The 112,823-nt window shown below is 64.9% G+C and carries 104 protein-coding genes, 1 tRNA gene and 1 pseudogene; 63 read left to right on the plus strand and 43 right to left on the minus strand.

Annotated features, from left to right (window positions below):
• Positions 1 to 10 precede the first annotated feature (10 nt).
• The 5 genes from XH96_RS05130 to XH96_RS05150 all read right to left on the minus strand — a co-directional run bounded on the left by XH96_RS05130 (position 11) and on the right by XH96_RS05150 (position 4,928).
• Complete coding sequence (locus XH96_RS05130) at positions 11 to 1,324, minus strand: NAD(P)H-dependent oxidoreductase (RefSeq protein WP_194391336.1); 1,314 nt, start codon at positions 1,322 to 1,324, stop codon at positions 11 to 13.
• Between the two features lie 168 nt (positions 1,325 to 1,492).
• Positions 1,493 to 2,293, minus strand: a complete 801-nt coding sequence (locus XH96_RS05135) for a phytanoyl-CoA dioxygenase family protein (protein WP_194391337.1) — start codon at positions 2,291 to 2,293, stop codon at positions 1,493 to 1,495.
• Positions 2,294 to 2,428: 135 nt separating this feature from the next.
• Entirely contained in the window at positions 2,429 to 3,106 is a 678-nt protein-coding gene (locus XH96_RS05140; RefSeq protein ID WP_194391338.1) for a GntR family transcriptional regulator, read from the minus strand.
• Between the two features lie 187 nt (positions 3,107 to 3,293).
• Positions 3,294 to 4,106: an alpha/beta fold hydrolase gene (locus XH96_RS05145; RefSeq protein WP_194391339.1), complete on the minus strand. Its 813-nt coding sequence runs from the start codon at positions 4,104 to 4,106 to the stop codon at positions 3,294 to 3,296.
• Positions 4,107 to 4,109: 3 nt separating this feature from the next.
• Entirely contained in the window at positions 4,110 to 4,928 is an 819-nt protein-coding gene (locus XH96_RS05150; protein WP_194391340.1) for an alpha/beta fold hydrolase, read from the minus strand.
• A 135-nt stretch (positions 4,929 to 5,063) separates the two neighbouring features.
• Between XH96_RS05150 and XH96_RS05155 the strand changes: the two genes are divergently transcribed.
• Complete coding sequence (locus tag XH96_RS05155; RefSeq protein WP_194391341.1) at positions 5,064 to 5,606, plus strand: methylated-DNA--[protein]-cysteine S-methyltransferase; 543 nt, start codon at positions 5,064 to 5,066, stop codon at positions 5,604 to 5,606.
• A gap of 119 nt (positions 5,607 to 5,725) precedes the next feature.
• Here the strand turns inward: XH96_RS05155 and XH96_RS05160 are convergent, their stop codons facing one another.
• Together XH96_RS05160 and XH96_RS05165 are read right to left on the minus strand one after the other, a co-directional pair.
• Positions 5,726 to 7,270, minus strand: coding sequence for an acyl-CoA synthetase (locus XH96_RS05160; protein WP_194391342.1), 1,545 nt, complete (start codon positions 7,268 to 7,270; stop codon positions 5,726 to 5,728).
• Positions 7,271 to 7,387: 117 nt separating this feature from the next.
• Positions 7,388 to 8,560, minus strand: a complete 1,173-nt coding sequence (locus XH96_RS05165; protein WP_194391343.1) for an acetyl-CoA C-acetyltransferase — start codon at positions 8,558 to 8,560, stop codon at positions 7,388 to 7,390.
• A gap of 233 nt (positions 8,561 to 8,793) precedes the next feature.
• Between XH96_RS05165 and XH96_RS05170 the strand changes: the two genes are divergently transcribed.
• From XH96_RS05170 to XH96_RS05205, 8 genes are all read left to right on the plus strand, one after another.
• Positions 8,794 to 9,372, plus strand: a complete 579-nt coding sequence (locus XH96_RS05170; RefSeq protein ID WP_245333635.1) for a TetR family transcriptional regulator — start codon at positions 8,794 to 8,796, stop codon at positions 9,370 to 9,372.
• Positions 9,373 to 9,427: 55 nt separating this feature from the next.
• The gene (locus XH96_RS05175; protein WP_024337318.1) at positions 9,428 to 10,186 is read left to right on the plus strand and encodes an SDR family NAD(P)-dependent oxidoreductase; all 759 of its coding nucleotides are present in this window, start codon (positions 9,428 to 9,430) and stop codon (positions 10,184 to 10,186) included.
• A gap of 193 nt (positions 10,187 to 10,379) precedes the next feature.
• Positions 10,380 to 11,186 (plus strand): enoyl-CoA hydratase/isomerase family protein, encoded by an 807-nt coding sequence (locus XH96_RS05180; RefSeq protein ID WP_194391344.1) that lies wholly within the window; start codon positions 10,380 to 10,382, stop codon positions 11,184 to 11,186.
• Between the two features lie 43 nt (positions 11,187 to 11,229).
• Positions 11,230 to 13,101: an AMP-binding protein gene (locus XH96_RS05185; protein ID WP_194391345.1), complete on the plus strand. Its 1,872-nt coding sequence runs from the start codon at positions 11,230 to 11,232 to the stop codon at positions 13,099 to 13,101.
• Between the two features lie 97 nt (positions 13,102 to 13,198).
• Complete coding sequence (locus XH96_RS05190; protein WP_194391346.1) at positions 13,199 to 14,326, plus strand: acyl-CoA dehydrogenase family protein; 1,128 nt, start codon at positions 13,199 to 13,201, stop codon at positions 14,324 to 14,326.
• 123 nt (positions 14,327 to 14,449) lie between these two features.
• Positions 14,450 to 15,694, plus strand: coding sequence for an acyl-CoA dehydrogenase (locus XH96_RS05195; protein ID WP_194391347.1), 1,245 nt, complete (start codon positions 14,450 to 14,452; stop codon positions 15,692 to 15,694).
• A 119-nt stretch (positions 15,695 to 15,813) separates the two neighbouring features.
• A complete protein-coding gene (locus XH96_RS05200) occupies positions 15,814 to 17,058 on the plus strand; it encodes an acyl-CoA dehydrogenase (protein ID WP_194391348.1) in 1,245 nt (414 codons plus the stop codon).
• Between the two features lie 138 nt (positions 17,059 to 17,196).
• Positions 17,197 to 17,898, plus strand: coding sequence for a nitroreductase (locus XH96_RS05205; protein WP_194391349.1), 702 nt, complete (start codon positions 17,197 to 17,199; stop codon positions 17,896 to 17,898).
• A gap of 94 nt (positions 17,899 to 17,992) precedes the next feature.
• On the opposite strand, the gene XH96_RS05210 is transcribed toward XH96_RS05205, so the two are convergent.
• Together XH96_RS05210 and XH96_RS05215 are read right to left on the minus strand one after the other, a co-directional pair.
• Positions 17,993 to 18,541, minus strand: coding sequence for a sigma-70 family RNA polymerase sigma factor (locus XH96_RS05210; RefSeq protein WP_018316216.1), 549 nt, complete (start codon positions 18,539 to 18,541; stop codon positions 17,993 to 17,995).
• On the minus strand, positions 18,541 to 18,774 hold the full coding sequence (locus tag XH96_RS05215) for a NepR family anti-sigma factor (RefSeq protein ID WP_024337325.1): 234 nt from the start codon (positions 18,772 to 18,774) through the stop codon (positions 18,541 to 18,543). Before XH96_RS05215 ends, XH96_RS05210 begins: the two co-directional genes overlap by 1 nt.
• Positions 18,775 to 18,992: 218 nt before the next feature.
• On the opposite strand from XH96_RS05215, the gene XH96_RS05220 reads away from it, so the two are divergent.
• Entirely contained in the window at positions 18,993 to 19,799 is an 807-nt protein-coding gene (locus tag XH96_RS05220) for a response regulator (protein ID WP_028179299.1), read from the plus strand.
• Positions 19,800 to 19,867: 68 nt separating this feature from the next.
• Here the strand turns inward: XH96_RS05220 and XH96_RS05225 are convergent, their stop codons facing one another.
• A complete protein-coding gene (locus tag XH96_RS05225) occupies positions 19,868 to 20,533 on the minus strand; it encodes a TonB family protein (protein WP_246789963.1) in 666 nt (221 codons plus the stop codon).
• Positions 20,534 to 20,823: 290 nt separating this feature from the next.
• Here XH96_RS05225 and XH96_RS05230 point away from each other — a divergent pair, with 290 nt between their 5' ends.
• The 11 genes from XH96_RS05230 (at position 20,824) to XH96_RS05280 (ending at position 29,805) form a co-directional block, all read left to right on the plus strand.
• On the plus strand, positions 20,824 to 21,423 hold the full coding sequence (locus tag XH96_RS05230; protein ID WP_194391350.1) for a nuclear transport factor 2 family protein: 600 nt from the start codon (positions 20,824 to 20,826) through the stop codon (positions 21,421 to 21,423).
• A 249-nt stretch (positions 21,424 to 21,672) separates the two neighbouring features.
• A complete protein-coding gene (locus XH96_RS05235; RefSeq protein WP_194391351.1) occupies positions 21,673 to 22,095 on the plus strand; it encodes a hypothetical protein in 423 nt (140 codons plus the stop codon).
• 111 nt (positions 22,096 to 22,206) lie between these two features.
• Entirely contained in the window at positions 22,207 to 24,084 is a 1,878-nt protein-coding gene (gene htpG / locus XH96_RS05240; RefSeq protein ID WP_194391352.1) for a molecular chaperone HtpG, read from the plus strand.
• A 124-nt stretch (positions 24,085 to 24,208) separates the two neighbouring features.
• Positions 24,209 to 24,490 carry a DUF3551 domain-containing protein gene (locus tag XH96_RS05245; RefSeq protein ID WP_194391353.1) on the plus strand — a complete coding sequence of 94 codons (282 nt, stop codon included), beginning with the start codon at positions 24,209 to 24,211 and terminating at the stop codon, positions 24,488 to 24,490.
• A gap of 9 nt (positions 24,491 to 24,499) precedes the next feature.
• Positions 24,500 to 24,802, plus strand: coding sequence for a DUF3551 domain-containing protein (locus XH96_RS05250; RefSeq protein WP_371739969.1), 303 nt, complete (start codon positions 24,500 to 24,502; stop codon positions 24,800 to 24,802).
• A 121-nt stretch (positions 24,803 to 24,923) separates the two neighbouring features.
• Positions 24,924 to 25,076, plus strand: a complete 153-nt coding sequence (locus XH96_RS05255) for a hypothetical protein (protein WP_194391354.1) — start codon at positions 24,924 to 24,926, stop codon at positions 25,074 to 25,076.
• Positions 25,077 to 25,184: 108 nt separating this feature from the next.
• A complete protein-coding gene (locus XH96_RS05260) occupies positions 25,185 to 26,999 on the plus strand; it encodes a long-chain-acyl-CoA synthetase (RefSeq protein WP_194391355.1) in 1,815 nt (604 codons plus the stop codon).
• Between the two features lie 140 nt (positions 27,000 to 27,139).
• Positions 27,140 to 27,385, plus strand: coding sequence for an acyl carrier protein (locus XH96_RS05265; RefSeq protein WP_008135396.1), 246 nt, complete (start codon positions 27,140 to 27,142; stop codon positions 27,383 to 27,385).
• A complete protein-coding gene (locus tag XH96_RS05270) occupies positions 27,372 to 28,754 on the plus strand; it encodes a class I adenylate-forming enzyme family protein (protein WP_194391356.1) in 1,383 nt (460 codons plus the stop codon). The genes XH96_RS05265 and XH96_RS05270 overlap by 14 nt, the downstream gene beginning before the upstream one ends.
• Complete coding sequence (locus XH96_RS05275; RefSeq protein WP_194391357.1) at positions 28,747 to 29,469, plus strand: SDR family NAD(P)-dependent oxidoreductase; 723 nt, start codon at positions 28,747 to 28,749, stop codon at positions 29,467 to 29,469. The genes XH96_RS05270 and XH96_RS05275 overlap by 8 nt, the downstream gene beginning before the upstream one ends.
• Positions 29,470 to 29,595: 126 nt before the next feature.
• Positions 29,596 to 29,805: a hypothetical protein gene (locus tag XH96_RS05280; protein ID WP_194391358.1), complete on the plus strand. Its 210-nt coding sequence runs from the start codon at positions 29,596 to 29,598 to the stop codon at positions 29,803 to 29,805.
• A 5-nt stretch (positions 29,806 to 29,810) separates the two neighbouring features.
• On the opposite strand, the gene XH96_RS05285 is transcribed toward XH96_RS05280, so the two are convergent.
• Complete coding sequence (locus XH96_RS05285; RefSeq protein WP_194394041.1) at positions 29,811 to 30,209, minus strand: hypothetical protein; 399 nt, start codon at positions 30,207 to 30,209, stop codon at positions 29,811 to 29,813.
• Positions 30,210 to 30,421: 212 nt separating this feature from the next.
• Between XH96_RS05285 and XH96_RS05290 the strand changes: the two genes are divergently transcribed.
• Complete coding sequence (locus tag XH96_RS05290; protein ID WP_194391359.1) at positions 30,422 to 31,567, plus strand: DUF3095 domain-containing protein; 1,146 nt, start codon at positions 30,422 to 30,424, stop codon at positions 31,565 to 31,567.
• A 52-nt stretch (positions 31,568 to 31,619) separates the two neighbouring features.
• Here the strand turns inward: XH96_RS05290 and XH96_RS05295 are convergent, their stop codons facing one another.
• The 3 genes from XH96_RS05295 to XH96_RS05305 form a co-directional block, all read right to left on the minus strand.
• Positions 31,620 to 32,054 carry a DUF2147 domain-containing protein gene (locus XH96_RS05295; protein WP_194391360.1) on the minus strand — a complete coding sequence of 145 codons (435 nt, stop codon included), beginning with the start codon at positions 32,052 to 32,054 and terminating at the stop codon, positions 31,620 to 31,622.
• A gap of 105 nt (positions 32,055 to 32,159) precedes the next feature.
• Complete coding sequence (locus XH96_RS05300; protein ID WP_194391361.1) at positions 32,160 to 33,545, minus strand: MATE family efflux transporter; 1,386 nt, start codon at positions 33,543 to 33,545, stop codon at positions 32,160 to 32,162.
• A gap of 81 nt (positions 33,546 to 33,626) precedes the next feature.
• On the minus strand, positions 33,627 to 34,154 hold the full coding sequence (locus XH96_RS05305) for a GNAT family N-acetyltransferase (protein ID WP_194391362.1): 528 nt from the start codon (positions 34,152 to 34,154) through the stop codon (positions 33,627 to 33,629).
• 247 nt (positions 34,155 to 34,401) lie between these two features.
• Here XH96_RS05305 and XH96_RS05310 point away from each other — a divergent pair, with 247 nt between their 5' ends.
• The 11 genes from XH96_RS05310 to XH96_RS05360 all read left to right on the plus strand — a co-directional run bounded on the left by XH96_RS05310 (position 34,402) and on the right by XH96_RS05360 (position 42,548).
• Positions 34,402 to 34,998 carry a superoxide dismutase gene (locus tag XH96_RS05310; RefSeq protein ID WP_027573470.1) on the plus strand — a complete coding sequence of 199 codons (597 nt, stop codon included), beginning with the start codon at positions 34,402 to 34,404 and terminating at the stop codon, positions 34,996 to 34,998.
• 234 nt (positions 34,999 to 35,232) lie between these two features.
• Positions 35,233 to 35,844 carry a permease gene (locus tag XH96_RS05315; protein WP_194391363.1) on the plus strand — a complete coding sequence of 204 codons (612 nt, stop codon included), beginning with the start codon at positions 35,233 to 35,235 and terminating at the stop codon, positions 35,842 to 35,844.
• On the plus strand, positions 35,841 to 36,341 hold the full coding sequence (locus XH96_RS05320; RefSeq protein ID WP_194391364.1) for a hypothetical protein: 501 nt from the start codon (positions 35,841 to 35,843) through the stop codon (positions 36,339 to 36,341). The genes XH96_RS05315 and XH96_RS05320 overlap by 4 nt, the downstream gene beginning before the upstream one ends.
• A gap of 44 nt (positions 36,342 to 36,385) precedes the next feature.
• Positions 36,386 to 36,622, plus strand: coding sequence for a hypothetical protein (locus XH96_RS05325; protein ID WP_194391365.1), 237 nt, complete (start codon positions 36,386 to 36,388; stop codon positions 36,620 to 36,622).
• 2 nt (positions 36,623 to 36,624) lie between these two features.
• On the plus strand, positions 36,625 to 37,380 hold the full coding sequence (locus XH96_RS05330) for a metal ABC transporter ATP-binding protein (RefSeq protein ID WP_194391366.1): 756 nt from the start codon (positions 36,625 to 36,627) through the stop codon (positions 37,378 to 37,380).
• Between the two features lie 6 nt (positions 37,381 to 37,386).
• Positions 37,387 to 38,256, plus strand: coding sequence for a metal ABC transporter permease (locus tag XH96_RS05335; protein WP_194391367.1), 870 nt, complete (start codon positions 37,387 to 37,389; stop codon positions 38,254 to 38,256).
• A 2-nt stretch (positions 38,257 to 38,258) separates the two neighbouring features.
• Positions 38,259 to 39,122 (plus strand): metal ABC transporter solute-binding protein, Zn/Mn family, encoded by an 864-nt coding sequence (locus XH96_RS05340; protein WP_194391368.1) that lies wholly within the window; start codon positions 38,259 to 38,261, stop codon positions 39,120 to 39,122.
• Between the two features lie 54 nt (positions 39,123 to 39,176).
• A complete protein-coding gene (locus XH96_RS05345; protein ID WP_194391369.1) occupies positions 39,177 to 40,223 on the plus strand; it encodes a GTP-binding protein in 1,047 nt (348 codons plus the stop codon).
• On the plus strand, positions 40,223 to 41,242 hold the full coding sequence (locus tag XH96_RS05350) for a WD40 repeat domain-containing protein (protein ID WP_194391370.1): 1,020 nt from the start codon (positions 40,223 to 40,225) through the stop codon (positions 41,240 to 41,242). The genes XH96_RS05345 and XH96_RS05350 overlap by 1 nt, the downstream gene beginning before the upstream one ends.
• Before the next feature lie 149 nt (positions 41,243 to 41,391).
• Positions 41,392 to 42,108: an MgtC/SapB family protein gene (locus XH96_RS05355; protein ID WP_061879219.1), complete on the plus strand. Its 717-nt coding sequence runs from the start codon at positions 41,392 to 41,394 to the stop codon at positions 42,106 to 42,108.
• Between the two features lie 101 nt (positions 42,109 to 42,209).
• Positions 42,210 to 42,548 (plus strand): hypothetical protein, encoded by a 339-nt coding sequence (locus XH96_RS05360; protein ID WP_194391371.1) that lies wholly within the window; start codon positions 42,210 to 42,212, stop codon positions 42,546 to 42,548.
• 159 nt (positions 42,549 to 42,707) lie between these two features.
• Here the strand turns inward: XH96_RS05360 and XH96_RS05365 are convergent, their stop codons facing one another.
• The 5 genes from XH96_RS05365 to XH96_RS05385 form a co-directional block, all read right to left on the minus strand.
• The gene (locus tag XH96_RS05365; protein WP_194391372.1) at positions 42,708 to 44,150 is read right to left on the minus strand and encodes a homospermidine synthase; all 1,443 of its coding nucleotides are present in this window, start codon (positions 44,148 to 44,150) and stop codon (positions 42,708 to 42,710) included.
• A gap of 85 nt (positions 44,151 to 44,235) precedes the next feature.
• On the minus strand, positions 44,236 to 44,625 hold the full coding sequence (locus XH96_RS05370) for a RidA family protein (RefSeq protein WP_194394042.1): 390 nt from the start codon (positions 44,623 to 44,625) through the stop codon (positions 44,236 to 44,238).
• A 141-nt stretch (positions 44,626 to 44,766) separates the two neighbouring features.
• Positions 44,767 to 45,354, minus strand: a complete 588-nt coding sequence (locus tag XH96_RS05375; RefSeq protein ID WP_194391373.1) for a GNAT family N-acetyltransferase — start codon at positions 45,352 to 45,354, stop codon at positions 44,767 to 44,769.
• A gap of 132 nt (positions 45,355 to 45,486) precedes the next feature.
• The gene (locus tag XH96_RS05380; protein ID WP_194391374.1) at positions 45,487 to 46,629 is read right to left on the minus strand and encodes a type III PLP-dependent enzyme; all 1,143 of its coding nucleotides are present in this window, start codon (positions 46,627 to 46,629) and stop codon (positions 45,487 to 45,489) included.
• A gap of 686 nt (positions 46,630 to 47,315) precedes the next feature.
• Positions 47,316 to 47,570, minus strand: a complete 255-nt coding sequence (locus XH96_RS05385; RefSeq protein ID WP_028179193.1) for a hypothetical protein — start codon at positions 47,568 to 47,570, stop codon at positions 47,316 to 47,318.
• 136 nt (positions 47,571 to 47,706) lie between these two features.
• On the opposite strand from XH96_RS05385, the gene XH96_RS05390 reads away from it, so the two are divergent.
• The 4 genes from XH96_RS05390 (at position 47,707) to XH96_RS05405 (ending at position 52,219) form a co-directional block, all read left to right on the plus strand.
• The gene (locus XH96_RS05390) at positions 47,707 to 49,788 is read left to right on the plus strand and encodes a M3 family metallopeptidase (protein WP_194391375.1); all 2,082 of its coding nucleotides are present in this window, start codon (positions 47,707 to 47,709) and stop codon (positions 49,786 to 49,788) included.
• Entirely contained in the window at positions 49,788 to 50,426 is a 639-nt protein-coding gene (locus XH96_RS05395; RefSeq protein WP_194391376.1) for a DUF1007 family protein, read from the plus strand. Before XH96_RS05390 ends, XH96_RS05395 begins: the two co-directional genes overlap by 1 nt.
• Positions 50,423 to 51,547, plus strand: a complete 1,125-nt coding sequence (locus XH96_RS05400) for a nickel/cobalt transporter (protein ID WP_194391377.1) — start codon at positions 50,423 to 50,425, stop codon at positions 51,545 to 51,547. The genes XH96_RS05395 and XH96_RS05400 overlap by 4 nt, the downstream gene beginning before the upstream one ends.
• A gap of 234 nt (positions 51,548 to 51,781) precedes the next feature.
• Entirely contained in the window at positions 51,782 to 52,219 is a 438-nt protein-coding gene (locus XH96_RS05405; protein WP_124163259.1) for a thioesterase family protein, read from the plus strand.
• A gap of 7 nt (positions 52,220 to 52,226) precedes the next feature.
• Here the strand turns inward: XH96_RS05405 and XH96_RS05410 are convergent, their stop codons facing one another.
• The gene (locus XH96_RS05410; protein ID WP_194391378.1) at positions 52,227 to 52,625 is read right to left on the minus strand and encodes an MAPEG family protein; all 399 of its coding nucleotides are present in this window, start codon (positions 52,623 to 52,625) and stop codon (positions 52,227 to 52,229) included.
• An 83-nt stretch (positions 52,626 to 52,708) separates the two neighbouring features.
• Between XH96_RS05410 and hemH the strand changes: the two genes are divergently transcribed.
• The 4 genes from hemH to XH96_RS05430 all read left to right on the plus strand — a co-directional run bounded on the left by hemH (position 52,709) and on the right by XH96_RS05430 (position 56,456).
• Entirely contained in the window at positions 52,709 to 53,746 is a 1,038-nt protein-coding gene (gene hemH / locus XH96_RS05415) for a ferrochelatase (RefSeq protein ID WP_124163257.1), read from the plus strand.
• 10 nt (positions 53,747 to 53,756) lie between these two features.
• Positions 53,757 to 54,734, plus strand: a complete 978-nt coding sequence (locus XH96_RS05420) for an ABC transporter substrate-binding protein (RefSeq protein WP_194391379.1) — start codon at positions 53,757 to 53,759, stop codon at positions 54,732 to 54,734.
• 228 nt (positions 54,735 to 54,962) lie between these two features.
• On the plus strand, positions 54,963 to 55,958 hold the full coding sequence (locus XH96_RS05425) for an SPFH domain-containing protein (protein ID WP_194391380.1): 996 nt from the start codon (positions 54,963 to 54,965) through the stop codon (positions 55,956 to 55,958).
• Positions 55,959 to 56,012: 54 nt separating this feature from the next.
• Positions 56,013 to 56,456: an NfeD family protein gene (locus tag XH96_RS05430; RefSeq protein ID WP_194391381.1), complete on the plus strand. Its 444-nt coding sequence runs from the start codon at positions 56,013 to 56,015 to the stop codon at positions 56,454 to 56,456.
• Positions 56,457 to 56,636: 180 nt separating this feature from the next.
• Here XH96_RS05430 and XH96_RS05435 read toward each other — a convergent pair whose 3' ends face one another.
• Positions 56,637 to 56,963: a helix-turn-helix domain-containing protein gene (locus XH96_RS05435; RefSeq protein ID WP_194391382.1), complete on the minus strand. Its 327-nt coding sequence runs from the start codon at positions 56,961 to 56,963 to the stop codon at positions 56,637 to 56,639.
• Positions 56,964 to 57,035: 72 nt separating this feature from the next.
• Here XH96_RS05435 and XH96_RS05440 point away from each other — a divergent pair, with 72 nt between their 5' ends.
• Entirely contained in the window at positions 57,036 to 57,593 is a 558-nt protein-coding gene (locus XH96_RS05440; RefSeq protein WP_194391383.1) for a carboxymuconolactone decarboxylase family protein, read from the plus strand.
• Positions 57,594 to 57,719: 126 nt separating this feature from the next.
• Here XH96_RS05440 and XH96_RS05445 read toward each other — a convergent pair whose 3' ends face one another.
• A complete protein-coding gene (locus XH96_RS05445) occupies positions 57,720 to 58,727 on the minus strand; it encodes an SIS domain-containing protein (RefSeq protein WP_165935902.1) in 1,008 nt (335 codons plus the stop codon).
• A 190-nt stretch (positions 58,728 to 58,917) separates the two neighbouring features.
• Between XH96_RS05445 and XH96_RS05450 the strand changes: the two genes are divergently transcribed.
• A complete protein-coding gene (locus XH96_RS05450) occupies positions 58,918 to 60,660 on the plus strand; it encodes an outer membrane beta-barrel protein (RefSeq protein WP_194391384.1) in 1,743 nt (580 codons plus the stop codon).
• A gap of 208 nt (positions 60,661 to 60,868) precedes the next feature.
• On the opposite strand, the gene XH96_RS05455 is transcribed toward XH96_RS05450, so the two are convergent.
• Together XH96_RS05455 and gltB are read right to left on the minus strand one after the other, a co-directional pair.
• Positions 60,869 to 62,320, minus strand: coding sequence for a glutamate synthase subunit beta (locus XH96_RS05455; protein ID WP_194391385.1), 1,452 nt, complete (start codon positions 62,318 to 62,320; stop codon positions 60,869 to 60,871).
• Positions 62,321 to 62,477: 157 nt separating this feature from the next.
• Positions 62,478 to 67,211, minus strand: coding sequence for a glutamate synthase large subunit (gene gltB / locus XH96_RS05460; protein ID WP_194391386.1), 4,734 nt, complete (start codon positions 67,209 to 67,211; stop codon positions 62,478 to 62,480).
• 490 nt (positions 67,212 to 67,701) lie between these two features.
• Between gltB and XH96_RS05465 the strand changes: the two genes are divergently transcribed.
• Positions 67,702 to 68,466, plus strand: coding sequence for a hypothetical protein (locus XH96_RS05465; RefSeq protein WP_194391387.1), 765 nt, complete (start codon positions 67,702 to 67,704; stop codon positions 68,464 to 68,466).
• Positions 68,467 to 68,708: 242 nt separating this feature from the next.
• On the opposite strand, the gene XH96_RS05470 is transcribed toward XH96_RS05465, so the two are convergent.
• A complete protein-coding gene (locus XH96_RS05470; protein WP_194391388.1) occupies positions 68,709 to 69,479 on the minus strand; it encodes an alpha/beta fold hydrolase in 771 nt (256 codons plus the stop codon).
• 150 nt (positions 69,480 to 69,629) lie between these two features.
• Positions 69,630 to 70,094, minus strand: coding sequence for an Hsp20 family protein (locus XH96_RS05475; RefSeq protein ID WP_194391389.1), 465 nt, complete (start codon positions 70,092 to 70,094; stop codon positions 69,630 to 69,632).
• 204 nt (positions 70,095 to 70,298) lie between these two features.
• Between XH96_RS05475 and XH96_RS05480 the strand changes: the two genes are divergently transcribed.
• A complete protein-coding gene (locus XH96_RS05480; RefSeq protein WP_194391390.1) occupies positions 70,299 to 71,246 on the plus strand; it encodes an alpha/beta fold hydrolase in 948 nt (315 codons plus the stop codon).
• 163 nt (positions 71,247 to 71,409) lie between these two features.
• On the opposite strand, the gene XH96_RS05485 is transcribed toward XH96_RS05480, so the two are convergent.
• Together XH96_RS05485 and XH96_RS05490 are read right to left on the minus strand one after the other, a co-directional pair.
• Positions 71,410 to 74,217, minus strand: coding sequence for a di-heme-cytochrome C peroxidase (locus XH96_RS05485; protein WP_194391391.1), 2,808 nt, complete (start codon positions 74,215 to 74,217; stop codon positions 71,410 to 71,412).
• A gap of 180 nt (positions 74,218 to 74,397) precedes the next feature.
• A complete protein-coding gene (locus XH96_RS05490; protein WP_194391392.1) occupies positions 74,398 to 76,194 on the minus strand; it encodes an adenylate/guanylate cyclase domain-containing protein in 1,797 nt (598 codons plus the stop codon).
• 221 nt (positions 76,195 to 76,415) lie between these two features.
• Here XH96_RS05490 and XH96_RS05495 point away from each other — a divergent pair, with 221 nt between their 5' ends.
• A complete protein-coding gene (locus tag XH96_RS05495) occupies positions 76,416 to 77,048 on the plus strand; it encodes a LysE family translocator (RefSeq protein ID WP_194391393.1) in 633 nt (210 codons plus the stop codon).
• 172 nt (positions 77,049 to 77,220) lie between these two features.
• On the opposite strand, the gene XH96_RS05500 is transcribed toward XH96_RS05495, so the two are convergent.
• Positions 77,221 to 77,973: a sulfite exporter TauE/SafE family protein gene (locus XH96_RS05500; RefSeq protein ID WP_194391394.1), complete on the minus strand. Its 753-nt coding sequence runs from the start codon at positions 77,971 to 77,973 to the stop codon at positions 77,221 to 77,223.
• An 87-nt stretch (positions 77,974 to 78,060) separates the two neighbouring features.
• Here XH96_RS05500 and XH96_RS05505 point away from each other — a divergent pair, with 87 nt between their 5' ends.
• Positions 78,061 to 78,951, plus strand: a complete 891-nt coding sequence (locus XH96_RS05505) for a LysR substrate-binding domain-containing protein (protein WP_194391395.1) — start codon at positions 78,061 to 78,063, stop codon at positions 78,949 to 78,951.
• Between the two features lie 141 nt (positions 78,952 to 79,092).
• Here the strand turns inward: XH96_RS05505 and XH96_RS05510 are convergent, their stop codons facing one another.
• From XH96_RS05510 to hisN, 3 genes and pseudogenes are all read right to left on the minus strand, one after another.
• Positions 79,093 to 79,698, minus strand: a complete 606-nt coding sequence (locus XH96_RS05510) for a hypothetical protein (RefSeq protein WP_194391396.1) — start codon at positions 79,696 to 79,698, stop codon at positions 79,093 to 79,095.
• Positions 79,699 to 79,733: 35 nt separating this feature from the next.
• Positions 79,734 to 79,894, minus strand: a pseudogene (locus XH96_RS05515) (tripartite tricarboxylate transporter substrate binding protein); the annotation flags it as partial.
• Between the two features lie 21 nt (positions 79,895 to 79,915).
• Positions 79,916 to 80,698 carry a histidinol-phosphatase gene (gene hisN, locus XH96_RS05520; protein ID WP_131869066.1) on the minus strand — a complete coding sequence of 261 codons (783 nt, stop codon included), beginning with the start codon at positions 80,696 to 80,698 and terminating at the stop codon, positions 79,916 to 79,918.
• A 24-nt stretch (positions 80,699 to 80,722) separates the two neighbouring features.
• Here hisN and XH96_RS05525 point away from each other — a divergent pair, with 24 nt between their 5' ends.
• Entirely contained in the window at positions 80,723 to 80,935 is a 213-nt protein-coding gene (locus XH96_RS05525; RefSeq protein WP_194391397.1) for a hypothetical protein, read from the plus strand.
• Positions 80,936 to 81,214: 279 nt separating this feature from the next.
• Here XH96_RS05525 and XH96_RS05530 read toward each other — a convergent pair whose 3' ends face one another.
• A complete protein-coding gene (locus XH96_RS05530) occupies positions 81,215 to 82,105 on the minus strand; it encodes an N-formylglutamate amidohydrolase (RefSeq protein ID WP_194391398.1) in 891 nt (296 codons plus the stop codon).
• Between the two features lie 349 nt (positions 82,106 to 82,454).
• Between XH96_RS05530 and cpdR the strand changes: the two genes are divergently transcribed.
• The 5 genes from cpdR (at position 82,455) to XH96_RS05555 (ending at position 88,169) form a co-directional block, all read left to right on the plus strand.
• A complete protein-coding gene (gene cpdR / locus XH96_RS05535; protein WP_028179810.1) occupies positions 82,455 to 82,814 on the plus strand; it encodes a cell cycle two-component system response regulator CpdR in 360 nt (119 codons plus the stop codon).
• A gap of 72 nt (positions 82,815 to 82,886) precedes the next feature.
• A tRNA-Val gene (locus XH96_RS05540) sits at positions 82,887 to 82,961 on the plus strand.
• 512 nt (positions 82,962 to 83,473) lie between these two features.
• Complete coding sequence (locus XH96_RS05545) at positions 83,474 to 84,940, plus strand: glucan biosynthesis protein G (protein ID WP_371740155.1); 1,467 nt, start codon at positions 83,474 to 83,476, stop codon at positions 84,938 to 84,940.
• Positions 84,928 to 87,051, plus strand: a complete 2,124-nt coding sequence (gene mdoH / locus XH96_RS05550; protein ID WP_194391400.1) for a glucans biosynthesis glucosyltransferase MdoH — start codon at positions 84,928 to 84,930, stop codon at positions 87,049 to 87,051. The genes XH96_RS05545 and mdoH overlap by 13 nt, the downstream gene beginning before the upstream one ends.
• Positions 87,052 to 87,236: 185 nt before the next feature.
• Positions 87,237 to 88,169 (plus strand): hypothetical protein, encoded by a 933-nt coding sequence (locus XH96_RS05555; protein WP_246789965.1) that lies wholly within the window; start codon positions 87,237 to 87,239, stop codon positions 88,167 to 88,169.
• A 92-nt stretch (positions 88,170 to 88,261) separates the two neighbouring features.
• Here the strand turns inward: XH96_RS05555 and XH96_RS05560 are convergent, their stop codons facing one another.
• Positions 88,262 to 89,353, minus strand: coding sequence for an enolase C-terminal domain-like protein (locus XH96_RS05560; protein WP_194391401.1), 1,092 nt, complete (start codon positions 89,351 to 89,353; stop codon positions 88,262 to 88,264).
• A 190-nt stretch (positions 89,354 to 89,543) separates the two neighbouring features.
• Here XH96_RS05560 and XH96_RS05565 point away from each other — a divergent pair, with 190 nt between their 5' ends.
• Positions 89,544 to 91,106 carry an adenylate/guanylate cyclase domain-containing protein gene (locus tag XH96_RS05565; RefSeq protein ID WP_194391402.1) on the plus strand — a complete coding sequence of 521 codons (1,563 nt, stop codon included), beginning with the start codon at positions 89,544 to 89,546 and terminating at the stop codon, positions 91,104 to 91,106.
• A 237-nt stretch (positions 91,107 to 91,343) separates the two neighbouring features.
• Here the strand turns inward: XH96_RS05565 and XH96_RS05570 are convergent, their stop codons facing one another.
• The 3 genes from XH96_RS05570 to XH96_RS05580 form a co-directional block, all read right to left on the minus strand.
• Positions 91,344 to 92,567, minus strand: coding sequence for an ABC transporter substrate-binding protein (locus XH96_RS05570; RefSeq protein ID WP_194391403.1), 1,224 nt, complete (start codon positions 92,565 to 92,567; stop codon positions 91,344 to 91,346).
• 172 nt (positions 92,568 to 92,739) lie between these two features.
• Positions 92,740 to 93,669 (minus strand): alpha/beta hydrolase, encoded by a 930-nt coding sequence (locus XH96_RS05575; RefSeq protein WP_194391404.1) that lies wholly within the window; start codon positions 93,667 to 93,669, stop codon positions 92,740 to 92,742.
• 309 nt (positions 93,670 to 93,978) lie between these two features.
• Positions 93,979 to 94,548, minus strand: coding sequence for an alpha-ketoglutarate-dependent dioxygenase AlkB (locus XH96_RS05580; protein WP_194391405.1), 570 nt, complete (start codon positions 94,546 to 94,548; stop codon positions 93,979 to 93,981).
• Between the two features lie 79 nt (positions 94,549 to 94,627).
• On the opposite strand from XH96_RS05580, the gene XH96_RS05585 reads away from it, so the two are divergent.
• Positions 94,628 to 94,768: a hypothetical protein gene (locus XH96_RS05585; protein ID WP_194391406.1), complete on the plus strand. Its 141-nt coding sequence runs from the start codon at positions 94,628 to 94,630 to the stop codon at positions 94,766 to 94,768.
• On the opposite strand, the gene XH96_RS05590 is transcribed toward XH96_RS05585, so the two are convergent.
• Genes XH96_RS05590 through XH96_RS05600 form a run of 3 tightly spaced genes read right to left on the minus strand, consistent with a single transcriptional unit; the run spans position 94,765 to position 98,580 of the window.
• Positions 94,765 to 96,351, minus strand: a complete 1,587-nt coding sequence (locus XH96_RS05590; protein ID WP_194391407.1) for an ATP-binding protein — start codon at positions 96,349 to 96,351, stop codon at positions 94,765 to 94,767. The two genes, XH96_RS05585 and XH96_RS05590, sit on opposite strands and share 4 nt — an antisense overlap.
• A complete protein-coding gene (locus tag XH96_RS05595) occupies positions 96,348 to 97,052 on the minus strand; it encodes a response regulator transcription factor (protein WP_194391408.1) in 705 nt (234 codons plus the stop codon). The genes XH96_RS05590 and XH96_RS05595 overlap by 4 nt, the downstream gene beginning before the upstream one ends.
• Positions 97,053 to 97,071: 19 nt before the next feature.
• Positions 97,072 to 98,580, minus strand: a complete 1,509-nt coding sequence (locus XH96_RS05600; RefSeq protein ID WP_194391409.1) for a DUF4173 domain-containing protein — start codon at positions 98,578 to 98,580, stop codon at positions 97,072 to 97,074.
• A 187-nt stretch (positions 98,581 to 98,767) separates the two neighbouring features.
• Here XH96_RS05600 and XH96_RS05605 point away from each other — a divergent pair, with 187 nt between their 5' ends.
• Positions 98,768 to 100,147: a glycoside hydrolase family 3 protein gene (locus XH96_RS05605; RefSeq protein WP_194391410.1), complete on the plus strand. Its 1,380-nt coding sequence runs from the start codon at positions 98,768 to 98,770 to the stop codon at positions 100,145 to 100,147.
• 31 nt (positions 100,148 to 100,178) lie between these two features.
• Here XH96_RS05605 and XH96_RS05610 read toward each other — a convergent pair whose 3' ends face one another.
• On the minus strand, positions 100,179 to 101,450 hold the full coding sequence (locus tag XH96_RS05610) for a DUF892 family protein (protein WP_194391411.1): 1,272 nt from the start codon (positions 101,448 to 101,450) through the stop codon (positions 100,179 to 100,181).
• Between the two features lie 279 nt (positions 101,451 to 101,729).
• Between XH96_RS05610 and XH96_RS05615 the strand changes: the two genes are divergently transcribed.
• Complete coding sequence (locus tag XH96_RS05615; protein WP_061879056.1) at positions 101,730 to 101,936, plus strand: hypothetical protein; 207 nt, start codon at positions 101,730 to 101,732, stop codon at positions 101,934 to 101,936.
• 185 nt (positions 101,937 to 102,121) lie between these two features.
• Here the strand turns inward: XH96_RS05615 and XH96_RS05620 are convergent, their stop codons facing one another.
• Positions 102,122 to 102,967, minus strand: coding sequence for an SDR family oxidoreductase (locus tag XH96_RS05620; RefSeq protein WP_194391412.1), 846 nt, complete (start codon positions 102,965 to 102,967; stop codon positions 102,122 to 102,124).
• Between the two features lie 183 nt (positions 102,968 to 103,150).
• On the opposite strand from XH96_RS05620, the gene XH96_RS05625 reads away from it, so the two are divergent.
• From XH96_RS05625 to XH96_RS05640, 4 genes are all read left to right on the plus strand, one after another.
• Positions 103,151 to 104,647: an aldehyde dehydrogenase family protein gene (locus XH96_RS05625; protein WP_194391413.1), complete on the plus strand. Its 1,497-nt coding sequence runs from the start codon at positions 103,151 to 103,153 to the stop codon at positions 104,645 to 104,647.
• 118 nt (positions 104,648 to 104,765) lie between these two features.
• The gene (locus XH96_RS05630) at positions 104,766 to 105,893 is read left to right on the plus strand and encodes an alkene reductase (protein ID WP_194391414.1); all 1,128 of its coding nucleotides are present in this window, start codon (positions 104,766 to 104,768) and stop codon (positions 105,891 to 105,893) included.
• A 260-nt stretch (positions 105,894 to 106,153) separates the two neighbouring features.
• Positions 106,154 to 106,657, plus strand: coding sequence for a GFA family protein (locus tag XH96_RS05635; protein ID WP_194391415.1), 504 nt, complete (start codon positions 106,154 to 106,156; stop codon positions 106,655 to 106,657).
• A gap of 290 nt (positions 106,658 to 106,947) precedes the next feature.
• On the plus strand, positions 106,948 to 108,609 hold the full coding sequence (locus XH96_RS05640; protein ID WP_194391416.1) for a thiamine pyrophosphate-binding protein: 1,662 nt from the start codon (positions 106,948 to 106,950) through the stop codon (positions 108,607 to 108,609).
• 115 nt (positions 108,610 to 108,724) lie between these two features.
• Here XH96_RS05640 and XH96_RS05645 read toward each other — a convergent pair whose 3' ends face one another.
• Entirely contained in the window at positions 108,725 to 110,104 is a 1,380-nt protein-coding gene (locus XH96_RS05645) for an LLM class flavin-dependent oxidoreductase (protein WP_194391417.1), read from the minus strand.
• Between the two features lie 303 nt (positions 110,105 to 110,407).
• On the opposite strand from XH96_RS05645, the gene XH96_RS05650 reads away from it, so the two are divergent.
• Both XH96_RS05650 and XH96_RS05655 read left to right on the plus strand, forming a co-directional pair.
• Positions 110,408 to 111,805 (plus strand): M20 family metallopeptidase, encoded by a 1,398-nt coding sequence (locus tag XH96_RS05650; RefSeq protein WP_194391418.1) that lies wholly within the window; start codon positions 110,408 to 110,410, stop codon positions 111,803 to 111,805.
• Positions 111,806 to 111,892: 87 nt separating this feature from the next.
• The gene (locus tag XH96_RS05655) at positions 111,893 to 112,804 is read left to right on the plus strand and encodes an amino acid ABC transporter substrate-binding protein (protein ID WP_194391419.1); all 912 of its coding nucleotides are present in this window, start codon (positions 111,893 to 111,895) and stop codon (positions 112,802 to 112,804) included.
• The last annotated feature ends 19 nt before the right edge of the window (positions 112,805 to 112,823 follow it).

A 112,823-nucleotide genomic window follows, 5' to 3' on the forward strand; every position in this document is an offset into this window, starting at 1 on the left:
GGCAGGCCGGTCAATGGTGCGCTGCGAACGCGGCTTCCATGGCCTTGCGCGTCTTCACCGTTTCGTTGCCCGCATCGAATTCGATATCGCTCCAGCGCACCACCGCGCCATGGGCGACGTCATGTTTCAGCTTCACGCGATGTGCCAGTCCGATGGGCAGGGCGCCGGTCCTCAGGCTCGCAGCCGCCGGTAACAGCTTGCCCCACACCGTATAGCCCCCCTCGCCGTCGAGCATCTCGCCGGCGCGCAGATTGCGCTTGGCCACCGCTGCGACGTCGCCGCGGAAGCCGATGGCCTGCCCGGTCGGTTCGCCCCGCAGCGCGGCCGACAGCACCGAGATGTTCAGCTCGAGCCCGATCAGATGATAGGGCTTGTACATCGCGGCGAAGCGTCCGCTGGCGTCGGTCTTCAGGCCATATTGCCTGAAGCAGTCGGCGGCATAGTCGTTCGGCGCCTCCAGCACTACATAGACGCCCCAGCGCAGATCGCGAAACACCGGCCGGCCGTCGCGCTCGAGCGAGGAGACGACCTCGACGACGCCGGACCGTTCCAGCACGCCGCCGCGCGAGCGCGGCCGCATGATGTGCGGCAGGTCATCGACGCCGCAGGGCGGAAACAGCAGGCCGTCCGTGGGCACGTCGAGGCCGCAGGCGTTCGCAATCGCGGCCATCTCGATCGCCGATTTGGTGCCGTCGAGAAAGGAATTGAACATCTGTGGATTCATGCCGGCCGATTGCGCCTCGCCCGCAGTCAGGCCGTAATGCTGCCAGACGCCGTCGGGCGTCACGTCGTGATAGGCCGGCAGATATTTCGTGCCTTTGCCGGCAGCGACGACGCGGAAGCCGGTGGCCCGCGCCCAATCCACCATCTCCGCGGTCAGCGCCGGCTGGTCGCCATAGGCGAGCGAATAGACCACGCCGGCCTTGCGCGCTTCCTCGGCGAGCAGGGGGCCTGCCAGCACATCGGCCTCGACATTCACCATCACGATATGCTTGCCGGCCGCGATCGCGGCGCGCGCATGCTTGATGCCGACCGCAGGATTGCCGGTCGCCTCCACCACCACGTCCATCGCGCCGCCGGCAATGGCGCGTGCGCCGTCATCGGTGAACATGGTTGCGGCGATCCGCTCGGCGCTCCAGCCGACGGTGCGGCAGGCCTCACGCGCGCGATCGCGGTCGATGTCGACGATGATGGGCACCTCCAGCCCAGGCGTGTGCGGTACCTGCGCCAAGAACATCGAGCCGAATTTGCCGGCGCCGATCAATGCGACACGGACCGGCTTGCCGGCGGAGGAACGGGCCTGGAGGAGGCGGAAGAGGTTCATGGGAGATTTTTCCAGTGATGCAGCAGTCGTGAGACGCATGTCTCTATCAGATCGTCATGGCCGGGCTTGACCCGGCCATCCACGTCTTCCTGACGGCGATCGCGTCAAGTCGTGGATGCCCGGGTCAAGCCCGGGCATGACGACTGAGGATGTGGCACGAGGCCTGTTCTACTCCGCCGCCTGCCGCGGCGCACGAGCGAGCCGCAGCAGTGCGTCGTCGTCCACGGTCTTGATCGGCGTGAAGTCGCGATGCGCGATGTAGTCCGGCCGGGTCGGTGTGCGGATGTAGTTCGAGACCGCGTTCAGCGTCAGGTACACGATCTTGCGCGGGTAGGGCGTGATGTTGCCGGCAGATCCATGCACGAGGTTGCCGTGGAACATCAGCATGCCGCCGGGCTTGCCCGTGGGCGCCACGATGCCGCCCTGCTTGACGAGGCGCGTCACGGTGTCCTCGTCCAGCGTCCACAGCGGATAGGAGGTGGTGGCGAGGTCATGCGAGGCCTCCAGGTCGCCGGCATTCTGGCTGCGCGGCACCAGCATCAGGGGGCCGTTGATCGGCATCACCTCGTCGAGGAAGATCGCGATGTTCATCGCGCGCGGCTCCGGCATGCCGTCGTCCCGCTTCCAGGTGCCATAGTCCTGGTGCCACTGCCAGACGTCGCCCGTGAAGGCCGATTTCGCATTGATCTTGAACTGGTGCATGTAGACGGGCTCGCCGAACAGCTGCTCGACCGGCTCGATCATGCGCGGATGGGCGCCGAGGAGTCCGAAGGCCTCGTTGTAGAGGTGTGCGGCAAAGGCCGTGCGCGGCGCGCCGCTCTTCTCGCGCCAGACCTCCGGCCGGTTGGCGTCGTAGATGCCGACCGCCTCGCGCGCGAGCAGATCGACCTCCTCCTGGGCGAACAACTCGGGCAAAAACAGCCAGCCCTCGCGGTGGAAGAACTCCAATTGCTCCTGAGACAGTTTCATGGGTCGTCCTCCTTATGTTTGCTTGTTCGTTTTCTCTCTCGTCATGCCCGGGCTTGTCCCGGGCATCCACGTTCTTTGGACCGGGCGGAAAGGCGTGGATGGCCGGGACAAGCCCGGTCATGACGGCGTTTGCGATTACGCCGCCGCCTCGTCCGTCGCCCTCAATCTCTCCTCGGTCATCCGTCCTGCCGTCTGCGCATGCACCAGCGCCGCACGCTCAGCTCCGTTCGCGTCGCCAGCAAGAATGCGTGCGGCGATGTCGGCATGTTCGGCCCAGGCGCTGTCGCGATAATCGAGCTCGGACAGCACCGTCGCCATCGAGCGCCGCATATGCGGCCATTGCGGTGCGATCGTTTGCTCGATCACGGGATTGCCGGCGAGCTGATAGATCGCGCGGTGGAAGTCGACATCGAGCGCGATGAGCTCGGCCAGCGTCGTGTTGCGGTCGCTGCGGCGTCCGACGGCAAGCGCCGCGTCGAGCCGTGCACGTCCGGCCGCGTCAGTGCCTGCGCGCGCCGCGGCAAGTCGGGCCGCCAGCGCGTCGATGGCGCCGCGTACCTCGTAGAGCTGGCGGATGCGCGCGGGGTCGAGCTGGGTGACTTCAAATCCCCGGCGGCCGCTTTCGGCGACCAGGCCCTGGCGGTGCAACAGATGCAGTGCATGCGAGACCGGCTGGCGCGATACGCCGAGCCTGTCGGCCAGCTCGTTCTGACGGATGCGCTGGCCGGGACGCAGCGTGCGGTCAGAGATCGCTTCCAGGATCCGCGCATAGACCTGGTCGATCAGGTTCGGGAGCGGGTCGAGAGGGATCACGCCGGCGGCTCCTCATACGGAATACGGAATTCCGTATCGGAAGGTATGCCGGGACGGTTGGGGCGTCAAGGCGAACCTTAGAGGTCCCGCTCAAGCGGCCTTTCTGCCCCCGTTAAGCCGTTGATATCACTAGGTCCGTCTACTGTGCATGGGGTTGTTTTCGAAGTTTGGAGGCGGGCAGCCACCCCTACTCCGCTAGGAACCTGTTCACGACATCACCGAACTCGAGCGGCGCCTGCTCGAACATCCAGTGGCCGGCGTTGGCGATCACCGCCGTCTCGGCGCCCGCGATGTGCTCGGCCAGCACACGCCACATCACCGACAGGCTGCCGGTGGTGGCGCCGCCGCCGATCAGCAGCGTCGGCGTCCTGATCGCCTGCGCATCGCTGAGCGTGTACGGCCGGCGCTGCTCGTTGATCTGGCCGAGGAAGGTCAGCGCGTTGTCGCGCAGCTGCTGCTTGGCCGCGGCGGGCACGCGCCGCCAGGAGCCGTCGCCCTCGATGCCTTCGTAGAAATTCTGCAGCGCGCCCTCGATATCGCCGGCGCGGATCATCTCGACCGATCGCACGGTGCGGGCCGCCAGCGGCGGATGCGCGGGCGTGCCTTCCGGCACCGGAAGGGATGCGTCGAGATCGCCGCCGGGCTCGGCCAGCACCAGCTTGCGCAACAGATCAGGCCTCGCCTGCGCGACGCGAAAGGCGATATGCCCGCCGCGCGAATGGCCCATGAGATCGACCGGCGCAGGCTCAACCTGCTCGATGAAGGCGATCACGTCGGCAACATGCTGCGCCATCTTGTAGTCGTCGCCGACCGCATCCCAATGCTCGGGGAAGAAATGCCGCAGGCTCACCGAGATCACGCGATGATTCTTCGACAGCGGGCCGAGCACCGGATACCAGGTGCGGAAATCCCCGAGCGTGCCGTGCACGCAGACCAGCGGACGGCCGCTTCCGACTTCCAGATAGGCCATGTCGTAGCCGTTGACGCGAATTGTCTGCATTGGTCAGCTCGCCAGGAAATCCAGCACCACTTCGGAATATTTCTGCGGCGCCTGCTCGAACATCGGATGCGTCGCGTTCGGGATGATCGCCGTCTTCGAATAAGGCACATGCGCGGCCAGCGCGTGCAGCACCTTCGGCAGCAGGCCCTTGGTCCGCGCCCCCAGGATGAACAGGGTCGGCATCTTGATGGACTCCGCATCCGCCTTCGAGAACGGCGGGCGGTTGTCGCGAACCTGGCCGATCAGCGTCATGGCGTTGTCGCGCAGATTCTGCTTCACCATCGCCGGCAGTCGCGGCCAGGTGCCGGGCCCCTCCAGCGTGTCGACGAAGACGGCGAGGCCGCCATCGACATCGCCGGCTGCGATCTTCTCGGCCGAGGCGGTGAAGCGCGCCAGCAGCGGCGAGGGGCCGCCGACGTAATCCGGATCAAGGCTCGCATCGAGCTCGCCGCCGGGCTCGGCCAGGATCAGCCGCCGGAGCAGGTCCGGCCGCCGCTGCGCCACGCGGAAGCAGATGTGCCCGCCGCGGGAATGGCCCATCAGATCGACCGGTCCGAGATCGAGCTCGTCGATGAAAGCGATGACGTCGTCGACATGCTGGGCGATCGAATAGGTGTCACCAAGGCCGTCCCAGCGCTCGGGGAAGAAGTGCCGCAGGCTGACGGCGATCACCCGATGTCGCTGCGTCAACGGCCCGAGCACGCAGCCCCAGACGCGGAAGTCGTTGAGCGAGCCGTGCACGCAGACCAGCGGCGGACGGCCTCTGTCTTCGCCCACGTCGAGATAGGGCATGTCGTATCCGTTGACGTGGAGGCTTTGCATTCAGGGCTCGCGAGGGGTTGGAACTCCTGTGCAAGATTCCCGGAAACCGGGTGGATCGCAACTATTTCCAAGCCTAGATTCGGGCCGAGATCACATTGGGGGCATGCGGCAAGGAACGCAGCCAGGAACCAAGCCATGACCGACCAGCATTTCGCCCTGTTCGACACCCGGATCGGCCTCTGCGCCATCGCCTGGGGCCCGCGCGGCATCAACGGCACGCAATTGCCGATGGGCGGCGAGCAGAAGATCCGCACCCGCATCAGCCAGCGTCATCCTGAAGCGACCGAGGCCGAGCCGACCGCCGAGGTGCAGCAGGCGATCGACCGCATCACGAAACTGCTCGCGGGCGAGCCGGATGACCTCACCGACATCCCGCTCGATCTCGACGGCGTTCCCGACTTCAACCGCGGCGTCTACGACATCGCCCGCACCATTCCGCCCGGCAAGACGATCACCTATGGCGACATCGCCAAGCAGCTCGGCGGCGTCCAACTGTCGCGCGACGTCGGCCAGGCGCTTGGCCGCAATCCGTGCCCCATTGTCGTACCCTGCCATCGCGTGCTGGCGGCCGGCAACAGGCCCGGCGGCTTCTCGGCCAATGGCGGCGTGGTGACGAAGCTGAAGATGCTCGAGATCGAAGGCGCGCTGGTGAACCACACGCCGAGTTTGTTCGATTGAGGTGGTCTGCGCGAGCGTTGTAGGGTGGGCAAAGCGAAGCGTGCCCACCAACAGATCGTAGTCTGAACAGGTGGTGGGCACGGCGCTTCGCGCCTTTGCCCACCCTACGAGATTGCGCCCTAAATCTTCGTCGCCGTCTTCGGCCAATATTTGTCGCGCAGATGCCGCTTCACCAGCTTGCCCGTGGGCGTGCGCGGCAGCTCGGCTTCGAAGTCGATCGAGCGGGGGCACTTGATGGCGGAGAGGCGGGTCTTGCAGTAGGCGATCAGATCGGCCTCCAGCGCCTTGCCGGCGCGGCTCATGTCGTGCGGCTGGACCACCGCCTTGACCTCTTCGCCCATCTCTTCGTTCGGCACGCCGAACACAGCGACGTCGGCGACCTCAGGATGCGTGATCAGCACGTCCTCGGTCTCCTGCGGGTAGATGTTCACCCCGCCCGAGATGATCATGTAGGACTTGCGGTCGGTGAGATAGAGGAAGCCGTCCTTGTCGAGATAGCCGACATCGCCGAGCGTCGACCAGCCCTTGGCGTTGTAGGCCTTCTTCGTCTTCTCGGGGTCGTTGTGATAGGTGAAGGCGGGCGCGTCGGCGAAATAGACCGTGCCGATCTCGCCTGTCGGCTGCTCCTCGTCGTTCTCGTCCAGAATCTTGACCTTGCCGACCACGGCGCGGCCAACGCTACCGCGGTGCTCCAGCCATTGTTGCGAGTTGCAGACCGTGACGCCGTTGCCTTCCGAGCCCGCGTAGTACTCGATCAGGATCGGTCCCCACCATTCGATCATCCTGGCCTTGACGTCGACCGGGCAGGGCGCCGCTGCGTGAATCGCGCCTTTCAGCGTTGAAACATCGTACTTCGTCCGCACCTCGTCCGGCAGCTTCAGCATGCGCACGAACATGGTCGGCACCAGCTGCGACTGCGTCACCTTGTATTTCTCGACCAGCTTCAGGAATTCTTCGGCGTCAAAGTGCTCCATGATGATGGAGGTGCCGCCGAGCACGATGGCCATCATGTTGAAGCGCAGGGGCGCGGCGTGATAGAGCGGCGCCGGCGAGAGATAGGTGCTATCCGCGTTCATTCTGCACATATCGGCGCAGAGCACGCGCAAGAGGGCGTTCGGCACGTCGATCCTGTTACCTTCGAAGGCCTTCTTGATGCCCTTGGGTCGCCCGGTGGTTCCCGACGAATACAGCATGTCGTAGCCGGCGACCTCGTCCGCAATCGGCGTGGTCGGCTGCGCGCCTGCTTCCTTGTCGTAGGAACGGAAGCCGGGCAGCGGCTCGTCCATCATGTAGAAGACGGGCTCGCCTGCCGTGCCCTTGATCAGGCCCCTGATCTGGTCGGCGCATTTCGGCGTGGTGATGACGATCTTGGCGCCGCAATCCTTGATGATGTAGTCGATCTCGTCCTGCTTCAGATAGCGGCTGATGGCTGTGTAGTAGAGCCCGCTGCGCTGTGCCGCCCAGCAGATCTCCATGAAGGCGAGCCGGTTCTCCATCAGAAGTGCGATGTGGTCGCCGGCCTTCAACCCGAGCGATCGGAAGAGATGTGCGCCCTGGTTCGAGAGCTCGTCGAGCTCGCGATAGGTGATCGCCTTGCCGGTACCGGCCATCTGGTAGGCGACCTTGTTCGGCGTGGTGCGGGCGTGGATGGAGGGGTGGGTCATGGCGTTTCCTCAAAACGCGAATGGCGAGTAGCGAGTGGCGAATAGGGAAGAAGGGCAAACCGCCCTTCGCCTACTCACCATTCGCTACTCGCCATTCACTACTCGCTTTTGTTCTTCTTACAGCCGTTCCACGATTGTCACGTTCGCCATGCCGCCGCCTTCGCACATGGTCTGCAGGCCATAGCGCTTGCCGCGCTGGTGCAGGGCGTGAACCAGCGTCGTCATCAGCTTGGTGCCGGAGCCGCCGAGGGGGTGGCCGAGCGCGATGGCGCCGCCGTTGACGTTGAGCCGCTCCGGGTCGGCGCCAGTGGTCTTCAGCCAGGCGGTCGGCACCGAGGCGAAGGCTTCGTTGACCTCGAACAGGTCGATGTCGCCGATCTTCATGCCGGCCTTCTCCAGCGCTTTCTTGGTGGCGTGCAGCGGCGCGTCCAGCATGATGACGGGATCGCCGCCCGTCATGGTCATGTGGTGGACGCGCGCGAGCGGCTTGACGCCGAGTTGCTTCAGGCCCTTTTCGTTCACCACCATCACGCCGGAAGCGCCGTCGCAGATCTGGCTGGCGCTGGCGGCGGAGAGCCTGCCGTTCTCGGCGATCAGCTTGACCCCCTTGATGCCGTCGAGGCTGACGTCGAAGCGGATGCCTTCGTCGATGTGGTGGGTGTCCTTGCTGCCGTCGGCACGGGTGATCTCGAGCGGCACGATCTCCTTATTGAAGTGACCTCCTTGCGTCGCCGCGATCGCGCGCTGGTGGCTGTTGTAGGAGTACTCGTCGAGCTCATCCTTGGAGAGGCCGTACTTCTCCGCCATCATCTCCGCGCCGGTGAACTGGCTGAACACGATGTTCGGATACTTCTTCTCGATGCCCGGGCTCTTGTAGTTGCCAAATCCGTTCTTGGCCGGAAGCTGCGAGGACAGGCCCATCGGCACCCGGGTCATCGATTCCACACCGGCCGCGATCACGACGTCCATCGCGCCCGACATCACAGCTTGCGCGGCGAAGTGCAGCGCCTGCTGCGAGGAGCCGCACTGGCGGTCGATCGAGGTGCCCGGCACGCTCTCCGGCAGCTTCGAGGCCATGATCGCGTTGCGCGCGACGTTGTTGGACTGCTCGCCGACCTGCATCACGCAGCCCATGATCACGTCCTCGACCAGCGCGGGATCGGCCTTGGTGCGGTCGACCAGCTCGTCCAGCACCTTGGCGGCGAGATCGGCCGGATGCCAGCCGGCGAGGCGGCCCCCCTTGCGCCCGCCCGCGGTGCGCGCAGCGGCGACGATATAAGCCTCGGCCATTTCGGTCTCTCCCATGATTGTTCTGAATTGGGTTGTCGGGGCGGATTTAAGGGGTGGACTATCGTTTAGTCAATCGATCAATTAACTCTTGTGATGAGGCGCTGCTTGGGCTTATCTGCCCCCCGCTCCGAGCGGCGAAAACAGGGATCTCCGTGGCTATCAGCGTACCGAACAGGCTCCCCGGCGGGAAAAATTCCACGGCAGAGAAATTGCTGGTGGCCGCGAGCGAGCTGATGATCGAACGCTCCTCGATCGAGATCTCGCTCTCCGATATCGCGCAGAAGTCCGGCGCCAACGCCGCGCTGGTCAAATATCACTTCGGCAACAAGGACGGCCTACTGCTGGCGCTGCTTGCGCGGGATGCGGCAACCGAGATGTCGAATCTCGAATATCTGCTGGCGCAACCCATCACGTCGACGGCGAAGCTGAAGCTGCATATCGCCGGCATCATCCGCGCCTATCACCGGTTCCCCTACATGAACCGGCTGATCCACTATCTGCTGCACGAGACCAGCGCGGGCTCCGCCGATGAGGTCTCGAAATTCTTCGTCGCCCCGCTGCTGGATTTCCACCGCCGCCTGCTCGCCGAAGGCGTCAGCCGCGGCGAATTCCGGCAGACCGATCCGGTGCTGTTCTACACAAGCCTGATCGGTGCCTGCGATCATCTGTTCTTCGGCCGGCATGCGATGTCTCGCGCGACCGGCGTCGGCCCGGTCACCGACGACGTCTGCCGGCAATATATCAAGCACATGGAAACGCTGATCTGCGGCGGCATCCTCACGCAAGCCGAGGAAGCTGCTGCGGCCGGATAGTCCGGCCACCACGTCACAAGTCTAGAGAAGAAACGCTCAAGGAAAGGTACAAGCGATGCAGTTGAAAGACGTAGCCGTTCTCATCACCGGCGGTGGCTCGGGCCTTGGTGCCGCGACCGCCCGCGCCATGGCTGCCAAGGGCGCCAAGATCGGTGTGATCGACCAGAGCAAGGAAAACGCCGAGAAGGTCGCTGCCGAAGTGAAGGGCGTCGCGCTGCATGCCGACGTCACCAGCGAGGAGCAGATCAAGGCCGCAATCGCCAAGGCGGAAGCTGCGCACGGCGTCGCGCGCGTGCTGATGAACTGCGCCGGCATCGGCGGCTCGCAGCGCATCGTCGGCCGCGACGGCGTCTACCCGCTGGAAAAGTTCGCGCGCATCATCAACGTCAATCTGATCGGCACCTTCAACTGCCTGCGCCTGTTCGCGGAACGCCTCGTCACTGCGGAGCCCATCGGCGAGGAGCGCGGCGTCATCATCAACACCGCCTCGGTCGCCGCTTACGAAGGCCAGATCGGCCAGATCGCCTATTCGGCCTCGAAGGGCGGCGTCGTCGGCCTCACCCTGCCAGCCGCGCGCGATCTCGCCAGCCAGAAGATCCGCGTCAACACCATCGCGCCCGGCCTGTTCTTCACGCCGCTGCTGATGGGCTTGAACGAGGAGGCGCGCAAGAGCCTGGGCGCCCAGGTGCCGCACCCCTCGCGTCTCGGCGACGCCAATGAATACGGCATGCTCGCGGTGCACATCGTCGAGAACCCGATGCTCAATGGCGAGACCATCCGCCTCGACGGCGCCATCCGCATGGCTCCGCGGTAGGTACTTTCTTCCTTCTCCCCTTGTGGGAGAAGGTGGCGCGAAGCGCCGGATGAGGGGTTTCTCTCCGCGATCTCATCTGCGGAGCCAGACCCCTCACCCAAGCCAGTTCGTGGCTAACGATGTGCATGCCCTCTCCCACAAGGGGAGAGGGCGCAGCAACCCGCACCGTGACCAGCGCCATGCACGAGACCCCATGTCCCAACCGCTGCTGATCGAGCACGACGACGGCGTCGACCGGGTGACGCTCAATCGTCCTGACAGTCTCAACGCGCTCGATCCGGCGCTGATCGACGCGCTCAACGACTATTTCCAGGGCCTCCAACGCAACCGCGATACCCGCGTTGTCGTATTGAAACGCGCCGGCAAGAATTTCTGCGCGGGCCTCGATCTCAAAGCCGCGATGGCGCGCCGGGCCGGGCAGCAGGAGCCGCCTGGGGTCACGGAGTCGCTGGACTCGCAGCGGCGCATTGCAGACATCGTGATGCTGATGCGGCGCTGTCCGCAGCCGATCCTGGCGCTTGTGCAGGGCGCGGCTGCGGGTGGCGGCTTCGCGCTGGCGCTGGCGTCCGACATCCGCATTGCGACGAGATCGGCACGGATGAACTGCGCCTTCATCAAGCTCGGGCTCGGCGGCTGCGATATCGGCACCAGCTATTTCCTGCCTCGTCTCGTCGGCGTGTCGGTCGCATCCGAGCTGATCCTCACTGGGCGCTTCATCGGAGCGGAGCGCGCGCTCGCGGCCGGCCTCGTCTCGGAGGTCGTGGACGAGGACAAGCTCGACGACGCGGCCGAGCCTTATGTCGAGGCGATGATGACCGCCTCGCCGGTGGGGCTTCGTCTATCAAAGGAATGCCTCAACATGAGCGTCGATGCGGGGTCGCTGGAAGCGGCGATTGCGATGGAGGATCGCAACCAGGTCCTGTGCAGCCGCTCGGAAGAGTTTTCGGAAGGCATCAGGGCCTTCCTCGAGAAGCGAAAGCCTGTCTATATCAGGCGCTGAACGACGAAGATCCGCAAAGGACAATAATTCCGGGAGACGCAAAATGAGTGGAAGCGCGGCGGCGGTGATGACGAAGCCCGCCTTTCGCAAGGTCCGGTGGCTCGAGCGCAACATCGACGTGGAGCGCCGCGGCGACGGCACGGTGGTGCTGAAGTCGCGCATTCCGCTGCAGCCTTACGAGAAGCATATCCCGGCCTCGCTGGCGAAATGGGCGAAGGAAGCACCCGAGCGCATCTGGCTGGCGCAGCGGAGCGGTCCGAACCGCGAATGGCGCAGGGTGTCTTATGGCGAAGCCAAGCGCATCGTGGATGCGCTGACGCAAGGCTTGCTCAGTCTCAAGCTCGACGGACGGCCGGTCACGATCCTCTCCGGCAATTCGATCGAGCACGCGCTGATGACGCAGGCCGCGATGCAGGCGCGCTCGCCCGCTGCGCCGGTTTCGCCAGCGTACTCGCTGATGAGCCACGATCACGTCAAGCTGAAATACCTCTTCGACCTGATCAAGCCGGCCCTCGTCATGGTACAGGACGGCCCGACCTTCGAGAAAGCGCTGAAGGCACTCGACCTCACCGGCGTCACCGTGGTTCACGTCGCGCGGCCCTGCGAGGGCATCAGGAGCATCAGCTTTGCCGAGCTCGCGGCAACGCCAGTGACGGCGGATGTCGAAGCGTCGATTGCAGAGATCACCCCCCAGACCGTCGGCAAGCTGCTGTTCACGTCAGGCTCGACCGGCATGCCGAAGGCCGTCATCAACACGCAGCAGATGATGTGCGCCAATGCGGCGATGATGATGCAGGTGCGGCCGCGCGACCCGAGCGGGCCGATCTCGACCATGCTGGACTGGATGCCCTGGAACCACACCATGGGCGGCAATGCGGCGTTTCACCCGATCCTGGTCGATGGCGGCACGCTCTATATCGATGACGGAAGGCCGATGCCGGGCCAGTTCGATGAGACGCTGCGGAATTTGCGCGAGATCTCGCCGACCTATTACGCCAATGTGCCGGCAGGCTACGCCGCGCTGGCCGCCGCCATGGAGAAGGACGATGCGCTGTGCCGCTCCTTCTTCAAGAATCTCTCGATCATGGCCTATGGCGGCGCGCGGTTGCCGGACGATCTCTACGATCGCATGCAGGCGCTGGCGGTGAAGACAACCGGCGAGCGCATCGTGTTCTACACCGGCTGGGGCTCGACCGAGACCGCGCCGACCTCGACTGGAACTTACTGGGACACCGAGCGCGTCGGCCTGATCGGCCTGCCGTTCCCCGGTGTCGAGCTGAAGATGGTGCCGTGTGGCTCGAAATACGAATTGCGCCTGCGCGGCGTCAACGTCACGCCGGGCTATTTCGGCCAGTCCGATCTCACGAAGAAGATGTTCGACGAGGAAGGATTCTACTGCATCGGCGATGCCGGCATCTTCGTCGACGACACCGATCCGGTACAAGGCATCATCTTCGCTGGCCGCGTGGTGGAGGACTTCAAGCTCACCACCGGCACTTTCGTGCATGTCGGCTCGCTCCGCACTGACGCGATCGCCGCGGCGACCCCCGTGGTGCACGACGCGCTGGTCGCGGGGCAGGATCGCGCCTTCATCGGCTTGCTGGCCTGGCCCAATTTGCATGCCTGCCGCCAGCTCGTCGGCAATCCCGATCTGAGCTTTGCCGAGGCGGTGAAGCATCCGGAGGTGATCGCCTGCTTCAGGCGCGGCCTGGAAGCTCACAACCGGGACTGCGAGGGCGCCAGCAGCCGGGCCATCGCTCGCGCGATGCTGATGGTCGAGCCGCCCTCGATCGACGGCAACGAGCTCACCGACAAGGGCTACATCAACCAGCGCGCCGGCCTCGAGCGGCGCGCCGCGCTGGTGGAGCGGCTCTATGCCGATCGACCGGATCAGGATGTGATCGTGCTGCGATGAAGTCCGTCTCTCTCCATTCGTCATTCCGGGCTCGCGCTACGCGCGCCCCGGAATGACGGTCTCAATGAATACGACGAATGAACAAAGGTAGCCGCCCATGAACTTCGATTTCTCCGACGACCAGAAGCAGCTCCGCGACCAGGCGCGCAAGTTCCTCAGCGAGAAGTGCCCGCCCAAGGCGGTGCGCGTCGTGCTCGACGGCAAGGCGCCCTACGACAAGGAGCTCTGGAAGGGCCTTGCCGAGATGGGCTTCCTCGGCGTCGCGATTCCCGAGGAGTTCGGCGGTGCGGGCGCCGGCCATCTCGAGCTCTGCGTGATCGCGGAGGAAATGGGCCGGGCCAACGCGCCGGTGCCGTTCTCCTCGACGGTCTACCTCGCTGCCGAAGCGCTGCTGATCGCCGGCAGCGACGCGCAGAAGAAGAAATGGCTGCCGGCAATCGCCGCGGGCGAGGCGATCGGCACGCTTGCGCTGTTCGAGGGCAAGGGCAATCCGTCGCCGAAGAACGTCAAGCTCACCGCCGCGAACGGTGTCCTCAATGGCGTCAAGAAGCCGGTGGCCGACGGGGCAATCGCCGATTTCGCGGTGGTTGCCGCGCGCACGGGATCGAGCGGACGCGAGAGTGACATCTCGTTGTTCCTGGTCGACCTCAAGGCCGGCGGCGTCGAGGTGAAGAGCCTCACCAATCTCGATCCGACCCGCGGGCAGGCCGAGCTAACGTTTAAGGATGCCAAAGCCGAGCCGCTCGGCGCTGCGGGCGAAGGCTGGAGCATTCTGACCCAGGTGCTCGACCGCGCCGCGGTGCTGTGCGCCTTCGAGCAGGTCGGCGGGGCCGACCGCGCGCTGGAGATGGGCCGCGACTACGCGCTGGACCGCATCGCTTTCGGCCGCCAGATCGGCTCCTTCCAGGCGGTCAAGCACATGCTTGCGGACATGTACGTATCGGCGACGCTGGCGCGCTCCAACAGCTATTACGGCGCCTGGGCGCTCTCGACCAACGCAGCCGAACTGCCGGAGGCCGCGGCCGCCGCGCGCATCAGCGCGACGCAGGCGTTCCAGCATTGTGCCAAGAACAACATCCAGGTTCACGGCGGCATGGGTTTCACTTGGGAGTTCGATTGCCACATGTACTACCGCCGCGCCAACGCGATGGCGCTGGGGTTAGGCAGCTTGTCCTATTGGGAAGACCAGTTGATCGACCGCATGCGGAAGAAGAACGCGGCGTAAATTCCTGTCGTCATTCCGGGGCGCGCGGAGCGCGAACCCGGAATCTCGAGATGAGACGGTAACCTCTGGATTCCGGGTTCGATGCTTCGCATCGCCCCGGAATGACGGAAGAGAGATGAAGCCATGAACTTCGACGACACCCCGCAGGAAGCCGAATTCCGCACCACCGCGCGCGCCTGGATCAATGCGAATGCGCCGAAGCAGTACGAGGAGGAGCTGCGCAAATCCTCGCTCGGCCGCACTGTGCTCAAGAACGCCGACATCCTGCAGGTCGCAAAAGCCTGGCAGAAGAAGAAGGCCGACGCCGGCTGGGCCTGCCTGCATTGGCCGAAGGAATATGGCGGCCGCGGCGCCTCGCCGATCGAGCGCGTGATCTGGTCGCAGGAAGAGGGGCCGTTCGGCCAGCTCTCGCGCATGTTCATCATCGGCCATGGCATGTGCGGGCCGACCATGATGGCATTCGCGCGCGAGGAACATAAGCGCACATATCTGCCGCCGCTCGCCTCCGGCGAGAAGGTCTGGTGCCAGCTGTTCTCCGAGCCCGCCGGCGGCTCTGATGTCGCCGGCCTGCGCACGCGCGCCGAGAAGGATGGCGACGAGTGGGTGGTCAACGGCCAGAAGATCTGGACGTCGGGCGCGCATTATTCCGACTACGGCATTTTGCTCACCCGCACCGATCCGACCGTGCCCAAGCACAAGGGGCTCACCATGTTCTTCCTGGACATGAAGAGCCCTGGCGTCGAGGTACGGCCGATCAAGCAGGCGAGCGGCGCCTCCGACTTCAACGAGGTCTATTTCACCAATGTCCGCATCCCCGACCACCAGCGCCTCGGCGAGGTCGGCGACGGCTGGAATGTCTCGCTGACCACGCTCATGAACGAGCGCAGCGCCATCGGCGCGGCCGTCTCGACCGGATTCCCGGAGCTGTTCGAATATTGCTCCAGCCTGATGCTTGATGACGGTCCGGCGATCGACGATCGCGCGGTGCGCTCGAAGCTCGCGAACTGGGCGGTGAAGGCGAGCGGGCTGAAATACACCAGCATGCGCGCGATCTCGGCGCTGTCAAAGGGCGAGCGGCCGGGGCCGGAAAACTCCATCGGCAAGCTGGTTGCGGGCTCGATGATCCAGGATGTCGCCACCTACGCACTGGACTTGCAGGGTGCAAGCGGCGTCGTCAGCGGCGAGGATGGTGAGCTCGCCGGCCGTTTCCAAGCCATGCTGCTGCGCGCGCCCGGAACGCGCGTCGAAGGCGGCACCGACGAGATCATGCGCAACATCATTGCCGAGCGGGTGCTGGGCCTGCCCGGCGACATCCGTGTCGACAAGGACGTGCCGTTCAACAAGATCCCGACGAAGGGAAGAGGCTGAAATCGTAGGGTGGGCAAAGGCGCGGTACGCGCCGTGCCCACGTATTCTATCGAGAGAAGGTGGTGGGCACGCTTCGCTTTGCCCACCCTACGCACTGCGCAAAGATTGAGAGGTCCGCCATGAATTTCGACGACACGCCACAGGAAGCCGCATTCCGCGAGACCGCGCGCAAATGGATCGAGGCCAATGCGCCGAAGGAGCTGCATGCCGAGCTGTCAAAATCCTCGCTCGGGCGCATCCGCCTTGCCAATCGCGACATCGTGGATGTCGGCAAGGCCTGGCAGAAGAAGAAGTTCGAAGGCAATTGGGCCTGCCTGCACTGGCCTAGGGAATATGGCGGCCGCGGTGCGACGCCGATCGAGCGGGTGATCTGGCAGCAGGAGGAGGGCGTCTACGGCAAGCTGACGCAGCCGTTCCAGATCGGCGAAGGCATGTGCGGTCCGACCGTGATGGCTTTCGGCAGCGAAGACGCCAAGCGCCGCTACTTGCCCAAGCTTGCCTCGGGCGAGGAGATCTGGTGCCAGCTGTTCTCCGAGCCATCGGCCGGCTCGGACGTTGCGGGCTTGCGCACGCGCGCCGAGAAGAAGGGCGATAGCTGGGTCGTCAACGGCCAGAAGATCTGGACCTCGGGCGCGCATTATTCCGACTACGGACTCCTGATCGCGCGCACCGATCCGAACGTGCCCAAGCACAAAGGCCTCACCATGTTCTTCCTGGACATGAAGAGCCCGGGCGTCGAGGTGCGGCCGATCAAGCAGGCGAACGGCATGCAGGAGTTCAACGAAGTCTATTTCACCGACGTCGTGATCCCCGACAGCCAGCGGCTGGGGGCCGTCGGCGAGGGCTGGAGCGTGTCGCTGACCACGCTGATGAACGAGCGCATGTCGATCGGCGCGCGGCTTGCGACCGGCGTGCCTGAGATGTTCGAGTTCTGCTCCAGCCTGATGCTGGAGGACGGACTCGCCATCGACGATCCCGCCGTGCGCTCGAAGCTCGCGACCTGGGCGGCGAAGTCGAACGGGCTGAAATACACCAGCTACCGCACGATCTCGGCGCTGTCGAAGGGGGAGCGGCCGGGCCCGGAGAATTCGATCGGCAAGCTCGTGTCGGGCATGATGCTCCAAGACATCGCGACCTGCGCCATGGACCTCCAGGGCGCGGCCGGTGTTCTCACCGGCAACGACGAGGAGACGGTGCAGGGCCAGTTCCAGCAGATGCTGCTGTCCTCGCCCTCGATGCGCATCGCCGGCGGCACCGACGAGATCCTGCGCAACATCATCGCCGAGCGCGTGCTGGGCCTGCCCGGCGACATTCGCGTCGACAAGGACGTGCCGTATAACAAGATCCCGACCAAGGGGCGATAATCTCACGTCTCGCGGTATCTCGTGGGGTGGGCAAAGCGAAGCGTGCCCACCATATGAAGATGCTTCGGGGCAAGTCTGTCGGTGGGCACGACGCTTGCGCGTCTTTGCCCACCCTACGAGAAGAGCGCGAGCCAACTCATGGATGCAAAAGTGAGCCAGACCCAAGACCGCATCGGCGTGCTCGAAGAGCTCCTCAACGAGCGCTACTCCGTCCGCGCGTTTCTTCCCAAGGACGTCGATCGCGCGACCATCGAGCATGTGCTGACTACCGCGCAGCGCACGGCGTCCTGGTGCAACAGCCAGCCCTGGCAGGTCATCATCGCCAGCGGCGAGGCCAAGGAGCGCTTTCGCAAGGCGATCTACGCGGAGGCCTCAAAGGGCCTTGGCGATGATTACGATTTCACGCCGCCGCGCGAATATGTCGGGGTCTATCTGGAGCGCCGCCGCGAGAGCGGCTTCCAGCTCTACAACACGCTCGGCATCGCCCGCGGCGACAAGATGGCCTATGCGAGGCAGGCGCTCGAGAACTACAATTTCTTCGGCGCGCCACATGTCGCGATCATTCACACCAACGAGCCGCTCGGCATTTACGGTGCGATCGATTGCGGCGCCTATGTCAGCAATTTCATGCTGGCCGCGCAGGCGCTGGGGCTCGGCACGATACCGCAGGCGGCGCTCGCGCGGCATTCCGGGCTGATCCGCCGGCATTTCAATCTGCCCGACGACCGCCGCGTCGTCTGCGGCATCTCGTTCGGCTATGCGGACCATGCGCACAAGGTCAACAGCTACCGCACCTCGCGTGCGAGCATGGCCGATACCGTGACTTTTGTTGACGAGTGACCAAGCGCCGTGAACCCGGCGCCAGCCGCATCGGACGTGCGCGAAGACGGCCGTGGGAATGGCCGTCTTCGTCTCGTCTGATTGGCGTCGGCTATCAGCCGCCGCTGCCGCCGATCACGGCCCGCACCGTCTCGTCGGGCCCGAAATCCTCGGCGCCGTCGACATAGAGCAGCGCGGCGAGCTTCGAGCGGGCGCGGTTCACGCGGCTCTTGATCGTGCCGACCGCGCAGCCGCAGATCGAGGCCGCGTCCTCGTACGAGAAGCCGGACGCGCCGACCAGGATCAACGCTTCACGCTGATCCTGCGGAAGCTTGTCGAGCGCCGTGCGGAACTCCTCGAACTCGAGATGCGCGTTCTGCGAAGGCTGCGTCTTCAGCGTCTTGGCGTAGTTGCCCTCGGCATCCTCGACCTCGCGCCGCCGCTTGCGATAGTCGGAGCGGAACAGGTTGCGGAGAATCGTGAACAGCCAAGCGGGGAGGTTGGAGCCCGGCTGGAACGAGTCGATGTTGGCGAGCGCACGCAGCAGCGTCTCCTGGACCAAGTCGTCGGCCCGGTCCGCATTGCCGCTGAGCGAGATGGCGAAGGCGCGCAAACTGGGCACGGCCGCCAGGATGTCGTTACGAAGGGAGTCCGTGAGAGGCATTAATCCCTCCCATTGTTGTTGTCGTTGGATCCACCCTCATTTTCCACGTGGGGAGTCGCTCCCGGCGCATCAAGCTTCTTGATCAGTTCTGCGAACCGATCCGGAACTCCCTGCCGCACGACATCGTCGTACATGGCTCGCAATTGATGCCCGATCCGGGATTGGATCTCCGGAGTGAGGCCTCCCTTGCCGGGGGTCGTGCTTCTGCTGGCTTGAGACTTGAGATCTTTCATGACCTGTTCCACGTTTCCCCGAGTTAAGTGACTGCAAATTCGAGAGGTTTTCTCAACCGGGAGCCGTTCCCTGGATAGGCTCAATTCCAGGTCCGCGAAAAAGTTCCCAGCTCCACGGAACTTTTCTTGAGCTGATGCGTAGTCAGCCCAGCAGGGGAACCCGGGCCCCCCGCGTGTCTCCTGACCTCAAGGCTGGCCCGAAGACGAATGGAGTGGGGATGTCCCGTTCACAGCTTGTTGCTGAACACTTGCCGTTGTTGCGCCGGTACGCGCGCGCCCTGACCGGCAGCCAGGCCTCCGGTGACGCCTATGTCGCAGCCATGTTGGAAGCCATGCTGGGAGATCCGTCGGTGCTCGATGAGAGCCATGGGCCTCGGGCCGGCCTGTTCCGGCTGTTCACGCAGATCTGGAATTCGGTCTCCGTCAACGAGGATGCCGAGGTGACGACCCTGCCGATGCCGCCGGAGCGGCGGCTGTCGAACATCACGCCGCTGCCGCGTCAGGCCTTCCTGCTGCTTTCGCTCGAGGGCTTCTCGGAAGAGGAAGTCGCCTTCGTTCTCGGCACCGACGTCGCGGAGACGCGGCGCCTTGCAGACGCTGCCGGACGCGAGATGGCGGCCGAGATTGCGACCGACGTGCTGATCATCGAGGACGAGACCTTCATCGCCATGGACCTCGAGAGCCTGGTGAAGAATCTCGGCCACAATGTCGTCGGCGTCGCGCGCACCCATGCCGATGCAGTGGCGCTGGCCAAGAACAAGCGGCCCGGCCTGATCCTCGCCGACATCCAGCTCGCCGACGGCTCGTCGGGCCTGGATGCGGTCAACGAACTGCTGCGCACGTTCGAGGTGCCCGTGGTGTTCATCACAGCCTACCCTGAGCGCTTCCTCACCGGCGAGCGCCCCGAGCCAGCGTTCCTGATCTCGAAGCCGTTCCAGCCGGCGATGGTATCGGCGGTGGCGAGCCAGGCCCTGTTCTTCCAGCGCAATTCGCGCAACCGCGCGCCGAAGGCGCCGGCGGCGTAGTGACGCCCTGTATCGAACAAGAGGACGGCGCGTCGCAAGGCGCGCCGTTTTAGTTGCCGGTACTCTATTCAGCAGCCTCGGCAGAGGCCGTTGAGCTTGGCCTTTACCTTGGCTTCGTCTACCCACGGCCCGCCCATCCCATCGAAAGTCATGAAGACGGATATTCTCTGCAGGTCGTCCTTCGCTTTAGCCGGCGGTTTTGGGAACGGCACGGATCGCTCGACCATGGCGAGCGTGGCGGCATCCAGCGGCGCGAAGCCTGTGCTTTCCACCAAAGCGTTTGAAATCAATTTGCCTGAGCGATCGACTACGAATGTGACTCCGGCATCGCCTTTCCGTCCTATGGCCTCCGGAGGGAACACCCTATTGCGCCAGACATGCTCCGTGACTGCTTTGCGCCAGGCGTCCAAGGCGTCGGACAATGCGAAGGCGGGCGTCGGCTCGCTCGCTGCCAACCCGTAAGGCGGGACTTGGAAGTAACGGTGGCTGAAGACGATCGGCACCGTGAAAGAAAACTTATCTCCCTTCAGCTCGGCCGGTGGTTCGGGAAACGGTTGGGCGCGATCGAAGATCGCCAGCACGGCGGCATCGAGCTGCCGAGAGCCGGTGTCCTCAACCAACGTCCGCGATATCAACTGGCCGGAGCGGCCGATCACGAATTTGATCTTGGCATGGCCGGGCTGCCTCGGCGCTTCAATCGGAAACAACCTGTTACCGACAATGTGTTCGGTCAATCTTGTCTTCCAGGCCGTCGCGCGTTCTGTTGGTGTATCAGTCTGCGCATGCGCGGGGAAAGCAGCTAGCAATCCGAGAAGTCCGGCCAAGAATAAGAGGAATTTCATCTGCATCGTCGCGGATATTAATCGCCGCCAGGTTGATTTCAAGGCTCGTTGCTCGCATAGCGCTCCCCCGTTGTGGCCAGCCGGAACGACCGCGAGGCCGATCCGCTTGACGGCGCCCAAATTGCCCCGTTGATACGTCGGCCGATGACGCCCATCGCAGCCTCAAGCCCGGAGATGTCCCCATGGACCAGCCGCTGCTCGATCGCCTCGCCATCCGCGACCTCGTCGAGAACTGGGCGGTGTGGCGCGACGCCGGCGACTGGGAGCGCTTTGCCACGGTCTGGCATGACGAGGGCTGGATGTCCGCCACCTGGTTTCAGGGACCGGCGCGGGATTTCATCCGCGTCAGCCAGGAGGGATTCGCGAAGGGCGTGCGTATCCTGCATTTCCTCGGCGGCACCAGCATCGATCTTGCCGGCGAGCGGGCCATCGCCCAGACCAAGATGACGATCTCGCAGCGCGCCCTCGTGCACGACGTGCTCTGCGACGTCGTCTGCACGGGACGCTTCTACGATTTCCTGGAGAAGCGGCAGGGTAAATGGGGCATCGTCCGCCGCCAGCCGATCTACGAGAAGGACCGGATCGATCCGGTCGATCCCGCCGCGACGCTGCGCCTCGACCGGGAGGCGCTCGCCGCGCTGCCCGAAGGCTATCGCCACCTCGCCTACATGCAGGAGCTGATCGGCTACAAGGTCAAGCGCGACATGCCCGGCCTCACGGGCCCGGAAGTCGAGAAGCTCTATGGCGAAGGGCGGGAATGGCTCGCGGCGAAGGCGAAGTAGACGCCAGACAAAAGTAAGGCGCGACCGGCATCACCACAGTCGCGCCCTACGTCGCCGGCTTATGGGGCAGGGGGGAATAGCCGGCTGCTGAGACGACTCCTGACCGTCGGAGTCGTTCCACGGCTTGCGAAATATTTCGCCGACCTGCGGCATTTTCCGCACACGGTTAAGTGATCGTAATGGCCGAGAACCGCCGATCCTGTGGCGGCGTTGTTCCCGTGATCGCCATGGGGCGAGGGATCGACAGCCATGTCACAGATTCAAAAGGTATTTTTAGGCGCCATTGCGACCGTCGCGACGCTCGGTGCTGTGCAATTGGCCTCCGGCCATGACTTGGCTGGTCGCTGGCAGGCTCTCGCCGACACCTCCAGCCGCAGCGCGAACTTCGCCCCGAGCCACAACGTCAATCGCACCGCAAAGGCGGACCGGCTCGCCGAGATCAAGCCGGCGCCGGCTGCGACCCGCACGGTGTCGATGCGGCTGAACGACCTCGCCGATACGTCGGTGCTGCTGCGGGTCCCCGCGGTGATCGAGACCGGCAACGCCAAGCCGCCGGTGCTGCTCCTGAACCAGCAGAAGGTTCGCACCAGGCCGACGGTCGCCTGTGAGCCGATGGTCAGCTCCCTGACCGAGGTCGCGAAACTGCTCCAGCCCGGCCGTTGCGTGACCTGATCCGCGCCTCCCCTGACAGGAGCCTGCCGGGCGGATGCTTCACATCCTCTTGATCCGCCGTTGCCTCGCGCTATATCCGGGTTCCTCCCTTTGTTTTGACCGGGTAAGCGCATGACGACGTCAGATACGGCTGTGCATACGCAGCCTTTCCAGGCCGAAGTTTCCGAACTGCTGCACCTGATGGTGCATTCCGTTTATTCGGAAACCGATATCTTCCTCCGCGAACTCATTTCCAATGCCTCCGATGCCTGCGACAAGCTGCGCTACGAGGCCATCGCCAGTCCCACCCTCCTGGGCGAGGGCGACGCGCTCAAGATCCGCATTATCCCGAACAAGACGGCCAAGACGCTTACGATCGCCGACAACGGCATCGGCATGGAGCGGCAGGAGCTGATCGATCATCTCGGCACCATCGCCCGCTCCGGTACCAAGGCGTTCGTGTCCAAGCTGAAGGAGGCCAAGGACGGCCTCGGCCTGATCGGCCAGTTCGGCGTCGGCTTCTATTCAGCCTTCATGGTCGCCGAGAAGATCGTCGTGATCAGCCGCCGCGCCGGCGAGAGCGACGTCTGGACCTGGACGTCGTCCGGTGGCTCCGGCTTCGAGATTGCCCGTGCCAGCGACGAGGACGCGGCGCGCGTGGCGCGCGGCACCGAGATCGTCCTGCACCTGAAGGACGACGCCAAGAAGTATCTCGAGACCTACGAGATCGAGCGCATCGTCACGGCCTATTCCGACAACATCCTGTTCCCCATCGAGCTCGTGCCCGAAGAGGGCGAGCCGCGCCAGATCAATTCGGCCAGCGCCCTGTGGCAGCGCGCGAAATCCGAGCTGACGGCGGACGATTACAAGAAGGCCTATCAGCAGATCGCCTCCGCCTTCGACGACCCCGCGATGACGCTGCACTACCGCGCCGAGGGCCGCTATTCCTACGCCGTTCTGCTGTTCGCGCCCTCGACCAAGCCGTTCGACCTGTTCGAGCCCAACCGCAAGGGGCGCGTGAAGCTCTATGTCCGGCGCGTCTTCATCACCGACGATGCCGATCTGTTGCCGGGCTATCTGCGCTTCATCCGCGGCGTCGTCGACAGCGAGGATCTTCCGCTCAACATTTCGCGCGAGATGCTTCAGAACAATCCGCAGCTCGCGCAAATCCGCAAAGCCGTGGCGACCCGGGTTGTGTCCGAGCTCGAAAGTCTTGCCGACAAGGACCCGGAGAATTTTGCCAAGATCTGGGACGCCTTCGGCGCGGTGCTGAAGGAAGGCATCTATGAAGATTTCGAGCGGCGCGAAAAGCTGCTTTCGCTGTCGCGCTTCACCACCACGTCGGGCGAGAAGCGCTCGCTGAAGCAGGTCATCGCCGATTTCAAGCCGAACCAGACGGAGATCTATTATCTCGTCGGCGACAGCATCGAGCGGCTGAAATCCAATCCCCGGCTGGAAGCTGCGACCGCGCGCGGCATCGAGGTGTTGCTGCTGTCCGATCCGGTCGATGCGTTCTGGACCTCGATGCCGTCGGAGTTCGACGGCAAGCCGCTGAAGTCGCTGAGCCAGGGCGATCTCAATCTCGACCTGATTCCCCGCATAGACGAGGCGGACGAGGCGAAGAAGGACGAGCCGGCCGCGGACGAAGCGGCCACCATCGCCGTGATCAAGGCCGCGCTCGGCGAGCGCGTCAGCGATGTCAAGGCCTCGACGCGCCTCACCAGCTCGGCCTCGTGCCTCGTCGCCGACAGCCAGGGGCCAAGCCGCGAACTGGAGCGCATCCTGTCGCAGCAGAATCGCGGCATGAAGACCAGGCCGATCCTCGAGATCAATTTGCGCCATCCGCTGGTCACCGCGGTCACCAAGGCGCAAGCCGGCTCGAAGGTCGTCGACGATCTCAGCCTGCTGCTGCTCGAACAGGCGCAGATCCTGGACGGCGAATTGCCGGAAGACCCGGCGGCGTTCGCGGCAAGGCTGAATCGGCTCGTGCTGCAGGGGCTCGGCGCCTAGCGCCGCAGCCCCACCCTGCTCACCTTGCTGTCATCTATCTGCAGGAACAGTCGCGTCCGCCGTGATGTTATGCCATATGAAGCCGCCGGCCCCGATCAGCCGGCGGCTACTCGAGGATGTGTCCATGCGCTTGCCGATCTTGACCCTCACCGCGATTGCCACGCTGTTCGTCGCGGCAGATGCCAGCGCCCAGACCTATGATCCGCGCTATCCGGTGTGCATGCACGTCTATACGCCCGGCGGCTTCGGCGGTGGCGGCGGGGACTATTTCGACTGCTCTTTCACCTCGCTGCCGCAGTGCCGCGCGACCGCCTCGGGCCGTTCGGCGAGCTGCGACCTCAACCCCTATTACGCCTTCGACGAACCGCCCCCGCCGCCGCGCCGGCGCCACAAGAAACAGCATTAGCGGTCTGCAATGCGGTCTCCTCGGATATTCGCCTCGCGTGGTTGGCTCGGCCTGGCCATGGCCGTCGGTGCCTTGCTCGCCGCCGCGCCGTCGCATGGGCAAACCTTCGATCCCCGCTATCCCGTCTGCATGCACGTCTATTCCGGTGCGAATGGCGGTGGCGGGGACTGGTACGACTGCTCCTTCACCTCGATGCCGCAGTGCCGCGCGACCGCCTCGGGACGCGCCGCGACCTGTGACCTCAACCCGTACTACCCGGTCACCGCGCCGCACCCGCGTCACAGGCGAAGCGGTCAGCACCAGGGATGGTAGAGCACGGAATTTCCTGCTTGGCGAAGGCCGCCTAGCGCCTCCCACTACTCCTTCCTCACGCCCGACAGCTCGACCACTTTGCGCCGGCGATGGTTTCTGCCATCAGCATGCTGCCGAACTCATGGGCATTGCCGTGCAGTGGGATCGCGCCGAGGTCGGCGATGCGGGCCTTGATCCCGGCGTCGAGGGAGAGGGAAGCTTTCCGCTCGGCTTTCGCTACTTTGCTGTCGCAAGAATCGCACCGGGCTGCACGCCGATCCCGCCGGCCTGGTAAGGGATCGCTAGAGTTAATCGCGCACTAACGGAGTTTTACCTTGTCTCTTAACACCTGGGCAGCGCGCGCGGGCTAAGCTGCCGGACACCAGCAGACGGCCCCGAAAGAGTGAACAATATGACCACCGGCGTCATCGAGCAGCCGAAAGCCGCACGCGCGCCGTCGGCTTCGAAGATCTGGCTGAAGGCAATCGAGCTCACTGCGCAGATCGAGGCATTGCCCGGGCGTCTGTTCGCGGACGTCATCGACGATTGGGCGCAACGCCAGCCCGGCCGCGTCGCGCTGGTCACGGCTGACACAAGTCTCGACTATCAAGGCCTGTCGAAGCGCATCAATCGCTACGCGCGCTGGGCGCGCTCGGTCGGGGTAGCCAAGGGCGATACCGTGGCCCTCATCATGCCGAACGGCATCGACTATCTCGCGGCCTGGCTCGGCATCAGCCGCGTCGGAGGCGTGGTGGCGCTGCTCAATACGAAGCTGGTGGGACAGTCGCTTGCGCATTGCATCGACGTCGCAAGGCCGGCGCACATTATCCTGGCGCACGAGCTGACGGAGATGCTGGACGGCGCAACGCCGCATCTGAAGGCGCAGCCCAAGGTCTGGACCCACGGCGATGCCCGCAGCCAGCGCGCGATCGATGTCGCGCTCGCCGTCCTCGACGACGGCCCGCTCTCGTCGGACGAACATGGCGACGTCACGATCGGTGACCGCGCGCTGCTGATCTACACCTCGGGCACCACGGGCCTGCCGAAAGCGGCCAGCATCAGCCACCGCCGTATCCTCAACTGGGGCTTCTGGTTCGCCGGCCTCACCGGCGCGACTCCGCAGGACCGGCTCTACGATTGTCTCCCGTTGTTCCACTCGGTCGGCGGCATCGTCGCGCCGTGCAGCATGCTGGCTGCCGGCGGTTCGGTCGCCATTGCGGAAAAATTCTCGGCTTCGCACTTCTGGTCCGACATCGTCCGGCATGACTGCACGATGTTTCAGTATATCGGCGAGCTCTGCCGTTACCTGCTGAAGGCGGCGCCGTCGGAATACGAGAACCGGCACCGCTTGCGGCTCGTCTGCGGCAACGGCCTGCGCGGCGACATCTGGGAAGATTTCCAGGCGCGCTTTTCCATTCCGCGCATCCTCGAATTCTACGCGGCGACCGAAGGCAATTTTTCGCTGTTCAATGTCGAGGGGCAACCGGGTGCGATCGGGCGGATTCCGCCGCTGCTCGCACATCGCTTTCCCGCCAGTCTGGTCAAGCTCGAGCCCGGCAGCGGCGTGCCGCTGCGCAATGACGAGGGCTTTTGCATCGCCTGCGCCCGCGGCGAGGCCGGCGAAGCCATCGGCCGCATCGGCACCGCGGACGAGGGCGGAGGCCGCTTCGAAGGCTACACCGATGCGGGCGAGACCGAGAAGAAGATCCTGCGCGACGTCTTTGCCAGGGGCGATGCCTGGTTCCGCACCGGCGATCTGATGCGGATCGACGACAAGGGCTTCTTCCATTTCGTCGACCGCATCGGCGACACCTTCCGCTGGAAGGGCGAGAACGTCGCGACCTCGGAGGTGAACGACGCCGTGCGTGATTTCGCCGGCGTGGTTGACGCCACCACCTACGGCGTCGCCATCCCCGGCGCGGACGGCCGCGCCGGCATGAGCGCGATCGTCGTGAACGAGGGCTTTGACATCGCCGCGCTGCCTGCGCATCTCGCGCGGCGCCTGCCGGCTTACGCCCGGCCAGTCTTCGTCCGCATCTCGCGCGAGCTCGATGCGACCGAGACGTTCAAGCAGAAGAAGAGCGATCTCGCGCGCGCGGGATTTGATCCGGCTGCGATCTCCGATCCGTTGTTCATGCTCGACCCGAAATCCGGCGGCTATGTCGCGCTCGATTCCAGCACATTCGCCAGGATCGCAGACGGCACGATCTGGCTGTAACGGCAACAAATCCGCAAGATGGGTCCAATTTTATCTGAATTGTCCAAGAGGCCATTTACCTCTGTCGGGTAACAGAGGGGCATTGGGAGGCGGTCATCAAGAGCCGCCGCAACACGAATGATACGAAAAGTGAGCCAGCCATGTCGGTAAGGTCAAAGGTCATCGAAGCGATCCAGCAGATCGCCAGAGAGCAGCACGTCACGCTTCCCGCACTCTCGGACGATCTATCCCTGCACGAGACGGGTTTCGACTCGCTCGCCTTCGCCATTCTTGTGGCGCGCCTCGAGGACGAGACCGGCGTCGACCCATTCACCATTTCCGAGGACGCTGCGTTCCCCGCCACAGTAGGCGATTTCGTGCGGGCCTACGAAAATGTCCCCGCGTGAGATCTTTGCGCTTCGCGATCATCTTGGCGCGGAGCTGAAAGGCCGCACGATCTCCGATGCGCACGATGTCGTGTCGCTGACCGACATCCTGTCGCACACGGTTCTGGGCGGCCGCCTGCGCGAGCTGTCCGGCCGCGCCGTGCTGCTGAAACTGTCAGACCAGCTCCGGTCAGGCCTTGCCATGATCGAGCTCGACGGCATCGCCCGCCGCATGCTGCTGTGTCCGCCGGATCTCAACCCGGCGCATCTTGGCTCGTTGATCGCTGATGCCGGCATCGATGCCGTCGTCACCGACGAGCCCGATCGCTGGGGCGGCACTGGCGTTCCGCTGGTCGTCACCGCGCATTTGCCGCTTCAAGCCACCGTGCCGGTCACGAGCGAACGTGCGACCGAATGGTTGATGTTGACTTCGGGTACCTCGGGCGTGCCAAAGATCGCCGGCCATACGCTGGAGGCGCTGACCGGGGCGATCGTTGCCGAAGGTCCGGCGCGCGGTCCGGCGCCGGTATGGGCGACGTTCTACGACATTCGCCGCTACGGCGGCCTGCAGATCTTCCTCCGCGCAATCCTGTCCGGCGGCTCGATGGTGCTGTCCGATCCGCATGAGGCGCTCGGCGATCACATCGCGCGGTTGAATGCGCGCGGCGTCTCGCACATCTCGGGCACGCCCTCGCACTGGCGCAAGCTCCTGATGAGCGGCGCGGCCGCGCAATTCGCCCCGGCTTACGTCCGTCTCTCCGGCGAGATCGCCGACCAGGCCGTGCTCGACGGCTTGAAGGCGGCGTTCCCCAATGCTTCGGTCGGCCACGCCTATGCCTCGACCGAGGCCGGCGTCGGCTTCGCCGTGAATGACGGGCTGGAGGGCTTTCCGGCCGACTATCTCGGCAACCGCAACGGCGTCGAGATGAAGGTCGTCGACGGCTCGCTGCGGATTCGCTCGGCACGCACGGCGCATGCCTATGTCGGCCGCGACGCGACGGCGCTTACCGATGCCGACGGCTTCGTCGACAGCGGCGACATCGTCGAGCTGCGCGGCGACCGTTACTACTTCGTCGGACGCCGCGGCGGCATCATCAATATCGGCGGGCTGAAGGTCCATCCCGAGGAGATCGAGGCGGTGATCAATCGCCATCCCGACGTGCGGATGTCGCGCGCCAAGTCGCGCCGCAGCCCGATCACCGGCGGCATCGTCGTCGCCGACGTGATCCTCGCCGACGGCACCGATGCGGCGCGCGCGAAAGAAATTCGCGACCAGATCCTGGATCAGTGCCGCGCCCAGCTCGCGTCCCACAAGGTGCCGGCGGTGATCCGTTTCGTCGAGGCGCTCGACGTCACCCCGGCCGGCAAACTGGCGCGCACCGATGCATAACGTTCTTGTCACCGGCGGCAGCCGCGGTATCGGTCTTGCCATTGCAACGCGCCTCGTCGGAGGTGGCTTCAACGTGATCGCGGCAGCGCGGCGCGAGAGCGACGAGCTCAAGGCGGCGATTGTCCGGTCCGAGGGGCGGCTGCATTTCCGCGCCTGCGATCTTGCGGTGATCGATGCGATCCCGGCCTTCGCAAAACTCGTTCGCAACGAATTCGGCCCGATCTACGGTCTCGTCAACAATGCCGGCCTCGGCACCGAAGGCCTGCTCGCTACCATGCACAATTCCGAGATCGCGGCCCTGGTGCAGCTCAACGTGCTGTCGCCGATCGTCCTCACCAAATATGTCGCGCGGCAGATGATGGCCGATGGCGCCGGCCGCATCATCAACATTTCCTCGATCATCGCGACCACCGGTTACAATGGCCTGTCCGTCTACGGCGCGACCAAGGCCGCCGCCACCGGCTTCACCCGCTCGCTCGCGCGCGAGGTCGGCAAGCTCGGGATCACCGTGAACGCGGTCGCACCGGGCTTCATCGACACCGAGCTCACGCACAACCTCTCGGACGAGGGCCGCAAGCGCATCGCCGGCCGCAGTGCGCTGCGTCGCCTGCCGCAGACGGACGACGTCGCGCGCATGGTGGAGTATCTGCTGGGGGAGGGCGGCCGCAATGTCACCGGGACGGTGTTCACTGTCGACGCGGGGAATACGGCATAGGCGGAACTCTGCCGTCATGATTGCATTGATCCGGCACAATGACATTCAGCCGGATTTGGTCGTAAGATGTCCCGCAATCGGTTGGGTTACGTCAATCGATCTGCCCTAATCGACAGGGAGCAGTCCATGACGACGTCAAACATGACCGCTTCAAATCAGGGCCGCACGGAGCAATCCCCTGCGAAACCGGACGATATCCACTGCCCGCCGATGACACATCAGAATTCCGGCAGTCACGGGCATGAAATGTACCCGCAGCAATTCGTCCGCCTGGTCGGCTGCCATGATGCGTCTCTCGATGCCTTGCGCAAGCGTCAGGATGAGCGGGTGCACTAAGCGGCTCACGTCCGCAGCTTCGGCGCGTCCTTCGGAAGGTCAATTCGCTCGTGTGAGAATTCCGGCGGGCCTTCGGTGAGGCGGCGGATGCGGCGCTCGCGTTCGTCCGCCGGCAATGCGGGATCGAGCAGCGTCTCGATCTCGTGGACTGCGATCCCTTCAATCCTGGTGGCGTCCGATTCGAGCGGGTGCACCGGCGTGAGGACCGGGGATGCGGTCTTCAGGCCCAGCTCGATCAGCTTGCAGATCGCATCCGAGCGGGTCAGCTGATGAGATTCGGCCCAGGCGTCGACGGCCGCCGTCAGTCCTTCGGGCATCTTCACGGCGCTGATCGGGTCGATGCCCGTGCGCCGCCTGACCGGAGAGGTGGAGTCCTTGTTGCCGAAGTCGGGCACCTCGATTATCCCATGCAACCCTTGGAGCCGACCGACGATAGCCGTTCTCCCCGGGCCGTCGTTTGATGCCGATCAATGACTCCACCGCGGCATTGCAGCGGGGCCATATCTTGTTGTCCGGGTCGGTTTCGGCCAATGATTGAATTTGGGGGCGCCGTTCGGCGAACCCGGATCAATCCTGCCACGTATTTGCTTCGCACTCCAACCATCCGGCAACTCCGATGACCTCAGGCGAATCCTTCTATGGCGGCATTCCCGTCTTCCGAGGCTTCACCAGCCTGATGGACCCGATGCTGTATTCGCCGCTGCCGGACGACTGGAGCATCGGTGTTGCCGACATCGTCGATTCGACCAAGGCGATCGCGGCGCAGCGCTACAAGGCGGTCAACATGGCTGGCGCCGCCGTGATCGCGGCGGTGACGAACGCGTTGGGAGGGCGCGAATTCCCCTTCGTGTTCGGCGGCGACGGCGCAAGCTTCGCGGTTGCGCCGGACGATCTCGAACTTGCCCGCGAGGCGCTGGCGGCGACCGCGACCTGGGTGCGGGAAGATCTCGACCTGATCATGCGCATCGCGCTGGTGCCGGTCAGCATTATTCGCGCTCAAGGCCTTGACGTGCGAGTCGCCCGCTTCGGGCCGTCGGCAAACCTGTCCTATGCGATGTTCTCGGGCGGAGGACTCGCTTGGGCCGACGCCGCGATGAAGCGTGGCGAGTTTGCGGTCACGGCGGCGCCCGCCGGCGCACAACCGGACCTCTCGGGCCTGTCGTGCCGCTTCGAAGTGATGCCGGCTGCGCGCGGCTTGATCCTGTCGGTGCTGGTGATGCCGGTGCGCGGCGTCGATCCGCACGCCTTCCGCAGGGTGATCGAGGACATCATCCATCTCGTCGAGCGCAGCCCGGAAGGGGGGCGTCCGGTGCCGCCGCAGGGGCCGCCGCTGAAATGGCCGCCGCAGGGGGTGGATTATGAAGCCCGCACCAGGCGCGGAGGTCCGCTGCTCGTGCGTCGCGCGGGGGTGCTGGCCTATACGCTGTTCGCCTATCTGATCATGCGCTTTGATCTCAAGGTCGGCGGCTTCGTGCCGAATGTCTACAGGCGCCAGGTGGTCGAAAACTCCGATTTCAGGAAATATGACGACGGCCTGCGCATGATCCTCGATTGCACGCCGGAGCTCGAGCGCGCCCTCAGCGATCGTCTCGCCGCCGCCGCGCGCGACGGCATCGTGCGGTACGGCCTCCATCCGCAGGATGCCGCGATGATGACCTGCTTCACGCCGTCGGCACTGCGCAGCGACCACGTCCACTTCATCGACGGCGCGCGGGGCGGCTATGCCTCGGCGGCGACGGCGTTGAAGGAGATGATGGCGTGAGCGACCCTTGCGTCCCGGACGCGCTGCGTCCGGGGCAACGAGAGTTGAGAAGCTAGCGCCCCGTGCGCGTCCAGGTCTCGCCGCCGCAGAGCGCGCCGACGCAGCCTTCGACCCGCAGCGAATCCGCTGATATCAAGCTGATGTTGCTGGCATAGGTGCTGCCGTCGTCAGCATTGTAGATCTGGCCCGACCATTTGTTCGGACCTGCGGATTGCATGTCGCTGAACAATGGCAGGCCGATCATCGGTCGTCTTGCGAGCGCGGGATTGGGATTCTTGCTGTCGGTGGCGGGCTGACCGGTCGAGGTGTCGTAGGGCTGGCGCAGCCAGACGATGTGGCCGCAGATGCCGCCGCCGCATTTGCTGATCTTGACGCGCGCATCACCGGCCTGCGTGAGCCATGTCCCGTCGGCGTTCTGCGCACGAGCGACAGATGCGCCAAGCAGCAGGGCGAGGAGGACGATGAGAGCTGCGAATCTGGAAATCATGGAGAGGGCCCCGAAAATGGAGCGCCTCAATAGCAGCCCGGCAGGATTGTGCAACGCCGGCTGGAATCACATTCCTGCGTTCATTTCGCGCTCACCTGCCTGCGATCATTTGCCCCATCGCACGAAGGCGACCGAGGCCGCGGTCGACAGCCCGAACACCACCATGGCGCCGCCGACCAGCGCGAACAGGGTCCAGGCCGGAGCTTGCGCAGTCATGAGTCCGACGCCACCGATCGCGACGATCAGGAGCCGCGCCGTCGAGGCGAGCACGGGGCCGCCGACACGCGCCGCGCCCTGCGACGAGAAGTATAGCGATACGCCCATGCCGAAGAACACGAAGGCCGGACCTGCCCAGTGAAAATAGCTGTGCGCGGCGGCGGTGACGCCTGGATCCCGCGTGAAGAGCCCGACCCACAGCGACGGAGCGAGCGCAACAGCGAGGCCGATCAGGCCGACCGTGAGTCCGGAGGCCGCAGCCGCCGTCCAGGCCACATGCCGCGCGCGCTTCACATGTCCGGCGCCGATCGCCATGCCGACCATCGGTACCGAGGCGATGCCGAAGGCGAAGGTGATCGGGATCAGCAGAAATTCCAGCCGCGAGCCGATGCCGTAGCCGGCCAGCATCTCGGTGCCGAAGGTCGCGAGGATTCTTGTGAAGATCAGAATGGTGAGCACGGTCTGCAGCGGCGACAGGCAGGCCACCGCGCCGACCTTGAGGATGTCCAGGAACATCGCGCGCTCGAAATGAAACGCCCGGAGGTCGAGCGGCAGCCGGCTGCGCCCGGACAACAGATACCAGAGGAAGAAGACCGCCGCGCAGCTGAACGCGATCAGCTGGCCGCTCGCGACACCCGGCATGCCGAATTGCGGCACGCCGAACAGGCCGAGCCCGAGCGTGCCGCCGAGCACGATCTGGAGCACGCTCGCCCCGATCAGAATCATCGAGGGCAGGCGCATGTCGCCGGTGCCGCGGATCACCGAGGCCAGCGTATTGACGAGCCAGATCGCGACCGCGCCGGAGAACAGCACCTGCGAATAGCCGCTGGCTTCCTCGAGCACCTGCTCGCGCCCGCCGAGCAGCGTGAAGAAGGAGCGGCCGAAGACGAGCATCGTCACCGTGAAGAACAGCCCGCCGCAGAGGCCTATGATGGCGGCATGCAGCGCCAGCGTCGCGGCGCGGTCGCGATCCCCCGCACCGAGCGCGCGGCTGATCGCGGAGGAGACGCCGCCGCCCATCGCGCCCGCGCTCATCATCTGCGTCAGCATCGCGAACGGAAACACCAGTGCGATCGCGGCGAGCGGAATGGTGCCGAGCCGGCCGATATAGGAGGTCTCGGCCACCGCAACCAGCGTGCTGCCGACCATCGCGATCATGTTGGGAATCGCGAGCCGCAGCAGCGTCGGCAGGATCGGCGCGGTCAGGAGGCTGGCGATGGGGGAGGCGACCGGCGCAACCGGCGGGACGGCGTCTGCAGGGGCGTCGATCGTCATGTTCACCGGGCGGAATATTAAATGATGACCGACATATTATAGGGCGTGCGGCAGCCGGCGCAGCCCTCGCTCACGCAGGGCTCACCACGGCAGGCCGCATAGGTCGATCGTGCCCAGCGTCGGCGCGCGGACGATGTTGAAGACGTAGGGCGCCATGTAGGTGAACCGGATCCGCCCTTCCGGCTGCTCGCAATAGACCTCGCCGTTGAAGGGAAGCCAGCTCCGGGCCGCGTAGAAGTCAGCGTTGTGCGGTTCGCAGACCAGCAGCGCGAAACGGACCGCCTCGTTGGCGCGGATCGTATGCACCGCTGCCTCGATAGCCGTGGTTGCATAGCCACGGCCGCGCTGGTCTTCCCGCGTGCAGACGCCACCGATGCCGCCGATGTGAACCTTCTGTCCGTTCCAGGTGATGGTGCGGAAGTAGATGCCGACATGGCAGACGAGACCATCCTCGGGCGTCTCGATCAGCACGCGGAGATCGGCATTGGCCCATTTGACATGAGCCCAGGGCTTGCTCGCAATCAATTGCGGACCCCAGACCGCCTGATGCAGCGGCTCGGCAATCGGCCACGAGGCGTCGCCGTTCAATATGTCGATCTCGATGCTCATGGCGTGGGTCCTTCACAACTCCGCTTCGTGGCGCGTTTGTTCTGTCTTAAACGCCTCAAAGGCAATGATATTTTACAGCGAAACCGAGGGTCTGATCGACGGCGGCCGGTTGCGACGAATTTGTGCATTCAGGCAGGACGCGCCCGGTCACGCCTTTTCGCAAATTCTGAGGTATTTAATGGCGGCGGAACCTTCTATAAGGGGTGACCGTTAGAACTCGTTCCCCACCAGTTGCGGACAAGAACCCATGACCTTTACGCTGCCCCCACTCCCTTACGCCTATGACGCCCTCGGCCAGTATATGTCGAAGGAGACGCTGGAATATCATCACGACAAGCATCATCAGGCCTACGTCACCAACGGCAACAACGCGCTCAAGGGAACCGAATGGGAAGGCAAGTCCCTTGAAGAGATCGTCAAGGGCTCGTTCGGCAAGAACCCCGCGGTGTTCAACAATGCCGGCCAGCACTACAACCACATCCACTTCTGGAGCTGGATGAAGCCCAATGGCGGCGGCACCAAGCTGCCGGGCAAGCTCGAGAAGAAGATCAACGAGGACCTCGGCGGCTTCGAGAAGTTCAAGACCGACTTCCAGGCGGCCGGCGTCGGCCAGTTCGGCTCCGGCTGGTGCTGGCTCCAGGTCAAGAACGGCAAGCTCGAAATCTCCAAGACCCCGAATGGCGAGAATCCGCTGGTGCACGGCGCCACCCCGATCCTCGGCTGCGACGTCTGGGAGCACTCCTACTACATCGACTATCGCAACCGCCGCCCCGACTATCTCAAGGCGTTCGTCGAGAACCTCGTGAACTGGGAATACGTGGAGTCCCTGTTCGAGAAGGCGTAAGTTTCACTCCGTCATCCCGGGGCGATGCGCAGCATCGAACCCGGGATCTCGAGATTCCGGGTTCGCACTTCGTGCGCCCCGGAATGACAAAGAGGCGGTCGCATCAGCGGCCGCCTTTTTGCTGTGCGGAATTGCCCTGCACGGTGCGCGTATCGACCTGTGATCGTTCCGTTTGCATCGCCCGGCCGGCGCTTCTAATCAGAACGGGCATCCCCTCGATCCGACCCGAGCCCGTTGTCAGAACCTTCCCCGAAAGACCCGGCGCCTGCCGAGGACGCAGACTCCGAGCCGCGGCCGGGGCGTGTGCGCAAGCCGATCGGCTGGTCGACCATCATCATTGCGGTCCTGGTGACGGTGAGCGCGGGACTGGTCTGGCGGCGTGACGGTGCCGACGGCGTCCTCGACATTCTCACCCATGACCTGTCGCTGTTCGGCGGCATCCTGCCGCGCGTGCTGGCCGGTTGCCTGCTCGGCGCCTTCATCTCCGAGATCCTGCCTCACGAGAAAGTCTCGCGCTCGCTGGGGCCGAAATCCGGCCTGATGGGCCTTCTGATCGGCACCGCCTTCGGCGCGATCCTGCCGGGCGGCCCCTTCACCGCCTATCCCGTGGCGAGCGCGCTGCTCGCGGTCGGCGCCGATTTCGGCGCCACCATCGCCATGGTCGTGAGCTGGACCCTGATCGGCTACGGCCGGGCGGTCGCCTGGGAGATCCCGATCATGGGCACCGATTTCACGCTGTGGCGGATCATCATCTCGCTGCCGCTGCCGGTGCTGGCGGGTGCCCTCGGCCGCTTCGTCTATGTCAGGCTCTATCCGAAGCCACTCGCGAAGGACGACGAGAATTGAGCGCGGCGCTTCTGATCGACATCCTGTTGTGGGGCTCTGTGCTGGGCGTCGGCCTGATCGCTTTCCGCCGCGGCCCTCCCGTGTTCATGGCCTCGCTCCGCGAAGGCTCGATGGACTTCATCAACATCGTGCCGCGGATCGCGCTGGGTGTGATCGGCTCCGGCTACATCGCCGCCATCATCCCGCAGGAGGTGATCACCGGATGGCTGGGCCCGGACAGCGGCTGGCTCGGGGTCGCAACTGCCGTGGTGGCCGGTGCGGCCACGCCCGGTGGTCCCGTGGTTGGCTTCTCCATCGGCACCGTGGCGCTGAAGTCCGGCGGCGGGATGCCCCAGGTGGTCGCCTATGTCGTCGCCTGGGCACTGTTCGCCTTTCAGCGCGTGATCTTGTGGGAAATCCCGTTCATGCCGGCCCGTTTCGTCTGGTTCCGCTGCGCCGTGTCCGTGCCATTCCCGTTCGTGGCCGCCGCCATCGCGATGGTGATCGGCAAGCCCTGAGCCCGGCGTGGACAGCGGGAATGTTATAATATAACGTTCTCGGCATGGTTCCCGTCGCGTCCCGCGCCCAGCATCATGACCATGTCCAGGGCCACGCCCTTGGCCACGGGCATTCGCATGGGCGCGACCACAGCCATGCCCATGTCCATGATGCGACGTCTCCGCATCCGGCCCAGGCGGCGCGCTGGTCGATCCTGCGCATGACCGTGGCAGGCCGCCTCGCGGCCGCGGCCGCCGTTTGTGCCGTGCTCTGGGGCATCGTTTTTCTGGCGATGAGGTGAGGATGGCGGCGCTGCATTTCCACAACGTCACGCTGGGCTATGACCGTCATCCGGCGGTGCACCATCTCAGCGGCGAGGTCGCCCCGGGTGCGCTTGTCGCGGTGATCGGCCCGAACGGCGCCGGCAAGTCGACCCTGCTGCGCGGCATCGTCGGCATCCTCAAGCCGCTCGCGGGCAGCATCCATCTCGGTGGTCTCGATGCCCGCGACATCGCCTATCTGCCGCAGAGCGTGGAGATCGACCGCAGCTTCCCGATCTCGGTGTTCGATTTCGTCGGCACCGGGTTGTGGCGCGCGACCGGTCTGTTCGGCGGAATCGGCAGGGCTGCCCGCGAGAAGATCCTCGGCGCGATCGCGTCCGTCGGCCTCAATGGATTCGAGAACCGCCCGATCGGCACGCTCTCGGGCGGCCAGATGCAGCGTGTGCTGTTCGCGCGCGTGCTGCTCCAGGACGCGAGCCTGATCGTGCTCGACGAGCCCTTCAACGCCATCGACACCAAGACAACGGCCGATCTGCTTGCGCTGGTGAAACGATGGCATGGCGAAGGCCGCACCGTGCTCGCCGCGCTGCATGACATGGAGATGGTGCGCAACCATTTCAGCGACACGCTGGTGCTGGCGCGCGGCCCCGTGGCATGGGGCCCGACCGCGGAGGTGCTGACGCCGGAAAACCTGATCGTCGCGATGCGGATGTGCGAGGCCTTCGACGACAGCGCCGCGGCCTGCGCGGCCGATGATGTCAGCTCGCGGGCGGCTTGATGTCCGATGATCTATGACGCGCTGATCGGTCCGTTCACCGAATTCGAGTTCATGCGGCGGGCGCTCGCCGCCGTGATCGCGCTGGCGCTGGCGGGCGCGCCGATCGGCGTATTCCTGATGCTGCGACGGATGAGCCTCGTCGGCGATGCCATGGCGCACGCGATTCTGCCCGGCGCGGCCGTCGGATTCCTGCTCTCGGGCCTCAGTCTGTTCGCGATGACGGCCGGCGGCCTGATCGCCGGTTTCGCCGTTGCGATCCTCGCCGGCGTGGTCGCCCGTTCGACCGGGCTGAAGGAGGACGCGTCGCTTGCGACTTTCTATCTGGCATCGCTTGCACTCGGCGTCACCATCGTCTCGATCAAGGGCACGAATATCGACCTGCTGCACGTGCTGTTCGGCAACATCCTCGCAATGGACGATCAGACGCTGCTGGTGGTCGCCTTCAATGCCACGGTGACGCTGCTGGTGCTCGCGGTGATCTACCGCCCGCTGGTGATCGAGAGCGTTGATCCCTTGTTTTTGCGAACCGTGAGCCGCGCCGGCGGCCCCGCGCATCTCGCCTTCCTCGCGCTCGTCGTCATCAACCTCGTCAACGGCTTTCAGGCGCTCGGCACGCTGCTTGCGGTCGGACTCATGATCCTGCCCGCGGGCACTGCCCGGTTCTGGTCGCGCGATCTGACCACGATGATCTGCATCGCAGTCGTCGCTGCCGCGGTCTCGGGCTATGCGGGGCTCGTGCTGTCGTTCCAGACCCGTGTGCCGTCAGGCCCCGCCATCATCCTCGTGGCGACGATGCTCTACATCGTCTCCGTCCTGTTCGGCCGCGTCGGCGGCATCGTCCGGCAACTGTTTCCCGGCCGGCACCTGGAAGCATGACGATGCGGCTCATCCTGTTTTGTGCGCTGTTGCTGATCGCCGCGCCGCTGCATGCCGCGGAGCGGCTCAACGTCGTCGCGAGCTTCTCGATCCTCGGCGATTTCGTCCGCAACATCGGTGGTGACCGCATCAATCTGACGACGCTGGTCGGCGCGGACGGCGACGTCCACGTCTACACGCCGGCCCCCGCCGACGCGAAGCGGGTCGCGGATGCAAGGCTCGTCATCGTCAATGGACTCGGCCTCGAGGGCTGGCTGCCGCGTCTCGTCCAATCCTCCGGCAGCAAGGCAACGGTCGTCGTTGCCAGTGGCGGCATCGCGCCTCTGAAGCTCGGCTCAGCCGCGGATCCCCACGCCTGGCAGTCTGTCCCGAACGCCAGGATCTATGTGACCGACATCGCCAATGCATTGGCCGCCGCCGACCCGGCTGAGGCGGACTTCTTCCGCAGCCAGGCCAAGGCCTATCTGGAAAAGCTCGAAACGCTGGACCGAGATGTCCGCGACGCCGTGGCGAAGATCCCGCCGGACCGGCGCAAGGTGATCTCCACCCACGACGCTTTCGGCTATTTTTCCGCCGAGTACGGTATCCGGTTCATCGCCCCCCTGGGCGTCTCCACCGAAACCGAACCCAGCGCGCGCGACATCGCGGCCATCATCAGCCAGATCAAGGCCCAGAAAATTCCGGCCGTGTTCCTGGAAAATATCAGCGACGACCGCCTGATCCGCCGGATCGCGGCCGAGAGCGGCGCCAGGGTCGGCGGGACCCTGATTTCGGACAGTTTGACCGGCGAAAAGGGGCCTGCACCCACTTACATTGACATGGTCAGGCACAATATAAAGGCCCTGACCAGCGCGCTTGACCATTAGGGCAGGGGCCACCCCGCCTCGCGTCGCGCGACAAGCCCGAAGTCCGGAGTTGTTATGTCTGAAGCGACCTCCCAAAAGATTCCCGTGACTGTCCTGACCGGCTATCTCGGAGCCGGCAAGACCACGCTCCTCAACCGCATCCTGTCCGAAAACCACGGCAAGAAATACGCCGTCATCGTCAACGAATTCGGCGAAATCGGCATCGACAACGACCTCATCATCGGCGCCGATGAGGAAGTGTTCGAGATGAACAATGGCTGCATCTGCTGCACCGTGCGCGGCGACCTGGTCCGCATCATGGACGGACTGATGAAGCGCAAGGGCAAGTTCGACGCCATCATTGTCGAGACCACGGGTCTCGCCGATCCGGCGCCGGTCGCCCAGACATTCTTCGTCGACGAGGACGTGCAGAAGAACGCACGGCTCGACGCGGTGGTCACGGTCGCCGACGCAAAGTGGCTGTCCGACCGGCTCAAGGATGCACCCGAGGCCAAGAACCAGATCGCCTTTGCCGACGTGATCGTCCTGAACAAGACCGACCTCGTCTCCAAGGGCGAGCTCGCCGAGGTCGAGGCCCGCATTCGCGGCATCAACCCCTATGCGAAGCTTCACCGCACCGAGCGCTGCTCGGTCGCCCTGGCCGACGTGCTCGACCGCGGCGCGTTCGACCTCGACCGCATCCTCGACATCGAGCCGGACTTCCTGGAGGCCGACGATCATGACCACGACCATGATCATCACCATCACGGCCACGACCATCACCACCATGATCACGGCCACGGCCTGAAGCACTATCACGACGAGGAGATGCAGTCGCTCTCGCTCAAGACCGACAAGCCGCTCGATCCGAATGTGTTCATGCCCTGGCTCCAGAACCTGGTGCAGGTCGAGGGCGGCAAGATCCTGCGCTCCAAGGGCATCCTCGCCTTCCACGACGACGACGACCGCTACGTCTTCCAGGGCGTCCACATGATGCTGGAGGGCGACCACCAGCGGAAGTGGAAGGAGGGTGAGCCGCGCGAGAGCCGCCTCGTCTTCATCGGCCGCGAATTGCCGGAAGAGGCCATCCGCAAGGGTTTCGAGAGCTGCATCGTCTCGTGATGAAAGAGTTCACGCCGCCTCCCGATTCCGGCTCGATCGTCTCCGTCACCGACCGCGTCAAGCCTGTTACGCTCGGCATGGCGGTGACCTCGGTGCATTTCCTTGGCCCCCGCGCTGCTTTCGTCGGTGGCGAGGAGAATGTTGCGTTCGTCGATGGCAAAGGCGAGATCGCCACGGTTGCCGTGCACAGCGGCGGCATTCTCTCGACCGCTTCCGACGGCAAGCGCCTCGTGATGGGCGGCGACGACGGCAAGGTCGTCTCGCTCGACGCCAAGGGCGAGGTGACGCTGCTCGCCACCGACCCGAAGCGGCGCTGGATCGATGCGGTGGCGCTGCACGCCGACGGTGCCTTCGCCTGGTCGGCCGGCAAGACGGCCACCGTCAAGAGCGGCAAGGCCGAGGAGAAGTCGCTCGAGGTGCCCTCGACCGTCGGCGGCCTTGCCTTCGCGCCGAAGGGCCTGCGGCTCGCGATCGCGCATTACAACGGCGTGACGCTGTGGTTTCCGAACATGGCGGGATCAGCCGAATTCCTGCCCTGGGCCGGTTCGCATCATGGCGTCAGCTTCAGCCCGGACAACAAATTCCTGGTCACCGCGATGCACGAGCCGGCGCTGCATGGCTGGCGGCTGGCCGACAACAGGCACATGCGCATGACCGGCTACCCCGGCCGGGTCCGCTCGATGTCCTGGAGCGCGGGCGGCAAGGGGCTCGCGACCTCGGGGGCCGACACCGTCATCGTATGGCCGTTCGGCAGCAAGGACGGCCCGATGGGCAAGGAGCCCGCAATACTCGCCCCGCTGCAGGCGCGCGTGTCGGTCGTCGCCTGCCATCCGAAGAATGATATCCTCGCCGCCGGCTACAGCGACGGCACGGTGCTGATGGTGCGCCTGGAGGATGGCGCCGAGATCCTGGTCCGCCGCAACGGCACGCCCCCTGTCGCCGCGATCGGCTGGAATGCGAAGGGCACGCTGCTGGCTTTCGCCGATGAAAATGGGGATGGCGGGCTTCTCGAGCTTTAATTCGTCATGGTTCCCGCCGTAGGGTGGGCAAAAGGCGCCCTTGCGCCGTACCCACCATCTCTCTCAGCGAAGCAAAAGCGGTGGGCACGTCGCGCGAAGAACGCGCCTTTGCCCACCCTACCGCATCTCTCAAACGGCGGCGCGGACACATGCGGTTTCTGACGACCTTCCAGCTTGCCGACTTCGGCGACACGCTGATCAGCCTGACCACGGCCTTCGTGCTGGGAACGCTGATCGGCGCCGAGCGGCAGTATCGCCAGCGCACCGCGGGCCTGCGCACCAACGTGCTGGTCGCGGTCGGCGCGGCCGCCTTCGTCGATCTCGCCATGCAGCTGGACGGCGCCGATGGCGCGGTGCGGGTGATCGCCTATGTCGTCTCCGGCATCGGCTTCCTGGGCGCCGGCGTCATCATGAAGCAGGGCATGGACGTGCGCGGCCTCAACACCGCGGCGACGCTGTGGGCCTCGGCTGCGGTCGGCTCCTGCGCCGGCGCCGACATGATCGCGCAGGCGGCCGCCCTGACCGTGTTCGTCATCGCCGGCAACACCATGCTGCGCCCGCTGGTCAATGCCATCAATCGCATTCCCCTGAACGAGAAGGCGCTGGAGGCGAGCTACTATTTCAAGCTCGCTGTTGCGGCCGACGCTCTTCCGGATATGCGCGACCGGCTCGTCGAGAAGCTCGAGGCCGCGAAATATTCGGTGGCCGATATCGACGTGGCCGAAATCGGCGAGGACGTTCTCGAGATCGCCGCACGGCTGGTTGCGACCGCGGTCGATCCGAACGAGCTGAACGCGGTGGCGACAGATCTCCAGCATTTGCCGGGCGTGCGCCACGCCACCTGGGAGGTCAGCACGACCGATTGAGCGCGGCGTTTTGGCGCGCAAGGGGCGGGTTCCCGCTTCTTCGGCCCTGGAACCGGCGGGCCTCGGTTTCGTTGATTCCGCGGACAAAGGCGGTGATCGATATGCCCGGCCGAGATGAGAAGCGCAGACTGAAGCTCGATCTGACAGTTGCCGGCGCGCTGTTCGCAGCAGGCGTCGTGGTGTCGGTGATGTCCCTCGCGCAAATCCGCGCCGAAAGCCGGATGGAGCTGGCACAGGCAACGCCCCCGCTCCAGGGCACCCCGTCCGACGAACAGAGCAAGGTTCCCGCGGAGTCCAAGCCCGGCGGTGATCGCCCGACCACGCCGGCCCCCGAGCCTGCACGGCCGGATTCGCAGACGCAAGGCGCGGCGGGCGCGGCCAAACCAGCGCTGCCGCCGGCGCCGGCCGAGAAGATCGCGCCGCCGATCGAGAAGAAGTAGCGTCGGCTTCCCACACTCGGTGTCATTGCCCGCGAAGGCGGGCAATCCAGTATTCCAGAGGCCGTGGTGCTGGAGCCGGGAAGCCGCGGCGTACTGGATGCCCCGGTCAAGCCGGGGCATGACAGTGGAGTGCGTGGCGACGGGCGGAGAGAGTCCGCCTTACCGCACCAGGATGTTCCGGAACTGCCAGGGATCGCTGGTGTCGATATCCTCCGGAAACAGTCCAGGACGATCCGTCAGCGGCGTCCAGTCGGTGTAGAAACCCTTGACCGGGCCGAGATAGGGCATCTGGATTTGGAGCAGGCGATCGAAATCCATCTCGTCGGCTTCGACGATGCCTTCGTTCGGGTTCTCCAGCGCCCACACCATGCCGCCGAGCACGGCGGAGGTCACCTGCAGGCCGGTGGCGTTCTGATAGGGCGCGAGCTTGCGGGTCTCTTCGATGGAGAGCTGCGAGCCGAACCAGTAGGCGTTCTTGTCATGGCCGAACAGCAGCACGCCGAGCTCGTCGATGCCGTCGACGATCTCGTTCTCGTCGAGGATGTGGTGCTTTTCCTGCATCTTCCCGGCGCGGCCGAACATTTCATGCAGTGACAGCACGGCATCGTCAGCCGGATGGTAGGCGTAGTGGCAGGTCGGCCGATAGACCGCCGTGCCGGACGCATCGCGCACGGTGAAGTAATCCGCGATCGAGATCGACTCGTTGTGGGTGACGAGGAAGCCATATTGCGCGCCGCGGGTCGGGCACCAGGTGCGCACGCGCGTGTTGGCGCCGGGCTGCATCAGGTAGATGGCGGCGCCGCAGCCGGCTTCGTGGCCATGTGCATTCTCGGGCATCCATTTCTCGTGGGTGCCCCAGCCGAGTTCGGACGGCTGCATGCCTTCCGACAGGAAGCCTTCCACCGACCAGGTGTTGACGAAGACATCGGGCTCCTTCGGCGTCTTGGAGCGCTGGGTGTCGCGCTCGGCGATGTGGATGCCCTTGATGCCGGCCTGCCGCATCAGATCCGCCCACTCCGCCTTGGTCTTCGGCCTGGGAGCATTGAGCTTCAGATCAGCGGCGACATTGAGCAGCGCCTGCTTGACGAAGAAGGAGACCATGCCGGGGTTGGCGCCGCAGCAGGAGACGGCCGTCGTCGAGCCCGCCGGGCGCGCCTTCTTGGCGGCCAGGGTGGTTTCGCGCAGGGCGTAGTTGGAGCGCGCTTCGGGTCCCTTCGAAGGATCGAAATAGAAGCCGAGCCAGGGCTCGTTGACGGTGTCGATGTAGAGAGCGCCGAGCTCGTTGCAGAGCTCCATGATGTCGGTCGAGCCGGTATCGACCGACAGATTGACGCAAAAACCCTGGCCGCCGCCCTCGGTGAGCAGCGGGGTCAGCACCTCGCGATAATTGTCCTTGGTCAGGCCCTTCTGGATGAACCTGACATTGTGCTTCTCGCAAAGCGCCTTGCGACCCTCGTCCTTGGGATCGAGCACGGTGATGCGCGACTTGTCGTAGTCGAGATGCCGCTCGATCAACGGCAATGTGCCTTTGCCGATGGAGCCGAAGCCGACCATGACGATGGGACCGGTGATCTTCGCGTAGATCTGCGAGGCGGGGCTCATGGGATGGTTTCTCCGGAAAGTGCTGGCAGACAAAAGGGTGGGGTGGATCAGGCGCTGCGGCGCTTGTCAGATGCTGCGGCGCTTTTTAGGTGCCGCGGCGCTTGGCGGTGACTTCGATCTCGACCTTCATCTCGGGCTTGGCGAGGGCGGAGACGACAAGCAACGTCGCAGCCGGCCTGATGTCGCCGAGAACCTCGCCGCAGACGGCGAAGTGGGCGTCGATGGTGCTGGCGTCGGTGACGTAGTAGGTCGCACGAACGATATCGGCCATCTCGAATCCACCCTCCTTCAGGGCGGCTTCGATGGTCTTGAAGCAGTTGCGTGACTGGCTCGTGACATCGGCCGGCATCGTCATCGTCGTGTAGTCATAGCCGGTCGTTCCCGCGACGAAGGCGAACTCGCCGTCGATCACAGCGCGGCTGTAGCCGGCGGTCTTCTCGAACGGGGAGCCGGTGGAGATCAGGCGACGGGACATGGTCATGGGCCTCGACGGATGCGGTGTTTCGCGGGGTTAAAGGGCGTTTCTCGCGCCTGCGCAACCCCAAAGGAAGCCGGCGCAGGCGCGTTTGGGCGCTGCCGCTCGGTACGGTGCGCTCTTCGCTATGAAGGCGATCTCTCAGGCCGCGTGCGCCTCAGGTGCGCGAACCGCCCTCCGTTTGGGCAGGGCAGCGCCGGTCGGGACGATCATCCCTTCGGCGCCATCGAGCGCGCCATTGGTGAATTCGACCGCCAGCAGGCGGTCGCGTTCGAACGGGCCGGGCAGCGAGAGCTCGCCGGTCTTCTCCGCCGAGAAGCCGAAGCGGGTGTAATAGGGCGCGTCGCCGAGCAGGATCACGGCGGCATGCCCGCGCGCCCGGGCGGCGGCCAGCGCTTGATGCATCAGCGCGGCGCCAATCCCGAGCTCGCGGCAGGCAGGGTCCACCGCCAGCGGTCCGAGGACCAGAGCGGGCCTGCCTCCGGCGCTGACATGCCAAAGCCGCACGGTTCCCACGAGCTTGCCCTCGCGCACGGCGGCCAGCGCGAGGCCGGCGGCAGGTGCGCGCCCGTCGCGCAGGCGCTGGCAGGTGCGGCCGTGGCGGGTCTCGCCAAAGCAGGCATCGAGCAGCGCCTCACGCGTCTCGACGTCGGCAGCACGCTCGTTGCGGATCGCGAACGGAGCGGCTTTCGAAGAGAGGGCGATCTGTGGCTTCCGAGGAGCAGTCATGGCACGTCAGTCCTCGCTCGAATCCGTGCGCCAGGGGCACGCGGATTCGCGCGTCGTCAGAATGGCAATGTCAGGAAGGGAGCCGGCGGACCGGCTCCCGGGTTCGTCAGGCCTCTAGAACAGAGAGGCGGATCAGATGTGGTACGTCTTCAGCGGCGGGATACCGTTGAACGCCACCGACGAGTAGGTCGACGTATAGGCCCCGGTGCCTTCGATCAGCACCTTGTCGCCGATCTCGAGCGTGACGGGAAGCGGATACGGGTTCTTCTCGTACAGCACGTCGGCGCTGTCGCAGGTCGGACCTGCGAGCACGCACGGCGTCATGTCCGCGCCGTCGTGACGGGTGCGGATGGCGTAGCGGATCGACTCGTCCATGGTCTCGGCGAGACCGCCGAACTTGCCGATGTCCAGGTAGACCCAGCGGACCTCGTCCTCGTCGCTTTTCTTCGAGATGAGCACGACCTCGGATTCGATGATGCCGGCGTTGCCCACCATGCCGCGTCCCGGCTCGATGATGGTCTCCGGGATCTGGTTGCCGAAGTGCTTGCGCAGCGCGCGGAAGATCGAGCGGCCGTAGGTCACCACCGGCGGCACGTCCTTCAGGTACCTGGTCGGGAAGCCGCCGCCCATGTTGACCATGGACAGGTTGATGCCGCGCTCGGCGCAGTCGCGGAACACCTGCGAGGCCATCGCCAGCGCGCGGTCCCACGCCTTCACCTTGCGCTGCTGCGAGCCGACATGGAACGAGATGCCGCACGGCTCCAGCCCCTGGCGCTTGGCGAGGTCGAGCACCTCGACAGCCATCTCCGGGTCGCAACCGAACTTGCGCGACAGCGGCCACTCGGCGCCGGCGCAGTCATAGAGGATGCGGCAGAACACCTTCGCGCCGGGGGCGGCACGGGCGACCTTCTCGACCTCGGCGGCGCAGTCCACGGCGAACAGCCGGATGCCGAGCGCGAAGGCGCGCGCGATGTCGCGCTCCTTCTTGATCGTGTTGCCGAAGGAGATGCGGTCGGGCGTCGCACCCGCGGCCAGCGCCATCTCGATCTCGGCGACGGTGGCGGTGTCGAAGCAGGAGCCCATGGAGGCGAGCAGGGCCAGCACTTCCGGCGCCGGGTTCGCCTTGACGGCGTAGAACACGCGGCTGTCCGGCAGCGCCTTGGCGAAGCTCTGATAATTGTCGCGCACGACCTCGAGGTCGACGACGAGGCACGGCTCGGTGTCGAGGCCATCCTTGCGGCGGTTGCGCAGGAATTCCTGGATACGTTCGGTCATGGCACTCTCCAAACGGCCCAGCGACGGGCCCGTTCAAAACATGACGTCGGATAGGAGTGCTCTGGCCGGATCGCGCGATGGAGGCGCGACGAAGCCACAAGACTCAAACCAGACTGTGCTGCCGTGGATTGGTTGGGAGTGTTCCCGCCCGCACACCTGGCAATGAAGGACAAGCCTTTTCAGTAGCCCGCGCCGGCGTTGGACTGCCGGTAGAGACCAAAAAAGCCCGATCCGTCGTTGCTTTAAGTCGCGTCCCCCGTTGAGAGCGGGGTGCGCCGGTTCGCCTCCGGCTGCCAGTCACGGTTGCAAAGAGTAAAGTCACCTTCGACATGGCACCTCTTTGAGAGAGATGCTGGGCGCTCCGGGTTTGCTCCGTCGTCTGACCTCCTCGTCCTGCGACGTTGGGTCTTCCGACTTCTGCACTTCCGAAGAGCCCCTCGGCTTCTTCACCCCTTGGCGGCTGTCCGGCCTCTTGTCCGGATACCTACCGACTGACACACGACCACAGGCACGTGCGAAATTGGGCAAATCCGCACATAAGCGTTTTGACTCTGCTTCGCAAGAATTTTTTTAGGCTGGCAACCGAATTGCCTAACATCTGCTTGCGCAGTGTTGCGCTAGCGACGCGGAAGATGAACGCGCGTTAAGCTTCATCGTGCAGCGCGCGCGTCTGTCGCGCGTGAGCGTCAGCCGCGCTTCGTGAACGGCTCGACGCGCTGCGCTCCGCGGATGAACGCGGTCATCACCAGCACGCCGAGTGCGAACAGCACGGCCTGGAGGATGTGGGCGCCCTGGTCGCCGAGCCCGAACAGGATCGCGAGCGCCCAGCCGCCGGCAAAGGCCGCGCCGAACACCTCGGCGCCGATCAGGATGGCGGCGCTGATGACGGTGATGACGCTCGGCCAGGCGATCTGACGGGAAGATGAGGAAGGCGCGTTCATGAGTTCAGGGTCCGTAGCTTCGAAGGGGCGCAATCTCCCCGAAAAGGCGGCCGGGAGCAAGGGCAAATGGCCCAAAAAAGCCCCATCGCGTGCTATAGCTGGCCGCAACAATCGAGCCACGAATTCGGGACTTGTGATGTCAGAAACCCGCCAAACTACGGACGTCGAGACCAACCCGCTGCTGAAGGCCTGGACGACGCCGTTTGCGACCCCGCCCTTCGACGAGATCAAGCCGGAGCACTTCCTTCCGGCGTTCGAGCAGGCCTTCGCCGACCACTCCGCCGAGATCGCGGCGATCATCAACGATCCGGCGGTGCCCGACTTCGCCAACACCATCACGGCGCTGGAGCGCTCGGGCAAGCTGCTGAGCAAGGTCGCGGCGGTCTTCTACGACCTCGTCTCGGCGCATTCCAACCCGGCCATCCTGGAGATCGACAAGGAGGTCTCCTTGCGGATGGCGCGGCACTGGAATCCGATCATGATGAACGCCGTGCTGTTCGGCCGCATCGCCCAGCTGCACGAGAACCGCGCCGATCTTGGGCTCACGCCCGAGCAGCTTCGCCTGCTCGAGCGCACCTACACCCGCTTCCACCGCTCCGGCGCCGGTCTCTCGGAGGAGGCCAAGGCGCGGATGGCTGAGATCAACGAGAGGCTGGCCCAGCTCGGCACCGGCTTCAGCCACCATCTGCTCGGGGACGAGCAGGAGTGGTTCATGGAGTTGGCGGAGGCCGACCGCCAGGGCCTGCCGGAGAGCTTTGTCGCCAGCGCCAAGGCCGCGGCAGAAGAGCGCGGCATGGAGGGCAAGGCCATCGTTACGCTGTCGCGCTCCTCGGTCGAGCAGTTCCTGAAGAGCTCGGCGCGGCGTGACCTCCGCGAGAAGGTCTACAAGGCCTTCATCGCGCGCGGCGACAACGGCAACGCCAACGACAACAATGCGACCATCGTCGAGATCCTGAAGCTGCGCGAGGAGAGCGCCAGGCTCCTGGGTTACCCGACCTACGCCGCCTACCGGCTCGAGGACTCCATGGCCAAGACGCCGGATGCGGTGCGGAGCCTGTTGGAGCGGGTGTGGAAGCCGGCGCGGGCCCGCGCGCTCGCGGACCGCGACGAGATGCAGGTGCTGATCACGGAAGAGGGCGGCAATTTCAAGCTCGCGCCCTGGGACTGGCGCTTCTATGCCGAGAAGCTGCGCCTTCAGCGCGCCAATTTCGACGATGCCGCGATCAAGCCGTATCTCAGCCTCGACAACATGATCGCCGCTGCCTTCGACTGCGCCACGCGCCTGTTCGGCGTCACCTTCGAGGAGCGCAAGGACGTTCCGGTCTGGCACCCGGACGTCCGGGTCTGGGAGATGAAGGGCAGGGACGGCAAGCACAAGGCGCTGTTCTATGGCGACTACTTCGCCCGGCCGTCGAAGCGCTCCGGCGCCTGGATGACCTCGCTGCGCGACCAGCAGAAGCTCGACGGCGATGTCGCGCCGCTCGTTCTCAACATCTGCAATTTCGCCAAGGGGGCCGGCGGCGAGCCTTCGCTGCTGTCGCCCGACGATGCCCGCACCCTGTTCCACGAGTTCGGCCACGGCCTGCATGGCATGCTCTCCAACGTGACTTACCCCTCGCTGTCGGGCACCTCCGTGTTCACCGATTTCGTCGAGCTGCCGTCGCAGCTCTACGAGCACTGGCAGGAACGGCCCGAGGTGCTGCAAAAGTTCGCCCGCCATTACCAGACCGGCGAGCCGCTGCCGGACGAGCTGCTGCAACGGTTCCTTGCCGCGCGAAAATTCAATCAGGGCTTTGCCACGGTCGAGTTCGTGTCCTCGGCGCTGGTCGATCTCGAATTCCACACCCAGCCGGCCGCCGCCGCGCAGGATGTCCGCGCCTTTGAGAGACGCGAGCTGGAGAAGATCGGCATGCCCGAGGAGATCGCGCTGCGTCACAGGCCGACGCAGTTCGGCCACATCTTCACCGGCGATCATTATGCCGCCGGCTATTACAGCTACATGTGGTCGGAGGTGATGGACGCCGATGCCTTCGGCGCCTTCGAGGAGGCCGGGGACATCTTCGATCCTGCCGTGGCCAAACGCCTGCACGACGACATCTATTCGAGCGGCGGATCGGTCGATCCCGAAGCTGCCTACGAGGCCTTCCGCGGCCGCCCGCCCGAGCCGGACGCGCTGCTCCGCCGGCGCGGCCTGCTCGACGACGCAAAGGCGGCCTGATGGAGCTGCGCACTCTTTACGGATGGCTGCTCGCCGCCATCCTCACGCTTGCGGCGGGAGCGGCGCAGGCGCATCCGCATGTCTGGATCACCGCGACCAGCGAGTTGCTCTACGCGGCGGACGGCAGCATCACCGGCGTGCGCCATGCCTGGACCTTCGACGACATGTTCTCGGCCTATGCGGTGCAGGGGCTCGAGAGCAAGACCAAGGGCACCTATACGCGCGAGGAGCTGACGCCGCTGGCGCAGACCAATGTCGAGTCGCTGAAGGAATACGCCTACTTCACCTTTGCGCGAGCCGACGGCAAGAAGGAGAGATTCCAGGAGCCGGTCGACTACTTCCTCGACTACAAGGACACGGTGCTGACCCTGCACTTCACGCTGCCGCTGAAGAACCCGGTCAAGCCCAGGCAGTTGGTGCTCGAAGTGTTCGACCGCTCCTTCTTCATCGACTTCCAGATGGCCAAGGACAATCCGGTCAAGCTGGTCGGCGCGCCCGCGGGCTGCCAGATGAAGCTGGAGCGACCGAACGACGGCACCGCGAGCGCGCAGAAGCTCAACGAGCAGACCTTCCTGAACGGCGAGAACTCGAATTTCGGCATGATGTTCGCCAACAAGATCACGGTGGATTGCCCTTGAAGCCGCAACTCTCTCCGCTCGCGCGCGGGCTGCTCGCCTGCACCGCCGTTCTGCTGGTCGTGGGCGTGGCCGATGCCGCGCTCCATGATCTGCTCGCGCAAAATCCGTTCGGCGTGCCGCGACCGGCGCAGGCGGCCGAGCCTGAAGCCGGCGGCGTGATCGGCTGGCTGCTGGCAAAGCAGTCGGAATTCTATCGGCAGATGTCGGCGACCATCCGGGCCGCGAAGTCGGACGGATCGGCGGTGTGGACGCTGCTTTTCATCTCGTTTGCCTATGGCATCTTTCACGCCGCCGGTCCCGGCCACGGCAAGGCGGTGATCGCCTCATACCTGGTCGCCAACCGCGAGACCGCGCGGCGCGGCATTGCGCTGTCCTTTGCCTCGGCCCTGATGCAGTCGCTGGTGGCGATCCTCATCGTCGGCATTTCGGCCTGGATCCTGAATGCGACCGCAAAGACCATGTGCAAGGCGGAAGGGGTGATCGAGATCGCGAGCTACGCCCTGATCGCGCTGTTCGGCCTGCGCCTGGTATGGGTCAAGGGCGGCACTTTCATCCGCGCGCTTCAGGCCGCCCAGCCCGTGCCGGCGATTGCGGGCGTGCCGCACCATCATGATCACGATCATCACCATCATCGTGAGGCCCATGCTCATCATGACCACGATCACGGGCATGATCACCACCATGGCCACAGCCACGCTCACCATGACCACGGCCATGGTCACGTCCATGACGAGCATTGCGGTCATTCCCACGGCCCCACCCCCAGCGAGCTCGCTGGCCCCGGTGGCTGGCGGCGCGGGTTCGCCGCGATCCTGACCGTCGGCATCCGCCCGTGCTCGGGTGCGATCCTGGTCCTGGTGTTCGCACTGGCCCAGGGCCTGTTCTGGGCTGGCGTCGCCGCAACCTTCCTGATGGGTCTCGGCACCGCGATCACGGTCGCGGCCATCGCGATCGTCGCCGTCTCCGCCAAGGATATCGCCGCCCGCCTCAGCGCCGGGCGCGACGGCGGCGGTGCGCTCTTCATGCGCGGCATCGAATTCGGCGCCGCCGGCCTCGTGCTGCTGTTCGGAGTCGGGCTGCTGTTCGGCTACATCGCCGCTGAACGGACGACGTGTTTTTGAGGACGCGCCTGCGGTTCGCGGCGCTAGCTGGACACGACAGTCGACACCTTGCTCCGTCATTGCGAGCGTAGCGAAGCAATCCAGAGTGTCTCTGCGGCGGCAGTCTGGATTGCTTCGTCGCAAGGGCTCCTCGCAATGACGAGGACGGACCATCCGGGCCATGGCACCTTTGCGAACTCCCTCCGGTCCGCTATTCACATCATCAAACCAAACAAGAACGTCTCGGGGGATACCATGTCGCGCGAAAATTTCTGGTTCTTCCACCCATTCCGGGTGCGCTATTCCGAGATCGACGGCCAGGGTGTCGTCTTCAACGCGCATTACCTGACCTATTTCGACACCACCATTACCGAATATTTCCGCGCGCTGGGCTATGACCAATATGCGGATGCTCAGGCAAGCGGCATCGATTTTCACGTCGTCAAATCGCTGATCGAGTACAAGGCGCCGGTCCGCTTCGACTGGGAGCTCGACGTCGGCGCACGCGTGGCGCGGATCGGCAATTCGAGCCTCGTCTTCGAACTCGCCATCTTCCGCAAGAGCGGCGCCGACGCGCTGGTGACCGGCGAGATCGTCTGGGTCTACACGGACCAAAACACCCATCGTCCGGTCACGATCCCGGCATCGATGCGGGCGCTGATCGGGACGCGCGAGCGTCATTTGGCGGTGTGACGCCGCCTCACACCGGCAGGAACCGCTTCAGGGCCGGCATGAAGAAGATCCCGAGGTTGATCGCAAAGCCGATGCTCCAGAGGATCGAGCGCAGCGTCGGGCGGTTGCCGAGATAGGTCAGCACATAGGCGAGGCGCACGATCAGGAACAGCGCCGCGAGCTCGTCGATCAGGCGCTGCGGCGAGTCCCGGTATTCGGCAAGCAGCACCGCGAAGGCGAAGAACGGAAAGGTCTCGATGCCGTTCTGGTGCGCCCCGAGTGCGCGCTGCGAGAGGGCGTCCTCATAGAAGGCGGGATCGCGCGGCCGGGAATTGTCGAAGCGGCGAAACCTGATCCATTTGACCGAGGCGATCGTTGCCAGATACAGCAGCAGCGCTCCGAATACGCACCATTCCGCGAGCGTCATCTTGCCTCCCCCCGCTTGGGTGCGACCCTAGCGAACCCCGGCTCATCTTGACAAGTTCGGACCAACGCGCGACCCACAGAGCCATGACCAGTGTCGTCCCTATCGAGACCGCGAGACCGGCCACCCAGTCCACCTTGCCGCGTGTTGGCGTGCTCCTGATCAATCTCGGAACGCCTGACACCGCCGATGCGCCGGGCGTACGGGTCTACCTCAAGGAGTTCCTCAGTGACGCCCGCGTCATCGAGGACCAGGGCCTGATCTGGAAGCTGGTGCTGAACGGGATCATCCTGCGCAGCCGTCCCCGTACCAAGGCGTTGGACTACCAGAAGATCTGGAACACCGAGCGGAACGAGTCGCCGCTGAAGACGATCACGCGCTCGCAAAGCGACAAGCTCGCAGCAGCCTTGTCGGACCGCGGCCACGTCGTTGTCGACTGGGCGATGCGCTACGGCAATCCCTCGATCAAGTCGGGCATCGACGCGCTGATCGCGAAAGGGTGCGAGCGCATTCTCGCCGTGCCGCTCTATCCGCAATATTCCGCCTCGACCTCGGCGACCGTCTGCGACGAAGTGTTCCGCGTGCTGGCCCGCTTGCGCAACCAGCCGACGCTGCGGGTGACGCCGCCCTACTATGAAGATGCGGCCTATATCGAGGCGCTCGCGACCTCGATCGAGGCGCATCTGGCGACGCTGTCCTTCAAACCGGAGCTGATCGTGGCGTCCTTCCACGGCATGCCGAAATCCTATGTCGAGAAGGGCGATCCCTACCAGCAGCACTGCATCGCCACGACAGAGGCGCTGCGCCGCCGGCTCGGCATGGACGACACGAAGCTGCTGCTGACCTTCCAGTCGCGCTTCGGCAATGACGAGTGGCTCCAGCCCTACACCGACAAGACCATGGAGCGGCTCGCCAAGGAAGGCGTGCGCCGCATCGCGGTGGTGACGCCGGGCTTTGCCGCCGACTGCCTGGAGACGCTGGAGGAGATCGCGCAGGAGAATGCCGAGATCTTCAAGCACAATGGCGGAGAGCAGTTTTCCGCGATCCCGTGTCTCAACGATAGCGTATCAGGCATGGACGTGATCCGCACCCTGGTGCTGCGCGAGCTTCAGGGCTGGATCTGATGGGCGCCCCATGAACCGTCGTGAGTGCCTGGCGCTTCTCGGGATGATCGTGGCGCTGCCGGCCCCGGTACTGGGGCAGCCGCCGAACGCGGCGCGGCGGCTCGGCGTGCTCTCGGTCACGGCCGCCGATGACGCGATCGGGCGGGCGCGCAGCACGATCCTGGTCGAGGCGCTCGCCGGCCAGGGCTGGAAGGAGCGCGACAACCTCAAGATCGATTGGCGCAGCGGCGGCGGCGACCGCGCCCGCATCGCGCAGCTTGCGGACGAGCTGATCGCGCTCAAGCCCGACATCCTGCTCGCGGTCGGCACGCCCTCGGTGGAGGAGCTGCGCCGGCGTACCACGACGATCCCGATCGTGTTCGCCGTCGTCACCGATCCCGTCAGCCAGGGCTTTGTCGAAAATCTCGCGCATCCCGGCGGCAACATCACCGGCTTTACCGATTATGACGGTCCGCTCGCCGGCAAATGGCTGGAGATGCTGACCCAGGTCAGGCCGCCCGTCCGCCGCGTGCTCGTCGTCTACAATCCCGCCACCGCGCCGTTCGCGCCCCTGATGCTGCGCACGATCGAGGACGCCGCACGGACTCTGCACGTGACGGTCGAGCCTGCGCCGGTCCATGACGCCGCCTCGATCGGGGCGCTGGCTTCGCGGAAGGACGGCGCCATCCTGGTCCTGCCGGACTTCTTCACCATGGCCAACCGCGCGCAACTGCTCTCGGTGATCGCACAGGCGCGCGTGCCCGCGGTATTCTGGAGCCGGACCTTCGTCGACGAGGGCGGGCTGATGTCCTACAGCACCGACAGCGCCGAGCAGCTCCGGCGCGCGGCGGACTACATCGACCGCATCCTCAGGGGTGCGCAGGCGGCCGACCTCCCGGTCCAGAACCCCACCAAGTTCGAACTGACGATCAACCTGAAGACGGCCAACGAGCTTGGCATCACGCTTTCTGAAGGCCTCCTGGCAATCGCGAACGATGTCATCGAATGACGCCGCCCGCTGCGGACGGCATCGCCGGATGTGTTGATATCTGTCGGTGGGTGGTCGCCGCTCGCTTTCAAGAGCCTGTCGCAAATACATATTGCGAGCATTCCCTCTCCGCGCCACTTGTGCAGAATCGCGCCCATATCGACGTTACGCGCGACCGCTGAACCGGTAGGATCGTGATGCCGACCAATGACAGCGCCGGAAAGGGCTTTTTCCCGGCTTGGAGGAGATATGAGCGGTTTCGACATTTTCGCTATTGTTCTGGTGTTGCTCGTCATCGTCACGCTGGTGGCCGGCGTGAAGACGGTGCCGCAGGGCTATGACTGGACCATCGAGCGGTTCGGCAAATACACGCAGACGCTGAGCCCCGGCCTCAATCTGATCGTGCCCTATTTCGATCGCGTCGGGCGCAAGATCAACATGATGGAGCAGGTGATCGACATTCCAGAGCAGGAGGTGATCACCAAGGACAACGCCACCGTGACGGTGGACGGCGTCGCCTTCTACCAGGTGTTCGATGCCGCGAAAGCCAGCTACGAGGTTTCCAACCTCAACCAGGGGATCACGGTCCTCACCATGACCAACATCCGGTCGGTGATGGGCTCGATGGACCTCGACCAGGTGCTGTCGCATCGCGACGAGATCAACGAGCGCCTCTTGCGCGTGGTCGATGCCGCAGTCTCGCCCTGGGGTCTCAAGGTCAACCGCATCGAGATCAAGGACATCGTGCCGCCGGCCGACCTCGTCGAGGCCATGGGCCGGCAGATGAAGGCCGAGCGCGTCAAGCGTGCCGACATCCTGGCGGCCGAAGGCCAGCGCCAGTCGGAAATCCTGCGTGCCGAGGGCGCCAAGCAGGGCCAGATCCTCCAGGCGGAAGGCCGCAAGGAAGCGGCGTTCCGCGACGCCGAGGCACGCGAGCGTTCGGCGGAGGCCGAGGCGAAGGCCACCCAGATGGTCAGCGAAGCGATTTCCAAGGGCGACGTCGCCGCATTGAACTATTTCATCGCCGACAAATATATCAAGGCATTCGGGCAACTGGCCGACTCGCCGAACCAGAAGGTCATCATGCTTCCGGTCGAAGCGATGAGCATGCTGGGCTCGCTCGCCGGCATCGGCGAGATCGCCAAGGCCACGTTCGGGGAGGGCGCGGCGACCGCCGCCCGCCGCGGCGGCTCGGTACCGATGACTGGCAGCACGCCGCCGGCGGCGCCGCCGCGGCAGGGATAGTGACGGCGCATGACCTTCCGATGAGGACTTGCGCCAATTGATAGAGGTCGTGTCATGACCGACATGTTCGTCTCGCTCGGAAACTGGAACTGGCTGATTCTCGGCTTTCTCCTGATGGCACTGGAGGTGCTGGCGCCGGGCATCTTCCTGTTCTGGCTCGGGCTCGCCGCGCTGCTGGTGGGGTTGATCTCGTTCACCGTTGCCGTGTCCTGGCAGATCCAGCTCGTGATGTTCGCGGTCTTCGCCGCGGCTGCGGTGCCGGTGTGGCGCCGCATCGCCAGACCGAAGCCCGACACCAGCGCAAGCCCGTTCCTCAACAAGCGCACCGAGGCGCTGCTGGGCCGCGAGTTCACGCTGGAGAAGCCGATCATCGATGGCTCCGGCACCGTGCGCATCGGCGACACCGTCTGGCGCGTGGCTGGCCCGGATACACCGGCAGGGACACGGGTGAAGGTGGTGCAGGTCGACGGCGCGAATCTGACGGTCGCCGCGGCCTAGCTTCTTTTTCCCTCTCCCCTTGTGGGAGAGGGTGGCTCGCCGCATAGCGGCGAGACGGGTGAGGGGTTTGTCTCCTCGAACGCTGAGCTGAATTTGAGGACGCATACCCCTCATCCGGCGCTTCGCGCCACCTTCTCCCACAAGGGGAGAAGGAAGGTCACGCGTGGCAACGACTGCTGCTCACACCTTCCACCTTTCTGCGAACCTGTGCAGCGGCATGAAGGTCTCGCACAAGTCTCGCCCGAGCGGCGTCAGCCCGTAACCTCCACCGTCGCCCAGCTCCACGAATCCCGCTTCCCGCAGCTCGGTCAGGCGCGCCTGCAGCACCGTGGGGGAGGCCTCGTCGCAGGCGCCGCGCAGGGCGCGCGAGGTGAGGGGTCCATCGCGCAACTCCCACAATATTCGCAAGCTCCAACGCCGGCCGAGCAGGTCCAGCAATGCCATGATCGGCCGCCCGGTGCGGGAGCCGCGGGCATTGCGTGTTCTCGATCCGGCTTGTTTCGCCATGGCCGCCTCTTGCGCTTTGCTACAAATAATGTAGCGTACTGCTATGATAAATGTAGCATGGAGAGTGGTCCCATGTCCGAAGCCGCACCGCGCATCGCCCCGCTCGCGCCGCCTTATCCCCCGGAGATCCAGGCGCAGTTCGACCGCATCATGCGCGGCGCGCCGCCGCTGGTGCTGTTCCGGGTGATGGCGGGTCACAGCCGCGCCTGGGACAAGTTTCGCGCCGGCGGCCTGCTCGATCCCGGCCCGCTCTCCTTGCGCCAGCGCGAGATCGTCATCGACCGCACCTGCGCACTGAACAGATGCGAATACGAATGGGGCGTGCATGTCGTGATCTTTGCTGGGCCGGCAAGGCTCACCGACGATGAAGTGCGCGCAACGGTGCAGGGTGACGCCGCATCGCCATGCTGGTCACCGGGCGAGCAGGCGCTGATCGCAGCCGTCGACGCGCTGCATCACCGCGCGACGTTGAGCGACGAGGAATTCGTCGCACTCTCGGCGCATTACGACGAGGCACAGATCCTGGAGATCATGCTCCTGTGCGGCTTCTATCGCACCGTGTCGTATCTAGCGAACGGGCTGCGACTGCCCCTGGAGGAGAACGCGGCGCGGTTTCCGGCGCGGCTCTAACCGCCGTCATTGCGAGCCACACTCTCGCTGTTATTCCGGGGCGCGCGAAGCGTGAACCCGGAATCTCGAGATTCCGGGTTCGATGCTTTGCATCGTCCCGGAATGACTCTGTGGAGAGTGCGTGCCCTACGCCACCCCCGCGCGCAGCAGGTCGTGCAGATGCACGATGCCGACCACCTTGCCCGCTTCCGTCACCAGCAGCGTCGTGATCTTGCGGGTGTTCAGCACCTCGATCATTTCGGTCGCGAGCATCGAGGGCGGCACGGATTTGGGCTGCTTCGTCATGATCTCGTCGACCGTCACCGTCAAAAGATCGGGCCGCATGTGGCGGCGCAGATCGCCGTCGGTGATGATGCCCACGGCCTCGCCCGCGGCGTTGACGATGCAGACGCAGCCGAGCCCCTTGGCCGACATCTCGACCACCGCCTCCGACATCTTGGTGCCTTCAGGCTTGACCGGAATCTCCGCGCCGGTGCGCATGTAGTCGCGAACGAATTTCAGCATCGCGCCCAGCTTGCCGCCGGGGTGGAAATGCGCGAATTCCAGCGCGGTGAAGCCGCGGCCTTCGAGCAGCGCGATCGCGAGGGCGTCGCCGATCGCGGCCTGCATCAGGGTCGAGGTGGTCGGCGCCAGATTGTGCGGGCAGGCCTCGCGGGCCTTCGGCAGCTCGATGACGAGGTCGGCGGCCTGGCCGAGCGAGGATGCGGCGTTCGACGTCACCGCGATCATGGGAATCGCAAAGCGCGCCGAATAGTTCACGAGGTTCTTCATCTCCGGCTGCTCGCCGGACCAGGACAGCGCCATGATGACGTCGTCGGTGGTGATCATGCCGAGGTCGCCATGGCCGGCTTCGGCGGCGTGCACGAAGAAGGCGGGTGTGCCGGTCGAGGCCAGCGTCGCCGCGATCTTGCGGCCCATGTGTCCGGACTTGCCGAGCCCGGTCACGATGACGCGGCCCTTGGCGTTGCGGATCAGGTCGACGGCCTTCGCGAAGGTCGCGCCCAGTGGGCCGCGCAGGGCTGCGGCGAGCGCGTTGATGCCGCCGCTCTCGGTCTCCAGCGTGCGGAGCGCGGATTCGACGCTTGTAGGGATGGGGCCGGATGATGCGGTCATCAGCGGTTTCGAGCTCGGCATGGTCTGGTCCAGGGAGGGGGGCGTTCGCCCGTTGGCGCCTGCTTAGCACGCCCCGACCAGCGAGGCGACGAGCGCCCCGACACCCTCAACGGGTCATTAACCATAATTGTTTTAACTCCATTAAGGATGGTTCCTGCCGGCCGGCCGGGGCGATCGTGGAAGTATTTGATTTCGTTGAGGTTGTTCCATCGTGGGGTCGTCTCCAGGCACTGGCCGGAGCAAACGCGCGCATTTCCTGCGTGCGGCTTTGCCATGCCTCGCGCTGACGGCCCTCGGAAGCGCCCCAGTGGCCGCCCAGAGCCTCACGCCCGACCTGTTCAATCCCAACCGCGGCGGTTTTGCCTCGCCCGACACGCTGCCGACGCGCCGCACCGCGGGCGTGCCGCAGGCGCCATCGGATTCATTGCCGGCGCTGCCCGATCCCAGTGCCGATCCGCGCAAGGCCCGCGAGACGCCGGCGACCTCGCGCATCGGTCAGGTCCCGACCTACGGCTTGCCCGCCGCCGGCGGCGCGAGCAGCTCCGGCTACGACTCGCTGAACCGCAAGCGGCAGCAGCCAAAGCTCTATCCCGGACAGCCGAAGCCGAAGCGCGCGGCCGGTCCGGGCTCGAAGGCCCCGCCGGCAACCCCGGAGCGCACGCTCACTCCGCCGCGTATCGCGTCGCCTCCCTCCGAGACCGCGCACAAGGTCCCGGTGCCGCCGGCGATGGCGGGCAACGTGCCTGGCCAGCCGCTGCGCCGCCGCCTCAGGGCCGATGAGGATCCGTTCGGTGCCGTCGGCGATTATGCCGGCAGCTTCCTGATTAAGGGCGGGCTCGAGCTCTCCGCGGGCTATGACACCAATCCGACGCGCCTCAACAAGCCTGTCGGTTCGCCGGCCTATGTGATCGCGCCCGATCTCCTCGTGGTGTCCGATTGGGAGCGCCATGCGCTGGTCGCCGATCTGCGCGGCTCGTTCTCGGGTTACACCAGCGACATGCCGGCGACGATCAACGGCCTTGCCTCGCCATCGCCGGTCGAGGCCAATCGGCCCGATTTCAACGGCCATGTCGATGGCCGGCTCGACGTCACCCGCGACTTCAAGCTTCTCTCGCAGCTCCGCCTGCGGCTCGCCACCGACAATCCCGGAAGCCCCAACGTGCAGGCCGGCCTGCAGAAATACCCCGTCTATGCCGCCTACGGCACGACCATCGGCTTCGACCAGACCTTCAACCGCTTCCAGGTCTCCGCCGGCGCCACCGTCGATCGCACCGCCTACACGGATTCGAAGCTCACCGACGGCACGACCTTCCCCAACAGGGATCGCGACTTCAATCAATATGGCGGCGTCGGACGCTTCTCCTATGACCTGAAGCCCGGCCTGAAGCCGTTCGTCGAAATCGAGGGCGACACCCGCGTCCACGACCAGCCCGCCGACCGCAACGGCTACTTCCGCGACTCCAACGGCGGCTATGCCAAGGTCGGCTCGTCGTTCGAGTTCTCGCGCATCCTCACCGGCGAGATCTCGGTCGGCTATTCCGCGCGCAACTACACCGACCCGCGCCTCAGCCAGCTCGCGGGCTTCCTGACCACGGGCTCGCTGATCTGGAACGCGAGCGGCCTCACCACGGTGAAATTCTTCACTGACACGCAGATCAACGAAACCACGATCCCCGGCTCCTCCGGCGTGCTGGTGCGTACCTATGCGGCCGAAGTCGACCACGACTTCCGCCGCTGGCTCACTGCTGTCGGCAAGTTCACCTACGGCACGTACGACTACCAGAACCAGGGTCGCAACGACAAAACCTACTCGCTCGAAGGCAACCTGATCTACAAGCTCAACCGCAACATCTGGGTCAAGGGCACGCTGCGCCACGACATCCTGGATTCGAACGTGGCGAGTGCGAGTTCGCAGGGGACGGTGGTGCTGGTCGGGGTGAGGCTGCAGAATTAGGGGGGCAATGAGCCGCGTTTGCGCGCATGCGGCTTCGTTGGCTCCGCTCTCGCTACGCGCTCAGCTGTCATGCCCCGGCTTGTCCGGGGCATCCAGTACGCCGCGGCTTATCGCTTTAATTACAGCTGTCTCTGGAATACTGGATCGTGGATCGCCCGCTTTCGCGGGCGATGACACCTTTCGTAAATCTGGCAGCGCAGCGAGAACCCTACCGCGGCAGATCCGTCTTCCCCATCAGGAACGTATCGATCGACCGGGCGCACAGCCGGCCCTCGCGGATGGCCCAGACCACCAGCGACTGGCCGCGGCGCATGTCGCCGGCGGTGAACACGTTCGGGCGCGAGGTCTGGTAGTCGAGCGTGTTGGCCTTGACGTTGCCGCGCGGGTCGAGGTCGACGGCGAGCAGCTTGAGCAGGCCTTCGTGCACGGGGTGGACGAAGCCCATGGCGAGCAGGACGAGATCGGCATCGAGCTCGAACTCGGTGCCGGCAATCGGCTTGAACTTGTCGTCGACGCGCACGCAGTGCAGCTTCTTGACCTGGCCGTTCTCGCCCGAGAACTTCTGCGTCAGCACGGCGTATTCGCGCACCGCGCCTTCGGCCTGGCTGGAGGACGTCCGCATCTTCAGCGGCCAGTTCGGCCAGGTCAGGCCCTTGTTCTCGCGCTCGGGGGGCGCGGGCATGATCTCGAGCTGGGTCACCGAGAGCGCGCCCTGGCGCAGCGAGGTGCCGATGCAGTCGCTTCCCGTGTCGCCGCCGCCGATGACGACGACATGCTTGCCGCCGGCCAGGATCTCCTGGACGCCGCCGAGCGGCTCCTCGGAGACGCGGCGGTTCTGCTGCGGCAGGAAGTCCATGGCGTAGTGGATGCCGGCGAGATCGCGGCCGGGGATCGGCAGGTCGCGCGGGGCTTCGGCGCCGCCGGTCAGCGCCACCGCGTCATACTCGTTGAGCATCTCGCGCGGATCGACATTGCCCTCGGCGCCGACATGGCTGTTGTAGTGGAAGGTGACGCCTTCGGCTTCCATCTGCGCCACGCGGCGGTCGATGACGCTCTTCTCCATCTTGAAGTCGGGGATGCCGTAACGCAGCAGGCCGCCGGCCTTGGCGTACTTCTCGAACAGATGCACGTCGTGGCCCGCGCGGGCGAGCTGCTGCGCGCAGGCCATGCCGGCGGGACCCGAGCCGATCACGGCGACCTTCTTGCCGGTCTTTTCAGTCGCCACTTCCGGCTTCAGCCAGCCGTTCTCCCAGGCGCGGTCGACGATCGCGCATTCGATGGTCTTGATGGTGACGGGGTTGTCGTCGATGTTGAGCGTGCAGGACGCCTCGCACGGCGCCGGGCAGATGCGCCCCGTGAACTCCGGGAAATTGTTGGTGGAGTGCAGGTTGCGCGAGGCCTCTTCCCAATTGCCCTGATAGACGAGGTCGTTCCAGTCCGGGATCTGGTTGTTGACCGGGCAGCCGGGCGTGCCGGGCGCCACCGAGCCGGTGCCGTGGCAATAGGGGATGCCGCAGTTCATGCAGCGCGCGGCCTGGTCGCGCACTTCCTTTTCGGACAGCGGAACGACGAATTCCTTGTAATGCTTCACGCGCTCGGCGACCGGGGTGTACTTGCGGTCGTGCCGTTCGATTTCCAGAAAACCCGTGATCTTGCCCATTAAACCCGAAGTCCCTGCCGCTTAAATCGTTTGTTCTCTCACTCCTCATCCTGAGGAGCGGCGCTCTTTCGCGCCGCGTCTCGAAGGATGGAGGCCCGGATGGTGACCTCATGGTTGGAGACGCAGCTATCGCGCTCCTCACCATGAGGGCTTTTTATTACGCCCCGATCGCGATTTTCGGCTCGGCGTCCGCGTTGGCGGCCATCTCGCGCAGCGCGCGCCGGTACTCGACCGGCATCACCTTGCGGAACTTGGGCAGCCATTCCTTCCAGTTGGCAAGGATGTCGGCGGCACGCTTGGAGCCGGTCGCCTTGGCATGGCGCGAGATCAGCACGTGCAGGCGCTCGACGTCGGAGGCGAGCAGGTTCCTGAACACGTCGACCCGGCCGTGCGCCTCGAGGTCACCGGAATGGTGATAGGTGCCGGCGTTGATCAGCTCTTCCGACAGCACCGGCTCGAGCTCGACCATCGCCATGTTGCACAGCCGGTCGAAGTCGCCGGCCTCGTCGAGCACATAGGCGATGCCGCCGGACATGCCGGCCGCGAAGTTGCGCCCGGTCTTGCCGAGCACGACCACGATGCCGCCGGTCATGTATTCGCAGCAATGATCGCCCGCGCCTTCGACCACCGCCACGGCGCCGGAATTGCGCACGGCAAAACGTTCGCCGGCGATGCCGCGGAAGTAGCATTCGCCCTCGATCGCGCCGTACATCACGGTGTTGCCGACGATGATGCTCTCTTCCGGCACGATCGCGGAGTTCTTCGGCGGCTTGACGATGATCTTGCCGCCCGAGAGGCCCTTGCCGACATAGTCGTTGCCTTCACCCTCGAGCTCGAAGGTGACGCCGTGGGCAAGCCACGCGCCGAAGGCCTGTCCAGCGGTGCCCTTGAGGCTGACATGGATCGTGTCGTGCGGCAGGCCGGCATGGCCGTAGATCTTGGCCACCGCGCCCGACAGCATGGCGCCGGCGGAGCGGTTGGTGCTGTTGATCGCAGCCTCGATCTTGACAGGCGCGCCGCGGTCGAGCGTGGGCTGCGCCCGCTCGATCAGCGTGCGGTCGAGCACCGCCTCCAGATGATGGTTCTGGCGCTCGGAGTGATAGATCTTCTGGCCCTTCTCTTCCTTCTGCTTGACGAAGAGCTTGGAGAAATCGAGGCCCTTGGCCTTCCAGTGCGCGACCAGCTTGGTCTGGTCGAGCAGCTGCACCTGGCCGACCATTTCGTTGAAGGTGCGGAAGCCGAGGCTTGCCATGATCTCGCGGACTTCCTCGGCAACGAAGAAGAAGTAGTTGATCACGTGCTCGGGCTGGCCGGTGAAGCGCTTGCGCAGGACGGGGTCCTGCGTCGCGACGCCGACCGGGCAGGTGTTGAGATGGCACTTGCGCATCATGATGCAGCCGGCCGCGATCAAGGGCGCAGTGGCAAAGCCGAACTCGTCGGCGCCCAGCAGCGCGCCGATCACGACGTCACGGCCGGTGCGGAAGCCGCCGTCGACCTGGACCACGATGCGGCTGCGTAGCCGCTCGCGCACCAGGGTCTGGTGGGTTTCGGCGAGGCCGATCTCCCACGGCGAGCCGGCGTGCTTGATCGAGGTCAGCGGCGAAGCGCCGGTGCCGCCCTCGAAGCCCGCGATGGTGACATGGTCGGCACGCGCCTTGGCGACGCCCGCGGCGACCGTGCCGACGCCGATCTCGGAGACGAGCTTGACCGAGACGTCGCCCGTCGGGTTGACGTTCTTGAGGTCGTAGATCAGCTGCGCCAGATCCTCGATCGAGTAGATGTCGTGGTGCGGCGGCGGCGAGATCAGGCCGACGCCCGGCGTCGAATGCCGGACCCTGGCGATGGTCGCGTCGACCTTGTGGCCGGGCAGCTGGCCGCCCTCGCCGGGCTTGGCGCCCTGTGCCATCTTGATCTGCATCATGTCGGAGTTGACGAGATACTCCGTGGTGACGCCGAAGCGGCCCGAGGCGACCTGCTTGATCGCCGAACGCATGGAATCGCCGTTCGGCATCGGCTTGAAGCGGTCGGCTTCCTCGCCGCCTTCACCGGTGTTCGACTTGCCGCCGATCCGGTTCATGGCGATCGCGAGCGTGGTGTGCGCCTCGCGCGAGATCGAGCCGAAGCTCATCGCGCCCGTGGCGAAGCGCTTGACGATGTCCTTGGCCGGCTCGACCTGGTCGAGCGGCACAGGCTTGCGCTTCTCTTCTTCCGCGTTCTTGATCCGGAACAGGCCGCGCAGCGTCAGCAGCCGCTCCGACTGCTCGTTGAGGATCTTGGCGAAGGCGCGATAGCGCTCCTGCGAATTGCCGCGCGCCGCGTGCTGGAGCAGCGACACCGATTCGGCGGTCCAGGCATGGTCCTCGCCGCGGCTGCGATAGGCGTACTCGCCGCCGACATCGAGCGCGCTCTTGTAGACGAGCGCCTCGCCGAACGCGTCGGCATGGCGCCGCACCGCCTCTTCCGCGATTTCGGCCAGACCCACGCCCTCGACGCGGGTATGCGTGCCGGCGAAGAACTTGCCGACGAAGTCGGCCTTGAGACCGACCGCGTCGAAGATCTGCGCGCCGCAATAGGACTGGTAGGTCGAGATGCCCATCTTGGACATCACCTTGAGCAGGCCCTTGCCGATCGACTTGATGTAGCGCTTGACGATCTCATAGTCGTCGAGCGAGCCGGGCAGGCGGTCCTTCATCGCGATGATGGTCTCGAACGCGAGATAGGGGTTGATCGCTTCGGCACCGTAGCCCGCGAGGCAGGCGAAGTGATGCACTTCGCGCGGCTCGCCGGATTCGACGACGAGGCCGACCGAGGTGCGCAGGCCGGTGCGGATCAGGTGATGATGCACGGCGGCGCAGGCCAGCAGCGAGGGGATCGGCACGCGGTCGGTACCGACCATGCGGTCGGACAGGATGATGATGTTGACGCCCTCGCGCACGGCGCTTTCGGCGCGCGCGCAGAGCTCGTCCAGCACCTGGTCCATGCCGGCCGCGCCGAGGCCGGCGTGGAAGGTGGTGTCCAGCGTGCGCGACTTGAAGTGAGACTCCGCCACTTCCGAGATCGAGCGGATCTTTTCCAGATCCGCATCGGTCAGGATCGGCTGGCGCACTTCGAGGCGCTTGGTCGTGGCCATGCCCTGGAGGTCGAACAGGTTCGGCCGCGGCCCGATGATCGAGACGAGGCTCATCACCAGCTCCTCGCGGATCGGGTCGATCGGCGGGTTGGTGACCTGCGCGAAGTTCTGCTTGAAGTAGGTGAACAGCGGCTTGGCCTTGTCCGACAGCGCCGAGATCGGCGTGTCGTTGCCCATCGAGCCCGCCGCTTCCTCGCCGGTGGCCGCCATCGGCGTCATCAGGATGGTGATGTCTTCCTGGCTGTAGCCGAACGCCTGCTGGCGATCGAGCAGCGACAGGTTCGAGCGCACGCCGGTGGTCGCAACCTTCGGCAGCTCCTCCAGCACGATCTGGGTGCGCTCCAGCCACTCCTTGTAGGGATGGCTCCTGGCGAGCTCGGCCTTGATCTCGTCGTCGGGGATCAGGCGGCCCTGTTCGAGGTCGACCAGCAGCATCTTGCCGGGCTGCAAACGCCACTTGGTGATGATCTGGTCCTCGGGGATCGTCAGCACGCCCATCTCGGACGCCATCACGATGCGGTCGTCCTTGGTGACGAGATAGCGCGCGGGCCTGAGGCCGTTGCGGTCGAGCGTGGCGCCGATCCGGCGGCCGTCGGTGAAGGCGATCGCGGCGGGGCCGTCCCACGGCTCCATCAGCGCGGCGTGATATTCGTAGAAGGCGCGGCGCTTCTCATCCATCAAGGGATTGCCGGCCCACGCCTCCGGAATCATCATCATCACGGCGTGCGGCAGCGAATAGCCGCCCTGCACCAGGAATTCGAGCGCGTTGTCGAAGCAGGCGGTGTCGGACTGGCCCTCATAGGAGATCGGCCAGAGCCGGTTGATGTCCTTGCCGTACAGCTCGGAGCTCACCGAGGCCTGCCGCGCTGCCATCCAGTTGACGTTGCCGCGCAGCGTGTTGATCTCGCCGTTATGCGCGATCATGCGGTAGGGATGCGCCAGCGACCAGGCCGGGAAGGTGTTGGTCGAGAAGCGCTGGTGCACCAGCGCCAGCGCGCTCTCGAAATCCTGCTCGTGCAGGTCGGGATAGTACTTGCCGAGCTGGTCGGCGAGGAACATGCCCTTGTAGATCACGGTGCGGCAGGACATCGAGCAGGGATAATAGCCCGCAAGGCCGCGGTCGCGGCGCTGGTAGATCGCCTGCGAGATCGACTTGCGCAGGATGTAGAGCCGGCGCTCGAACTCGTCCTCGGTCTTGGCGGTGCCGTTGCGGCCGATGAAGACCTGCATGCAAGCGGGCTCGGTCGGCTTCACGGTGACGCCGAGCGAGGAATTGTCGGTCGGCACGTCGCGCCAGCCGAGCAGGGTCAAGCCCTCTTCCCTGATCTGGTCGGCGATGATGCTCTTGATGACGTTGCGCCAGGCGGTGTCGCGCGGCATGAACAGCGCGCCGATGGCATATTCGCCGGGCTGAGGCAGCGTAAAGCCGAGCTCCTTGGCCTTGCGGTTGAAGAAGGCGTGCGGGATCTGCACCAGGATGCCGGCGCCGTCACCGGCGCGCGGGTCGGCACCGACGGCGCCGCGATGCTCGAGATTGCAGAGGATGCTCAGCGCGTCCGAGACGATCTCGTGCGACTTCTTGCCCTTGATGTTGGCGATGAAGCCGACACCGCAGGAATCCTTCTCCAGGCTCGGATCGTAGAGGCCCTCGGCTTTGGGACGCGAATTGTGTTCCTGAATCGGGTCAGTCGTTTTCGAGGCGACCGTCGCCGACAGCTCTTCTGCCACGATGTTTGCGCGCTCGAATTGCGACCCGTTCATTGCTCTGTCCTCTCCATGCGGCAAGCTGCCTCACCGCCAACTTCGGCGCACCTTGGGTGTCCCGCGGCACCCGCTCCTGGGCCACCGCTCGTCCGCTGCGAGCCGCATTTTCTTAAATTCAGGCCTAGGCGCTCTTCGTCCCCGAGAACGGCTTTGCCTGGTACCTTGCCGACGCTCGAGAGCACCGGTTTTCGCTGCAATCCCTGTGCCGGAACCGCACGCAAAATTGAGACAGTCTTCCTGTCCTAAACATCACCTTGCCAAATTTTTGTCTAGCACACAAGCGCGCGGAAGTCCCGATTCCCGATATGTCAATCAATCGCTTTCCGAAAGTTGCGCGGCCCCGGTTTTGAAGCAAACGCGCCCTGATCCGGCCCCGTGCGCGCCGGAATCCCCAATGAAGCTTCGGATCAACCCTTCGGAAGGCGCGCCACGCCGCGAGAAGCGAAAGAGGGCGGCCATCGGGGGGCCTGACAGGAGCGTCTCGACCATGAAGTTTTTCACAGGATGTGTGGCCGCCGCCGCGCTGGCGTTGGCTGCAAGTGCGGGCCACGCCCAGGTTCCCGCCAGCGGTATCGCGAGGGGAGCCATCGTCGCGGTGTCGGATTTCGACGGACCCTACGCGCCGGAGGCCGCCCCGCCACCGCGTTACGGTTACGGCTATGGCTACGAGGAACGCGGTCCGGCGCCGGTATTGTTGCCGTCAACCGAGGTTTACGCGGTGCTGCGCGAAAACGGCTTCTTGCCGCTCGGCATCCCGCGCCTGCGCGGCAGCGTCTACACCATCGCGGTGATCGACCGCCGCGGCGACGACGGCCGGCTGGTGATCGACGCCCGCGACGGGCGGATCATCCGCTTCATGCCCGCCGCTGACGCCTACGGCATGGCGCCCGCCTATGACGAACGCGCGGTCGCGCCTTACGGACCGCAAAGCGCGCTGCCGCCACCGACCGTGATCCGCAGCGGCCCGCCGCGCCCGCCGGCTCCGATCCCGCATGTGGCAAGCCGCGCCGTGCCGCTGCCCAAGGCCGCCCCGCGGCGCGCCGAGACGCCGGTCGCTGCCGCGAAGCCGGCCGAGCCGGTCGCGCGGCAGGCTCAAGCACCGCAGGCCCAGCCTGCGCAGCAGGCGGCCGCCGCACAGGCCAAGCCCGCCGATGCAGCCGCGCAAGCTGCCGTGCCGACCGTGGGTCAAGCCAAGCCGGCCCCGACCATCCTGCCGACGCAGGACATGCCCGCCGCGCAGGGGCTGGATTAGGTTTGCGAGTTTGACGCGACAGTGCCCATCACACCCTCGCTGTCGTCCCCGCGAAGGCGGGGACCCATACCGCGTGATCTATCGGTGGGGATGAGGTGCGAGTACCGGACTCCTAGTCATCGCCAAACCGCTCCCTGGGGTTATGGGTCCCCGCCTTCGCGGGGACGACATCGGGGAGAGAGCTGGCCAAAACAAAAGGCGCCTGAGATCTCAGGCGCCTTTTGCATCAAAGCGACCGCCGCTCAGCTCCGCGGATACCCCGCCGCGTCCAGGATCAGGTTCGCGACCTCTTTCGGATGCGATACCAGCGAGAGGTGTCCGGCATCGAGCTCGATCGTGGTGGCGTTCATGCGCTTGGCGAGGAAGCGCTCGAAATCGGGGTTGATGGTGTAGTCGTTCTTCGACACCGCGTACCAGCTCGGCTTGGAGTGCCACGCCGCTTCCGTGGTGCGGCCGGCGAAGATCGAGGCCGCCGTCGGCCATTGTACCGCATAGAGCTCCCTGGCCTGCTTCGGATTCACGCCATTGGCGAAGTATTTCAGGAAAGCCTCTTCCGAGAGCTTGGTGTAGCCGTCGCGCTCGACGATGCCGGCGCGCGCGGGCCCGGTCGGAAACTGCTTCGACAGCGCCACGAAATCCTCGTTCGCATCGGGCGCGCGGGCGGCGACGTAGACGAGCCCGGTGACCTTCGGGTCGGTGCCGATCTGGCTGATCACAGTGCCGCCCCAGGAATGCGCGACCAGCACGGTCGGCCCGTCCTGCTCGGCCAGCGCACGCCTGGTCGCCTCGACGGAGTCCGCGAGCGACGACAGCGGATTCTGCACGGCGGTGACATGCAGGCCTGCAGCCTGGAGGATCGGGATCACCTCCGACCAGCTCGAGCCGTCGGCCCAGGCGCCGTGCACCAGCACGACGTTCTTCGCCTTGACCGTCGCAGGTGTCTGCGCATGAGCAAGGCTGAGGGGAGCCGCCAGAAGGCCCGCAGCGACGAAAAGGCTGCGCCAGAGTGACATGATCTTCTCCATCTTGTTTGCGTTCGATGCCCAAGGGACGGAGGGAGCGATGGCGGCGTTACGCGGCTTCACCGCTCTGTGATGCGATGCACGACGAAAAAGCGCCCCGGGGCACCGGGGCGCTTTCGCAACCTGGAAGTCGCGTTCTGCTCAGGCGGCTTGCGCGGCCGAGTTCTCGATCACCTGCGCCTTGGCGCCGGCGTTGATCGCGATCTGGCGCGGCTTCTTCGCCTCGGGAATCTCGCGTACGAGGTCGACGTGAAGCAGCCCGTTCTCGAGCGAAGCGTCCTTCACCTGCACGAAGTCGGCAAGCTGGAAGGCACGCTCGAAGGCGCGCGCGGCGATGCCGCGGTAGAGCACTTCGGACTTCGAGTTCTCGTTCGCGACCTTCTCGCCCTTGATCGTCAGCGTGTTTTCCTTCGCGACGATGGAGAGCTCATCCCTGGAGAAGCCGGAGACGGCAACGGTGATGCGGTAGGCGTTCTCGCCGGTACGCTCGATGTTGTACGGGGGGTAACCGGGGCTGCCGTCCGAACCGGCCTGGTCGAGCAGGTTGAAGAGGCGGTCGAAGCCGACGGTGGAACGATAAAACGGGGTGAGATCGTAGGTACGCATGGTCAAGTCCTCCATTGAGCGACTGTTAAGCAACCCGCCCGCCATCGGGCCGGGCTCATCTCTGTGTGCAGCCTGATGTTCCGGTTCCGAAACACTGGTAGCGGCCTGCACGAAAATGATATGGGTGGAACGAGACGGCGTTCAAGAGGGCGGCATTTGCGCCTTTTCGGCGCTTTAGCCCCTTGATTGCAGTACTTCCCGCCTATGACGCTGGTCTCGATCCCGTCCAATCCGGTTCCCGAAAACGTCGTCAGCGGCACCATCAGGACCCCCGATGGCGCCGAGTTGCGCTTTGCGCGCTGGGCGCCGCCGGCGGGCCGCAAGGGCACCGTCTGCGTCTTCACCGGCCGCAGCGAGCAGATCGAGAAATATTTCGAGACCGTGCGCGATTTGCGCGACCGCGGCTTTGCGGTGGCGATGATCGACTGGCGCGGGCAGGGCCATTCCTCGCGCCGCCTGCGCGATCCGCGCAAGGGCTATGTGCGCGACTTCTCCGATTTCGAGATCGACGTCGAGACCTTCGTGCAGCAGGTGGTGCTGCCGGATTGCCCGCCGCCCTTCTTCGCGCTCGCCCATTCCATGGGCGGCACGGTGCTGCTGCGGGTCGCCCATGCCGGCAAGCGCTGGTTCGACCGCATGGTGCTGTCGGCCCCGATGATCGACCTGCCCGGCCGCACCACCTCGTTTCCGGTCCGTGCGTTGCTCAAGACGATGCGCCTGCTCGGGCAGGGCGGCCGCTACGTTCCCGGCGGCAGCGACCGCCTCACCGGGCTCGAACCCTTCATCAACAATCCCCTGACCAGCGATCCCGTGCGCTATGCGCGCAATGCCGCGATCCTGGAGGAGGATCCAACGCTCGGACTGGCGTCACCGACGGTCGCCTGGGCCGATACCGCCTTCCGCGCGATGCACACCTTCAAGCGCGTGAACTACCCCTCCCAGATCCGCCAGCCGATCCTGATGCTGGCGGCCTCCAATGACACCGTGGTCTCGACCGCGGCGATCGAGGAGTTCGCCTATCACCTGCGCGCCGGCGCCCATCTCGTGATCGCCGGCTCCAAGCACGAGATCCTGCAGGAGCAGGACCGCTACCGCTCCCAGTTCTGGGCCGCCTTCGACGCCTTCGTCCCGGGCACGCCGCTGTTCAAGTGAGCGCTCGAGCGAGGGATCGTGCCACGAACTCGTCATGCCCGGGCTTGTCCCGGGCATGCACGTTCTTGGTGCCGCAGCAAAGGTCGTGGATGGCCGGGACATAGGCGAGCGGAAGCGACGCCGTCCTTCGGACGGCTATGCCCGGCCATGACGACGAGATAGTTCACAGCGTCTTCAAATACTCGATCAGGTCGTAGCGCTCTTGCTCCTTGAGCGGGCGGCCGATGGTGCCGTCCTTGCCGGGGCCTGGCGTGCCGTCGAACGAATGGCCGAGATTGCTGTTGCCGAACAGGTCAGTGCCATCAGACGCTCGCGTCGAGAAGCGCGTCTGCCCGGTCTTGCAGCTCTCGCCGTCAGTGACCGCGAAGCCGACCTGCTTCGGATCATAGTCGCGGTCGCCACCCATGCAGAACGATTTGGGGCGCTCGGCCGCAGGCCTCAGCATCCAATAGAGCGAGGGTACCGATCCGTTGTGCAGGTAAGGCGCGGTGGCCCAGACACCGTTGAGCGGGCGCGCGCGATACCAGGGTCCTGGCTCGTTCTTGTCGGTTGGCTGCGGACCGAGATTCGGGCAGTTCTTGCGCTTGCCCCACCAGGCGTCCTGAATCTTCGGGTCGATCTTCGCATCGTCCATCGCCTTGCGGCTGACGATGTCGACGAGCACCATGAGGCCAAGCGAGTACGGCATGTCGGTCGACGAAATATCCGGCAGATTGCAGTTCCACCAGGCGTTGAGATTCTGCGTGGGGTCGAGCTTGAGGAAGCCCGGCACCTGAACCGTTCGCGTCGCCAGCACGCCCGCCTGAGCGGGGTCGGTGCCCATGCCTTTGACGCCCTTCTGAACCTCGTTGAGGAACTTGTCGTTGCCGATGGTCTCCCAGCGTGGCGAGGACCAGATGCTCTGGGCCGGAAACTCGGCGTCGAACGCCTTGTCGTCGACCGGACCGAGATGGCATTCGGCGCAGAGCTCCGCATAGAGCTTACGGCCGCGCTTGACGCGCTCGTCATCGATCTTCCAGGCAGCATCGCCAAAGATGTCCGACGGCCATTTCGGCGATGTCAGTCCGGACAGCTGCTTCTTCGGATAGGGCGGCGAGCCCTTCAGCAGATCCTCGATCCAGATCAGATTCTTGATGTCCATCGAGGAGCGAAACAGCCTGTCCTTGGGGGTATTGTCGGACAGGTTGAGCAGCGCGGTCACGCCCAGCGCTTCGCCGGCATTGCGGATCAGCGGCTGTTCGATCGAAGCGTCATATTGCGCGTATTTGAGCCAGGGCACGGTCCAGATCGGCGGGAAGCTGACCGGCGCGTCCTGGGCATGCAGGTTCTTTTCGAAGCCGCTGAGGCCGCTGATCGCCATGTCCTGGGCGAAGACCTGATTGCCGATGCGGTTGAGCGCGTCGAGACGACCATATCCCTCCTCGGTGTTCTCTTGCGGCTCTTCCCGCTTTGTCTTCGGGTTGAGCCTCGTCTTGCCGGCGATGGTTTTCGCGTAGGTCTTCTCCCAGTCGACCAGGAATGTGCTGATCGTGCGCAGCTTCTGCTTCAGTGCATCGCGATCCTCAGCGCTGGCGGAGGTGCCAAGCACACGATCGGCGAAGCGCGTGAAGCGACCTGGCACGAGCAGTGTGTAGGCGATCGACAGACCGGTCGTGACCTCGAGCTTCCTCAGGTCGGTCATGGCCGGACCGCCGTCGAAGCGGATGGCGATGCCTTTGTATTGGATCTGGCCGGTGTGGCAGGCGGCGCAGGTCAGGCCGATCCGGTCCTCGCCGATCTGGCCGGTCGTGGGATCGGCGACACCGGTCATGCGCGCAAAGCCGACGGGCAGGCCGTCGACATTTTCAGCCTGGGCCCCCCAATTGACTGGCGGATCCCAAAGCCGCGCCGGCACCGGCTTGGTCTTGTCGTAGACGTTGGCGTAGCCGAACCGGCGTAGCGTGGCATCGTCGGTGTTGATCGTCTGCGGGCTCGGGATGAAGCCGAAGCGCTGCAGATGGTCGCTGTCATGCAGCATCCCGGGCTTTGCGAAGAAATGCAGCCGCGGCTGCTCGAGCGCCATGAACCAGCTATAGGGCACCGGGAAGGTCGCGGTGCCCTGGCTGGCGTGATGAAACCAGTGCCGGTCTTCCAGCGCCCAGTTCTGCTCGAGCCAGTATGCAGCCTTGGGCTCGACGAGCTTCGGCAATGGCGGCGCCACGAGGTCGCCGAGGATGCCGGGAAGCATCGGCTGGAATTGATCCGGAAAGCGCAGCGCCACGATGCCGAAGATGAAGAGCGCGGCGGCCAGTCCGCCGGCAGCGCGCAAGATCAGCGAGGGCGGGGTGACCGGCTGGACGACAACCCTCTGGGTGATCCTGTCCGGGAATTTGCGCTCGTTGAACAATGTCCTCACCTCGGCCACGCTGAGATAGCGGTCGTCGCCCTGACCCTTGCCCATGATCCTGAGCAGGATCGGCCATTCGAACTTCATCAGGATCCGGTAGTACCAGCGCGATTGATTGCCGGCGCGCTTGAGATTGTCGTTCATGAAGGTCTGGATTTGCGAGGCGTTGAGCCCGACCTCGCTGCCGCCATCGGGGTCGGCATAGGTGCTGCCGAAGCTGGCGAGCCGTGCGATCTCGTTCTCGTTGACGCGCCCGTCGACGCCAAGGATGCGCGAGCCAGCCCCGAGCTTGTCGAGCGGGCCGCCGCGCAGCGTGTTGAGCTGCGCGCCCCAGAAGATGCTTTGCAGGATGTGACAGGCGCCGTTGGCGATCAGTGCAACGCCGCGGACCTGGATGCGGGCCGAGGTCTTCTTCAGCCCGGTCTCGCCGCTTGCATTGGCGATGGTCTGCGACAGCGTCCGGAGTGGGACGGTGCCGCCATCGACGAAACCTTCGCCGACGAGACCGCGCAGGAAGGGACAGGGATTGTTCGGCGAGACCTGGATCGAGGGGTCGAAGGGCGGCTTCGAAGCGGGGTCATGCATGGCCCAAATCCTGACAACGGCGAATCGTGAAATGGCGCGCCGATCAAGCGCGGAAAGTCCTAACAAACCGACAGCAAACTATACTACTTGGGCGTGTGGTGGAGTGTGGCCGAATTCACTGTCCTGTCAACATAGGCAGGTGTGATTTGGTCAAGAGCGTCCGCAGGGGGACTGCGCCCGTCAGGACTCGGCGGCGCGTTTGACGCCGCTCTGAACCAGGGTCAGCTTGCCGAGCGGCACGCCGGCCTTCAGCAGCCCCTCGCGATAATGGGCGATGTCCTCGGGCCGCTTCCAGTGGAAGTTGCGCAAGTGACGATCGACATTGAGGTTCGGATAGTTGCCCATGAGCACGATGGCGGCCTCGCTCGCCTCGTCGGTCCGGCCCAGTTGCGCCAGCGCCGCGGCGCGGATCGCCAGCGCCTGCATGTGGTTCGGATTGATGTAGAGCTGCTCGCGGGCCCAGGACAGGGTCGCGTCATATTGGCGCAACAGATAATGGCTGAACGCGTTCAGCGCGGCCCATTGGTAGCGTGGGTCGCTGTTGTCGCGTTGCGCGGCCATAGAGAACAGCTCGATCGCCTCGCGGTGCTCGCCGATGACGAAATGGCAGATGCCGAGCACGCCGCGTGCGCCATTGTCGTAGGGGTTGAGTGCGACCGCGCGCTTGGCGGCGTCCAGCGCCGCCTCGTAGTGCCCCTCCATCGCATGCGCCCAGGACAGGATCGAGAACGCAAAGGATGAGCGCGGATCGAGCCGGACACTGGTTTCGGCGAGGTTCATCGCCTCGGCCCACATCTCGCGCGTGCCCTTGACCCAGCCGAACTGGATGCTCTGAATCTGGATCGTGGCCAGATAGGCATGTGCGATCGACAGTTTGGGATCGAGCCGGATGGCTTCGCGGAACAGGTCGACGGCGACCGCCAGATCCTCCTTGGTCTGCCGGTAGTAGTGCGACAGCCCCTTGAGAAAGCGATCCCAGGCGCTCACGTCGGTCGAGAGCCGTGCCGGCGCCGAGGCCTCGGCACGGACGATCTCCGTCGCGATCGCAGCGGACAGGCTGGTCGTGATCTCGTCCTGCATCGCAAAGAGGTCGCCGATGTCGCGGTCGTAGCGCCCGGTCCAGAGCTGCTCGCCGGTCTCCGGCGCGATCAGCTCGGCGGTGACGCGGATCTTGGCGCCGGCGCGCCGCACCGAGCCCTGGATCAGATAGGTGGCGTCGATCTCGCGCGCGATCAGGCGGGTGCTCGTGTTCTTGCCCTTGAAGGCGAAGGTCGAGTTGCGGCTCAGCACCCGATAGAAGGATTGCAGCGACAGCGCATGGATCAAGTCCTCGGTGAGGCCGTCGGAGAAATATTCGTCCTGGGCGTCGCTGAGATTGGCGAAGGGCAGCACGCCGACGATCGCGGTGCGGTACTGCTGCGACAACGCCGAAGCCTCCCGGAGCTCGGGGGCAAGCGCCGGCGCGCCGTCGGGCGTCCAGGTCCAGACCTCGATCGCATCCTTGATGTTCTTGAAACGATGATTGCCGGCATCGATCAGCGGCACCGAGAGATGCTTGCTCGCCTCCCGGTAGGCCTTGGCCGAGATCGCGAAGCCGCCGGGGCTCGCCACCGATTCCAGGCGGACGGCGATGTTGACATCGTCACCGAAGACCTCGTCCTCGTCGGCGATGACGTCGCCCATGTGAATGCCGATCCGGAACTGCATGGCGCGGTCGGCCGGCAGGTGGCGGTTGCGCTCCGCCATCAGCGTCTGCATCGCGATCGCGGCCTCGGTGGCGCCGACGATCGACGGGAATTCGAGCAGGAAGCCGTCGCCGGTGTTCTTCACGACGCGGCCGCCGTGATTGAGGATGATGGGGTGGATCGCCGCGCGATGGGCCTTGAAGGCGGCATGGGTGCCGGCCTCGTCGCTGCCCATCATGCGCGAATAGCCGGCGACATCGGCGCAGACGATGGCGGCCAGACGTCTTTCCATATCCGCGAAGCTCCAAGGGAGAGGGGACCGGCCACGGCGTGGCAGTCGCCTCGAGTCCCGCATTTCGAGAACCCTCCCTTTATAAAGCAGATGAGGCCGAGCGGAAGCCCGATCCGCATTGCAAATTCGAGGCAAATCCTAAGCGATTCCGGCGGTGGACGGGGACGGGCGAACCGACTAAGCGGAATCGACACGTCCGGACGGGCGGCGGGGGACCTTGCATGCTGGGCATTCACGAGATCGGGCTTTTCATCCTGTCGGGCGTGCTGCTCAACATCACGCCGGGGCCGGATTCGGTCTATGTGATCGGCCGCAGCATGCAAATGGGCTGGCGGGGCGGCGCCGCCGCCGCCTTGGGCATCAGTTGCGGCTGTTTTGTCCATGTCGCGGGCGCGGCGATCGGGCTTTCGGCGCTGCTGATGGCCTCGTCGACCGCCTTCTCGATCCTGAAGCTGGTCGGCGCGGCCTATCTCGTCGTGACCGGGCTCCAGATGCTGTTGTCGCGCCCGGTGCCGGCGTTGGCGATCGACGAGCCGGTGCGGAGCTCATTGCGGCGGGTCTTCCTCCAGGGCGTCTTCACCAACGCGCTCAATCCCAAGGTCGCGCTGTTCTTCCTGGCCTTCCTGCCGCAATTCGTCGCAGCCGACGCGCCGCACAAGCCGCTCGCCTTCCTGACGCTCGGCCTCATCTTCATCTCGACGGGGACGCTGTGGTGCCTCGTGCTGGCCGCGTTCGCTGCCAAGGCCGCGCACCGGCTGCGGCAGTCCGAGGGCGCCGTCGCCTGGGTCAATCGCGCGCTTGGCGGCCTCTTCATCTATCTCGGCATCCGCGTCGCCATGCTGGAGACGCGGTAGCTCCTTCCAACGGATGAGATGCGGCTGCGTAGGGTGGGCCTTGCGGCCGCGCGAAGCGCAGTCGCAAGGCGTAACCCACCATGCCTGTTCGAATGCGAACGAAGATGGTGGGTTACGCCCCGCGGCTTGCGCTGCGCGCAATCCGCGATGCTAACCACCCTACAGTCTTCTCTCAGCCGAATTCCTTCACCAGCGCGCTTCCCGCGAGATAGAGGCCGAGCAGGATCATCGCGATCAGGAACCAGCGGCGAAACGCTTCCGCCGGCATCCGCGCCCGCACCGACTGGCCGATGAACATGCCGGCAAAGGCCATGGCGAGGCCCACGGCGCCCGGCACGACATTCGCGGGCGTCAGCAATCCGACGGCGGTCAGGTTGAACGCGAGCGCCAGCGTCGCCGTCGTGAAGAACACGCCGAGCGCCTGTACCAGCTCGTCCTTTTCCATGCCGATCGCCTGCATGAACGGCATCGAGGGGATCACCTGCACGCCGGTCGAGGCCGAGATCGCGCCGGTGACGACCCCGACCACGCCGCCGACCCACTTCTCGTTCCCGCGTGACACGCGGAACTGGAATTTGTTCAGGCCGATCACGGCGTAGATGACGAGGAGCACGCCGAGCACGATCGTGCCGTAGCGCGCATGCGGCCCGGTCAGCGCGCCGGCATTCAGCCAGCAACCGACCACGGTGCCGATCATCAGCGGCCACAGCCGCCTCAGGATGTCGCGCAGATAGGGGCCGACGAAGGTCTGCCAGATGTTGGTGATGATGGCGGGCACGATGACGATGGCGATGGCCCGGCTCGGGGCCATGCTCACCGCCAGCAGGCCCATGGACACCGTCGGCAGGCCGAGCCCGACCACGCCCTTGACGAATCCGGCGAGCAGGAAGACGGCGGCGATCACGATGAGAAACGGGTCGATCATGTCGGCACATTGACCGAAGCTGCGATCCGGCACAATCTGGAGGTTACGGAGAAAGCCTTCGTCTGGAGCGAAGGCTGGAGACACGGCATGCGCTTCGATCTCGTCGACCTCCAGCTCTTCATCGCGGTCGCCGACCAGCGCAGCATCACGGGCGGTGCCGAGCGCTCGCACCTGGCCCTGGCCTCCGCCTCCGCGCGCATCAAGGGACTCGAGGATGCGCTCGGCGTCGCGCTGCTCAAGCGCGGGCGCCGCGGCATCGAGCTGACCGCGGCCGGCGAGAGCCTGCTCGATCATGCAAGGCTGGTCATCCACCAGATCGACGCCATGCGCGGCGATCTTGCCGGCTTTGCCAGTGGCTTGCGCGCCAGCGTGCACTTGCTCGCCAACACCTCGGGGCTCTCGGAGCATCTGCCGAAGGCGCTTGCCGGCTTCCTGCGCGCGCATCGCGACGTCGCCGTCGACATCGAGGAGCGCGAGAGCACCGACATCGCGGCGGCGATCACGATGGGCGCCGCCGATCTCGGTTTCGCCGCCGAGCACGCGCTGCCCGACCATATCGAGCGCTTCATCTTCAGCGAGGACCGCCTGACACTGGTGACCTCGCGCCGTGGCCCGTTCGCCGGCCGGCGCCAGATCGACTTTCAGGAGGCCGGGGCCTGCGACTTCGTCGGCCTGACCAGCGCCACCGCGCTGCAGGTGCACATCTCCAAGCACGCCGCGCGGCTCGGCCTGCGCCCGCATTTCCGCGCGCGCCTGCGTGATTTCGACGCGATCTGCCAGATGGTCGCCGCCGATGTCGGCGTCGCGCTCGTGCCCGAAGCTGCCGCGCGGCGCTGCGCCAGGACCATGCCGCTCGCCATGGTCCGCCTGCGCGATGCTTGGGCCAACCGGCGGCTCGTGATCTGCGCACGCAGCTTCAAGGCGTTGCCGCGGCCGGCCAAGATGCTGGTCGAGCATCTAAGGGCAGAGGCGGTGTGAGGCTCACTCTGGTCTAGAGGCTCCTGAGCGATGGTGGCAAAGGTGCAGGCGTATGAACTTTTCAAAGAGACGATGCCGGGCGGAGTACCCCACCGGGAGACTGTCCGCACACCAGAGGGCAAATTCTGCTTTTCGATGTTCCTAGCTTCGTCGTTCGAAGGTCATGATCATTTCCCAACCGATCTGGCGCATCATTGCAGATTCAATCTCGGGGAGATTGGGAGAAAGCCTCTTATCCTCCTTCAATTCTACATATCGGGGATCGTCTAAATCACCGAAGTGGCCTCCGCCCTCTTTGTTGCGAAGTGCGAAGACAAGCCCTCTTCTTGAGAGTCCAAACTTGGTTCCGCGAGAAATTTTCTCCTTTTCCCACCAAGTGGGAAATTGCACATATTCGTGCGTCCAGACGTTGTTGCGACTGGTCTGAGGGCCCTCGTCCAACATTGGATGACACTTGATCCCATCCTGGGTCATTTCCGCTTTCACAAGCGGACTCCAAGCCAGCTCACCATCGCCACGGACTCGCCCAGACGACAGAAACCGAAACGATCCTCTGATCCCAAGTTGCGTCAGTATGGAGTGATAGTTCTTCCCGTGATCATGAACGAGCGTATGAACTGTGGTGGCGATTCTCATCGCTTCCCACTTTTCACCGGCGTCGTATGCCCTGCACGAAGCTTGAAGGGCTTTGTATTGTGCCTCAAAAGCCTTCTGAACTTCCTCCAACGTTCTTTTCGATATGGTCATCAAAACCGATCCGAACAAGAAATCATCGAACTCTAGCCACTTAACTCATCTGACATGCGCTGGCCTATCACCCGGCAATGATGTCGTTGGGCCCGCCAGTGGGGAACGGCACGATCGGCTTGGGCGGGAAATTCTGTGCGGAGGCCAATGACGGCAGCAGCAGGAGCAATCCGAGGAGCCTGCGTGAGATGGTCATGCAAGCCCTCCGCTCTCGTTGTTATTGGTTCAAGAGCCTCAAGGCCTCTTCGTGAACCCGCGCGTCGCCGGCCGCGATGATGCGGCCGCCGCCCTGGGCCGGCTTGCCTTCCCAGGTGGTGACGACGCCGCCGGCGCCGGTCACGATCGGGATCAGCGCGGCGATGTCGTAGGGCTTCAGCTCGGTCTCGACTACGAGATCGACATGACCTGCGGCGAGCATGCAGTAGGAATAGCAGTCGCCGCCATAGCGCGACAGCCGCGCGCCCTGCTCGATGCGGCCGAAGATGGCGCGGTCGCTCTCGTTCATCAGCAGGGGACTGGTGGTGTAGGTCGTGGCTTCCGACAGCGAAGCGCAGCGGCGGACCTGGAGCCGGCGCTCGCCGGAGGGCCCTTTATAGTTGGCCGAGCCGTTGTCGCCGGAGAAGCGCTCGCCGATGAAGGGCTGGTGCATCATGCCGTAGACCGGCGCGCCCTTGTGCAGCAGCGCGATCAGCGTACCCCAGATCGGAAAGCCGCCGATGAAGGATTTGGTGCCGTCGATGGGGTCGAGCACCCAGACATAGTCGGCATTGTCCTGCTCATTGCCGAATTCCTCGCCGACGATGCCGTGCTGAGGGAAATTGGCCCTGATCAGCCGCCGCATCACCGCCTCCGCGGCGCGGTCGGCCTCCGTCACGGGGTCGAAATCCTTGGTCTTGCTCTTGTCGTCGATCGACAGCGAGGTGCGGAAGAACGGCAGGATGGTTTCGCCGGAGGCGGTGGCGAGCCGTCCGATGAAGGCGGAGAAGTCGATCACCGTCACGGGAATCCTCGAAGCGAAGGTTGGATGAAACTGGCCTCCTGCCTAGCTCAATTCCTCCCCCGCGTGCAGCGCTGTGTTGATTTGCTCCCTGGTATTTTGGATGCCGAGGCCCGCTGCCTCATCCCAGTCATCTGCTGGCCAAATATCGATCACGGAGTTGAAAACTTCGTTCCGAAGTTGCCTCGTTGGTATGCAAATGATTATCAACCCATTGAATTTCCTTATCAAAGAAACTGAATCTGGGTTTCTCTGGAAGCAACTGAGCCATGTGTGAATTGCATGGGAAACGGCTCAAAAGGCCTTGCACTTTGTGCGGCGCGGTCGCATATTGTTGCGGTGCGGTAGCGCTTGGCGTTACCGCTGCCCTCCTTGGGCGTTTCCTCCCTAGACTTGGGCCGCTTCTTCATCAGAAGCGGCCCTTTTTTCTGTGCGCCTCTTTTTGCTTCGAGGTGCCTAGCGAAGCGAGCGCGCTTTCGCCTCCAATCGCAGACAACATGATCGTGCAGAAGCGCCGGCCTATTCCGCCGCGGCCTGGAACGGGCCGAGATCGGCGAACGGAATCGTGCTGGCCAGCACGTCGGCGAGAACGCCGAAGTCGGAGGCCACTTGCGCAAAGCGTGCGCTCCGCTCGCGCCGCCGCTCGTCCATGTAGATCGCGCGGTTGAGCTCGAGCTGTACCGCGTGCAGGCCGCTTGCGGGATTGCCGTAATGCTCGGTGATGAAGCCGCCGGCATAGGGCTTGTTGCGGCCGATCGAATAGCCGAGGCTGGTCATGGTTTCCTCGACGCGATCGGGAAGCAGCGGCGTGCAGCTCGTGCCGTAGCGGTCGCCGATCACGACGTCGGGCCGTCGCGGCTCGTCCCTGCTGACACCGACCGAGGGCATCGAGTGGCAGTCGACCAGCACCACGGTGCCGAACATCTGGTGCACCTTGTTGATCAGCCGGCGCAGCGCGCGGTGGTAGGGCTTGTACAGCGTCTCGATCCGCCCGAGCGCATCGTCGACCAGGATGCGGTCGCGGTAGATCTCCTGGCCGTCGCCGACCACGCGCGGAATGGTGCCGAGGCCGCCGGCGACGCGCATCGAGCGGGTGTTGGCAAAGCTCGGCAGCCGTCCGCTGAACATGCGGGGATCGAGCTCATACGGCTCGCGATTGACGTCGACATAGGAGCGGGGAAAGTTGACCCTAACCGTCGGGAAGCCACGGTCGCTCAGATGGCCGATCAGTTCGTCCATGAACGAATCTTCCGACCGCCGCAGCGTCGGCAGGTCGATCCGCGACGCCGCCAGGAATTCGTCCGGATAGGTCGAGCCCGAATGGGGCGAGTTGAAGATGACAGGCGCGCGCCATTCGGCGGGCTCGAAGATCTCGAAGGCTGGCGACATGTCGCCGTCAAACCGGGTCATCTTCTCAAGCTTCGTCCCTGCTCAGGCCTCGCCCCCTTGGCGCCGCACGATCCGGAAAAGCTCCGGATCCAATGATTCGGCCGGTCGAGCGGCTCTTATGTGTCCTCATTGTCCGGAATCGCAACCATTCTGCCAAGCGAAAAGATGTGATGGACGCTGGAACATGTCTTAACCCTGCGGGCATCGTGGCGGGGAGCAGTCGGTCCGGCTCGATTGATTCGGAGCCCGTTCCGGTTCACAAGAGCCGGCAGCGCAGCCGGCCCAAGGTAAAGATTTTCACCCCAAATTTACCCTCTGTCGGGCTTAGTGACCTCTGCTGATATCCTCTGGGGATTCGACGTTTCCTGCCATGGCAAAAATCCTGCTCGCCGAAGACGACAACGACATGCGCCGTTTCCTGGTCAAGGCGCTTGAAAACGCCGGTTTCCAGGTCTCGTCCCATGACAACGGCATGGCCGCCTATCAGCGGTTGCGGGAAGAGCCGTTCGAGATGCTGCTGACCGACATCGTGATGCCGGAGATGGACGGCATCGAGCTCGCCCGCCGCGCTTCGGAACTCGATCCCGACATCAAGATCATGTTCATCACCGGCTTTGCCGCGGTCGCCCTGAACTCGGATTCGGACGCCCCCAAGAACGCCAAGGTGCTGTCCAAGCCCGTGCACCTGCGCGAATTGGTCAGCGAAGTGAACAAGATGCTGGCGGCCTAAATCGGCGCCGTTCCGTCCTTGCGCCGGGTCCCCTGAGCCGTTATAGGGACCCCACCGATGAAATGACCTCTAGGGCACGTAGCTCAGCGGGAGAGCACTACCTTGACATGGTAGGGGTCACAGGTTCGATCCCTGTCGTGCCCACCATCTTCTTCAATGATTTAGGCGCCCCGCGCTTGAGGCTTGAAGGAGTGGTTTCCACGAGATTTCCATTTCGGCGCGGGTCGCCCCATCCAGATTGGGCTGGTGCCCAAATGCGGGCGTTACTCCGAAGGTGACGCAGAAGGCCGCTTGCTCTTCTCGATCGTCGCTTCGGCCGCAGCACACTTCCCTGTCTCGGCATCGAGCGCGCTCGTATCGACTGGAAACAGCGTGCGTGAACAGTGTCCGCGCGTAGCGCTTCTTTCGTCAACAGCACGTTTCGAAGCCAGAACTTTCCGCGGGGCGGTCGGCGTTTCCGGCCCAACGGAGGAAGTTCGCGGCTCTCAAATTCCGCCCGTCTTGTGGTCCATTGCCGTCGCAACACTTGCTCCTGCGCCAATGATCGCCGGGCGGTGGAACTCGCGGGCGCGGCGGCCGTTGCTTGGCCGCGGCAGCAGTAGCGAGGAGAACGCGTGAACCGACGCCAGCTTGTTCAAGGGTCGGCAGTGCTGCCGGCGTTGCTCCTCGCATCGCGAAGCGGTTTCGCCGCCGCTCGCGCGTCGGAGGACGCATTCGGGTCGTCCACGGTGAGGGACCTTGCCCGTATTCTGGCGGGAAAGCCGTACGAGGCGCCGGACGAGAAGCTGCCGAGTGGATTGCGCGATCTCGACTACGATCAGTATCGTTCGATCCGCTATTTGCCCGAGCGCGCGCTCTGGCGCGGCAAGAATCTTCCCTTCGAAGCGCAGTTCTTCCATCGCGGCTTCTTCTACAAGAACAGAGTGAACATCTTCGAGGTCGCGGACGGAAAGGCAACCGAACTCAAGTACCGCAAGGCGGACTTTTCGTTCGGCGAAAAGGTTCCGGCGTTCGAGGACGTGGATCTTGGGTTCGCAGGCTTCCGCATACACGCGCCCATGAACCGCGCCGACTATTACGACGAAGTCTGCGTCTTCCTGGGCGCGAGCTACTTCCGCGCCGTGGCCAAGGGACAGACGTACGGGCTTTCCGCCCGGGGACTTTCGATCGATACGGGCGAAGCCAAGGGCGAGGAATTTCCGCTCTTCAAGGCCTTCTGGCTGGAGCGGCCGGCGCCGGGTGCGACCTCGTTGGTGATCCATGCTCTGCTCGACAGCAAAAGCTGCGCAGCGAGCTATCGATTCACGGTGCGGCCAGGGGACACGACGGTCTTCGACGTCGAAATGTCGGTCTATCCGCGTGTCGAAATGCAGCGGGCCGGACTCGCGCCGATGACCAGCATGTTCTTCTACGGTCCGAACGACCGCAATGACATCGACGATTTCCGCCCCTCGGTCCACGATTCCGACGGTCTTGCGGTCTTCAACGGGAAGGGCGAAAGCCTCTGGCGGCCGCTCAGCAATCCCCGCGATCTCCAGATCAGCACCTTCCAGGATCTCAATCCGCGCGGGTTCGGCTTGATGCAGCGGGAGAGAAACTTCTCCGCCTACCAGGACATCGAATCCAGCTTCGAAAAACGCCCAAGTCTCTGGATGGAGCCGATCGGCGATTGGGGCGAGGGCGGGGTCATGCTGTTCGAGATTCCGACCAAGGAGGAAGTCCACGACAACATCGCGGCATTCTGGCGGCCTAAAAACCCGCTGCAGGCCAAGGGCGAACACAACTACACCTATCGGCTGCACTGGGGGCCGGATAGCCCGAAGCCGCATTCGCTCGCCAGATTCACGCGAAGCGGGATAGGGGCGAGAGGCGAGGACGCGCGCCTCTTCGTGCTCGATCTGCTCGGCGACAACCTGAAGGGAATTGATCCTGCGGGCGTCAAAGGCGTGGTGACGGCGGAGAAATCCGAGATCAAGAATATCGTCACGCAACCCAATCCCTACACCGGCGGTTGGCGGCTCAGCTTCCAGTGCCAGGTGAAGGGCGAGCCGATCGAGCTGCGGGCGTTTCTGGCCGAGGGCGACAAGCCCTTGTCGGAAGTCTGGGTCTACCGATGGGCCCCTTGAGCACGGCACCCCGGCCGGTTGCCGGCGAAATCGCGAGCCAACGCCTGCTGCCGCACGAGTCCCCGCTCCCGATGGCGCCTGGCGACCTCGGAAGGAACCGGGTATCGGACCGTGTTCCTGCGCCGGTCGCCCCCACGATGGTTTGGCGGCGCGGCCTCATCCTGCTCTCGACGGCGGCGCTCACGGGGGCGGGCGGCTATGAGATGTATCGCGTGCTGCAGGTCGGCGGCGTCACCATCCTAGAAGGCATGGTGCTGGCGCTCTTTCTGGTCCTGCTTGCCTGGGTCGCGTTTTCGTTCGCCTCCGCCGTGGCAGGCTTTGTTGTGTTGCTGAACCATCGTCCGGACGAGGTTGCCTTGGCCTCCGGCGCGGAACTGCCAGCCATCGCAAGCCGCACCGCCATGCTGCTTCCCACCTACAACGAAGACCCGCACCGATTGACGGCGCGGCTCCGTGCGATGATCGAATCCCTGGAGACGACCTCGCACGGAAAGCTGTTCGACTGGTTCGTTCTGAGCGACAGCACCGATCCGGACATCTGGGTCGCCGAAGAAAAAGCGCTCCTCGCGCTGCGACAGGCCGTCGGAACACGGCTGTACTATCGCCACCGAGCCGAGAATACGGAGCGGAAGGCCGGGAACATCTCCGAGTGGATCAGGCGGTTCGGCGGCGTCTACGACTTCATGATCGTGCTCGACGCCGACAGCCTCATGAGCGGCCAGACCGTTGTCCGATTGGTCCATGCCATCGAGACCAATCCGAGCGCCGGACTCGTCCAGACGCTCCCCATGGTCGTCAACGCGCGAAGTCTGTTCAGCCGCGTCCAGCAATTCGCGGGCCGCCTGTACGGGCCGATGATCGCCGCCGGCGTTGCCTGGTGGCACGGCTCCGAAGGCAACTACTGGGGCCACAACGCGATCATCCGGGTGAGGGCATTTGCCGAAGCGGCGGCGTTGCCGCAGCTGCGCGGGCGCAAGCCCTTCGGCGGACATATCCTCAGCCACGATTTCGTCGAAGCCGCGCTGATGCGGCGAGCCGGGTGGGGCATCTACATGCTGCCGATGCTCGACGGAAGCTACGAAGAGGTGCCGCCCTCGCTGCTTGACTTCGCCGCGCGCGACCGACGCTGGTGTCAGGGCAATCTTCAGCATCTCGCTGTCGTGCCCGCGCGGGGCCTCCATTGGGTGTCGCGCCTGCATTTCATGGTGGGAATCGGAGCGTATCTGACGGCGCCGCTGTGGCTGCTGTTCCTGCTGCTGGGAATGCTGATCTCGTTGCAGGCCCGCTTCGCGCGTCCGGAGTATTTTCCGAAGGGCTTCTCCCTGTTTCCGACGTGGCCGGCCCAGGATCCCGTGCTCGCCATCTGGGTGTTCGTCGCCACCATGGCGCTGCTGCTGTTGCCCAAGCTGCTCAGCCTGGTCCTGCTTTGGATGCGGCGCCCGGTGCGACGCCAATTCGGCGGCGCATTGCGTGCCTCGGCCGGAGTTTTCGCAGAGATCGTCGTATCCGCGTTGATGGCGCCCGTGATGATGATCTTTCAGTCAATCGCGGTGGTCGAAATTCTGGCCGGCCGCGATGCGGGCTGGCAGACGCAAAGGCGGGACGACGGCACAGTGGAGCGCCGCGAGCTCTATCGGAAATACGGTGTCCCGACCTTGTGCGGCGTTGCGATGGCGGCAAGCGCGTACGCGGTTTCGCTGCCCCTTCTGCTCTGGATGTCGCCGGTCGTCGTTGGGTTGCTGTTCGCCGTTCCCATAGGCGCGCTGACTGCCAGGCCCGCGTCCGGCAAATTGTTCGTCACGCCCGAAGAAGGAGCGCCGCCTTCGGTGCTGCGTCGAGCGAACCAATTGAGTGAGTCGGCGGATATAGGGATCAGACCCGCGTTGCTGGAATTGCGCGAAGACGCCAGGCTTTTAGCCTTCCACGTCGCGCAGCTGCCATTTCCACGCGCCGTCCGGCCCGACACAATCGATGCGAACCTGGCGGTCGGCCGTGCCAAGGTCGATGCGAGCGATACTTTCGAGGAGGCCGTCGCCCATCTGTCCTCCCGGGAGGTTTTTTCGATCTTGAACGACGGTTCGCTGTTGCCGGCGGTGTTGCAGAAACAATGAACACGCGCCGGGCGTTGGCGACCTGGCCTTGGCGCCGACTTCGCAGCACGAAGGGATGATGACCGGTGGCATCGGCAGGTGCCAACGCACGACCTGTGCGCGGTTGAGTCATGAGCTCGCAAAGGCAGGGCAGACGTCCGGCGGCCTCGCTCCTCCGGCACCATTGCGCCGCTGGGGTCAATGCGTTGATCTCGATCAAGGTGGTGGCGACGAAACGGGGCAATCTTAACGTGAAGATGCAAATGGGGAGATTGACAGTGCGTGCCTGTCTCTTTGCGTCGGCTCTCGTGATCGCTGTTCTGGGATCGTCCACGGCGCACGCGGGTTGCTGGCCGAGCGAGAACTTTCCGCTCGTCTGTTGGCTCGATACGAAGGGCGAGGGGTGTTCGGAGCATCATGCGCTGACCAGCGCCAAGGCAGTGATGTACCCGCATCCGAACCAATCCATCTATGAGTTCGAAACCACCCATTGGTGGACTGGGCCTCCCATAACGGCCTGCCCGCCGAGCAAGACGATCAAGTTTACCGGCATTTGGGACCGCGAGACGGGCAAGGCGGAGGAAAAGGCGTCCACCGGCTGGTCGTCGTGGTCGCGCTACGTCTATTGCAGCAACAACCCATGGACCGGACAAGGCCCGCCAACGGTGCCGATCTGCTCGGGGCCGGCCAACGACCCAAATGTGGGGCAGCCGGTGACCTCGGCGATGCTTTCGCAAAGCCAGAGATTGAATCTGCTTCAGGTCCAGGAGCCGCTACACACGAGGTGCCTGCAGGTCGAACCCGACCCGATGGGTTCGGAATGGCTTACGGGAAACTCGCTGGTCCGGGTCGTCGTTTCGCACCATGAATTCCAGAAAATCGAGTGGCACTATTTCTTCCAGGAGTTCTATTCGTTCGACGGCTGGAAGGAAGTCCCCGCGCCGAAGTCGAAGGTCCCCTTGATCTCGACGAAGAAATACACCGAGCGCCGTATCGCGACCACGACGGGACGGTTCTGGCTCAACAAGCAGGGACGCTGGAAGATCGTCGCGGTCCCGAAGCCGACCTCGCCCGCCGCCCAGCTCGTCGCAACGACGGTCACCAACGAATGCCCGGGCGCGCGATTCAATATCCAATGAAGGCAGATCGATTGAAGGACCCCCTCCCGAGGTACGCGTCATAAGATCGACAGCAATGACGAACACGCCAAGGAGCGTCTGCCGATCAAGGCCTATCCCACCAGATATTTCTTCACCGCCGCCTCATCCCATTCGATGCCATTCCCGGGCTCACTGCCCGGCAGCGCGAAGCCGTCCTTGATCTGCAACCGCGTCGCGAGCACCGCGTCGGCCCAGTCGACATATTCCAGCCAGTGCGCGGTCGGCGTCACGCAGAGCAGATGCGCGCTCACTTCCGAGAACAGGTGCGTCGACATCTCGATGCCGGCGGCGTGCGCCAGCGCGGCGGCGCGGAGCCAGCCGGTCACGCCGCCGATGCGCTGCACGTCGGGCATCACGTAGTCGCAGGCTTCCGCCGAGAGCGCCGCCTGCATCGAGAAGGCGCTGTCGAAATTCTCGCCGATCTGGACCGGGGTATGCAGCGCGTCGGCAATGCGGGCGCAGCCGGCATAATCGTCGTGGCGGATCGGCTCCTCGATCCAGGTGAGGCCCTCGTCGTCGAGCATCTCGCCGCGGCGGATCGCCTCCGTCACCGTCAGCGCCTGATTGTAGTCGCACATCAGCGTGATCTCGTCGCCGACCGCCTTGCGCACCGCGCGCACGACGGCGAGGTCCTCCCGCGCATCGGGCCGGCCGACGCGGATCTTCGCCGCCCGAAAGCCCTCGGCCAGCAGCTTGTGGGCTTCCTCGACCGCGGCGCCGGCCGGCATGATGCCGAGCCCCTTCGAATTGTAGGCCTGGACCGGTTTCGGCGCGCCGCCGAGCAGGCGGGCCAGCGGCAGGCCGCGTGCGCGGGCCAGCGCGTCCCAGGCCGCCATGTCGATGCCGGATTGGGCCAGCCGTTGCAGACCGGCGAGGCCTAGCAGCGTGAAGCGCCGGGCCAGCTTGCGCTCGATCTCGACCGGCAGCAGCTCGTCGCCGGCGAGCAGGTCTGACATTTCCGTGACCATCGCCGTCAGCGGCTTCAAGGCCGAGGACGTGATCGAGAACAGATAGGCATGGCCCACCGCGCCCTGGTCAGTCTCGCAGTCGATCAGCACCAGCGGTGCTTTGGCGACCGCCCCGGTCGAGGTCTGGAGCGGCAGGTTCATCGGCACGATCACGGGGCGCGCGTGGAAGCGCTTGATGCGAATGGTCTCGGTCATGGGCTTCTCCCGGCGGGGCGGATGCAGACGCGGCCGATCTTAAACATCCGTGATGAAACGAAAAGGCGCTTGGCCCGACCACCATAAAATGGGGTTGCGCGGGCCCGCAATTGTTGGCTCTGTGCTGCCGCATTCTTTGCCGCAAATCCCGACGGGTTTGCGACAAAATCGCACACAGCGGAGCCACAGAGTGAAACAAGAGATCGCCGAAGATCAGCGCAAGAGCGGCATTCTCACGGGCGCCGTGATCGCCTTCCTGCTCCTCGCCCTGCCGCTCGCGGTGTGGCTGGACCTGACCGAGCTGAGCAAGACGGCGCTGCGCCGGCAGGCCATCGATCTCAACTCGGTGATCACGAGCGTGCGCAGCTACTACGCGACCAACGTGGTCGGGCGGGTGCTGGCCAATCCCAACGGCACGACGCGGGTGGTGCACAATTACGAATCCATCCCCGGCGCGATCCCGATTCCGGCAACGCTGTCGCTCGAGCTCGGCCGGGTGATCGGCGCGCAGCAGGAGAACATCACCTACCGCTTCGTCTCCGACTTCCCGTTCCAGAACCGTGCCCCGCACCAGCTCGACAAGTTCGAGAAGGACGCGCTCGATGCGCTGCGGAAGGACCCCGAGCAGAAGATCGTGGAGACCGAGACCTCGCTGTTCAACGACAAGGTCCGCCTGGTCGCCCCCGTCACCATGGGGCCGGCCTGCGTGAGCTGCCACAACAGCCACCCCGAAAGCCCGAAGAAGGACTGGAAGGTGGGGGATGTCCGCGGCATCCAGGAGGTGATCATCGCCCAGCCGATCGCCGCCAACATCTTCTCGTTCAAGTTCCTGCTGGCCTATTTCGTCATCGCCGCCGGCAGCGGCCTGTCGTTCCTGTCGCTGCAGCGCCGCCAGGCGCGCCGCATCAAGGGCATGAACAAGGAGCTCGAATCCGCCAACGACTTCCTCGCCTCGCTCTCGATGAAGATCTCGCGCTACATCCCGCCCCAGGTCTACAAGAGCATCTTCTCCGGCCAGAAGGACGTCACCATCCACACCGAGCGCAAGAAGCTCACCATCTTCTTCTCCGACATCCAGAATTTCACCGCGACCGCCGAGCGGCTGCAGCCGGAGCAGCTGACGCAGCTCCTCAACGAATATTTCACGGAAATGTCGGCGATCGCCCACGAATATGGCGGCACCATCGACAAGTTCATCGGCGACGCCATGCTGATCTTCTTCGGCGATCCCGAGACCAGGGGCGACCGCGCCGATGCACAGGCCTGCCTGCAGATGGCCTGGCGCATGCAGCAGCGCCTCGCCGAGCTCAATGCGAAATGGCGCGCCTCCGGCATCGAGCAGCCGTTCCGCTCCCGCATGGGCATCAATTCCGGCTATTGCAATGTCGGCAATTTCGGCAGCGCGGACCGCATGGACTACACCATCATCGGTGCGGAGGCGAACCTCGCTGCGCGCCTGCAATCGATCGCCGAGCCCGGCGGCATCGTGCTGAGCTACGAGACCTTCGCGCTCGTCAGCGACATCGTCCGCGCCCATGCGCTGCCGGCGATCACCATGAAGGGCATCAGCCGGGAGGTCATTCCCTATTCGGTGGATGCGCTAAGCGACACTGCTGCTGAGAATAGCGGTATCATCACCGAGCGCGCCCCGGGCCTCGAACTCTATCTCGACCCCGCCGTGGTGAAGTCAGGCGATGCCGCACGCGTGCGCTCGCTGCTCGAAAACGCGCTGGCCTCGCTCAAGCCGGCGTGAGGGGGCAAGTTCGTTTTGTGCCCGGCTGTGGCCAGGAGAAAGGTGCATCGCCTCTCTCGCTTGCGGGAGAGGTCGGCGCGAAGCGCCGGGTGAGGGTTCTGTCCTCTTGGGGATCCTCGATTGCGGAGACACCCTCTCCCCAACCCTCCCCGGCAAGCGGGGGAGGGAGCGCACATCCTTCGCCGATAGTCCAGCGCCGACCTCTCCAACAAGCGCGTAGCGCGCTGCGCGCTAGGTTCACCTTGCCGCGCCTTCCGTGAAGGCCGTCTCGATCACCTCGCCGAACGGCTGCCAGGAACGGCCGTCGAACTGGACCAGCCGCATCTGCCTGATCGGCAGGTAGTTGCCGGGCGAAGTATTCATCCGGATGTCCGGCAGCGCCACGGACGGATGATAGTCCCTGAGCGAAGCTGCCTGACGCATGATGTTCTCGCGCGAGAAGTCGTCGCCGCATTGCTTCAGCACCTGCGTCAGTGCCTCGGCCGCGGCGTAGCCATAGAGTGCGGCGCTGTTGTTGTTGCTTTCGACCTGATGGTACTTGTCCATGAAGGCGAACCAGTTCTTCATGGCGGGATCGTCCTTCCAGGCGGGATCGCTCGGATCCTTCAGAAAAGCCGCCGAGATCACGCCGGCCGAGTTCTCGAGGCCCGCGGGTGCCATCGCATTGGCGATCGAGGCGGAGGCATCGTTGACGATGAAGACCGGATGCCAGTTGAAGGACGCCGCCAGCTTGATCACCTTGGACGCCGTCGACGGCACGCCGAGAAAGACGAAGATGTCGGCGCCCGCGCGCTTGAGGATCGAGACGTGCCCGTCGAGATGCTCATCGGCAATGTCGAAGGCGATGTCGACGAGGACGTGACGGTTGAGATCGCCAAGGCCTTCCTGGATGCCCTTGTAGAGCATGCGCCCGAACTGGTCGTTCTGCCAGAGCACGACGATCTTCTTCCTGGGGTAGTAGGCCTGGATGTAGTTGGCGTAGATGCGCCCTTCGGACCTGAACGACGGCTGCCAACCCATGGTCCAGGGAAATGCCTTGGCCTGGCTCAGCTCCTCGTCGCCGGAGGCGACGAAGAGCTGCGGGATCTTCTTCTCGTTCAGGTACCAGCGCGTGGCGAGATTGCCGGGTGTGCCGAACGAGCCGAACATCAGGTGCACATCCTCGGTCTCGACCAGATTGCGCGTCAGCTCCAGCGCAGTCGCCGGATCGGAATTGTCGTCGCGCGTGATGAAGCGGATCTTGCGGCCGTTGATCCCGCCACGCGCGTTGATCATGTTGAAATAGGCGGCCTCCGCCTGGCCGATGGCGCCGAACTCCGAGAGCGGTCCCGAATACGGCATGACATTGCCGATGCGGATTTCCTCGTTGCTTGCCGGTTGCTCGGCACGTTGCTGGGACATCGCGCCGAGCGAGGCGAGGGCGGCGATCAACACGAGCAGCATCTTGCCGATGACGTGCATGTTCGATGCCTTGTGGTTGGCCCCACACCAAGGCCGCTCCGTCTAGGTCAAGCGTTTGTCAATCGTGTGGCTTGCCGGCCCACTTCAAAGTAGCGGGGGGGGGGGGACGGCCTCGACCTAAAGGGGCAGACGTGCTGACGCTCCGTTACAGCTGTGTGCCCTCAAGCCTTCGCTACGGCAGCCCGCGCGCCTCGAGCTGACGCACCAGCAGCAGCGTCGGCTCGGCGAGGCTCTCGCCGGAGCCGTCGAGGCCGAAGGCGCTCGCGATACCTTCGCGGCTCCGCAGCAGCGTGCTGCGCGGGCAGTGGCCGGCGCCGCAGAGCGTCTTCTTCAGGGTTTCGCCCTGCGCCACGAGGCCGGAGGAATCGTCCACGGCCCAGGCAAGAACGATCGGCACATCGACATTGAGGATGCCGGGGAACACCGATCGGCTGTCGTACTGGGTGGGGTCGGTGCCGAGATAGGCCTTCTCGCTGTCGCTCGCCTCCTTGCCCACGCGGTAGATCCCGGACACCAGCACGACGCCGGCGACGTCGGCGCCGTCGGTCTGCAACTCGGGATGGGCCAGCAGGGTGGCGACATGGAAGGCGCCGGCGCCGTAGCCGACGGCGACGATCTCGCGGCGATCGCCGTTGAACAGGTCGATATTGCCGTGCACCCAGGACAGCGCCGCCGCCACGTCGGACGCGCCGGCCGGCCAGGTCGCCGCGGGCGCCAGGCGATAGTTGACGCGGACCCCGATCATCTCGTTGCGCGCGGCAAAGCACATGGCCTGGTCCTGGATCTGGCGCGACAGCTCCGGCGCCGCGCGGTCGCCGGTAAAGGTGTCGCCCGCCACGAACAGCAGCACAGGCCGCGGCGTGTCCGCCTTGGTCGCGCTGGTCGCGACGTCGAGCACGTTGGCCTCGCTCTCGCCATAGCGCAGACCGCGCGAGAATGTGACCTGCTCGCACAGCCTAGCGGTGCCGCCGGCGGTGGTGTCGTTGTCGGTGAGGCCCGCCTGGACGAGCCCGGTGGGCGGCGAGAGCCGCGCCGGCAAAACTCCGTGCGCGGAGGCCGCGGTCATGGTCAAGAGCAGGAAAAATGCCAGGTAATTCTTCATGGTGATGCCGGCCTCGCGGACCGATATTGGCTTGCCGATTTGGCCTGTCTTTTCAATTCGCCTCATTAGTTGGCTGTTGTTGAGGCGAATTCACGGCACCTTCGCCCGGCAGGCGGCCGACGCGGCGCGGGCCTCAGTCTGGCGAGCAGCCGCGGATTGGCCCGCAAGTTCGCGGGCCGCGCGACGATTGCGCGGCGCGGCCACTTTATCCCGGCCCGTCAAGCCGTTGTCCGGCGCCACCCAGCCCCGCACCGGAAATGGCGTCCTACTGTGCATGGGGTTGTTTTCGCATTTTTGTTGGCCGGCCTGTCAGGCCCGCTTCATCGTCCGGAAGGTGATGGAATAGCGGCGCGCCTCGACCGGCGGAATGCTGTGCTCCCATTGCGACCGCGCCTCGCCGTCCATCATGTAGAGCGAGCGCGGCAGAGCCTCGAGCGTGTGGCGTTCCCATCCGTCCCCATTGCGGCGGCGGAAGCGGAATTTGCAGGGCGAGCCGAGCGACAGGCCCAGGACCTTGTCGAAGTGCGGCTTGTCGCGGTGCCAGCCGATGCCGACGCCGACTTCATATTCGGTGCACAGCACCTGCCGGACGCTGCCCTCCGGCAGTTGCGCCCATGCCTCGACCTGCCGCGCGACGGGCAGCAGCCAGTCCGGGATCGGCTCCGCCGCGGCCAGACGTTGCAACGAATAGTCATAGCGATAGCCGAACGAGGCCACCCGGCGGTTGCCCTCGAAGGCGCCGAACTGGAAGCGCTGGAGCGGCAATGCTGCGATGCGGTCGATCAAGCCCTGCTCGACCGCGGCATCGATGAAGTCGTCGGTATGGCGAAGCCCCGCAGGGCCCGCTTCCGGTTCGGCGAACAAACCAAGCTGCGTCATGCCTCGCATTTCCGTGATGGAACCTAATGGCGGCTGATGCGACTTATCTATGACGCGGGAAGAAACGTGCGAGGCTGTCATGGCAGAGAAGCATACCGCCGATCCGGTCGAGCTCATGCGGGCGACCGGTCATCCTGAGCTTGAATATGCCGCGGGCTGGACCATCGCTGGTCTCGTCACCATCGGCACCATCGTCGCCGCCTGGGTGTTCGCGATCTAGGCCACAGGGAATTGGAGCTCGAAGGCGACGCCGCCGTCGGTCGGCTTGAGCCTGATCGAGCCGCCATGGCTCGCCATCACCGCCCGCGCGATCGCCAGCCCCATTCCGGTACCGCCCTGGTCGCGGCGGGTGGTGAAGAACGCATCGAAAATCCGGTCGCGGTTGGGCGCCGAGATCAACTCGCCGTCGTTGCTCACGGTCAGCCGCAGGGTCGTGCGCTCGTCGGCGGCCTCCAACCTGATGATCCTCGCCTTGTGCCGCACCGCGTTGTCGGCGAGATGCGACAGCACGATCAGCGCCTTCTCGCCGGACATGCCGATCGCCCGGTCGAGGCTGCCGATGGCTTCGATCGAGCTTACCGGAAACCTGTTCCGGAGGTCGGCGATCACGGGCGCGAGCTCCGTGCGCTCGTTCTGCGGCAGGCTTTCGGCGCGGGCGAGCTCGCGCAGCCGTTGCGCCATCGCCTCCAGCCGCTGAGTGTCGGACAGGATGTTGGCGATGAATGTCGTCTGCTCGGCCGGCGTCAGGCCCCCGGCCTTGCCCTGAAGTGAATCCTGCAACAGCTCGGCCGCGCCCTTGATCGAGGTCAGCGGCGATTTCAGCTCGTGGGTGAGATGGGCCGAGAAAGTTGCGATGTAGTCCGAACGCCGCGCCAGCTGCTCGGCCATGCCGAGGAAGCTGTGCGAGAGCTGGGCGAACTCCCGTGTGCCGTAGTGCCGGAGCGGCCGGAACGCCTCGCGGTCACCGCGGCCGATTCTGGCGGCACGATCGATCAGCTCGCGCATCGGCAGCGTGATGGTGCGCGAGAATACGAGCCCGATCGCGATCGTGCCGAGGAGCACGGCCAGCCCCGCCAGCACGAACTTGGCCCGCTCCTGGTAGAGGTGGTCGAAGATGTTGCTCGGCGTCCGCGTGGCGTAGATCACCCCCGCGACGCGATTGTCGACGATGACCGGCATCGCCGAGAATACGTGCACGCCGAGGCCGCGGCTGAAGGAATAGATCGGCGGCGGCGGCTTGTCCGGCACGCGGTTGCGCAAGGTGGCGCGGTATTGCCCGTGCAGCGCGTCCGCGACCTCCTCGATATGCGCGAGGGATTGCCCGACCTCCTGGCGTCCGGCGATCACCACGCCTTGCGGATCGAGGATGCGAAAGCCCGCCAGCGTCACCTTCTGCGTCTCGCGAATGATCGGCGTCAGTTTCGCGCCGATCTCGACATAGGCGGGCTGCGCCGGCCGGGATGCAGCCTGGGCATCCGGCCGCCGCCGCAGCAGATCGTTCGCGGTGAGGTCGAGCCCGGGGCGGATCGGCGTGACCTGGTCACCGGGATCGGGCAGCACGCCCGGTGGCACCTCGGCGCCCAGCGTGAGGCCGCTGTCGAGCCTTGCTGCAACCTCCTGTGCATAGATCGTCGCCAGCACCCGGCTCTGCGCGATCAGCTCGGCCTGGGTCTGTCGGATGAGCTGGTTGTCGTAGAGGCGAAAGAAGAACAGGCCGACCAGCGGCAGGATGGCGACGGTGGCCAGCACGGTGAAGATGACCAGCCCCAGCGACGGCCGCCATTTGTCTGGCGCCGCGCTCATGCCTCTTTCTCGCAGCGGCCGAGCTTGAAGCCGACGCCGTGGATGGTCTCGATGACGTTGTCGCAAGCCAGCGCCGCCAGCTTGGCGCGGATATTGCGGATGTGGCTGTCGATGGTGCGGTCGGAGACCTGGATGTTGAGCTGATAGGCGGCCCGCATCAGCTGCTCGCGATTGAACACCGAGGTCGGCCGCGTCAGGAAAGCGCGCAGGATACCGAACTCGATCGCGGTCAGTTTCAGGGGTGTCCCTGCAAATGAAGCGACGTGCTGTTCGGGATCGATCAGGAGACTGCCCTGCGACAGCGCGGTGGGAACCGCCTTGGCCTCGCCATTGCGCGGGCTGAGGCGACGCAGGATGACGTTGACCCGCGCCACCAGCTCGCGCGGGCTGAACGGCTTGGTCACGTAGTCGTCGCCGCCGATCTCGAGGCCGAGGATGCGGTCGATCTCCTCGTCGCGGGCCGACAGGAACAGGATCGGCACGTCGGACGACTTGCGCACCTCGCGGCAGACGTCGAGGCCGTCGAACTCGGGCATGCCGATGTCGAGCACGATCAGATCGGGCCTGTCGGCGGCAAAGCGGCTGAGCGCCTCCTTGCCGTCGCGCGCCTCGATCACGTCCATGCCGGCCTTCTTCAGGGCGACGCGGATGACCTCGCGGATGTGGCCCTCGTCGTCGACGATGAGAATGCGATGCGCCAAGAAAATCTCCGCTGTCTCGTCAGCCCGCCAACCGGCTGCCGGACCTGGTTTCCGCCTGGGCGTCCAGCCTGCGCTGGAGCCGCCAGCTTCGGAAGCTCCAACTCCGCCAGGCCAGGTCCTGGCGCTGCTGTTCTACAAGGCGGTCGCGGCGCGACACAAGGCAGCCCTCGCTGGCGCCGGGCCGCAGCGCGATCGCCCTGTCGATGGCGGGCAGCGCTTGCGGCCCGAGCGTCAGGAGATAGTTGATGTCGATCTGCACGCCTTGGCCCGACGCTTCCCGGCTGTGGGTGACATTGTAGTCGGCAATGAAGGCGTCGAAGTTCACCAGCGAGCAGCCGTACAGCACGATCGTCAACGCGATCAGGTTGGCGCCGATCAGCCATTGGTTGGACCGGTTGAGGGCGATGCGGGTCACGATCAGGACCAGTCCGAGCGCGACCAGCCCCATCCAGATGAAGGCCGCAATGCGCCAGTAAGTCAGCATGTAGATGTCGACATAGAGATCGAGGCGGAGGATGGACGAGGCGACCAGAAGCACGTTCTGCCCGACCCAGAGATAGACCAGTGGCCGGATCACCTTCGATTTCTCGCCCGGTCCGCCCGGTCGCATCGCGATCAGGACGAAGGCGGCAGCGAGCAGCGCGGTGGCGATCAGCGGGTAGGCACCGCGATGGGCGTAGGACGCATAGGTTACATTGTCGGGCAACGCGACGTGGCCCCAGAGATAGATGCCGTCGAGAATCGACTGTGCCGCGAACAGCAGATTGAACAGGATCAGCGAGCGCAGGATGGTGGAGGGGCCCAGAAACTCCGGCGACACGAAGGGCGGCAGCGGCGGCGGCTCCGCGGCGTCGGTCTGGGCGGCGGCGGAGATCTTCCTGCGCCGCCAGCGTACATGGATGAACGGCCAGACCAGCGCCAGCATCAGGATCCAGAACAGCACGCGCGGAACGCTGACATATTCGAGGATGACTTTCGGATTGAGCAGGGAGACCCATTGCTCGATCACGGGATTGGCCGCGGCGAACAGCGCCACGAACACGGTGCTCAGCACCACCGGCATCAGCCAGAGCGCGATGCCGCGGGTGAACGCCGACATGTTGAAGACCTGAAGCGCGTCGGGGAAGAATCTGAAGGGACCGAACAGGACAAGGTTTCGCAGCGCGCGGGCGCGGTCCGCGAGGCTGGTCGTCTCCGGATTGGTTGCGAGCAGCAAGGCGATGGCCAGCGACGCGACGAGGATCAGCAACGAAAGCGTGTTGAGCTCCTCGACGGCCGGCGCGAGACCGAGTGCAACGACCGCGCCGCCGGTCACTGTGCGGCGAAAGTCCAGCGCCGCACGGTTGGCAAGCAGCGAGGCGCAGGCAATCGCGACTGCCAGGATCACCAGCGACAGTCCGATCCGCCGGCCGTAGAGCAGAAAGTCGGCAAGTGCGGCGAGCAGCAGTGCCATTGCGAGCTTGGCCGACAGTGCCGAAGGCCTGATCGGTGGAATGTCCGTCGTCGAGGTCGAAGCCAGGCTCGTCATGTCCAGAAGATTCTCCGTGATGGGTACATCACGAATTCTGAACGGCGCTTGTGCAGAAGCCGGGATCATCGTCAGCACGGTTTCAGGAGTCTTTTGCAGTTTTCGTGCAGACCCGAGATTGTCTCTCGCGCAGCGTCAAACGCTTTGATAGGTGCGAAGCATTCGCTCCAATCGCGTGTGCTGCATCATGCAATTCCTCAATCGCCTCTGTCTCGTCCTGCTCTGGCTGGCCGCGCCGCTCGCCGCATTCGCGGCAGTGAACAAGAATGACCCCTATCTGCTCGTGCTACGCGGCGCCGGAAACATCGCGCTTGTCGTCGCAAGCATCCTGGTCGTCATCGTCCTGCTGCGTCGCGGGCATTGGCGCAGCATTGCGGGCATGCTCCTCGTCTTGCTCTGGTGCCTGCCGCCGGTTCTGATGTCGGCGGCGCATGTCAGGTTCGAGCTGCGCAAGCACGCCGTTCTCAGTGCGAGCGCCGCCGAGGCGCGCCAGCTCGGGCCTCACTTCATGGTCGGCTATTCCTCTTTTCCCGAGATCGCGCGTCTCGCCGAGCAGGGATTGATCGGCGGCGTCTACGTCACCCGGCACAACATCCGGGGACGCACGATCGAGGCGCTGCGGGCCGAGATCGCGGCGCTTCAGGACAAGCGGCGCGCCGCAGGCCTTCCGCCGCTGGTCGTCGCGGCCGATCAGGAGGGCGGCATCGTCGGGCATCTCGCGCCGCCGCTGACCAAGGTGCCGGCACTGGCGACGCTCACCGGGCTCGCGCCCGGCGACCAGCAGGCCAGGGCCGACGAGTTCGGCCGCATCCACGGCCGAGAGCTTGCAGATCTCGGCGTCAACCTCAATCTCGCGCCGGTGCTCGACCTGAAGCCGCCGGTTCGCCGCAATCGCCTCGATTTTCACACCTTGATCGGCCAGCGCGCGATCGCGGCCGATCCCGCGGTCGTCGGCACGATCGCGAGCGCCTATGTCCGGGGGCTGGAAGAGTCGGGCGTCGATGCCACGCTCAAGCATTTCCCCGGCATCGGGCGCGTGCGCGATGACACGCATCATTTCAGCGCCAGTCTCGATACGCCGGTGAAGGAATTGGAGGCAACCGACTGGCTGCCGTTCCGCGAGGTGCTGTCGCACTCGCGGAGCGCTCTGATGGTCGGCCATGTCACGCTCACCGCTGTCGATCCCGACCGCGCCGCATCGCATTCGAAGCGTGTGGTCGAGGGCATCATTCGTGGGAAGTGGGGTTACCAGGGCGTGGTGATGACGGACGATCTCGTCATGGGCGCAATCTACCAGAACGACGTCTGCAGGGCCGTAGTGGAGGCGATCAACGCCGGCGTCGACATGCTGCTGGTCGCCTATGACGGCGCGCAATTCTCTCGGGTCTTTTCCTGTGCTCTGGATGCATCGCGGCAGGGCAGGCTCGACGCGGCGATGCTGCGCGCGAGCGCGGTGCGGTTGGAACTGCGCTCGCCGGCCGCACAGGCCGGAGCGGTCTCACCCGATGGACGCACACTTGGGATAGTCATCCCTGCTGCCCCGCGCGCGCCGGCGCGGGGCAGTTGAACTCGGGCGTCTGCGCGTTGCGTAGCGCGGTCTATTCGGCCTGCTCCAGCGCGGCGGGCATCTTCGCCACCGACATCAGCGACCGCGCCACCTGATTGAGCAGGAGATCGGCGTTCTCCTCTTCCGCGAGCGACTTCGACAGCAGCGCGACGATGGCGCTGTGCCGGAGCTGCTGCGCAAGGTTGCGCGCGGTGGTGTAGCCGGACATCTCGTAATGTTCGACGCGTTGGGCCGCCGAGATCAGCGCGAGGTCGGCGGCTGCGTCCTCCTTCTCTTCGCCTTCCTTCATGACTTCCTGGCCTTCCTCGATCAGGCCCATCATCCCCTTGCAGGGCTTGGCCCGCGCATTCTCGCCGAGCAGCTCGAAGCATTCGTTGATGCGCTCGACCTGGTTCTCCGTTTCGGCCAGATGCTGCTCGAACAGTTCACGCAGCTGGTCGAAGCGCGCGGCCTGGGCCATCTTTGGAAGCGCCTTGGTGAGCTGCTTCTCGGCATGGAGGATGTCGCGCAGCTCGTGAAGCAGAAGGTCGGTCAGGCCCGCCTCGTCCACGGGCGGCGAGCTCTCCGTGACGATCGACGGTGCTGCGCCTGGATCAGAAGACTGAAGCGCAGGCGATTCCGTGAAAACCCAGTCCTCGCCTTCGTTCCAGGGACCGCGGGTGTCGATCTCGCCGTGATCACCGCTGCCGGTGGAGTCGTTGAAATACTGGTTCACGAGGCCGGGCGTCGGCGCGATCCTGCCGATGCTGAAGGCCGGCTTCGACAGGCTTTCGAGTGCCCGTGCGAACGCCTTCATATGGGTAATCTCTCGCGTCATCAGGAACTGCAGCGCGTCCTTGCTGCCGGCGTCGTCGCAGAAATTGATCAGTCGTTCGTAGACGATCTTTGCCCGTGCTTCGGCGGCGATGTTGCTGCGGAGATCGACGTCGAGCTCGCCGGTGATCTTGAGATAGTCGGCGGTCCAGGGATTTCCTTGCGAATTGAACAGATTGACGCCGCCGCCGCCGGCAATCGCAATCAGCGGATCGGCTTCGGCCGCCTGTCGGTCGTTCTTCGAAGGCGCGAGGTGCATCCGGGCAAGGCAACCGACGACCTCGAGATGGCTGAGCTCTTCGGTGCCGATGTCCATCAGCAGGTCCTTGCGGTCGGGATCCTCGCAGTTCAGCCCCTGAATCGAGTATTGCATCGCCGCCGCAAGTTCGCCGTTGGCGCCGCCGAACTGCTCGAGGAGCATATTGCCGAAGCGCGGATCGGGTTCGTCGACGCGCACGGTGAACATCAGCTTCTTGACGTGGTGATACATGGGACGGCTCGCGCTGTGAGGGAAACTACGGCGACAACGGGCCCTTGGAATGTTCGTTCCTAGCCATCTCAAAATTCGGATTTCGTTCCAGATTGGTCTGGCGGGCCGGCTTGAGCCCGTCCCGGCATTAGAGTAGCGACGGAGCAATGGGCCTCCGCCGCTCCCCCGCGCCTGTGGACCAGCTCGCATGCGGTCGAGGGGCCGGCGGTCTCATCACGCATTGTGCTTCGAATGCAGGTGCGTTATGGCTCTCGCGCTTTTCAGAGGCGGAGACGAGCTTTGTCGAAACAATCCCTGCGCGAGGAGGCCGAGCGCCTGATCCGCGAATCGATGGAAAAGAAGACCATCGTCGTCAAGCAGGGCACGACCCGCATCGAGGCGGTCTGCGGCAAATGCGGCGCCCCGAACCGGGTCCAGGCGGAAAAGGGCCAGGCCCGCGTCAAGTTCGCCTGCAAGCAGTGTGGGCACAAGCAAGAGACGTTGTAACCCATTCGCAGCTGCACCCTCGCCCCTTGTGGGAGAGGGTGGCTTCGCGGAGCGAAGCCGGGTGAGGGGGTCTCTTCGCGAGTCCTCTCTCAGTCGTATTCGTGGCGACAACCCCTCTTCGTGGCGACACCCCCTCATCCGGCACTTCGCGCCACCTTCTCCCACAAGGGGGGAAGGAAGAAGAATCACTCTCCCTCCACGAACTTCTTGAACGCATCGGCATAGTCCGGGTGCCAGCGCGACAATGGCGGGCGGTTCTCGACGATGTCGCCCATAGCCCAGAGCATGCGTTTCTCGTCGAGGGCCCGGGGCACGTCATTGTCCGGGCAGAGGATGTAGAAATCGCCGGCCTCCAGCCGCGCCAGCATGAAATCGACCGTCTCATCCGGCGTCCAGGCGCCGGCCGGCTTCTCGGTGCGTCCCTTCGCGGTCAGGCCGGTGAAGACGAAGCCCGGGATCAACAGATGCGCCGCGATGTGGCAGCCCTTCGTGTTGCGCAGCTCGTGTTGGAGCGCCTCGGTGAATGCCTTCACGCCGGCTTTCGAGACATTGTAGGCGGGGTCGCCCGGCGGTGTGGTGATGCCCTGCTTGGAACCGGTGTTGATGATCAGGCCCGGTTTGCCGCGCGCGATCATGCCGGGCGCGAAGATGCGCGAGCCGTTGATGATGCCCCACATGTTGACGCCGATGATGCGCTGCCAATGGTCGGGCTCGCCGAACAGCGTGCTGCCCGGCTGGATGCCGGCATTGTTCATGAGGATGTCGGTGCCGCCAAACCGCTCGCGCACCGCGCGTTCCAGTTCCGTCACGCTCTCGAGCTTGCTGACATCGGCGGCGGAGGTCATCACGTTTGCGGCAGCCGTGACGGATGACAGTTTTGTTGCAGTCTCCGCCAGCAGCGCCTCGTCGACATCCGCGATACACACCTTCATCCCAGCGCGGGCGAAGGCGGTGGCGGCTGCAAATCCGATGCCGGATGCGCCGCCCGTGATCACGGCAACATTGTCTTTGACGATGGCGGGATGTGGCATTGGATCGTCTCCGTGGAGAGGGCCTCGGTCGAGCTATAACATGGCGGCAGTCCAACCCTGCACAAGTCGGCATGGGAGGTCTTCGTTCGGCGCTGCCTTTACGCCTAACCAGCCCGGCTGTATCCTTGATCGAACGATCCCGCCCAGATCGAACCAATCAATCACCTGACAGGGAGTGCAGCCATGGCTGTGTCGCAGGCTATTCCGATCACGCGCCATCCGTTTGCAAATGGATCTTACAAGCCGATGCTGATCGACGGGAAGTGGGTTGATGCAGCCTCAGGCAAGCGCTTCGAGACCCGCAATCCCGCCACCGGCGAGCTGCTCGCGACCGTCGCCGAAGGCGACAAGGAAGACATCGATCGTGCGGTTGCGGCCGCTCGCCGCGCCTTCGAAGGCCCCTGGAGCAAGGTCAAGCCGTTCGAGCGGCAGAACTTGCTCCTGAAGCTCGCCGACCTCGTCGAGAAGAATTTCGACGAATTGTCGCAGCTCGACACGCTCGACATGGGCGCGCCGCTCAGCCGAACCCGCGCCTATCGCCTGCGCGCCGTCGGCATGCTGCGCTACTACGCCGGCCAGACCACGGCGATCCACGGCGAGACCATCGAGAACTCGCTGCCCGGCGAGATCTTCTCCTACACGCTGAAGGAGCCGATCGGCGTCGTCGGCGCCATCATTCCCTGGAACGGGCCGCTGACCGCGACGATCTGGAAGATCGGTCCTGCGATCGCGACCGGCTGCACCGTGGTGCTCAAGCCCGCCGAGGAGGCGCCGCTGACCTCGCTGCGCATCGCCGAGCTGGCGATGGAAGCGGGCGTGCCGCCAGGGGTCATCAACGTCGTGCCCGGCTATGGCGAGACTGCGGGCGCCGCGCTCGCCTCGCACCATGACGTCGACAAGGTCGCCTTCACCGGCTCGCATGTCACGGGCCAGTCGATCATCCGTGCCTCCGCCGGCAACCTCAAGCGCGTCTCGCTCGAGCTCGGCGGCAAGTCGCCGGACATCGTGTTCGCGGATGCCGATCTCGACGCAGCCGTGCCGGGCGCGGCGATGGCGGTGTTCGCCAATTCGGGGCAGATCTGCAGTGCCGGTACGCGGCTCTTCGTCGAGCAGTCGATCTATGACGAATTCGTCGGCCGCGTCGCCGAGTTCGGCAAGAAGCTGCAGGTCGGCAACGGCCTCGATCCGAACGTGCAGATCGGACCGCTGGTCTCCGAGCAGCAGCTCGAGCGTGTCACCGGCTATCTCGACATCGGCCAGAAGGAAGGCGCGAAGGCGCTCGCCGGGGGCGGACGCGTCACCGAAGGCGCGCTGTCGAAGGGCTTCTTCGTCTCGCCGACGGTGTTCGCGGGCGTTGAGGACAACATGCGCATCGCGCAGGAGGAAATTTTTGGTCCCGTCATCTCCGCGATCGCGTTCAAGGACATGGACGAGCTGGTCAAGCGCGCCAATGCCACCACGTTCGGACTTGGCTCCGGCCTGTGGACGCGCGATGTCAGCAAGGCCCATGCGGTGGCGAAGCGCCTGCGCGCCGGCTCGGTGTGGGTCAACTGCTACCAGGCGATGGACCCGGCCGTGCCGTTCGGGGGCTACAAGATGAGCGGCTACGGCCGCGAGTCCGGCAAGCAGCATGTCGAGGAATATCTCAACGTGAAGGCGGTCTGGATCAAGACGGCGTAAGGCCTGTCCCTCGTCGCGTTCCGCGAGGGGGAATATCTGCTTCTTGTGGGGCGGCGACTTTCCGGTGGCCGCCCCGCGCTATATGATCAGCATCCTTCCAAAGAAAATCGGGGCCAGCATGAAATTTCCGGCGTTGTTCAAACCGTTGCAGGTCGGTCCGTACAAGCTTGCGCATCGCGTCGCGATGGCGCCGCTCACGCGCATGCGGGCCGAGCGCGAGAGTTTTGCGCCGCGGCCGCTCAATGCCGAATATTACGGCCAGCGCGCAACGCAAGGCGGCCTGATCGTCGCCGAGGCCTCGCCGGTGCTCTCGCACGGACGCGGCAATCCGACGACCCCCGGCATCTATTCGGAGGCGCAAATCGCGGGCTGGCGCAAGGTGACGGATGCCGTGCACGCCAAGGGCGGCATCATCTTCCTCCAGCTCTGGCATGTCGGCCGCGTCTCGCATTCCTCCTTCCACGGCGGTGCGCTGCCGGTTTCGGCCTCGGCAATTCCGATCAAGGCCGAAGGCATGAAGGCGATGACGGCCGACGGCAAGATCGCCGACTACGAGACGCCACGCGCGCTGGAGACCGAGGAGGTCAAGGGCATCGTCGAGGCGTTCCGGCAGGGCGCGAAGAACGCGCTTGCCGCCGGCTTCGACGGCGTCGAGATCCACGGTGCCAACGGCTATCTGCTCGAGCAGTTCCTGCAGTCGCGCAGCAACCAGCGCACCGATCAATATGGCGGCTCGATCGAGAACCGCGCCCGGCTGTTGCTCGAAGTGACGCAGGCCGCGACCGACGTCTGGGGTGCCAATCGCGTCGCCGTACGGCTGTCGCCCTACGGCATCGCCAATGATTCCGGCGAGCCCGATCCGATGCCGCTCTACACCCATGTGGTGAAGGCGCTCGACAAGCTCGGCCTCGCCTATCTGCACTTCATCGAGCCGCGATCGAGCGGCTCGGGTCGTGCCGAGGTCAACTGGCAGAACGTACCGTCGGCGATGGTGTTGTTCCGTCCGCTCTACAGCGGCGTGCTGATGACGGCTGGCGGCTTCACCGGCGAGACCGCGAACGCGGCGATCGCCGACGGCCATGCCGACATCATCGCGTTCGGCCGCATCTTCATCTCCAATCCCGATCTGCCGCGCCGTCTGGAGCACGACTATCCGATCACGCCGTACAACCGGGCGACGTTCTATAGCGGCGAGGAGAAGGGATATACGGACTATCCTGTCTATGACGAACTGACGCCAGCCTGATCTGTCATTCCGGGCCGCGACGAGGTCGCGAACCCGGAAACCATCGGGCCACATCGCCTAGACGCGGGATGGATTCTCTGATGCGCAATTGCGCATCAAAGCTCGATGCTTCGCATCGCCCCGGAATGACGACATTGATTTGTTGCGCGACCGCCACCACAAATTCCGTCATTGCGAGCGCAGCGAAGCAATCCAGTATCTCTCCACTGAGGCACTCTGGATTACTTCGCTGCGCTCGCAATGACGACGGAGAGAACCCCATGGCCAAAGTCGCAGCCGCAGCAGGTATAGCCACCGGCCAGTGTCTCTGCGGCAGGATCGCCTTCGAGATCGACGTTCCCGCACGCTGGGCCTGGCACGATCACTCGGCCGCCAGCCGCCGCGCCCATGGCGCGGCTTACGCGACCTATGTCGGAAGCTGGAAGAAGCGCTTTCGCATCACATCCGGCAAGACATCGCTCACGCGTTATGAGGACAAGGCCACGAAGACCACGCGCAGCTTCTGCTCGCATTGCGGGACTCCGATCGCCTATGAGCGTCCGCGCGGTCCGCACATGGTCAACATCCCCCGCGCGCTGTTCAAGGAGCGCACCGGCCGCCAGCCACTCTATCACATCGCTATCGAGGAGCTGCAGGAATGGGCCTATACCGGCGAGCCGCTTGTGCCGCTGAAGGGTTTTCCGGGCGTGGTGTGGCAGCGCTCGAAAAAGAAGAAGCGGGCGAGAGGCGAGGATCCGTTCGAGCTCGGCCGGGAGGAGATGTAAGGGACCGCTTGCATTGTCCTCGTGCCCCGGATGCGGCGCGGCACGAAGTGACGCACCGCTGAACCGGGGCCCATGCATCAGCGGGTTCGGCGCGAATTGGGTCCCGGCTTTGCGCCGCACCGCCGTAAGCGCGTTCACGCGCGTCTTCGACACGCTATGGCGCCGCGTCGCGTCTGGGACACGAGACCGTCCCGCGCAACGCAGCCATGACCGCGCTTCCTTGCATGCCTCCCAAGACTTCGGCCATCATGCCTTCAGTCCTTGCGGCAATGCCCGCTCCTGGAGGAAACATGAAGAACAAGATCACCGGCCGCTCCGCCTTTCTCGCGCTGCTCAAGGACGAAGGCATCACGCATCTCTTCGGCAATCCCGGCACCACCGAGCTGCCGATCATGCACGCGCTGAAGGATCATCCTGATCTCACCTATGTAATGGCGATGCAGGAAAGCCTCGTGGTCGCGATTGCCGATGGCTACAGCCGCGCCTCGGGCAAGCTGGTCGCCTGCAACGTGCACGTCGCGCCCGGTCTCGGCAACGCGATGGGCTCGCTCTACAACGCCCAGTTCACGGGAACGCCGATGATCCTCACGGCCGGCCAGCAGGAGCAGGGCCACGGCCTGATGGAGCCGGTGCTCTATGGTCCGCTGGTGCGCATGGCCGAGCCGCTGGTGAAATGGGCGGTCGAGGTGACGCGGCTGGAGGACCTGCCGCGCATTGTCCGCCGCGCCGCCAAGGTGGCGACGACGCCGCCGACCGGACCGGTGTTCATCTCGCTGCCCGGCGACATCCTCAACAGCGAGGCCGGGATCGATCTCGGCCGGTCCACCCGCATCGATGCGCGGACAAGGCCGTCGGATGAAGCGTTGAAGGCCTTTGCTGCCCGTCTGCTCGAGGCCGAACGCCCGGTGATCGTCACCATGGACGAGGTGGTCAAAAGCGACGCGCTGAAGGAAGCGGCGGAACTCGCAGAGCTGCTGGGTGCGGCGGCCTATCAATCCTCGACGCCCTATGGCGCGCATTTCCTTTCCGAAAGCCCGAGTTTCGCCGGCACGCTCGCGCGCGTGCAGAAGGTCGCGCGCGACACGCTGGCGCCTTACGATCTCCTGATTGCGCTCGGTGGTGATCCCCTGCGGATGTCGGTCTTTAGCGAGGTCGATGCGCTGCCGGATGGTCTTGGCATCGTGCAGATCGGCCTCGTGGACTGGGAGATCGCCAAGAATTATGGAGTCGAGATCGCGCTCAAGGCGGATTTGAAGGAAACGCTACGTGCGCTGATCCCTGTGCTGAAGGAGATGGGTGGCGAGGCATTGGCGCAACGCGCCAGGCGGCGCCTTGCCGAACTCGCGCCGAAGAACTGGACCGCGCGCCGCGCCGAGCTGGTCGAGCAGATCGGCAAGAGCGCTGGCCGCGCGCCGATCGATCCGGACTTCCTGGTGCTGCAGATGGTCGAGGCGATGCCTGACAATGCCATCCTCGTCGACGAAGGCCTCACCTCCAGCCGCCAGATCACGGCGCTGCGCCCGCACCGCGATCGCTACGGCTATCATGGCCTTGCCTCCGGCGGCATCGGCTGGGGCCTGCCGGCGTCGGTCGGCGCCAGCATCGCCAATCCGGACCGGCCCGTGGTCTGCTTCTCGGGCGACGGCAGCGCGATGTACTCGATCCAGTCGCTATGGACCGCGGCGCACCACAAGCTGCCGCTCAATGTCATCATCGTCAACAATGGCGGCTACCGTATCATCAAGCAGCGCCTGCTCGCCTTTCATGGCGACGACAATTACGTCGGCATGGACTTCGTCGACCCGCCGGTCGATTTCGTCGGCATCGCCAAGGCACTCGGCTGCGAGGCGATCAAGGTGAGCGACCCCCGCGAACTGAAGGCGACGCTGGCATCGGCCTTCAGTCGGCCGGGCACGAAACTGATCGAGGTCATGGTGGACGGGAAAGTGTAGGGCGGGCTCTGTCCGCCGTCATTGCGAGGAGCGCTTGCGACGAAGCAATCCAGGCTGTGTCCGCGGAGGGATTCTGGATTGCTTCGCTGCGCTCGCAATGACGAGGAGGAGGCAGCTACCCCTTCTTCCCCACCCGATACCCCGCCGCCGGATGCGACGCGCCGAGCCTTGCGCGCCCGCCGCCGAACAGCTTCTCCCGCAGCGTGCCCTTCGCATACTCGCTCTTGTACCGTCCGCGCCGGGTGAGCTCCGGCACCAGCATGTCGGCGATGTCCTCGAAATCGCCGGGCGAGATCGCGAACGCGACGTTGAGCCCGTCAACGTCGGTTGCTTCGAACCATTGCTCGATCTTGTCGGCCACCATCTCGGGCGTGCCGACCATGACCGGGCCGGCGCCGCCGATACCGACATGCTCGATGACGTCGCGCACGGTCCAGACGCGGTCGGGGTCGGCGCGGGTGACGTTGTCCATCGCGCTGCGGCCGGCGTCGTTCTGGACGTGGCGGACCTGCTGGTCGAGATCGTAGCCGGAGAAATCGACGCCGGTCCATCCCGACATCAGGGCGAGCGCGCCCTCGGGGCTGATATGGCGGCGATAGTCGGCGTATTTCTCCTTCGCCTCGGCTTCGGTCCGCCCGAGGATGATCGTCATCATCGAGAACATCAGGATCTCGGCCGGGTTGCGGCCGAGCGCGGCGGCCTCCTGCCGGATCGCGGAGACGCGCGGCGCGATCACCTTGGCCGACGGTCCCGACATGAACACGCATTCGGCATGCTTTGCCGCGAACTGCCGGCCGCGCGGCGAGGTGCCGGCCTGGTACAGCACGGGCGTGCGCTGCGGCGACGGTTCGCTGAGGTGAATGGTGTTGTTGATGCGGTAGTTCGCGCCCTCGTGATTGACGCGATGAACTTTCGCGGGATCGGTGAAGATGCCGCGCTTGCGGTCGCGCAGCACGGCATCGTCCTCCCAGCTCCCTTCCCAGAGCTTGTAGACCACCTCCATATATTCGTCGGCGATGTCGTAGCGGTCGTCATGCCCGGTCTGCTTGTCCTTGCCGGCGCCGCGCGCAGCGCTGTCGAGATAGCCGGTGACGACGTTCCAGCCGATCCGCCCCTCGGTGAGGTGATCGAGTGTCGACATGCGCCGCGCGAACGGGTAGGGCGGCTCGAAGGACAGATTGCTGGTGACGCCGAAACCGAGATTTTGGGTCACGGCTGCCATCGCCGACAGCAGCAGCAGCGGCTCGTTCGAAGGCGTCTGTGCCGCATTGCGCAAGGCTGCGTCAGGGCTGTTGCCATAGACGTCGTAGACCCCAAGCACGTCCGCCAGGAACAGCCCGTCGAAGCGGCCCCGTTCCAGGGTTCGGGCGAGATCGATCCAGTAGGGCAGGCGGTTGTAGTCGGCCGTGCGGTCGCGCGGATGGGTCCACAGGCCCGGTGACTGGTGTGCGACGCAATTCATCGCAAAGGCGTTGAGCCTGATCTCTTTGGCCATGCTGGTCCCCTCGGTGCCCTGTACTGAGCGCTCTTCGAATGATAGATGTGCGCCCCAACTTGGCGAAGTTCTTGCATATGTTTGGGTGTTGGCAAGGTCAAAATCAGCGGTGCCGCCACGCCTGGCAAGCCGATCTCAAGCGAGCAGGAACGAAATCCCAAGAGAATTACAAGCGAACTACAAGAGAAACTCCAAGAAACTCTCCAAGAAACTCTCCAAGAAACTCTCCAAGCCCCCTGCCACTTTCGATGGCCGATGTAGCCCGCTACGTTCGCCCGCGTCGAAACCTTGAAAACGAAAGCAATGACCAGAGCCGACGCCATCGCCCGCGCCCGGGACGACTTTAAATCCGGCGCGTTCCTCGCCGAGCTCGACCGCCGCGTCGCGTATCGGACCGAAAGCCAGAATCCATCGCGGGGCACCGAGCTGCGCGCCTATCTGGAACGGGAGATGCAGCCGGCCTTCGCCGCGCTCGATTTTTCCAGCCGCATCGTCGAATCCCCGAGCGGCAAGGCACCCTTCCTGTTGGCCGAATGTCACGAGAGCGCGTCGGCGCCGACCGTGCTGATCTACGGCCATGGCGATGTCGTCGACGGCATGGAGGGCGAGTGGCGCGATGGCCGCGATCCCTGGCGCACGACGGTTGCAGGTACGCGCCTCTACGGTCGCGGCACCGCCGACAACAAGGGTCAGCACAGCATCAATATGGCGGCACTCCGCGCGGTGCGTGACGCTCGCGGCGGCAAACTCGGCTTCAACGCGAAATTCATCGTCGAGATGGGCGAGGAGATCGGCTCGCCGGATCTCGGCAAGGTCTGCGATCTCAATCGGGACGCGCTCAAGGCGGACCTGTTCGTGGCCTCCGACGGGCCGCGCCTGTCCGCGGACCGGCCGACGCTCTTTCTCGGCTGCCGTGGCGGCATCCGCATTCATCTCGACGTGAATCTGCGCGACGGTGGCCACCATTCCGGCAATTGGGGCGGCGTGCTCGCCAATCCTGCGACCATTCTGGTCAACGCGATCTCGACCCTGGTCGACGGCCACGGCCGTCTCCTGCTCGATGCCCTGAAGCCGCCGCGGCTCACCAACCAGATCCGCAGCTACCTCGCCGACGTGCAGGTGGTGCCGACCGCGGACGAGCCGGCGCTCGCGGAGAACTGGGGCGAGGAGGGGCTGTCGGCGGCCGAGCGGCTCTATGCCTGGAACACGCTCGAAGTGCTGGCGATGTCGTCGGGCAATATCGAGAAGCCGGCGAACGCCATTCCCGGTCACGCCAATGCCGTGTTGCAACTGCGTTTCGTGGTCGGGACGAAGGTCGAGGGCCTGATCGATGCAATCCGCGCGCATCTCGTTGCAAAGGGTTTTCCAATGGTCGAGGTGCGGGCGGCGCAGAGCTTTGCTGCATCGCGCACCGATTTCGACAGCCCCTGGATCAAATGGGCGGCGGATTCGGTCAGGGAGACCACGGGCAAGGCGCCGGCCGTGCTGCCGAATTTCGGCGGCTCGTTGCCGAACGACGTGTTTTCCGAGATCCTGGGCCTGCCGACGATCTGGGTGCCGCACTCCTATCCGGGCTGCTCCCAGCATGCGCCCAATGAGCACATCCTGCTGCCCTTGACCGAAGAGGCCTTGACGGTGATGGCCGGGCTGTTCTGGGATCTCGGGGAATTGCCAGGACCACTGACAGGTCCGTTAACCTGAGGCATCGGTCCAGCCGAAAGTCACATTCTAATCCGGCCCGATTTGTGCTTGCATCCGGCCGCATCATCCTGAAAGGGGAAGAAGAAAGTGAAACATTTCCGTAGCATCGGGCTCGCGCTCGCCGCGACCTTCGTCGTCAGCCAGGCCGGGGCCCAGGAGCTGACCGGCACGCTGAAGAACATCAAGGACACCGGCGCGATCACGCTCGGCTTCCGCGACTCCTCGATTCCGTTCTCCTATCTGGACGACAACCAGAAGCCCGTCGGGTTCGCGATGGACATCTGCTACAAGATCGTCGACGCCGTGAAGAAGGAGCTCAAGCTCGACAAGCTCGAGGTCAAGCTCAACCCGGTGACGTCGGCGACGCGTATCCCGCTGATGGCCAACGGCACCATCGACCTCGAATGCGGCTCGACCACCAACAATGCCGAGCGCCAGAAGCAGGTCGCCTTCACCAACACCCACTACCTGACCGCCAGCCGCTATGTCTTCAAGAAGTCGAGCGGCCTGAAGTCGATCGACGATCTCAAGGGCAAGACCGTCGTCTCGACCGCCGGCACCACCAACATCAAGCAGCTCACCGAAGCCAACGTCGCGAAGGGCCTCGGCGCCAACATCATTCCGGCCAAGGACCACGCCGAAGCCTTCCTCATGGTCGAGACCGACCGCGCGGTCGCCTTCGTCATGGACGACATCCTGCTGGCGAGCCTCGTCGCCGGTTCGAAGAACCCGGACGACTACGTCATCTCCAAGGATGCATTCTCCAAGCCCGAGCCCTACGGCATCATGCTGCGCAAGGACGACCCCGCCTTCAAGAAGGTGGTCGATGCGGCGACGGCGGCGCTCTATACGTCCGGCGAAGCCCAGAAGATCTACGACAAGTGGTTCACCCAGAAGATCCCGCCGAAGGGCCTGAACCTCAACACGCCGATCTCGGCCGAGCTGAAGAACGAGTTCGCCAAGCCGACGGATTCGCCGAACCCGGACGACTACAAGTGAGATAAACCTCGATCTTTCG

Origin of the sequence: Bradyrhizobium sp. CCBAU 51765, assembly GCF_015291725.1 — a bacterium.
Classification (GTDB): domain Bacteria; phylum Pseudomonadota; class Alphaproteobacteria; order Rhizobiales; family Xanthobacteraceae; genus Bradyrhizobium; species Bradyrhizobium liaoningense.

What these genes read in the sequence shown, in the direction of transcription:
- XH96_RS05455 (WP_194391385.1), bottom strand. Translation starts at nt 62,320, where the DNA reads ATGGGCAAGATCACGGGTTTTCTGGAAATCGAACGGCACGACCGCAAG.
- XH96_RS05575 (WP_194391404.1), bottom strand. Translation starts at nt 93,669, where the DNA reads ATGAAGAATTACCTGGCATTTTTCCTGCTCTTGACCATGACCGCGGCC.
- XH96_RS05215 (WP_024337325.1), bottom strand. Translation starts at nt 18,774, where the DNA reads ATGAAAGATCTCAAGTCTCAAGCCAGCAGAAGCACGACCCCCGGCAAG.
- XH96_RS05275 (WP_194391357.1), top strand. Translation starts at nt 28,747, where the DNA reads ATGCATAACGTTCTTGTCACCGGCGGCAGCCGCGGTATCGGTCTTGCC.
- XH96_RS05265 (WP_008135396.1), top strand. Translation starts at nt 27,140, where the DNA reads ATGTCGGTAAGGTCAAAGGTCATCGAAGCGATCCAGCAGATCGCCAGA.
- XH96_RS05280 (WP_194391358.1), top strand. Translation starts at nt 29,596, where the DNA reads ATGACGACGTCAAACATGACCGCTTCAAATCAGGGCCGCACGGAGCAA.
- XH96_RS05530 (WP_194391398.1), bottom strand. Translation starts at nt 82,105, where the DNA reads ATGACCCGGTTTGACGGCGACATGTCGCCAGCCTTCGAGATCTTCGAG.
- XH96_RS05560 (WP_194391401.1), bottom strand. Translation starts at nt 89,353, where the DNA reads ATGACCGAGACCATTCGCATCAAGCGCTTCCACGCGCGCCCCGTGATC.
- XH96_RS05300 (WP_194391361.1), bottom strand. Translation starts at nt 33,545, where the DNA reads ATGACGATCGACGCCCCTGCAGACGCCGTCCCGCCGGTTGCGCCGGTC.
- XH96_RS05180 (WP_194391344.1), top strand. Translation starts at nt 10,380, where the DNA reads ATGTCCCAACCGCTGCTGATCGAGCACGACGACGGCGTCGACCGGGTG.
- XH96_RS05380 (WP_194391374.1), bottom strand. Translation starts at nt 46,629, where the DNA reads ATGACCGAACGTATCCAGGAATTCCTGCGCAACCGCCGCAAGGATGGC.
- XH96_RS05570 (WP_194391403.1), bottom strand. Translation starts at nt 92,567, where the DNA reads ATGCACGTCATCGGCAAGATGCTGCTCGTGTTGATCGCCGCCCTCGCC.
- XH96_RS05495 (WP_194391393.1), top strand. Translation starts at nt 76,416, where the DNA reads ATGCTGGGCATTCACGAGATCGGGCTTTTCATCCTGTCGGGCGTGCTG.
- XH96_RS05200 (WP_194391348.1), top strand. Translation starts at nt 15,814, where the DNA reads ATGAATTTCGACGACACGCCACAGGAAGCCGCATTCCGCGAGACCGCG.
- XH96_RS05610 (WP_194391411.1), bottom strand. Translation starts at nt 101,450, where the DNA reads ATGTATCACCACGTCAAGAAGCTGATGTTCACCGTGCGCGTCGACGAA.
- XH96_RS05510 (WP_194391396.1), bottom strand. Translation starts at nt 79,698, where the DNA reads ATGACCATATCGAAAAGAACGTTGGAGGAAGTTCAGAAGGCTTTTGAG.
- XH96_RS05145 (WP_194391339.1), bottom strand. Translation starts at nt 4,106, where the DNA reads ATGCAGACAATTCGCGTCAACGGCTACGACATGGCCTATCTGGAAGTC.
- XH96_RS05465 (WP_194391387.1), top strand. Translation starts at nt 67,702, where the DNA reads ATGAAGTTTTTCACAGGATGTGTGGCCGCCGCCGCGCTGGCGTTGGCT.
- XH96_RS05500 (WP_194391394.1), bottom strand. Translation starts at nt 77,973, where the DNA reads ATGATCGACCCGTTTCTCATCGTGATCGCCGCCGTCTTCCTGCTCGCC.
- XH96_RS05375 (WP_194391373.1), bottom strand. Translation starts at nt 45,354, where the DNA reads ATGACTGCTCCTCGGAAGCCACAGATCGCCCTCTCTTCGAAAGCCGCT.
- XH96_RS05585 (WP_194391406.1), top strand. Translation starts at nt 94,628, where the DNA reads ATGGCAGAGAAGCATACCGCCGATCCGGTCGAGCTCATGCGGGCGACC.
- gltB (WP_194391386.1), bottom strand. Translation starts at nt 67,211, where the DNA reads ATGAACGGGTCGCAATTCGAGCGCGCAAACATCGTGGCAGAAGAGCTG.
- XH96_RS05445 (WP_165935902.1), bottom strand. Translation starts at nt 58,727, where the DNA reads ATGCCGAGCTCGAAACCGCTGATGACCGCATCATCCGGCCCCATCCCT.
- XH96_RS05440 (WP_194391383.1), top strand. Translation starts at nt 57,036, where the DNA reads ATGTCCGAAGCCGCACCGCGCATCGCCCCGCTCGCGCCGCCTTATCCC.
- cpdR (WP_028179810.1), top strand. Translation starts at nt 82,455, where the DNA reads ATGGCAAAAATCCTGCTCGCCGAAGACGACAACGACATGCGCCGTTTC.
- XH96_RS05205 (WP_194391349.1), top strand. Translation starts at nt 17,197, where the DNA reads ATGGATGCAAAAGTGAGCCAGACCCAAGACCGCATCGGCGTGCTCGAA.
- XH96_RS05430 (WP_194391381.1), top strand. Translation starts at nt 56,013, where the DNA reads ATGACCGACATGTTCGTCTCGCTCGGAAACTGGAACTGGCTGATTCTC.
- XH96_RS05475 (WP_194391389.1), bottom strand. Translation starts at nt 70,094, where the DNA reads ATGCGTACCTACGATCTCACCCCGTTTTATCGTTCCACCGTCGGCTTC.
- XH96_RS05365 (WP_194391372.1), bottom strand. Translation starts at nt 44,150, where the DNA reads ATGAGCCCCGCCTCGCAGATCTACGCGAAGATCACCGGTCCCATCGTC.
- XH96_RS05490 (WP_194391392.1), bottom strand. Translation starts at nt 76,194, where the DNA reads ATGGAAAGACGTCTGGCCGCCATCGTCTGCGCCGATGTCGCCGGCTAT.
- XH96_RS05335 (WP_194391367.1), top strand. Translation starts at nt 37,387, where the DNA reads ATGATCTATGACGCGCTGATCGGTCCGTTCACCGAATTCGAGTTCATG.
- XH96_RS05305 (WP_194391362.1), bottom strand. Translation starts at nt 34,154, where the DNA reads ATGAGCATCGAGATCGACATATTGAACGGCGACGCCTCGTGGCCGATT.
- XH96_RS05135 (WP_194391337.1), bottom strand. Translation starts at nt 2,293, where the DNA reads ATGAAACTGTCTCAGGAGCAATTGGAGTTCTTCCACCGCGAGGGCTGG.
- XH96_RS05165 (WP_194391343.1), bottom strand. Translation starts at nt 8,560, where the DNA reads ATGGCCGAGGCTTATATCGTCGCCGCTGCGCGCACCGCGGGCGGGCGC.
- XH96_RS05250 (WP_371739969.1), top strand. Translation starts at nt 24,500, where the DNA reads ATGCGGTCTCCTCGGATATTCGCCTCGCGTGGTTGGCTCGGCCTGGCC.
- XH96_RS05310 (WP_027573470.1), top strand. Translation starts at nt 34,402, where the DNA reads ATGACCTTTACGCTGCCCCCACTCCCTTACGCCTATGACGCCCTCGGC.
- XH96_RS05360 (WP_194391371.1), top strand. Translation starts at nt 42,210, where the DNA reads ATGCCCGGCCGAGATGAGAAGCGCAGACTGAAGCTCGATCTGACAGTT.
- XH96_RS05390 (WP_194391375.1), top strand. Translation starts at nt 47,707, where the DNA reads ATGTCAGAAACCCGCCAAACTACGGACGTCGAGACCAACCCGCTGCTG.
- XH96_RS05635 (WP_194391415.1), top strand. Translation starts at nt 106,154, where the DNA reads ATGGCCAAAGTCGCAGCCGCAGCAGGTATAGCCACCGGCCAGTGTCTC.
- XH96_RS05355 (WP_061879219.1), top strand. Translation starts at nt 41,392, where the DNA reads ATGCGGTTTCTGACGACCTTCCAGCTTGCCGACTTCGGCGACACGCTG.
- XH96_RS05485 (WP_194391391.1), bottom strand. Translation starts at nt 74,217, where the DNA reads ATGCATGACCCCGCTTCGAAGCCGCCCTTCGACCCCTCGATCCAGGTC.
- XH96_RS05625 (WP_194391413.1), top strand. Translation starts at nt 103,151, where the DNA reads ATGGCTGTGTCGCAGGCTATTCCGATCACGCGCCATCCGTTTGCAAAT.
- XH96_RS05185 (WP_194391345.1), top strand. Translation starts at nt 11,230, where the DNA reads ATGAGTGGAAGCGCGGCGGCGGTGATGACGAAGCCCGCCTTTCGCAAG.
- hemH (WP_124163257.1), top strand. Translation starts at nt 52,709, where the DNA reads ATGACCAGTGTCGTCCCTATCGAGACCGCGAGACCGGCCACCCAGTCC.
- XH96_RS05210 (WP_018316216.1), bottom strand. Translation starts at nt 18,541, where the DNA reads ATGCCTCTCACGGACTCCCTTCGTAACGACATCCTGGCGGCCGTGCCC.
- XH96_RS05505 (WP_194391395.1), top strand. Translation starts at nt 78,061, where the DNA reads ATGCGCTTCGATCTCGTCGACCTCCAGCTCTTCATCGCGGTCGCCGAC.
- XH96_RS05650 (WP_194391418.1), top strand. Translation starts at nt 110,408, where the DNA reads ATGACCAGAGCCGACGCCATCGCCCGCGCCCGGGACGACTTTAAATCC.
- XH96_RS05295 (WP_194391360.1), bottom strand. Translation starts at nt 32,054, where the DNA reads ATGATTTCCAGATTCGCAGCTCTCATCGTCCTCCTCGCCCTGCTGCTT.
- XH96_RS05605 (WP_194391410.1), top strand. Translation starts at nt 98,768, where the DNA reads ATGCAATTCCTCAATCGCCTCTGTCTCGTCCTGCTCTGGCTGGCCGCG.
- XH96_RS05155 (WP_194391341.1), top strand. Translation starts at nt 5,064, where the DNA reads ATGACCGACCAGCATTTCGCCCTGTTCGACACCCGGATCGGCCTCTGC.
- XH96_RS05350 (WP_194391370.1), top strand. Translation starts at nt 40,223, where the DNA reads ATGAAAGAGTTCACGCCGCCTCCCGATTCCGGCTCGATCGTCTCCGTC.
- XH96_RS05525 (WP_194391397.1), top strand. Translation starts at nt 80,723, where the DNA reads ATGAAACTGGCCTCCTGCCTAGCTCAATTCCTCCCCCGCGTGCAGCGC.
- XH96_RS05325 (WP_194391365.1), top strand. Translation starts at nt 36,386, where the DNA reads ATGGTTCCCGTCGCGTCCCGCGCCCAGCATCATGACCATGTCCAGGGC.
- mdoH (WP_194391400.1), top strand. Translation starts at nt 84,928, where the DNA reads ATGGGCCCCTTGAGCACGGCACCCCGGCCGGTTGCCGGCGAAATCGCG.
- XH96_RS05580 (WP_194391405.1), bottom strand. Translation starts at nt 94,548, where the DNA reads ATGACGCAGCTTGGTTTGTTCGCCGAACCGGAAGCGGGCCCTGCGGGG.
- XH96_RS05270 (WP_194391356.1), top strand. Translation starts at nt 27,372, where the DNA reads ATGTCCCCGCGTGAGATCTTTGCGCTTCGCGATCATCTTGGCGCGGAG.
- XH96_RS05405 (WP_124163259.1), top strand. Translation starts at nt 51,782, where the DNA reads ATGTCGCGCGAAAATTTCTGGTTCTTCCACCCATTCCGGGTGCGCTAT.
- XH96_RS05130 (WP_194391336.1), bottom strand. Translation starts at nt 1,324, where the DNA reads ATGAACCTCTTCCGCCTCCTCCAGGCCCGTTCCTCCGCCGGCAAGCCG.
- XH96_RS05245 (WP_194391353.1), top strand. Translation starts at nt 24,209, where the DNA reads ATGCGCTTGCCGATCTTGACCCTCACCGCGATTGCCACGCTGTTCGTC.
- XH96_RS05345 (WP_194391369.1), top strand. Translation starts at nt 39,177, where the DNA reads ATGTCTGAAGCGACCTCCCAAAAGATTCCCGTGACTGTCCTGACCGGC.
- XH96_RS05220 (WP_028179299.1), top strand. Translation starts at nt 18,993, where the DNA reads ATGTCCCGTTCACAGCTTGTTGCTGAACACTTGCCGTTGTTGCGCCGG.
- XH96_RS05290 (WP_194391359.1), top strand. Translation starts at nt 30,422, where the DNA reads ATGACCTCAGGCGAATCCTTCTATGGCGGCATTCCCGTCTTCCGAGGC.
- XH96_RS05175 (WP_024337318.1), top strand. Translation starts at nt 9,428, where the DNA reads ATGCAGTTGAAAGACGTAGCCGTTCTCATCACCGGCGGTGGCTCGGGC.
- XH96_RS05170 (WP_245333635.1), top strand. Translation starts at nt 8,794, where the DNA reads ATGATCGAACGCTCCTCGATCGAGATCTCGCTCTCCGATATCGCGCAG.
- XH96_RS05235 (WP_194391351.1), top strand. Translation starts at nt 21,673, where the DNA reads ATGTCACAGATTCAAAAGGTATTTTTAGGCGCCATTGCGACCGTCGCG.
- XH96_RS05370 (WP_194394042.1), bottom strand. Translation starts at nt 44,625, where the DNA reads ATGTCCCGTCGCCTGATCTCCACCGGCTCCCCGTTCGAGAAGACCGCC.
- XH96_RS05435 (WP_194391382.1), bottom strand. Translation starts at nt 56,963, where the DNA reads ATGGCGAAACAAGCCGGATCGAGAACACGCAATGCCCGCGGCTCCCGC.
- XH96_RS05620 (WP_194391412.1), bottom strand. Translation starts at nt 102,967, where the DNA reads ATGCCACATCCCGCCATCGTCAAAGACAATGTTGCCGTGATCACGGGC.
- XH96_RS05395 (WP_194391376.1), top strand. Translation starts at nt 49,788, where the DNA reads ATGGAGCTGCGCACTCTTTACGGATGGCTGCTCGCCGCCATCCTCACG.
- XH96_RS05340 (WP_194391368.1), top strand. Translation starts at nt 38,259, where the DNA reads ATGCGGCTCATCCTGTTTTGTGCGCTGTTGCTGATCGCCGCGCCGCTG.
- XH96_RS05420 (WP_194391379.1), top strand. Translation starts at nt 53,757, where the DNA reads ATGAACCGTCGTGAGTGCCTGGCGCTTCTCGGGATGATCGTGGCGCTG.
- XH96_RS05480 (WP_194391390.1), top strand. Translation starts at nt 70,299, where the DNA reads ATGACGCTGGTCTCGATCCCGTCCAATCCGGTTCCCGAAAACGTCGTC.
- XH96_RS05590 (WP_194391407.1), bottom strand. Translation starts at nt 96,351, where the DNA reads ATGAGCGCGGCGCCAGACAAATGGCGGCCGTCGCTGGGGCTGGTCATC.
- XH96_RS05630 (WP_194391414.1), top strand. Translation starts at nt 104,766, where the DNA reads ATGAAATTTCCGGCGTTGTTCAAACCGTTGCAGGTCGGTCCGTACAAG.
- XH96_RS05230 (WP_194391350.1), top strand. Translation starts at nt 20,824, where the DNA reads ATGGACCAGCCGCTGCTCGATCGCCTCGCCATCCGCGACCTCGTCGAG.
- XH96_RS05640 (WP_194391416.1), top strand. Translation starts at nt 106,948, where the DNA reads ATGAAGAACAAGATCACCGGCCGCTCCGCCTTTCTCGCGCTGCTCAAG.
- XH96_RS05410 (WP_194391378.1), bottom strand. Translation starts at nt 52,625, where the DNA reads ATGACGCTCGCGGAATGGTGCGTATTCGGAGCGCTGCTGCTGTATCTG.
- XH96_RS05330 (WP_194391366.1), top strand. Translation starts at nt 36,625, where the DNA reads ATGGCGGCGCTGCATTTCCACAACGTCACGCTGGGCTATGACCGTCAT.
- XH96_RS05255 (WP_194391354.1), top strand. Translation starts at nt 24,924, where the DNA reads ATGGGCATTGCCGTGCAGTGGGATCGCGCCGAGGTCGGCGATGCGGGC.
- XH96_RS05150 (WP_194391340.1), bottom strand. Translation starts at nt 4,928, where the DNA reads ATGCAAAGCCTCCACGTCAACGGATACGACATGCCCTATCTCGACGTG.
- XH96_RS05160 (WP_194391342.1), bottom strand. Translation starts at nt 7,270, where the DNA reads ATGACCCACCCCTCCATCCACGCCCGCACCACGCCGAACAAGGTCGCC.
- XH96_RS05385 (WP_028179193.1), bottom strand. Translation starts at nt 47,570, where the DNA reads ATGAACGCGCCTTCCTCATCTTCCCGTCAGATCGCCTGGCCGAGCGTC.
- htpG (WP_194391352.1), top strand. Translation starts at nt 22,207, where the DNA reads ATGACGACGTCAGATACGGCTGTGCATACGCAGCCTTTCCAGGCCGAA.
- XH96_RS05425 (WP_194391380.1), top strand. Translation starts at nt 54,963, where the DNA reads ATGAGCGGTTTCGACATTTTCGCTATTGTTCTGGTGTTGCTCGTCATC.
- XH96_RS05645 (WP_194391417.1), bottom strand. Translation starts at nt 110,104, where the DNA reads ATGGCCAAAGAGATCAGGCTCAACGCCTTTGCGATGAATTGCGTCGCA.
- XH96_RS05600 (WP_194391409.1), bottom strand. Translation starts at nt 98,580, where the DNA reads ATGACGAGCCTGGCTTCGACCTCGACGACGGACATTCCACCGATCAGG.
- XH96_RS05190 (WP_194391346.1), top strand. Translation starts at nt 13,199, where the DNA reads ATGAACTTCGATTTCTCCGACGACCAGAAGCAGCTCCGCGACCAGGCG.
- XH96_RS05470 (WP_194391388.1), bottom strand. Translation starts at nt 69,479, where the DNA reads ATGTCACTCTGGCGCAGCCTTTTCGTCGCTGCGGGCCTTCTGGCGGCT.
- XH96_RS05195 (WP_194391347.1), top strand. Translation starts at nt 14,450, where the DNA reads ATGAACTTCGACGACACCCCGCAGGAAGCCGAATTCCGCACCACCGCG.